99 protein-coding genes, 1 tRNA gene and 8 pseudogenes (1 of these 108 cut by a window edge) are annotated in these 112705 nt (G+C 71.5%); 55 read left to right on the top strand and 53 right to left on the bottom strand.

Features of this window, described 5'->3' with window-relative positions; all coding sequences use genetic code 11:
* Nucleotides 1-734: the 5' portion of an aldo/keto reductase gene (locus tag ACWGJM_RS22650; protein ID WP_453413484.1), read on the bottom strand. 175 nt of this gene lie to the left of the window's left edge; only the first 734 of its 909 coding nucleotides appear in the window; it begins with the start codon at nucleotides 732-734; the stop codon falls past the left edge of the window.
* 67 nt (nucleotides 735-801) lie between these two features.
* Between ACWGJM_RS22650 and ACWGJM_RS22645 the strand changes: the two genes are divergently transcribed.
* A complete protein-coding gene (locus ACWGJM_RS22645) occupies nucleotides 802-1797 on the top strand; it encodes a DUF5937 family protein (RefSeq protein ID WP_453413483.1) in 996 nt (331 codons plus the stop codon).
* A gap of 106 nt (nucleotides 1798-1903) precedes the next feature.
* Here ACWGJM_RS22645 and ACWGJM_RS22640 read toward each other — a convergent pair whose 3' ends face one another.
* Complete coding sequence (locus ACWGJM_RS22640) at nucleotides 1904-3418, bottom strand: AMP-binding protein (RefSeq protein WP_453413482.1); 1515 nt, start codon at nucleotides 3416-3418, stop codon at nucleotides 1904-1906.
* A 25-nt stretch (nucleotides 3419-3443) separates the two neighbouring features.
* Entirely contained in the window at nucleotides 3444-4394 is a 951-nt protein-coding gene (locus ACWGJM_RS22635) for an ACP S-malonyltransferase (RefSeq protein ID WP_453413481.1), read from the bottom strand.
* 154 nt (nucleotides 4395-4548) lie between these two features.
* On the opposite strand from ACWGJM_RS22635, the gene ACWGJM_RS22630 reads away from it, so the two are divergent.
* The 5 genes from ACWGJM_RS22630 to ACWGJM_RS22610 all read left to right on the top strand — a co-directional run bounded on the left by ACWGJM_RS22630 (nucleotide 4549) and on the right by ACWGJM_RS22610 (nucleotide 10067).
* On the top strand, nucleotides 4549-5238 hold the full coding sequence (locus tag ACWGJM_RS22630; protein WP_453413480.1) for a TetR/AcrR family transcriptional regulator: 690 nt from the start codon (nucleotides 4549-4551) through the stop codon (nucleotides 5236-5238).
* 167 nt (nucleotides 5239-5405) lie between these two features.
* The gene (locus ACWGJM_RS22625; protein ID WP_453413529.1) at nucleotides 5406-6944 is read left to right on the top strand and encodes an AMP-binding protein; all 1539 of its coding nucleotides are present in this window, start codon (nucleotides 5406-5408) and stop codon (nucleotides 6942-6944) included.
* Nucleotides 6941-8221, top strand: a complete 1281-nt coding sequence (locus tag ACWGJM_RS22620; protein ID WP_453413479.1) for a type III PLP-dependent enzyme — start codon at nucleotides 6941-6943, stop codon at nucleotides 8219-8221. Before ACWGJM_RS22625 ends, ACWGJM_RS22620 begins: the two co-directional genes overlap by 4 nt.
* Nucleotides 8218-8721, top strand: coding sequence for a cobalamin B12-binding domain-containing protein (locus tag ACWGJM_RS22615; RefSeq protein ID WP_453413478.1), 504 nt, complete (start codon nucleotides 8218-8220; stop codon nucleotides 8719-8721). The genes ACWGJM_RS22620 and ACWGJM_RS22615 overlap by 4 nt, the downstream gene beginning before the upstream one ends.
* Complete coding sequence (locus tag ACWGJM_RS22610) at nucleotides 8718-10067, top strand: methylaspartate mutase (RefSeq protein WP_453413477.1); 1350 nt, start codon at nucleotides 8718-8720, stop codon at nucleotides 10065-10067. Before ACWGJM_RS22615 ends, ACWGJM_RS22610 begins: the two co-directional genes overlap by 4 nt.
* Before the next feature lie 110 nt (nucleotides 10068-10177).
* Here the strand turns inward: ACWGJM_RS22610 and ACWGJM_RS22605 are convergent, their stop codons facing one another.
* Nucleotides 10178-11404, bottom strand: coding sequence for an RNA-guided endonuclease InsQ/TnpB family protein (locus ACWGJM_RS22605; protein WP_453413476.1), 1227 nt, complete (start codon nucleotides 11402-11404; stop codon nucleotides 10178-10180).
* Between the two features lie 14 nt (nucleotides 11405-11418).
* On the opposite strand from ACWGJM_RS22605, the gene ACWGJM_RS22600 reads away from it, so the two are divergent.
* From ACWGJM_RS22600 to ACWGJM_RS22580, 5 genes and pseudogenes are all read left to right on the top strand, one after another.
* The gene (locus ACWGJM_RS22600; protein WP_453413475.1) at nucleotides 11419-11577 is read left to right on the top strand and encodes an Arc family DNA-binding protein; all 159 of its coding nucleotides are present in this window, start codon (nucleotides 11419-11421) and stop codon (nucleotides 11575-11577) included.
* 88 nt (nucleotides 11578-11665) lie between these two features.
* Complete coding sequence (locus ACWGJM_RS22595; protein WP_453413474.1) at nucleotides 11666-12415, top strand: thioesterase II family protein; 750 nt, start codon at nucleotides 11666-11668, stop codon at nucleotides 12413-12415.
* 60 nt (nucleotides 12416-12475) lie between these two features.
* Nucleotides 12476-12714, top strand: a pseudogene (locus ACWGJM_RS22590) (Tn3 family transposase); the annotation flags it as partial.
* A 134-nt stretch (nucleotides 12715-12848) separates the two neighbouring features.
* On the top strand, nucleotides 12849-13583 hold the full coding sequence (locus tag ACWGJM_RS22585; RefSeq protein WP_453413473.1) for a MerR family transcriptional regulator: 735 nt from the start codon (nucleotides 12849-12851) through the stop codon (nucleotides 13581-13583).
* A complete protein-coding gene (locus ACWGJM_RS22580) occupies nucleotides 13580-14419 on the top strand; it encodes a hypothetical protein (RefSeq protein WP_453413472.1) in 840 nt (279 codons plus the stop codon). The genes ACWGJM_RS22585 and ACWGJM_RS22580 overlap by 4 nt, the downstream gene beginning before the upstream one ends.
* Before the next feature lie 463 nt (nucleotides 14420-14882).
* Here the strand turns inward: ACWGJM_RS22580 and ACWGJM_RS22575 are convergent, their stop codons facing one another.
* Nucleotides 14883-15932, bottom strand: a complete 1050-nt coding sequence (locus ACWGJM_RS22575) for a fatty acid desaturase family protein (RefSeq protein WP_453413471.1) — start codon at nucleotides 15930-15932, stop codon at nucleotides 14883-14885.
* 162 nt (nucleotides 15933-16094) lie between these two features.
* Entirely contained in the window at nucleotides 16095-17303 is a 1209-nt protein-coding gene (locus ACWGJM_RS22570; protein ID WP_453413470.1) for an aminotransferase class V-fold PLP-dependent enzyme, read from the bottom strand.
* Nucleotides 17304-17535: 232 nt separating this feature from the next.
* Between ACWGJM_RS22570 and ACWGJM_RS22565 the strand changes: the two genes are divergently transcribed.
* On the top strand, nucleotides 17536-20127 hold the full coding sequence (locus ACWGJM_RS22565) for an AAA family ATPase (protein WP_453413469.1): 2592 nt from the start codon (nucleotides 17536-17538) through the stop codon (nucleotides 20125-20127).
* 82 nt (nucleotides 20128-20209) lie between these two features.
* Here ACWGJM_RS22565 and ACWGJM_RS22560 read toward each other — a convergent pair whose 3' ends face one another.
* Nucleotides 20210-20596, bottom strand: a complete 387-nt coding sequence (locus tag ACWGJM_RS22560) for a toxin Doc (RefSeq protein ID WP_453413468.1) — start codon at nucleotides 20594-20596, stop codon at nucleotides 20210-20212.
* 3 nt (nucleotides 20597-20599) lie between these two features.
* Nucleotides 20600-20848, bottom strand: coding sequence for an antitoxin MazE7 (locus tag ACWGJM_RS22555; protein WP_453413467.1), 249 nt, complete (start codon nucleotides 20846-20848; stop codon nucleotides 20600-20602).
* A gap of 228 nt (nucleotides 20849-21076) precedes the next feature.
* Between ACWGJM_RS22555 and ACWGJM_RS22550 the strand changes: the two genes are divergently transcribed.
* The 3 genes from ACWGJM_RS22550 to ACWGJM_RS22540 all read left to right on the top strand — a co-directional run bounded on the left by ACWGJM_RS22550 (nucleotide 21077) and on the right by ACWGJM_RS22540 (nucleotide 29275).
* Nucleotides 21077-26440 (top strand): amino acid adenylation domain-containing protein, encoded by a 5364-nt coding sequence (locus tag ACWGJM_RS22550; protein ID WP_453413466.1) that lies wholly within the window; start codon nucleotides 21077-21079, stop codon nucleotides 26438-26440.
* Nucleotides 26441-26625: 185 nt separating this feature from the next.
* On the top strand, nucleotides 26626-27885 hold the full coding sequence (locus ACWGJM_RS22545; protein WP_453413465.1) for an ATP-grasp domain-containing protein: 1260 nt from the start codon (nucleotides 26626-26628) through the stop codon (nucleotides 27883-27885).
* Between the two features lie 79 nt (nucleotides 27886-27964).
* Nucleotides 27965-29275 carry an MFS transporter gene (locus ACWGJM_RS22540; protein ID WP_453413464.1) on the top strand — a complete coding sequence of 437 codons (1311 nt, stop codon included), beginning with the start codon at nucleotides 27965-27967 and terminating at the stop codon, nucleotides 29273-29275.
* Between the two features lie 323 nt (nucleotides 29276-29598).
* Here the strand turns inward: ACWGJM_RS22540 and ACWGJM_RS22535 are convergent, their stop codons facing one another.
* Entirely contained in the window at nucleotides 29599-30081 is a 483-nt protein-coding gene (locus ACWGJM_RS22535; protein WP_453413463.1) for a hypothetical protein, read from the bottom strand.
* A gap of 122 nt (nucleotides 30082-30203) precedes the next feature.
* A complete protein-coding gene (locus ACWGJM_RS22530) occupies nucleotides 30204-31490 on the bottom strand; it encodes a helix-turn-helix domain-containing protein (protein WP_453413462.1) in 1287 nt (428 codons plus the stop codon).
* Nucleotides 31491-31881: 391 nt separating this feature from the next.
* Here ACWGJM_RS22530 and ACWGJM_RS22525 point away from each other — a divergent pair, with 391 nt between their 5' ends.
* Complete coding sequence (locus tag ACWGJM_RS22525) at nucleotides 31882-32070, top strand: hypothetical protein (protein WP_453413461.1); 189 nt, start codon at nucleotides 31882-31884, stop codon at nucleotides 32068-32070.
* A gap of 15 nt (nucleotides 32071-32085) precedes the next feature.
* On the opposite strand, the gene ACWGJM_RS22520 is transcribed toward ACWGJM_RS22525, so the two are convergent.
* The 4 genes from ACWGJM_RS22520 to ACWGJM_RS22505 form a co-directional block, all read right to left on the bottom strand.
* On the bottom strand, nucleotides 32086-34404 hold the full coding sequence (locus ACWGJM_RS22520; protein WP_453413460.1) for a condensation domain-containing protein: 2319 nt from the start codon (nucleotides 34402-34404) through the stop codon (nucleotides 32086-32088).
* Between the two features lie 53 nt (nucleotides 34405-34457).
* Nucleotides 34458-35162 (bottom strand): response regulator transcription factor, encoded by a 705-nt coding sequence (locus ACWGJM_RS22515; protein WP_453413459.1) that lies wholly within the window; start codon nucleotides 35160-35162, stop codon nucleotides 34458-34460.
* Between the two features lie 120 nt (nucleotides 35163-35282).
* The gene (locus ACWGJM_RS22510) at nucleotides 35283-35822 is read right to left on the bottom strand and encodes an acyltransferase domain-containing protein (RefSeq protein WP_453413458.1); all 540 of its coding nucleotides are present in this window, start codon (nucleotides 35820-35822) and stop codon (nucleotides 35283-35285) included.
* A gap of 318 nt (nucleotides 35823-36140) precedes the next feature.
* A complete protein-coding gene (locus ACWGJM_RS22505; protein ID WP_453413457.1) occupies nucleotides 36141-36500 on the bottom strand; it encodes a hypothetical protein in 360 nt (119 codons plus the stop codon).
* Between the two features lie 456 nt (nucleotides 36501-36956).
* Here ACWGJM_RS22505 and ACWGJM_RS22500 point away from each other — a divergent pair, with 456 nt between their 5' ends.
* From ACWGJM_RS22500 to ACWGJM_RS22485, 4 genes and pseudogenes are all read left to right on the top strand, one after another.
* Nucleotides 36957-37232 (top strand): PqqD family protein, encoded by a 276-nt coding sequence (locus tag ACWGJM_RS22500; protein WP_453413456.1) that lies wholly within the window; start codon nucleotides 36957-36959, stop codon nucleotides 37230-37232.
* A gap of 96 nt (nucleotides 37233-37328) precedes the next feature.
* Nucleotides 37329-37775: pseudogene (locus ACWGJM_RS22495) on the top strand (BREX system ATP-binding domain-containing protein); the annotation flags it as partial.
* Nucleotides 37776-37829: 54 nt separating this feature from the next.
* A complete protein-coding gene (locus ACWGJM_RS22490) occupies nucleotides 37830-40289 on the top strand; it encodes a LuxR C-terminal-related transcriptional regulator (RefSeq protein ID WP_453413528.1) in 2460 nt (819 codons plus the stop codon).
* A gap of 147 nt (nucleotides 40290-40436) precedes the next feature.
* Nucleotides 40437-40685 (top strand): phosphopantetheine-binding protein, encoded by a 249-nt coding sequence (locus tag ACWGJM_RS22485; protein WP_453413455.1) that lies wholly within the window; start codon nucleotides 40437-40439, stop codon nucleotides 40683-40685.
* A gap of 122 nt (nucleotides 40686-40807) precedes the next feature.
* Here the strand turns inward: ACWGJM_RS22485 and ACWGJM_RS22480 are convergent, their stop codons facing one another.
* The gene (locus ACWGJM_RS22480; RefSeq protein ID WP_453413454.1) at nucleotides 40808-41629 is read right to left on the bottom strand and encodes an AfsR/SARP family transcriptional regulator; all 822 of its coding nucleotides are present in this window, start codon (nucleotides 41627-41629) and stop codon (nucleotides 40808-40810) included.
* 282 nt (nucleotides 41630-41911) lie between these two features.
* On the opposite strand from ACWGJM_RS22480, the gene ACWGJM_RS22475 reads away from it, so the two are divergent.
* Nucleotides 41912-42706 carry a thioesterase II family protein gene (locus ACWGJM_RS22475; RefSeq protein WP_453413453.1) on the top strand — a complete coding sequence of 265 codons (795 nt, stop codon included), beginning with the start codon at nucleotides 41912-41914 and terminating at the stop codon, nucleotides 42704-42706.
* 190 nt (nucleotides 42707-42896) lie between these two features.
* On the opposite strand, the gene ACWGJM_RS22470 is transcribed toward ACWGJM_RS22475, so the two are convergent.
* The 16 genes from ACWGJM_RS22470 to ACWGJM_RS22395 form a co-directional block, all read right to left on the bottom strand.
* On the bottom strand, nucleotides 42897-43781 hold the full coding sequence (locus tag ACWGJM_RS22470; RefSeq protein WP_453413452.1) for a 4'-phosphopantetheinyl transferase family protein: 885 nt from the start codon (nucleotides 43779-43781) through the stop codon (nucleotides 42897-42899).
* The gene (locus tag ACWGJM_RS22465; protein WP_453413451.1) at nucleotides 43778-45634 is read right to left on the bottom strand and encodes a beta-ketoacyl [acyl carrier protein] synthase domain-containing protein; all 1857 of its coding nucleotides are present in this window, start codon (nucleotides 45632-45634) and stop codon (nucleotides 43778-43780) included. The genes ACWGJM_RS22470 and ACWGJM_RS22465 overlap by 4 nt, the downstream gene beginning before the upstream one ends.
* A gap of 14 nt (nucleotides 45635-45648) precedes the next feature.
* Nucleotides 45649-46368: a phosphopantetheine-binding protein gene (locus ACWGJM_RS22460; protein WP_453413450.1), complete on the bottom strand. Its 720-nt coding sequence runs from the start codon at nucleotides 46366-46368 to the stop codon at nucleotides 45649-45651.
* A 28-nt stretch (nucleotides 46369-46396) separates the two neighbouring features.
* Nucleotides 46397-47281, bottom strand: coding sequence for an AfsR/SARP family transcriptional regulator (locus ACWGJM_RS22455; RefSeq protein WP_453413449.1), 885 nt, complete (start codon nucleotides 47279-47281; stop codon nucleotides 46397-46399).
* 307 nt (nucleotides 47282-47588) lie between these two features.
* Complete coding sequence (locus tag ACWGJM_RS22450; protein WP_453413448.1) at nucleotides 47589-49187, bottom strand: acyl-CoA carboxylase subunit beta; 1599 nt, start codon at nucleotides 49185-49187, stop codon at nucleotides 47589-47591.
* 37 nt (nucleotides 49188-49224) lie between these two features.
* Nucleotides 49225-49425 carry an acyl-CoA carboxylase subunit epsilon gene (locus ACWGJM_RS22445; RefSeq protein WP_361813387.1) on the bottom strand — a complete coding sequence of 67 codons (201 nt, stop codon included), beginning with the start codon at nucleotides 49423-49425 and terminating at the stop codon, nucleotides 49225-49227.
* A gap of 250 nt (nucleotides 49426-49675) precedes the next feature.
* Nucleotides 49676-51709, bottom strand: coding sequence for a condensation domain-containing protein (locus ACWGJM_RS22440; RefSeq protein WP_453413447.1), 2034 nt, complete (start codon nucleotides 51707-51709; stop codon nucleotides 49676-49678).
* Nucleotides 51710-51905: 196 nt separating this feature from the next.
* Nucleotides 51906-52790: a 4'-phosphopantetheinyl transferase family protein gene (locus ACWGJM_RS22435; RefSeq protein ID WP_453413446.1), complete on the bottom strand. Its 885-nt coding sequence runs from the start codon at nucleotides 52788-52790 to the stop codon at nucleotides 51906-51908.
* Nucleotides 52787-53488: a hypothetical protein gene (locus tag ACWGJM_RS22430; RefSeq protein ID WP_453413445.1), complete on the bottom strand. Its 702-nt coding sequence runs from the start codon at nucleotides 53486-53488 to the stop codon at nucleotides 52787-52789. The genes ACWGJM_RS22435 and ACWGJM_RS22430 overlap by 4 nt, the downstream gene beginning before the upstream one ends.
* Before the next feature lie 1010 nt (nucleotides 53489-54498).
* Complete coding sequence (locus ACWGJM_RS22425) at nucleotides 54499-55443, bottom strand: aromatase/cyclase (protein WP_453413444.1); 945 nt, start codon at nucleotides 55441-55443, stop codon at nucleotides 54499-54501.
* Nucleotides 55444-55580: 137 nt separating this feature from the next.
* Entirely contained in the window at nucleotides 55581-56426 is an 846-nt protein-coding gene (locus ACWGJM_RS22420; protein ID WP_453413443.1) for an AfsR/SARP family transcriptional regulator, read from the bottom strand.
* A 216-nt stretch (nucleotides 56427-56642) separates the two neighbouring features.
* On the bottom strand, nucleotides 56643-57305 hold the full coding sequence (locus ACWGJM_RS22415; RefSeq protein WP_453413442.1) for a ScbR family autoregulator-binding transcription factor: 663 nt from the start codon (nucleotides 57303-57305) through the stop codon (nucleotides 56643-56645).
* A gap of 419 nt (nucleotides 57306-57724) precedes the next feature.
* Nucleotides 57725-58393, bottom strand: coding sequence for a ScbR family autoregulator-binding transcription factor (locus ACWGJM_RS22410; RefSeq protein WP_453413441.1), 669 nt, complete (start codon nucleotides 58391-58393; stop codon nucleotides 57725-57727).
* A gap of 197 nt (nucleotides 58394-58590) precedes the next feature.
* Entirely contained in the window at nucleotides 58591-59364 is a 774-nt protein-coding gene (locus ACWGJM_RS22405; RefSeq protein WP_453413440.1) for an SDR family NAD(P)-dependent oxidoreductase, read from the bottom strand.
* Complete coding sequence (locus ACWGJM_RS22400; protein WP_453413439.1) at nucleotides 59361-60110, bottom strand: HAD family phosphatase; 750 nt, start codon at nucleotides 60108-60110, stop codon at nucleotides 59361-59363. Before ACWGJM_RS22400 ends, ACWGJM_RS22405 begins: the two co-directional genes overlap by 4 nt.
* Before the next feature lie 39 nt (nucleotides 60111-60149).
* The gene (locus ACWGJM_RS22395) at nucleotides 60150-61361 is read right to left on the bottom strand and encodes a cytochrome P450 family protein (protein WP_453413438.1); all 1212 of its coding nucleotides are present in this window, start codon (nucleotides 61359-61361) and stop codon (nucleotides 60150-60152) included.
* Nucleotides 61362-61679: 318 nt separating this feature from the next.
* Between ACWGJM_RS22395 and ACWGJM_RS22390 the strand changes: the two genes are divergently transcribed.
* Nucleotides 61680-62630, top strand: a complete 951-nt coding sequence (locus ACWGJM_RS22390) for a ScbA/BarX family gamma-butyrolactone biosynthesis protein (protein ID WP_453413437.1) — start codon at nucleotides 61680-61682, stop codon at nucleotides 62628-62630.
* A gap of 249 nt (nucleotides 62631-62879) precedes the next feature.
* Here the strand turns inward: ACWGJM_RS22390 and ACWGJM_RS22385 are convergent, their stop codons facing one another.
* The 3 genes from ACWGJM_RS22385 to ACWGJM_RS22375 form a co-directional block, all read right to left on the bottom strand.
* Nucleotides 62880-63281: a DUF6009 family protein gene (locus ACWGJM_RS22385; RefSeq protein WP_453413436.1), complete on the bottom strand. Its 402-nt coding sequence runs from the start codon at nucleotides 63279-63281 to the stop codon at nucleotides 62880-62882.
* Nucleotides 63278-64717 carry a DNA primase family protein gene (locus tag ACWGJM_RS22380; protein WP_453413527.1) on the bottom strand — a complete coding sequence of 480 codons (1440 nt, stop codon included), beginning with the start codon at nucleotides 64715-64717 and terminating at the stop codon, nucleotides 63278-63280. The genes ACWGJM_RS22385 and ACWGJM_RS22380 overlap by 4 nt, the downstream gene beginning before the upstream one ends.
* 98 nt (nucleotides 64718-64815) lie before the next feature.
* Nucleotides 64816-65928, bottom strand: a complete 1113-nt coding sequence (locus ACWGJM_RS22375) for a bifunctional DNA primase/polymerase (RefSeq protein ID WP_453413435.1) — start codon at nucleotides 65926-65928, stop codon at nucleotides 64816-64818.
* A gap of 659 nt (nucleotides 65929-66587) precedes the next feature.
* On the opposite strand from ACWGJM_RS22375, the gene ACWGJM_RS22370 reads away from it, so the two are divergent.
* From ACWGJM_RS22370 to ACWGJM_RS22345, 6 genes are all read left to right on the top strand, one after another.
* Nucleotides 66588-67793 (top strand): NAD(P)/FAD-dependent oxidoreductase, encoded by a 1206-nt coding sequence (locus ACWGJM_RS22370; protein ID WP_453413434.1) that lies wholly within the window; start codon nucleotides 66588-66590, stop codon nucleotides 67791-67793.
* A complete protein-coding gene (locus ACWGJM_RS22365; protein WP_453413433.1) occupies nucleotides 67790-68731 on the top strand; it encodes an RNA polymerase sigma-70 factor in 942 nt (313 codons plus the stop codon). The genes ACWGJM_RS22370 and ACWGJM_RS22365 overlap by 4 nt, the downstream gene beginning before the upstream one ends.
* A 137-nt stretch (nucleotides 68732-68868) precedes the next feature.
* Nucleotides 68869-69162, top strand: coding sequence for an acyl carrier protein (locus ACWGJM_RS22360; protein WP_453413432.1), 294 nt, complete (start codon nucleotides 68869-68871; stop codon nucleotides 69160-69162).
* Nucleotides 69163-69331: 169 nt separating this feature from the next.
* On the top strand, nucleotides 69332-70594 hold the full coding sequence (locus ACWGJM_RS22355) for an AAA family ATPase (protein WP_453413431.1): 1263 nt from the start codon (nucleotides 69332-69334) through the stop codon (nucleotides 70592-70594).
* Nucleotides 70591-71697, top strand: coding sequence for a ParB/RepB/Spo0J family partition protein (locus tag ACWGJM_RS22350; RefSeq protein ID WP_453413430.1), 1107 nt, complete (start codon nucleotides 70591-70593; stop codon nucleotides 71695-71697). The genes ACWGJM_RS22355 and ACWGJM_RS22350 overlap by 4 nt, the downstream gene beginning before the upstream one ends.
* A gap of 179 nt (nucleotides 71698-71876) precedes the next feature.
* Nucleotides 71877-72365 (top strand): carboxymuconolactone decarboxylase family protein, encoded by a 489-nt coding sequence (locus tag ACWGJM_RS22345; protein ID WP_453413429.1) that lies wholly within the window; start codon nucleotides 71877-71879, stop codon nucleotides 72363-72365.
* 33 nt (nucleotides 72366-72398) lie between these two features.
* Here ACWGJM_RS22345 and ACWGJM_RS22340 read toward each other — a convergent pair whose 3' ends face one another.
* On the bottom strand, nucleotides 72399-72656 hold the full coding sequence (locus tag ACWGJM_RS22340) for a hypothetical protein (RefSeq protein WP_361813425.1): 258 nt from the start codon (nucleotides 72654-72656) through the stop codon (nucleotides 72399-72401).
* Between the two features lie 824 nt (nucleotides 72657-73480).
* Here ACWGJM_RS22340 and ACWGJM_RS22335 point away from each other — a divergent pair.
* From ACWGJM_RS22335 to ACWGJM_RS22325, 3 genes are all read left to right on the top strand, one after another.
* Complete coding sequence (locus tag ACWGJM_RS22335) at nucleotides 73481-74542, top strand: bifunctional DNA primase/polymerase (protein ID WP_453413428.1); 1062 nt, start codon at nucleotides 73481-73483, stop codon at nucleotides 74540-74542.
* The gene (locus tag ACWGJM_RS22330) at nucleotides 74539-76059 is read left to right on the top strand and encodes a DNA primase family protein (protein WP_453413427.1); all 1521 of its coding nucleotides are present in this window, start codon (nucleotides 74539-74541) and stop codon (nucleotides 76057-76059) included. Before ACWGJM_RS22335 ends, ACWGJM_RS22330 begins: the two co-directional genes overlap by 4 nt.
* Nucleotides 76060-76252: 193 nt before the next feature.
* Nucleotides 76253-76636 carry a DUF6009 family protein gene (locus tag ACWGJM_RS22325; RefSeq protein ID WP_453413426.1) on the top strand — a complete coding sequence of 128 codons (384 nt, stop codon included), beginning with the start codon at nucleotides 76253-76255 and terminating at the stop codon, nucleotides 76634-76636.
* A 24-nt stretch (nucleotides 76637-76660) separates the two neighbouring features.
* Here the strand turns inward: ACWGJM_RS22325 and ACWGJM_RS22320 are convergent, their stop codons facing one another.
* Together ACWGJM_RS22320 and ACWGJM_RS22315 are read right to left on the bottom strand one after the other, a co-directional pair.
* Nucleotides 76661-77914: an MFS transporter gene (locus ACWGJM_RS22320; protein WP_453413425.1), complete on the bottom strand. Its 1254-nt coding sequence runs from the start codon at nucleotides 77912-77914 to the stop codon at nucleotides 76661-76663.
* A gap of 53 nt (nucleotides 77915-77967) precedes the next feature.
* Nucleotides 77968-78714 (bottom strand): helix-turn-helix domain-containing protein, encoded by a 747-nt coding sequence (locus ACWGJM_RS22315; RefSeq protein ID WP_453413424.1) that lies wholly within the window; start codon nucleotides 78712-78714, stop codon nucleotides 77968-77970.
* Between the two features lie 245 nt (nucleotides 78715-78959).
* Here ACWGJM_RS22315 and ACWGJM_RS22310 point away from each other — a divergent pair, with 245 nt between their 5' ends.
* Nucleotides 78960-79622, top strand: coding sequence for a DUF4097 family beta strand repeat-containing protein (locus ACWGJM_RS22310; RefSeq protein ID WP_453413526.1), 663 nt, complete (start codon nucleotides 78960-78962; stop codon nucleotides 79620-79622).
* Between the two features lie 65 nt (nucleotides 79623-79687).
* Here ACWGJM_RS22310 and ACWGJM_RS22305 read toward each other — a convergent pair.
* A tRNA-Gly gene (locus ACWGJM_RS22305) sits at nucleotides 79688-79760 on the bottom strand.
* A 125-nt stretch (nucleotides 79761-79885) separates the two neighbouring features.
* On the opposite strand from ACWGJM_RS22305, the pseudogene ACWGJM_RS22300 reads away from it, so the two are divergent.
* Nucleotides 79886-80047 (top strand): annotated as a pseudogene (locus tag ACWGJM_RS22300) (telomere-protecting terminal protein Tpg); the annotation flags it as partial.
* 1020 nt (nucleotides 80048-81067) lie between these two features.
* Complete coding sequence (locus ACWGJM_RS22295) at nucleotides 81068-81718, top strand: hypothetical protein (protein ID WP_453413534.1); 651 nt, start codon at nucleotides 81068-81070, stop codon at nucleotides 81716-81718.
* A gap of 163 nt (nucleotides 81719-81881) precedes the next feature.
* Here the strand turns inward: ACWGJM_RS22295 and ACWGJM_RS22290 are convergent, their stop codons facing one another.
* A complete protein-coding gene (locus ACWGJM_RS22290; protein WP_453413423.1) occupies nucleotides 81882-82550 on the bottom strand; it encodes a response regulator in 669 nt (222 codons plus the stop codon).
* Nucleotides 82547-83653, bottom strand: coding sequence for a sensor histidine kinase (locus tag ACWGJM_RS22285; RefSeq protein WP_453413422.1), 1107 nt, complete (start codon nucleotides 83651-83653; stop codon nucleotides 82547-82549). Before ACWGJM_RS22285 ends, ACWGJM_RS22290 begins: the two co-directional genes overlap by 4 nt.
* Before the next feature lie 212 nt (nucleotides 83654-83865).
* On the opposite strand from ACWGJM_RS22285, the pseudogene ACWGJM_RS22280 reads away from it, so the two are divergent.
* Nucleotides 83866-84420, top strand: a pseudogene (locus ACWGJM_RS22280) (rhomboid-like protein); the annotation flags it as partial.
* Nucleotides 84421-84549: 129 nt separating this feature from the next.
* On the opposite strand, the pseudogene ACWGJM_RS22275 reads toward ACWGJM_RS22280, so the two are convergent.
* Nucleotides 84550-85167: pseudogene (locus ACWGJM_RS22275) on the bottom strand (IS256 family transposase); the annotation flags it as partial.
* A 253-nt stretch (nucleotides 85168-85420) separates the two neighbouring features.
* Between ACWGJM_RS22275 and ACWGJM_RS22270 the strand changes: the two are divergent.
* The 5 genes from ACWGJM_RS22270 (at nucleotide 85421) to ACWGJM_RS22250 (ending at nucleotide 90597) form a co-directional block, all read left to right on the top strand.
* Nucleotides 85421-85624, top strand: a complete 204-nt coding sequence (locus ACWGJM_RS22270) for a hypothetical protein (protein WP_453413421.1) — start codon at nucleotides 85421-85423, stop codon at nucleotides 85622-85624.
* A 543-nt stretch (nucleotides 85625-86167) separates the two neighbouring features.
* Nucleotides 86168-86401 carry a hypothetical protein gene (locus ACWGJM_RS22265; protein WP_453413420.1) on the top strand — a complete coding sequence of 78 codons (234 nt, stop codon included), beginning with the start codon at nucleotides 86168-86170 and terminating at the stop codon, nucleotides 86399-86401.
* Between the two features lie 715 nt (nucleotides 86402-87116).
* The gene (locus ACWGJM_RS22260) at nucleotides 87117-88331 is read left to right on the top strand and encodes a hypothetical protein (RefSeq protein ID WP_453413419.1); all 1215 of its coding nucleotides are present in this window, start codon (nucleotides 87117-87119) and stop codon (nucleotides 88329-88331) included.
* Between the two features lie 260 nt (nucleotides 88332-88591).
* Nucleotides 88592-89509: a hypothetical protein gene (locus ACWGJM_RS22255; protein WP_453413418.1), complete on the top strand. Its 918-nt coding sequence runs from the start codon at nucleotides 88592-88594 to the stop codon at nucleotides 89507-89509.
* Nucleotides 89506-90597, top strand: coding sequence for a tyrosine-type recombinase/integrase (locus ACWGJM_RS22250; protein WP_453413417.1), 1092 nt, complete (start codon nucleotides 89506-89508; stop codon nucleotides 90595-90597). Before ACWGJM_RS22255 ends, ACWGJM_RS22250 begins: the two co-directional genes overlap by 4 nt.
* A gap of 21 nt (nucleotides 90598-90618) precedes the next feature.
* On the opposite strand, the gene ACWGJM_RS22245 is transcribed toward ACWGJM_RS22250, so the two are convergent.
* Nucleotides 90619-91674 carry a pentapeptide repeat-containing protein gene (locus tag ACWGJM_RS22245; protein WP_453413416.1) on the bottom strand — a complete coding sequence of 352 codons (1056 nt, stop codon included), beginning with the start codon at nucleotides 91672-91674 and terminating at the stop codon, nucleotides 90619-90621.
* A 615-nt stretch (nucleotides 91675-92289) separates the two neighbouring features.
* Between ACWGJM_RS22245 and ACWGJM_RS22240 the strand changes: the two genes are divergently transcribed.
* The 5 genes from ACWGJM_RS22240 (at nucleotide 92290) to ACWGJM_RS22220 (ending at nucleotide 96283) form a co-directional block, all read left to right on the top strand.
* Nucleotides 92290-93087 carry a hypothetical protein gene (locus tag ACWGJM_RS22240; RefSeq protein WP_453413415.1) on the top strand — a complete coding sequence of 266 codons (798 nt, stop codon included), beginning with the start codon at nucleotides 92290-92292 and terminating at the stop codon, nucleotides 93085-93087.
* A 96-nt stretch (nucleotides 93088-93183) separates the two neighbouring features.
* The gene (locus ACWGJM_RS22235; RefSeq protein ID WP_453413414.1) at nucleotides 93184-93966 is read left to right on the top strand and encodes a hypothetical protein; all 783 of its coding nucleotides are present in this window, start codon (nucleotides 93184-93186) and stop codon (nucleotides 93964-93966) included.
* 122 nt (nucleotides 93967-94088) lie between these two features.
* Nucleotides 94089-94913, top strand: a complete 825-nt coding sequence (locus ACWGJM_RS22230) for a hypothetical protein (RefSeq protein WP_453413413.1) — start codon at nucleotides 94089-94091, stop codon at nucleotides 94911-94913.
* Nucleotides 94914-95200: 287 nt separating this feature from the next.
* Nucleotides 95201-95509 (top strand): hypothetical protein, encoded by a 309-nt coding sequence (locus ACWGJM_RS22225; protein WP_453413412.1) that lies wholly within the window; start codon nucleotides 95201-95203, stop codon nucleotides 95507-95509.
* Nucleotides 95510-95881: 372 nt separating this feature from the next.
* A complete protein-coding gene (locus ACWGJM_RS22220; RefSeq protein WP_453413411.1) occupies nucleotides 95882-96283 on the top strand; it encodes a hypothetical protein in 402 nt (133 codons plus the stop codon).
* Nucleotides 96284-96300: 17 nt separating this feature from the next.
* On the opposite strand, the gene ACWGJM_RS22215 is transcribed toward ACWGJM_RS22220, so the two are convergent.
* From ACWGJM_RS22215 to ACWGJM_RS22200, 4 genes and pseudogenes are all read right to left on the bottom strand, one after another.
* Nucleotides 96301-97145 (bottom strand): IS5 family transposase gene (locus tag ACWGJM_RS22215; RefSeq protein ID WP_453413410.1). Its coding sequence is split into 2 segments (ribosomal slippage): nucleotides 96301-96801 and nucleotides 96804-97145, totalling 843 coding nucleotides; the frame shifts between segments, so codons are not numbered across the junction.
* Between the two features lie 132 nt (nucleotides 97146-97277).
* The gene (locus ACWGJM_RS22210; RefSeq protein WP_453413409.1) at nucleotides 97278-97748 is read right to left on the bottom strand and encodes a GNAT family N-acetyltransferase; all 471 of its coding nucleotides are present in this window, start codon (nucleotides 97746-97748) and stop codon (nucleotides 97278-97280) included.
* Between the two features lie 184 nt (nucleotides 97749-97932).
* Nucleotides 97933-98439, bottom strand: a pseudogene (locus tag ACWGJM_RS22205) (DUF4158 domain-containing protein); the annotation flags it as partial.
* Nucleotides 98440-98448: 9 nt separating this feature from the next.
* Nucleotides 98449-98757 carry a hypothetical protein gene (locus ACWGJM_RS22200; protein WP_453413408.1) on the bottom strand — a complete coding sequence of 103 codons (309 nt, stop codon included), beginning with the start codon at nucleotides 98755-98757 and terminating at the stop codon, nucleotides 98449-98451.
* Between the two features lie 379 nt (nucleotides 98758-99136).
* Here ACWGJM_RS22200 and ACWGJM_RS22195 point away from each other — a divergent pair, with 379 nt between their 5' ends.
* The 3 genes from ACWGJM_RS22195 to ACWGJM_RS22185 all read left to right on the top strand — a co-directional run bounded on the left by ACWGJM_RS22195 (nucleotide 99137) and on the right by ACWGJM_RS22185 (nucleotide 100756).
* Nucleotides 99137-99799, top strand: a complete 663-nt coding sequence (locus ACWGJM_RS22195; RefSeq protein ID WP_453413407.1) for an RNA polymerase sigma factor — start codon at nucleotides 99137-99139, stop codon at nucleotides 99797-99799.
* A 182-nt stretch (nucleotides 99800-99981) separates the two neighbouring features.
* Entirely contained in the window at nucleotides 99982-100179 is a 198-nt protein-coding gene (locus ACWGJM_RS22190; protein WP_453413406.1) for a hypothetical protein, read from the top strand.
* A 202-nt stretch (nucleotides 100180-100381) separates the two neighbouring features.
* Complete coding sequence (locus ACWGJM_RS22185) at nucleotides 100382-100756, top strand: hypothetical protein (protein ID WP_453413405.1); 375 nt, start codon at nucleotides 100382-100384, stop codon at nucleotides 100754-100756.
* 94 nt (nucleotides 100757-100850) lie between these two features.
* On the opposite strand, the gene ACWGJM_RS22180 is transcribed toward ACWGJM_RS22185, so the two are convergent.
* Genes ACWGJM_RS22180 through ACWGJM_RS22170 form a run of 3 tightly spaced genes read right to left on the bottom strand, consistent with a single transcriptional unit; the run spans nucleotide 100851 to nucleotide 101979 of the window.
* Nucleotides 100851-101273 (bottom strand): hypothetical protein, encoded by a 423-nt coding sequence (locus ACWGJM_RS22180; protein ID WP_453413404.1) that lies wholly within the window; start codon nucleotides 101271-101273, stop codon nucleotides 100851-100853.
* A 55-nt stretch (nucleotides 101274-101328) separates the two neighbouring features.
* Nucleotides 101329-101766, bottom strand: coding sequence for a hypothetical protein (locus tag ACWGJM_RS22175; RefSeq protein WP_453413403.1), 438 nt, complete (start codon nucleotides 101764-101766; stop codon nucleotides 101329-101331).
* A gap of 30 nt (nucleotides 101767-101796) precedes the next feature.
* Nucleotides 101797-101979: a hypothetical protein gene (locus ACWGJM_RS22170; protein ID WP_453413402.1), complete on the bottom strand. Its 183-nt coding sequence runs from the start codon at nucleotides 101977-101979 to the stop codon at nucleotides 101797-101799.
* 451 nt (nucleotides 101980-102430) lie between these two features.
* Between ACWGJM_RS22170 and ACWGJM_RS22165 the strand changes: the two genes are divergently transcribed.
* From ACWGJM_RS22165 to ACWGJM_RS22155, 3 genes are all read left to right on the top strand, one after another.
* Nucleotides 102431-103240, top strand: a complete 810-nt coding sequence (locus tag ACWGJM_RS22165; RefSeq protein ID WP_453413401.1) for an RNA polymerase sigma factor — start codon at nucleotides 102431-102433, stop codon at nucleotides 103238-103240.
* Nucleotides 103237-103545: a hypothetical protein gene (locus tag ACWGJM_RS22160; protein ID WP_453413400.1), complete on the top strand. Its 309-nt coding sequence runs from the start codon at nucleotides 103237-103239 to the stop codon at nucleotides 103543-103545. The genes ACWGJM_RS22165 and ACWGJM_RS22160 overlap by 4 nt, the downstream gene beginning before the upstream one ends.
* A 177-nt stretch (nucleotides 103546-103722) precedes the next feature.
* Nucleotides 103723-103887: a hypothetical protein gene (locus ACWGJM_RS22155; protein ID WP_390741472.1), complete on the top strand. Its 165-nt coding sequence runs from the start codon at nucleotides 103723-103725 to the stop codon at nucleotides 103885-103887.
* A 141-nt stretch (nucleotides 103888-104028) separates the two neighbouring features.
* Here ACWGJM_RS22155 and ACWGJM_RS22150 read toward each other — a convergent pair whose 3' ends face one another.
* Complete coding sequence (locus tag ACWGJM_RS22150; protein WP_453413525.1) at nucleotides 104029-104151, bottom strand: hypothetical protein; 123 nt, start codon at nucleotides 104149-104151, stop codon at nucleotides 104029-104031.
* On the opposite strand from ACWGJM_RS22150, the gene ACWGJM_RS22145 reads away from it, so the two are divergent.
* The 4 genes and pseudogenes from ACWGJM_RS22145 (at nucleotide 104095) to ACWGJM_RS22130 (ending at nucleotide 108971) form a co-directional block, all read left to right on the top strand.
* A complete protein-coding gene (locus ACWGJM_RS22145) occupies nucleotides 104095-104391 on the top strand; it encodes a hypothetical protein (protein ID WP_453413533.1) in 297 nt (98 codons plus the stop codon). The two genes, ACWGJM_RS22150 and ACWGJM_RS22145, sit on opposite strands and share 57 nt — an antisense overlap.
* Nucleotides 104392-104568: 177 nt before the next feature.
* Nucleotides 104569-105000: pseudogene (locus tag ACWGJM_RS22140) on the top strand (chlorophyllase); the annotation flags it as partial.
* Nucleotides 105001-105221: 221 nt separating this feature from the next.
* A complete protein-coding gene (locus tag ACWGJM_RS22135) occupies nucleotides 105222-105563 on the top strand; it encodes a trypco2 family protein (protein WP_453413399.1) in 342 nt (113 codons plus the stop codon).
* A 6-nt stretch (nucleotides 105564-105569) separates the two neighbouring features.
* On the top strand, nucleotides 105570-108971 hold the full coding sequence (locus tag ACWGJM_RS22130; protein ID WP_453413398.1) for a trypsin-like peptidase domain-containing protein: 3402 nt from the start codon (nucleotides 105570-105572) through the stop codon (nucleotides 108969-108971).
* Here the strand turns inward: ACWGJM_RS22130 and ACWGJM_RS22125 are convergent.
* The 3 genes and pseudogenes from ACWGJM_RS22125 to ACWGJM_RS22115 form a co-directional block, all read right to left on the bottom strand.
* Nucleotides 108928-111501, bottom strand: a complete 2574-nt coding sequence (locus ACWGJM_RS22125; protein WP_453413397.1) for a hypothetical protein — start codon at nucleotides 111499-111501, stop codon at nucleotides 108928-108930. The genes ACWGJM_RS22130 and ACWGJM_RS22125 overlap by 44 nt on opposite strands.
* A gap of 67 nt (nucleotides 111502-111568) precedes the next feature.
* Complete coding sequence (locus ACWGJM_RS22120) at nucleotides 111569-112135, bottom strand: hypothetical protein (protein WP_453413396.1); 567 nt, start codon at nucleotides 112133-112135, stop codon at nucleotides 111569-111571.
* Between the two features lie 55 nt (nucleotides 112136-112190).
* Nucleotides 112191-112705 (bottom strand): annotated as a pseudogene (locus ACWGJM_RS22115) (phosphotransferase); the annotation flags it as partial.

Here is a 112705-nt window from a genome sequence, read left to right as displayed (position 1 = left end):
TGGTGGGCGAGGGCGATGGCGTGCACTTCCGTGCTGTTGTCGGTGGTCGCGCCGCCTTCGCGTCCGGTGCCGGCGATCGAGTAGAACGGCACGAACGCGATGCCTTGTTCACCGCAGACGCGCAGGAACTCCTTCTGGTCGGGCGATGCGCCGATGCCGTACATGTTCTGCACGCAGACCACGGGCGCGATGCTCTGGGCCTCAGCGAGGTGGTGGGGGCGGATGTTGGACAGGCCCAGGTGACTGATGAGTCCGGCCTCGCGCAGTTCGGCGAGTGCGCCGAAGCGTTCGGCAATGGAATTGGTGCCGACGACGCGCAGATTCACCACGTCGAGGTGGTCACGGCCGAGCTGGCGCAGGTTCTCCTCGACCTGGCTGCGCAGCTGCGCGGGGGTGGCGTGCGGCAGCCACCGGCCCGCAGGATCGCGGCCCGGTCCAACCTTGGTAGTGATGACGAGATCGTCCCCGTAGGGGGCCAAGGCGCGGTTGATCAGCTCGTTGGCGGAGCGCAGCGGCGAGAAGTAGAACGCGGCGGTGTCGATGTGGTTCACGCCGAGCTCGACCGCGCGGCGCAGCACATCGATCGCCTGGTCGCGGTCGCGTGGGACAGCGTTGGTTGCGAACGCCTCGCCATGCTGGGGCAGGCGCATCGCGCCGAAACCGACTCGGTTGACCGTCAGGTCGCCGAGCTGGAAAGTGCCCGATGCCGCCGCGGTAATCGTCTGTGAAGTCATGGCGGGATGATCTCCGCGCGGTACGCTGGCCCGCTATTGATTCACACATGCATGAATCTATTGAGGAGTGGTCGTCCTGGCAGAGTTGGCGTTCTCGGCGAGCGATCTTGCGCAGGTGCGGTTCGCCGTCTCACCGATGTGGGAGATCACGCCCAGCTTCCGGCTGCTGACGTCCACCGCCGCGCATCTGGTCCACCGGTCCTGGGTCGACCAGGTACGGCCGCGTGTGGTGGCCGCTGGGCTGGACCGAGGCTGGCTCGCCGAGCTGATCCCGCCCACCGGCTACGTCCCTGACTTCCTCAACCCGGCCCCCGCCGTGCCGGCCTCCACGCTGGCGGCAGAGCTGGATGCGATCCTCGCCTCGCCCGCCGACCGAGTACGCCAGGACCTCGACCACCTCGCCCGCCACCAGGGAACGCTCGGCCCCCGGCTGCAAACCCTGCACGCCGACCCACAGACCCGCCTCGCCAAGGTCACAGAAGAGATCGAAACGTACTGGGAGCTGGCACTCGCCCCCTACTGGGCACGGATCCGGGAAGTACTGGACGCAGACATCTTCTACCGAGCCCGCATGGTCGCCGAGCACGGCGCGGGCCGCCTCTTCAACGACCTGCACACCTCGGTGAGCTGGGACGACAATGGACTGCGGCTGGCCCGCCGAAAGCAGCCGCTGACCCGCAAGACGGCAGGTACAGGACTGCTGCTGATCCCCTCAGCCTTCACCGGACCGGGACTGCGCACCCGGACGACGCCGCCGGATCCACCCCAACTCGCCTATCCGGCGCGCGGTGTCGGCTCGCTATGGAAAGCGCGGCCCGTCACCCAGGCCGACGCCCTCGCCGCCGTACTCGGCCGCTCGCGGACCCTGCTCCTGACCGAACTGGATACCCCGGCCTCCACCACAAAGTTGGCCCACCGCACCGGACTCTCCCCGGCCGGGGTATCCCAATACCTCACCGCACTACGCAACGCGGGCCTGGTCAGCGCCCACCGCGCCGGCCGCTCCGTCCTCTACGCCCGCACCACCGCAGCCGAAGCCCTCCTCAAAGCCGCTACCGCCTGAGAATCGGCTCAGCCCCCCGAAGGACTTCCGGAGCCAACCACTAAGGGTCAGATTTCTGACCCTTGGCACTTTCCCAGCGGACCGGTGAGACGCACCGGCGTTGCCCTCAGGCCGCCGGTTCCTTCCGGCGCTGGGCGAGGAGTTCGTCGGCCCGGCCCGTCAGTTCCTTGCGGTCGACCTTGCGGTTGGAGTTCAGGGGGAACTCGGTGAGGTGCTCGAAGCGGCGGGGGAGCATTCCCTTGGGGAGGAGTTCGCGCAGGGCGCGGGAGAGGCGGGCGGCGGGGCGGGGCTCGCCGGTGTAGTAGACGACGAGTTCGGTGCCCGCGGGGGTCGTCGCGCCGACGGCGACGGCGTCCTCGACACCGTCGCAGGAGCGCAGTACGTGCTCCACCTCGGCGAGTTCGACGCGCCAGCCCTGGACCTGCACCTGGGAGTCGAGGCGGCCCAGGTAGACCAGTTCGCCGTCGGGCAGGCGGCGCACCCGGTCGCCGGTGCGGTACCAGCGGCGGCCGTCCCGCTCGACGAACCGGCCCTCGTCGTCGCCGGGGTCGAGGTAGCCGACGGACATCTGCGGGCCGGTGATGAGGAGTTCGCCCTCGACGGCGGTCTGCCGGTCGTCCTCGTCGACCAGGACGTGGTCGTGGCCCTCGTGCACGCGGCCGATCGGGACCAGGCCGTTGACGCAGAGGCCTGGCGAGGTCGCCGGGTCCCAGCGGTGGCCGGTGATGGTGACGGTCAGCTCGGTCGGCCCGTAGATGTTCTCCAGGGTGGAGGCGGGCGCGGCGGCCTGCCAGTCGGCGGCGTCGTGCGCGCGCAGGGCCTCACCGGCGAAGAAGCTCCAGCGCAGGCCGGGCAGCGCGCCGGGGGCGAGGGCGCCCATGCGGCGGGCGAGGGAGATGGCGCTGGGCGTGGCGAACCACACGGTGACGCCGTGCTCGGCGAGGTAGGACGGCAGGTCGAGGTAGGCGGTCTGCGGGGTGACATCGACGGTGGCTCCGGAGCCCCAGGCGCAGAACAGGTCGAACATCGCGCAGTCGAAGTTCAGGTCGAAGGTCTGGGAGAAGACGTCATCGGGGGTGAAGTCGTAGCGCGCGTCGAGGAGTTGGAAGTAGTGGTGGGTGCTGCCGTGGCTGATCGGTACGCCCTTGGGGCGGCCGGTGGAGCCGGAGGTGAACAGCATGTAGGCGGCGTCGGACGCGGTGACGGGGCGCGGCGCGGTCAGCGCGCGGGCCGGGTCGGGGTCGATGACGTCGAGGGCGGAGGCATCGTCGCCCAGGCCGGCCAGCACGGCGCGTCCCCGGTCGTCGGCTATGACGGCGGTGGCACCGGACAGTTCGAGCATGTGCCGGGTGCGGTGGGCCGGGAAGTCGGGGTGCAGGGGGACGACGGTGGCGCCCGCGTAGAGGGCGCCGAGGATGCCTGCGTACGCGGTCACCGTCTTGCCGGCCAGGACACCGACGGCCTTGGCGCCGTCCAGGGCGCCCGCCCAGGCGAGGGCCTGGCGGTGCAGGTCCCGGTAGCTGACGGTCTCGGTCCCGATGCGCAGGGCCGTACGGTCCGCGGACCGGTCGAGGCCGCGCAGGAAACGCTCGTACAGGCCGCGGGACTCGTGCTGGGTCATGGTTCCTCCGGAGGTCGTGCCCCGGTCAGGCGGCCGCCGGGCGGCGGCGGGGGCGCAGGGCGAGACGCGGGTTGGCGGGGACGACCTTGAAGTTCTTCGCCGCGACGGCGACCCGGCCGAACAGCGCGTCCTGGCCGGCGACGAGGAGGGTGCCGACGCCCTTGCCGCGCAGGGAGTCCAGGGCGGTGGGCCATTCGACCGCGCGGACGCAGCAGTCGAGCAGCAGGTCGCGTACCTCGTCGCCGCCGGTCAGCACGGACCCGTCCTGGTCGGAGACGACGGGCAGCACCGGGTCGCGGAACTCCAGCCCGGCCATGACCTCGACGGCGGCCCGCTCCCGCAGCCCGGCGAAGCGGGCCGAGTGCATGGGCGGCCGCATGACGTACAGGGGCATCCCGCCGGCGGTGCGCAGCCGCTGCTGGAGCCACTCGAGCCGGGAGGCCCGCAGGGTGAGCATGCGGAAGTCCTCGTCGACCGTGCAGGTGATGTCGTACCACTCGCCGTCGGCGTCCAGCTCGGCGAGGATCTCGTCGAGCCGGTCCCGCGGGGTGCGCGCGAAGGACTGGGTGGCGACCTCCTCGGGGTACTCCTCGGCGAAGAACGCGTCGAGACAGTGCGCGAACCGCTCGGTCAGCCGCACCCCGTCGGCGAACGACAGGGCACCGGAGCGCACGGCGGTCGCCTTGCCGCCGAAGCTGGGGCCGATGACATAGGAGGGGTCGAGGCCGAATTCCGCCTCCGCCCACTGTGCGAGGGCGAGGCAGTTCACGAAGAAGGCGACCTGCGCGGGCACGGAGTAGTCGCCCTCCGCTTCCCGGAACACGCGGAAGAGCGAATGGCCCAGGGCGTCGTCGGCTTCCGCGACGAGTTTCCGCGCGAAGGGGTTGACAAGCATGAACTTGCCGACCTCGGCGAACGGGGCTGGCCCCATTCCCGGGAATACCAGGGCGGTTTTCGTCCGGTGCTCGGTCTCCATGCGCCCAAGTCTGGTGTTGCGGCCACCGGGCCAATAACCCCTAACCGGCCCTTGTCCTCGGCACCCGGCCACCGCCCGCCCGCTCGTGGTTCAGGGGGTTTTCAGGGGTCCCGTACGGTGGATGAGCGGCCGGTGCGCCGCTTGAATGACGAGAATGGGACATCGTGAGGCTCTGCTCGAAGGTGCGAAGCAGTGCCTGATCGAAAAGGGATACGCGCGCACCACGGCCCGCGACATCGTCGCCGCGTCGGGCGCCAACCTCGCTTCCATCGGCTACCACTACGGTTCGAAGGAGGCCTTGCTCAACGCGGCACTGTTCGAGGCCAACGCCGCCTGGGCGGAGGCGCTGGACAAGGCGCTGGCGCAGGCTCCGGACGGTCCGGCGGCGCCGCACGAGCGGTTCGAGTCCTTCTGGACCGCGGTGATCGGCCTGTTCGCCGAGCACCGGCGGCTGTGGGCGGTGAACATCGAGGCGGTCACCCGGATGGAGAACTCCCCGGAAATCCGCCGGGCACTCGCCGAAGGCCTGGCGGAAGCGCGGTCCGGTCTGGGGGAAACCCTGTTCGCGCCCTCGGAGGCCCACCCCGGGGACGGGCCGGCGGCCGAAACGGATGTGCGTGACGTCCACGCCGTGGGCAATCTCTGCCACGCCCTGCTCATCGGCGTCATGACGCAATGGCTGATCGACCCGGAAAACGCACCGAGCGGGCCCGAGCTTTCCCGTGCGCTGCGCGTGCTGGCGGCGGCCGCGCTCCCCGTTCCAGTCGTTCCAGCGGTACTCGAGAAGGACGCGAGGAATACCCGTAACCGGTGGGGTAACCACCCGGTGAATCCGGCCGGATAGGGGGAGTTAGGGGTTTGACCGCCGCAGCACCCCCCATACCGTGGCCAACGAGGTTCACGACTCCCCAGCGCATTTCGGCGAACCGAGCCACAACTCAAAGGCGGGGTGCGACGTTGGTCAGCCACTCGTATTCGACACTGGAAGACTCCGAACTGGACGACTCCGAACTGGAAGACCCGGAAACGCTTTCCGGGCCGGCCGCCCGGAGCGAACTCGTCCACGGCCTCCTCGACGAAGCGGTCGCCGAGGCTCCGGACGCCCCCGCGGTACGGGACTTCGCCGGAATCTGGACGTACCGGGAACTGGACGACCACAGCCGGGCGTTCGCGGCCTGGCTGCGCGAGAAGGGCGTGCGGCGCGGCGACCGTGTGCTGCTCCAGCTGCCCACCACCCGCGAACTGGCCGCGATGTTCTACGGCGCGGCCCGGGCCGGTGCGGTCTTCGTGCCGCTCAACCCGGCGATGAAGACGTACCACCTGCGCCAGGTGATCGACAACGCCGGGCCCACGCTGGTCATCGGCGACGCGGCGAGCGGGGACCGGCTCGCGGAGACCGGCAGCCCGGTGCACCTGCTGGCGGACGTGTGGCCGGAGGTGGAGGAACTCCTCGGCCGCGGTGCGGCACAGGCCGGTGACGCCGGTGACGAGGTGCGCCCCGACGACGTGGCCACCCTGATCTACACCTCCGGTTCCACGGCCGCGCCCAAGGCGGTCGTCTGTCCGCACGCCCAGGTGGCGTTCGCCTCCCGGGCGCTGGTGCGGGTCCTCGGCTACCGCCCCGACGACGTGGTGTTCTGCCGGTTCCCGATGTCCTGGGACTACGGCCTGTACAAGGTCCTGATGACCTGCATCGCGCGCTGCGAGATCGTCCTCGCCGACCGCGACTCCGACCTGGTGATCCTGCGCCGGATGCGGGAGACGGGCGCGACCGTCGTCCCGCTGGTCCCCTCGCTGGCGACGATGATCGTCACCCTGGCCGGGCGGGACGACCAGCCCCAGGCGCCGGTCAGGCTGTTCACCAACACCGGGGCCGCACTGCCGCAGACCACCATCGACGCGCTGCGGGAGCACTTCCCCGGGGCGCGCGTGGTGCGCCAGTACGGGCAGACCGAGGCCAAGCGGATCACCGTGATGCCGCCGGAGGAGGACGCCGAGCGGCCCGGCGCCGTCGGACTGCCGCTGCCCGGCACGCAGGTGCTGATCCTCGACCCGGACGGGCGGCCGGTGCCCACCGGGGAGGTCGGTGAGATCGTCGCCGTGGGCCCGCATGTGATGCCCGGCTACTGGAAGAGCCCCGAGCTGACGGCGAAGGCGTTCCGGCCGGACCCCGGCACCGGGCGGCTGCGGCTGCACACCGGTGACTACGGCAGCCTCGACGCGGACGGCTACCTGTACTTCGAGGGCCGCCGCGACGACATGTTCAAGCGCAAGGGCTTCCGGATGAGCACCCTGGAGATCGAGGGCGCCGCCATGGACATCCCCGGTGTGCGGGCGGCCGCCGCGCTGCCGCCGAGCGACCGTCACGACCTGGCGCTGTTCGTGGAGAGCGATCTGTCGCCGCGTGACGTCCTGAAGGAACTGACCCGGCGGCTGGAGCCCGCGAAGGTGCCGGCGATCTGCCGGGTGCTCAGCGACTTCCCGCTCACCCAGCACGGCAAGAACGCCCGCAAGGAGCTGGCCGCGATGCTCGACGGGAGCGGAGAATGACCACGCCGACCACCCCGACCCCCCCGACCACCCCGGACACGACCGAGCTCGCGAGCCGGTTCGGCACTCCCCTGTACGTCTACGACCTGGACCGGGTCCGGGCGGCGCGCGCCGACCTGTTCCGGTGGCTGCCGGAGGGCTTCGAGGTCTTCTACGCCTTCAAGGCCAACCCGCACGTCGACCTGGTACGCGCCCTGCGCACCGGCGACGGCCCCGCCTGCAAGGCCGAGATCAGCTCCACGGGTGAGCTGGCGGCGGCCCTGGAAGCCGGGTACGCCGGCGCCGACATCCTGTACACCGGTCCGGGCAAGACCCCCGCCGAGCTGGACGAGGCGGTCGGCCTGGGGGTGCGCACCTTCTCCGCCGAGTCGCTGAGCGACGTCACCCACATCGGGGAGGCCGCCCTCGCGCACGGCACGGTCGCCGACTGCCTGCTGCGCATCAACAGCGCCACGGCCAGCGCCACCACCAGCATCCGGATGACCGGCGCGCCCACCCAGTTCGGCATCGACAGCGAGACCGTCGCCGCGCTGGCGTCCGAGCTGTGCTCGGTGCCGGGTACCCGCGTGGCCGGGCTGCACCTGTTCTCGCAGAGCAACGCCAAGGACGAGGCGGCCCTGATCGGCGAGCTCACCCACACGGTGACGGTGGCCGCCGCCATCCAGGAGGACCTGGGGGTGGAGCTGGAGCTGCTGGACATCGGCGGCGGCTTCTCGGTGCCGTACGCCCAGGAGGGCGGCCGGGCCGTGTACCCGAAGCTGCGCGGCGAGCTGGAGGCCGTGCTCGACGTGCACTTCCCGCGGTGGCGGGAGGGCACCCCGCGCCTCGCGGTCGAGTCCGGCCGCTACCTCGCCGGGGACAGCGGCACGCTGGTCACCCGGGTCAGCAACGTCAAGGTCAGCCGCGGCAAGAAGTTCGTGATCGCCGACGCGGGCATCAACACCTTCGGCGGGATGTCCGGGCTGGGCCGGCTGATGCCGGTCACCGTGCACGTCCCGACGGACGCCGAGACGGAGAAGGCGAGCCTGGTCGGCCCGCTGTGCACGCCGGGCGACGTCCTGGGCCGGCAGATCGGGCTGCCCGCCGGGCTGAACCCTGGCGATCTGGTCGCCATCCCCAACACCGGTGCGTACGGCCCGACTTCGAGCCTGCTGATGTTCCTGGGACGGCCGGCGCCCGCCGAGGTCGTCATCAGTGGCGGCGAGGTCGTCTCCGCCACCCGCATCGAGCACGTACGCACCCCGCTCGGGGAACTCGGGGAAGGAGACCGCCGGTGAGCGCGTCCCAGCCACCCGCGCCGGTGCCGGGCGCGGACGCCGAGCCGTCGAAGGGCACGGTGATCGTCACCTCGCTGGCCTCCGACTCGCACACCTGGAACCTGGTGTTCCTGCAACTGCTCATCGAGGAGTGCGGCTACAGCGTGGTCAACCTCGGCCCGTGCGTCCCCGACGACCTGCTGGTCGCCGAATGCGACGCGCTGGAGCCGGACATGGTCGTCATCAGCAGCGTCAACGGGCACGGCTACCAGGACGGCATGCGGGTCATCGACCAGCTCCGGGCGCTCGCCCCGCTGGCCGCCACCCCCATCGTGATCGGCGGCAAGCTCGGCACCGACGACGCCGAGGGGGCGGACCGGGCGGCGGAGCTGTCCGCCGCCGGGTTCGACGCCGTCTTCGAGGACGGCCAGGACCCGGTGACCGCCTTCCGCGGCTTCCTCGACACGATGCAGCGCTCCGGCCGCATGCTGGACGCCGCCCGTGACGGAGCGGCCCTGTGAGCAGGCTTCCGCTGCTCAGGAACCGCCGCGGCCGGCCGGTGGACTTCGGCGCGTTCGTCCGCCGGGAGAGCTCCCGGGGACGGCTGGTCGTGCAGCCCCGTATGGGCTTCGGCGACCCGGCGCAGATGCGGGAGGGGCTGATCGCCACCAAGGCCGCCGACGCCACCACGGTGGGCACCCTCACCCTGGACAGCTACACCCGGGTCGGTGAGCTGCACGCCGTGGAGGAAGCCCTGCGCGAGGGCATCAGCCTGAACGGCTATCCGGTCGTCAGCCATCCGCCGGGCGTCACGGAGGCGGTGCTCGCCGGGGTGCGCGACGCCCGTTTCCCGGTGCAGGTGCGGCACGGCTCCGCGACGCCCATCGACATCTTCTGGTCGCTGCTGCGGCTCGGGCTCAACGCCACCGAGGGCGGTCCCGTCTCCTACTGCCTGCCCTACGGCCGCACGCCCCTCGCCGACGGCATCCGCAACTGGGAGGCCTGCTGCGACCTGTACACCAGGCTGCGGGACGAGGGCATCGAACCGCACCTGGAGACCTTCGGCGGCTGCATGATGGGCCAGCTCTGCCCGCCCGGCCAGCTGGTGGCCATCAGCTTCCTGGAGGCGCTGTTCTTCGCCCAGCACGGCATCCGCTCGCTGTCCCTCAGCTACGCCCAGCAGACCGACATGGGGCAGGACCGTGAGGCCGTCGGCGCGCTGCGCAGGCTCTGCGCCGAGCTGCTGCCCACCGACAACTGGCACATCGTCATCTACGCCTACATGGGCGTGTACCCGGAGACGTACCGGGGGGCCCACCACCTGCTCGGCCGGGCCGCCGAGCTCGCCGTGTCCACCGGCGCCCACCGGCTGATCGCGAAGACGGTCGCCGAGTCGCGCCGCATCCCGACGGTGGCGGAGAACGTCCTCGCGCTGGAGTACGCCGACACGATCGCCCGGCGCACCGCGGCCGGGCAGCCGGACACCTCCGAGGTGCTCGGCGACTCGCCGACGTACGCCGAGGCGCGCGCCCTGGTCGACGCGGTGCTCGAACTCGACGACGACATCGGCCGCGCGCTGCTCGCCGCCTTCCGCCGGGGTTACCTCGACGTGCCGTACTGCGTCCACCCCGACAACGCGGGCCGCGCCCGCAGTTACATCGGCCCCGACGGCCGGCTGCGGTGGGCGGACATCGGCCGGCTGCCGCTGCGCGGCATCGCCGAGCAGCGGACCACGAAGCGGATCGGCTCCGCCGACCTGCTGAAGGACCTGTTCTATGTGCGGGGGCTGTACGACGAGGAGGCTCTGCGGATCCGGCCCGGTGCCGGACAGGAGCTGACGCGCGGCGAGCCGGTCCGGCCCGCATGACCCCTTCGAAAGGCCCGGCCCGCGGTTCCCGGACCGCCCGCGGGCGCACACACACCGACGAGGAGTATCAGTTGACATCCTCCCCTCCCTGAAGGGAGGGGATTCCTGGCTCAGGCTGCCTCTGGGAGCAGCGCTCCCGGGGGTCTTACGCCCTCGACACCAGCCGGGTTGAGACCAGCCCGGACCAGCATCACGCGAGCAGAGTTCTTGTCCCTAGGAGATACGACTCCGCACGCGGTGCAGGTGTAGGTACGTTCCGAAAGAGGAAGTGCGTGCTTGGTTCTCGCTCCGCACGACGCACAGTCCATGGTGGTGTGCGCAGGATGCACCAGGCGGACGTCCCGCCCGTGCTTGCGGCCCATCTCGATCAGGGCCGTCTTCGTGGCGCCGATCGCCGCGTCTGCGGCTTTACGGGCCATGGTGGTCTTCGCGAGGAACTTCGGCCGGAAGTCCTCGACGGCAATCGCGTCATGGTCGCGGACAACGCGCTTGGCCCATTTGCGGGCGGTGTCCTGCCGCTGCCGGGCAATCTTCTTATGGACCTTCGCGGCCTGCACCTGCGCCTGCCGGTATCCTCTGGACGCGGCCTGCCCACGCGCGGGCTTCCTGCGAGCCATCATCCGCTGATAATGGGCCAGCCTCTGCGCGGCGGTCCTCCCGTGCTGGGCATGCGGCAGGTCATGGGCGTCGCTCGTGGTGGTCGCGGTCTCCTTCACACCCCAGTCCACGCCGATCACAGCACCCGTCTCCGGGAGCGGCTGGACTTCGGTGGCGACGACAAACGACGCGTACCAGTGGCCGACCGCGTCGCGGTACACGCGCACCGAGGACGGTACAGCGGGCAGCTCCCGCGACCACACCACGGTCAACACGATCCCACCCGCCAGATGCAGGCGGCCGTCCTTCAGCCGGAAGCCCCGGCTGGTGTAGTTCAGCGTGGGCAGCGCCTCACGCTTCTTCTTCACCCTGGGCATGCCAGCGCGCTGCCGCATGGGCAGCCGTTTCTCGATGTCCGTCAGCGCCTTCGAGCGGGACTTGGCGAAATCCCGGATGATCTGCTGCTGCGGAACGCTCGCGCCGTCACGGAGCCACGGCAGTTGGGCGCGGGCATCGGTCAGCATTTTGTCGAGCTGGGCAGGGCCGCACGTCAGCTTGTCGTCCGGGTGCGCACGGTTGTGGGCGTGTATCTGCCGGGACTTGGCGACGCATTCGTTCCAGATCCATCGACAGCGGTCCCACTCGGCGAGGAGAGCGGTGTGGGCGGCCGACGACACGCGGAGCCGGTAGGTGTACCGGGCGCGCCCGGTACCCTCCGCCGCTTTCCATGGTGTCGCCATGGCATCATTTTAGCATGGAAGACGAGAAGCGGATCTCTCTCCGCCTGCCAGCGGAACTGCACGCACGCCTCGTTGAGGAGGCCCGCGCCGACCGGCGGTCCCTCAACTCTGAGATCGTCCACCTGCTTGAGGTCGCGCTCGGCCCGGCAGGTGGAGACGACCAAGCGCCCTGACGGCGATTGCTCTATCCCATAACCCGCTACGCGGGAGTTCCGATTCCTCCCCGCCCTACAGGACGGGGCACCCTCGAAGGAGAACCCGGTGACCACGCAGACGAACGTCGAGACCGGCGCATGGATACGGCGCTTCAACCCCGCTCCCGACGCCGCGCACCGGCTGGTGTGCTTCCCGCACGCGGGTGGTTCGGCGTCGTTCTACTTCCCCGTCTCACGGGCGCTGTCCCCTGCCGTGGACGTGCTCGCGATCCAGTACCCCGGGCGCCAGGACCGCCGTCACGAGCCGTGCGTCGACAGCATCCACGGGCTGGCGGACGCGCTGGCCGAGGAGCTCGACGGCTGGTTCGACCGGCCGGTGACGTTCTTCGGGCACAGCATGGGTGCCTCCCTGGCGTACGAAGTGGCGCGGCGTTTCGAGGAGCGCGGGACCGTGCTGCACGGGCTGTTCGCCTCGGGCCGGCGCGCGCCGTCGACGGTGCGTGAGGAGCGGGTGCACCTGCTGGACGACGACGGGCTGATCGAGGACATCACGCGGCTGAGCGGCACCGACACCCAGGTGCTGGGCGACCCGGAGATCCTGCGGATGATCCTGCCGTCGATCCGCGCCGACTACCGGGCCGCGGAGACCTACCGCTACACGCCGGGCCCGCGGCTGACCTGCCCGCTGACCGCGCTCACCGGCGACGACGACCCGCAGGTCACCATGGACGAGGCGGGCGCCTGGGCGGAGCACACCTCGGGCCCCTTCGACCTGAAGGTGTACCCAGGCGGCCACTTCTACCTCAACTCCCAGGCCCCGGCGGTGCTGTCGACCCTCAAGTCGCACCTGCGCTGACCGCCCCACGCAGCCCCTCGAACCGCGAGACCCGGGTCACGACCGCATCCCCATGCGCCCGACGCCGTAGTGCTCTGGACCACCCTGTACATCGACGCCGCCGTCGCCCAAGTCCGTGCCGACGGTCACAAGATCCGAAACGAGGACATCGCCCGCCTGTCCCCGATCAAGCACCACAACCAAAACGTCCTGGGCCGTTACAGCTTCACCGCCTCCACCCAGCTGGCGACGCCCTACGCCCTCTTCGCCCTCTTCGCGACCCGGACACAGTCGAACTCGACGAGGACGACGAGGGGTAGCGGGAGCGGGCTCTGGCCAGATACGTGCGCTGGCGAGGACCTACCACTCCGGTGTGCAGACGCGCTGGAATCGTTTGCGCCCGACAATCCCTTCCGCTTGACCTTGACGCAACGGCAAGGTTTCTACTGACGGCATGCGAATCGGAGAGATCGCCGCGCTCGTGGGGCTCACCACCCGGGCGATCCGGCACTACCACCATGTCGGTCTGCTTCCGGAACCGGAGCGGCGCCCAAACGGCTACCGGGCCTACAGCGTCCGCAATGCCGTCCTGCTCGCCCGGGTCCGCCGGCTCACCGAACTCGGCCTCAGCCTCGATGAAGTGCGTGACGTCATCGCCGATGATGCCGGGCGCGAACTGGCCGAGGTACTGGAAGAACTCGACGCCGACCTGGCCCGTCAGGAGGCCGCCATCCGGGAGCGCCGCTGCCGACTCAGCGCCCTGCTCGCCGAGCCGCCCGGCGCGACCGGGCCCGTCTCACCCGCCCTCGCCGCGCTGCTGGCACAAGCCCCCCGAACAGATTCGCCGAGCGCGGCCAAGGACCGCGAGTACCTCACGCTGGTGGACGTCACCAGCACCGGTAACCAAGAGATTTTCGAGCTACTCGAAACGCTGGTTGCCGATCCCGCGGTTGCCGAACTGTACGAGCGGCTCGACGCGCTCGCCGAGGCCCCCGCCGACGATCCGCGGATCGCACCCCTGGCAGCTGACCTGATGGCAGCCGTCCCCGAGGAGCTGTTCGCCGCAATTCCCGAGGACGGGGTGGTCGTGACCGGACTCAAGGAGGCGTTGCTCGCCGAGTACGCCCCCGCGCAGGCGGAAGTCGTGGGCCGGCTCATGGACGCGTTCGTGGAGAGGGGCCGGGGATGAGCGGCCGGCCAAGAGGCGTACGGGCGGCGCGGGTCGCGGTAGCCGCCGTGCTGCCGGGGGAACTGGCACTGGCGGCCTGCCTGGTGGCTGGGGTCCGGCCGCCCGGGTGGGCGCTGGCGGGCGCCGAGGCGCTGGTACTCGCGGTGCTACTGCTGGAGGCCTGTGTGCTGCGCTCGCTGTACGCCGCCGCGCGCGCCCGCGGCGCGGACCGCCGGGCGGCGCGGCAGGCCGCCGTACAGGAGGCGGTGCCGGTGACGGTCCGCCGCCTGGTCCTCCACGAGCTGCGCGCCCTCGCCTCCCTGGGACGGTGGGTCCGGCGCAGCACGCACGGGGTGCGCCCAGGGGACCTCGCTGCCGCGTACACCGGACCTCAGACCGCGATGATGTACGGGCTGCTCTTCGTGATGGTGATCGAGACGGTCGGCCTGGCCTTCCTCATCCCTTGGCCGGTGATCCACCGGACGATCCTGGTACTCGACCTGTACGGCGTCGTCCTCGTACTGGCCCTGCACGCCGCCTGCGTCACCCGGCCGCACGTCGTGCACCCCGACGGCTCTCTGCGGATCCGCTACGGAGCCCTGTTCGACCTCGCCGTACCGCAGGACGCGGTCGCCTCGGTCCGGGTCGACCGGCGCTACCCCGAAGGCCAACTGATCACCCTCTCCCAGGACGGGGTCCTCGACCTGATCGTGGGCAGCCAGACCTCGGTGACCCTGGAGCTGAACCGACCACTCACCTTCACCCGCCCGCTCGGCGCAACGGAAAAGGCCCACACCATCCGCTTCCACGCCGACGACCCGCGCGCACTGGTCAGCGCACTCCGTCAGCCCGCATGAGCACACGGGTCGGTTCCGACCGCAGCTCCTGGCAGACCCTCCAGCCCAATGACACTCCCTGACGAGAATCACACTCACGATGCGGTGTGGCACCCGGCAAGGCGTACCGATCTGGCGCCCGCCCGGTTGCGTGTTCCACTTCTCGGCATTCTCGCGAATGAACAGATCCGAGAAAGACCTCTCGAAAGCCTCATGTTGTGCGAGGCACTTCTGAGAAGACGCCGCCATGGATTTGACGCCCGATCAGGCGGCATTGGCGGTAGAGCGTCACGACTGCTCGAACTGTGACGCACCCGTCGGCGTTCCACCGGGCCCCGGCCGCCACGGCAGGCGGGACCGGCCGGCCGGTGCGCGTGACCGTCTCCGGTGAACCGCCCCGCGCCCGGGTTTCGCACGTTCCGCGTCCGCGAGCACGGGGCGGCCGTCCTCGGCCTTGCTTCCCCGGCCTCGACCGGCGTCGCCGTCAGCGGCGTCGGGCCCGCAGCGGTTCTCCGACGCTCCTGAGGTGGCGCAGGGCCTCGCGGTGGGAGGCGAGCAGGCCCGTCTGGTGGTAAGGGATGGCCAGTTCGGCGCAGTACCGCTCGGTGATGCGCTGGGCGCGCCGCAGGGCGGGGGTGGGCATGCTGGGGAACAGGTGGTGCTCTATCTGGTAGTTGAGGCCGCCCATGAAGGCGTCGACGAGGAAGCCGCCGCGCACATTGCGCGAGGTGAGCACCTGGCGGCGCAGGAAGTCCAGCTCCTGGCCCTCGGTGACCATCAGCATGCCCTTGTGGTTGGGGGCGAACACCGAGCCGAGGTAGATGCCGAACAGGCCCATGTGCACGGCGACGAAGGCGCACGCCTTGCCGGGCGGGAGGGCGGTGAAGACCGCGCCGAAGTAGACGGCGAAGTGGGCGACAAGCAGGGTGCCCTCGAGGACGGGCCGTTTCACCGCCGAGGTGGACAGGGCCCGGAAGCTGCCGACGCTGAGGTTGAAGCCCTCGAGCGTGAGCATCGGGAAGAAGAGGGCGGCCTGGTGACGGCCGACGAACGCGGGGAGTCCCCGGGCGACGCGCGCCTGCCGGCGCGACCACACCAGGAGGTGGGGCGCGACGTCGGGGTCCTTCTCCTCGTGGTTGGGGTTGGCGTGGTGCCGGGTGTGCTTGTTCATCCACCAGCCGTAGCTCATGCCGAGCAGCGCGTTCGCGGCTATGAGCCCGCCGGTCTCGGCGGGGCGGCGGCGGGTGAACACCTGCCGGTGGGCCAGGTCATGGGCCGCGAGCCCGAGTTGCCCGAAGACCACGGCCAGCCCGACGGCGACGAGCAGTTGCAGCCAGCTGTCGCCGAGTACGGCGAACGCCGTGCAGCACCCGACGAGTGCGAGGGCCACCGCCGTGAACCGCGAGGTGTAGTAGAGGGGGCGCCGGGCCATGAGCCCCGCGTCGGCCATTCTGCGCGCCAGGCGGGAGAAGTCACTCCCGGATTCCCGAAGGGACGGCGGTGACTGCTCCGTGAGCACTGGGGGGTTCGCCATGCGACCCAGTATGTGGGCCGGAAATTACCCACCATAATGCCACCCGACCCCTGTTGACGGACCTCCGGACCCCAGCATGGACGGGGGCAAACCTGCGGAAATCCCCTGACTTTCGTCGGCTCCACCGGGCCCCCGGCGCCGCTCCGCGACGGCTGTGGCCGCTCACGCCGGGGGCTCGAGTCGGCTGGTGTCCACGGGCCCGTTCGGCACCAGTGCCAGGTGCCGCCCGGCCGGTCGCCGGCGCGGCCCCGGGATGCGCGTCACCGGGACACCCGGGGCCGGCAGGATGCGCGCGCCCACGGGGACCGGGCGGTGCCGCCGCAGGTCCAGTACCTCCCGCAGCGCCTCGCCGAACCGTGCGATGTCCTGGGGCGAGTTGTCGTGGTGGACGGAGGCCCGGACGGCGGTGGTGACGCCGCGCCCGGGCAGGTACAGCGGGGTCTCCTGCGCGACCGTCTTCCACACGACGACGCCACGGGCCGCGAGCTGCCGGCGCACCAGCGCGGCGGTCAGTTCCTCGTGCCGGAAGGTGAGGATGCCGGACTGGATCCGCCCGGGGGTGATCAGTTCGGTTCCGGGCGCGTCCTCGACGGCGGCGCGCAGGCCGGGGAAGCGGTCCTCGTACCCGGCCGTCGCGGCGTGCTCGCCCAGGGCGGCGTTCAGTGCCGCGACCGCCGCGCCGTGCGGCGGTACGCGCGGTTCGACGCCGTACGGCGCCAGGGACTGCCGCAGCTTCGGTGCCGCGTAGGCGAAGCCGACGGACTGCGGCCCGCGCAGGAACCGCCAGCCGTCCCCGGTGAGCAGATGGCAGCCGATCCGGGCGACGTCCACGGGCAGCTGGCCGACGGCGTACGAGGCGTCGACGGCGTACAGGCAGCGGTAGGGGGCGAGGATGCGCCCGATGTCCTCGACCGGGTTGACGATGCCGCAGCCGGCCGGGACGTACGCCACGGAGACCAGGGCCACGTCGTCGTCGATGTGCCTGGCCATCCACTCCAGGTCCAGGTCGCCGTCCGGGCGCAGCGGTACGACGTCGAGCCCGCAGCGGGTGCGGTCGCGCAGGGCGAAGAGGGTGGTGAGGTTGGCGGCGCTCTCGTAGGGGGTCGTCCAGATGCGGTCCCGCGGGCCGAGCGGCAGGCGCGGCACGAGGGTGGCGAACGCGTCGGCGGCCCCGGTGAACAGGGCGGTGGCGCCGGCCGGCGCGCCCAGCAGGGCGCCGAGACGTTCGTGGATCTCCCGGTGGACGACGTCGTCGAGGTGCTCCTCCAGCTCGTGGGGTCCGTACCGGTCCTCGTGGCGCGTCCATTCGGTGAGGACCGCACGTACGGCGGCGGGCATCCGGCCCAGTCCGGCAGGGTTCAGGTGAATCATCCGGGGCCTCCCCCGTGCGGTTCGGGCAATGAATTGCCGAGTACTTGGCAAGAGATTGCCTGGAATCACGGGGAGTTGGCAATGTGCGCTCCAGCGGCGCTCGAGCGGCCGGGCCGCGAGCCGCCTCGAGGGGAGCCCGGCCGGTGTCCACCTCCGCCCCCGCTCCACCCCTCTTAGAGGTGCTGCTTCGATCCTGGCCCCGACCAGCGCGGCTGCGGCGAAGGGCGGACTCATGACGGAGGCGGACAGAGCATCGGTTTCCGGTGCTCTGGAGACGGTCCTCGCCACGTGTGCGGTGGGCCGTTCCCGGGTGGTACTGATCGAGGGCGCCGCCGGCTGCGGCAAGAGCCACCTCCTGGACACCGTGGCCGAACGTGCCGCCGCCACCGGAGCACTCGTCCTCACCGCCGTCGCCACCGCGGCCGAACGCCGGGTGCCGCTCGGTGTCCTGCGCCAACTGGTCGGCAGCGCACCGGTGTTCGCGCTGCCACGGACGGCCGGCGAGGCCGCCGCGATCCCGTCCGAGGAGGCGATGCGGGCGTTCTGCGCGGAGCTGTGCGACCTCGCGCTCGACGGGCCGGTGGTGCTCTGCCTGGACGACGTGCAGCACGCGGACGCGCAGTCCCTGCACCACCTCCGCCACCTGGTACGGCACGCCCGCCCGGCTCCCGTACTGCTGGTCGCGACCATCTCCTCGTACGCCGAGGCCCAACAGGACCTCTTCGCACCGGAGTTGACACGTCAGCCGCACTTCCGCCGGATCCGGCTCGGCCTTCTCTCCCCGGACGAGACGGCCCGGACGGCGACGGCCCGGACGGCGACGGGCCGTCCGGGCCGGACGGCGGCGGAGCTGCACCGCGTCACCGGCGGCAATCCGCTCCTGCTGCGCGCCCTGCTGGAGGAGGACGGCGCCGCCACCGCGTCACCGCCGTCGGCGCCCGCCCCGGACGGCCCGTTCGCCGAAGCCGTCACCGCCTGTCTGCACCGCAGCGGCCCGGCCGCCGCGGTCACCGCCCGCTCGGTGGCGATCCTGGCGGAGGAGGCGGCCGAGCCGCTGGTCGCCCGCATGCTCCACCCCGAGACCGCCGCCCCCGGCCTGGCCGCGCTGCGCGCCTGCGGCCTCCTCGACGGCCTCCGCTTCCGGCACCCTGCCGTCCCGGCCGCCGTCCTCGCGCACGCCTCCCCCCGGACCCGCGCGGACCTGCACCGGCGGGCCGCCCGGGTGCTGCGCGGGGCGGGCGCCCCCGCCGGCGTGGTGGCCGACCACCTGCTCGCGCCCTTGGCGGACGGCGTACGCGCACCGGTCCGCCCCGGGGACTTCGCGCTGCTCGCGGACACCGCGGAGCGCCTTCTGACGGACCACCGCGGCAGCCGGCGCACCGACCAGGCCGAACGCCTCCTCGAACTCGCCCACGGCATCTGCCCCGAGGATGTGGCGCGCTCCGCCCTGGCCGTGCGGCTCGCGCAGCTCGCCGCACGCCGCGACCCGGACGCCGCCGGGCACCGGCTGACCGCGCTGGTGACGGGGCACCGTACGCCCCGGCCCGACACCGAGCTCACGCGGGAGCTGGCCGGGATGCTGCTGGCGCAGGGCCGGGTGCCGGACGCGGCCGGGCTGTCGCGCGGGACCGACGACGGCCCGGCCGCCTGGGACGCGGTGCTCGACACCCGGCCGGCGGCCGCGGAGACGCTGGTGCGGTCGACGCCGCTGACGGACGCCACCCTCGCCCCGCTCGTCCTGGCGGTGCGCACACTGCTGCACTGCGAGCGTCCCGAGCGCGCCGTGCCCGCCAGCCGCCGGCTGCTGGAGGAGGCGGAGGCGAGCCGGGCGCCCGGCCGCCGGGCGGTCTTCGGGACGCTGCACGCCGAGGCGCTGCTCGGGGTGGGCGACGTGCGGGGGGCCCGCGAACACGCGCTCGAGGCGCTGGAGGTGCTGCCCCCGGGCGGTGACGGAACGTTCCGCTACGCCCCGACTGCGGTGCTCGTCCAGGCGTACGGCGTCCTGGGCCGGTACGACGAGGCCGCCCGCCACGTCCAGTACCCGGTCACCCGGCGGGTGCTGACGAGTCTGCACGGCCTGCGGTATCTGCGTGCCCGGGGGCTGCACCACCTGGCCCTCGGCCAGCCGCACACCGCGCTCGCCGACTTCCGCCGGATCGGCCGCCTGCTCCAGCTGTGGCGGGCGGACCGGCCGGCCTGCCTGCCCTGGCGCACCGACGCGGCCCAGGCCCTGCTGCGGCTGGGCAAGGTCCGGCAGGCGCGCGCCCTGACCGAGGAGCAGCTCGCCCTGCCCGACGCACGACGCCCCTGGGTACGCGGCCAGACCCTGCGCATGCTGGCCGCGACCGGCGACCCCGGCGAGCGCACCGCGCTGCTCCGCCAGGCCGTCGACCAGCTGCGCCGCAGCGGAGCCCGGCTGGAGACCGCCCGGGCCCTGGCCGACCTCGGCCATGCCCTCCACGCGGACGGCTGCCCCTCCCAGGCCACCGCCACCCTGCGGGCCGCCTGGAACCTGGCCCAGCAGATGGGCGCGACGGCCCTGCGCGACGAGCTGCTCCCCGTCTCCGAGCGCTTCCCGGCCCCCGGCCCCCTGCCCCTGAGCCCCTCCGAACGCCGTGTCGCCGCGCTCGCCGCCCAGGGCCTGACCAACCGCCACATCGCCGCGCGCCTCCACCTCACGGTGAGCACGGTCGAACAGCACCTGACCCGCACCTACCGAAAACTGGGCGTCCCGGGCCGCGCAGGCCTCCCGACCGCCCTGACCACCGCCTTGCCCGCCGGCCCCTTGCCGCACCTGGCGCACAGCACCCCGACAACCGGCTGACCAGAACCCGCGACCCGCGTCCAGCGCGGGCCGGGCCTCCCGGCCGGGCCGGCGGACAGCCCCGGCGCCCTCGTCCGAGGGATCACGCCGTGTGCCAGGACCGGATCCGTTCCGCGATGCCGTACGAGTCCAGGTGCAGGGAACGGATGTCGTGGATCAGATCGCGCCACAGCTCGAACTTCGTGCTCACGCGCTGCCCCGAGGCCTCGAGATAGGCGATGGCGACGCCGTAGCCGAAGAGCTCGTTGCGGGCGGGGAGCGGGCGTAGCAGCACGCACTCCTCGAGGAGGACGGCGGCCCGCCAGAAGGCGTCGGGGTGGTGCTGGTCGTGCCGTGGGGGATCGACCCGGTGCCGCTGGGCCATGCCGACGAGCACGGAGAAGTCGTTGACGGTCAGGTCGTCCCGGAGGATCTCTTCCTGGCGTTCCAGGAACCACCGGTAGTCGACGTGGACGACGGGATCGCTCACGGATCAGGCCGCCCGCGGGGTGCGGTGCGCGACGGGCGGCAGCCCTCCGAACTCGGCGTCGAAGGCCTCCATGACACCGGGCTCCTCGATCACGCGCCGGAAGGCGGCGGTGGCCGTCTGCATGGCCCGCTCCTGCTCCTTCTCCTCGGCCACCTTGGCGAGGTACGCCTTCACGGACAGCCCCGCGGCGGCGGCCAGGGCCTGGAGGGCGTCCCTGGTGCGGGTGTCGACCTTGACAGTGGTTTCAGCCATACCCGCAGTATCCCGCGCGGTATACCCAGGGCGCTACTCCTTCTGTGAGGCATCGGCCCGGTGGCTCACCCTGGCAACTCCACCCCCTCCATTTGGCACAGAACCACCCCCTCCCATCAGCGACTCCACCGCGACTCGACCGCTCCAAGACACAGCCTCAGGACACGGTTGCCAAGCTCAAGGCAAGGTTTTGCCAAGCCGGAAGGCTGTCGTAAGGAGCGAGTGCTGATGTCCATCTCCGGCCTCATCGAGCAGCAAGTCCACGCACGGCCCGACGCGACGGCGGTCGTCTACCCCGGATACGCCGGATACGCCGGACAGGCCGTACACGCCGGATGCGCCGACGGCGACGACGTGTCCCTCACCTACCGGGAGCTGAGCCGCGCCGCGAACCGTCTCGCCGGCCATCTGCGGGCCCACGGCGTGGGACGCGGCGACCGGGTGGTGACCTCGCTCAGGCCGGGCCCGGACATGGTGACCGCCTTCCTCGGGATCGTGCGGGCCGGCGCGGCCTACGTCCCGGTCGACCCGGCCGACCCGGCCGAGCACCGCCGGCTGATCGTCCGCGACAGCGCGGCCCGCGCCGTACTGACCGAGGGCGCCGACGCGGCGGAGTACACGGGGCTGGGCGCGACCGTGGTCGCCGTCGACACCGAGGCCGCCGAGATCGCCGCCCGCTCCGACGCGCTGCCCGAGGAGACGACCGGCCCGGACGACGCCGTCTACGTCTGCTACACCTCCGGGACCACCGGCACACCCAAGGGCGTCGTCGTACCCCACCGGGCCGTGCTGGACTTCGTACAGTCGCACGACTACCTGCGGCTGGGCCCCGACGACGTGGTCGCCCAGGCCGCCACCCCCGCCTTCGACGCCATCACCTTCGAGGTGTGGACGACGCTCACCGCCGGCGCCCGCCTGGTCGGCCTGGCCAAGGACACGGTCGTCGACCCGGGCCGCTTCGAGAAGGCGGTCCGCGAGCACGGCATCTCGGTGATCTTCCTGACGACCGCGCTGTTCAACCTGATCGCCCGCGAGCGGCCGGCCGCCTTCGCCCCGCTGCGGACCGTGCTGTTCGGCGGCGAGGCCTGCGATCCGCGCCGGGTGCGCGAGGTGTTCGCGGCCGGGGCGCCCGAACGGCTGCTGCACGTGTACGGGCCGACGGAGGCGACCACGTTCGCCACCTGGCACGAGGTCGCCGAGCCCGCCGAGGGCGACCGCACGATCCCCATCGGCCGTCCGATCGGCGCCACCACCGCCGTCGTCACCGGCCCCGACGGCACCCCCGTCGCCCCCGGCGGCACCGGCGAACTGCTGCTCGGCGGGCCAGGACTCGCCACCGGCTACCTGGACCGGCCCGAACTGACCGCGCGGCGCTTCGTCGAGGACCGGTTCACCGGCGGCGGCGGCCCGATCTACCGCACCGGCGACCTGGTGCTGCTGCGCGCGGACGGCGCGCTGGAGTTCATGGGCCGGGTCGACGACCAGGTCAAACTGCGCGGCTTCCGCATCGAGCTGGGCGAGATCGAGTCGGTGCTGACCGCCCACCCGGGCGTGTCCGCCGCCGCGGTGTCCCTGCACGAGACGGAGGACGGCGACAAGCGGCTCGTGGCCCATGTGGTGCCCGCCGCTCCGGCCGCCGGCGCCGCCGACCAGGACGCGCAGATCACCGAGTGGAAGGAGATCTACGAGGCGCTCTACGCCAACGCCGCCGACGCCGCCGACGCCGCCGACGCCGCCGACGCGGCCGACCTGGGCACCGACTTCGCCGGCTGGAACAGCAGTTACGACGCCCTGCCGATCCCCCGCGAACACATGCGGGAGTGGCAGGAGGCCACCCTGGAGCGGATCCGCGAGCTGCCGAGGCGCCGCGTCCTGGAGATCGGCGTGGGCACCGGCCTGCTGATGGGCCACCTGGCCCGCGAGGAGGAGGTCCAGGAGTACTGGGCGACCGACTTCTCCGCCTCCGTCGTCGCCGCGCTCTCCGCCCGGACCGGGGCCGACTCCGTCCTGCGTGACAAGGTCCGCCTCAGCTGCCAGGGCGCCGACGACACCACCGGGCTGCCCCGGGGCCACTTCGACGCGATCGTCGTCAACTCGGTGATCCAGTACTTCCCCGGCCTCACCTACCTGCGCACCGTGATCGAACGGGCGCTGCCGCTGCTCGCCCCGGGCGGCTCACTGCTCCTGGGCGACCTGCGCAACCTCGACCTGGCCCGCTGCTTCCAGACCGGCATCGAACTGGCCCAGCCGGGCGCGGCGGACAAGAGCCGCGACGCGCTGCGCCGCTCGATCGACCAGCGCGTGGCCATGGAGACCGAACTCCTGCTCTCCCCAGCCCTGTTCGCCGCCCTCGCCCGCGAACTGCCCGCGGTGCGCGCGGTGGACGTACGCGCCAAGCGGGGCGCCCACCACAACGAGCTGACCCGCTACCGCTACGAGGCCGTCCTGTCCACCGGCGAGCCGGTGGCCGACCTGACCGGCGCGCCCACCGCCCGCTGGGGCCACGACATCTCCTCCGTCGCCGAGGCCGAGGACCACCTGCACGCCCACCACCCCGCCGCGCTGCGCCTGGCCGGCGTGCCCAACCGCCGCGTGCACGACGAGCACGCCGCGATGCAGGCCCTGGACAACCCGCTGGAGAGCATCGACCTGGCCGCCCAGGACATCGCCGCCCCCGACGCGGAGACCCTGTGCGCGGCCGGTGAGCGCCTCGGCTACCGGGCCCTGCCCACCTGGTCGGGCGAGGGCGCCGAACTCCTCGACATCGTCTTCATCGACCCGGACCTGGTCTCCGCGGGCCCCCTGACCGGCGTGTACGCGGCACCGGCCGCCCCCGTCGAGGCCTGCGCCAACACGCCGACCACGTTCGACCGCACCGTCGACCTGGAGGTCGTCCTGCGCGGCCACCTCCAGGAGCGGCTGCCCGACTACATGATCCCCTCGGCGCTGATGACCCTGGACGCGCTGCCGCTGAACGCCAACGGCAAGGTCGACCGCAAGGCGCTGCCCGCACCCGCCCGCACCGCCGACCTGCCCGGCACCGAACCGGGCACGCCCATCCAGGAGATCGTCCGCGACCTGTTCGCCGAGGCGGTGGGCCTGCCCCGGCGCGAGGTGCACGCCGACTCCGACTTCTTCCGCATCGGCGGTCACTCGCTGGCCGCGGCCCGGCTGCTGTCCCGGGCCCGCGAGACGCTGGGCGCCGACCCGGGCGGCCGCGCGCTGTACGAGGCGCCGACCCCGGCCGCGTTCGCCGCCCTCGTCGGCGACACACCCGCCGCCGCCACCGGGCCCGGCGAGGCCGGCGGGGACAGCGCGGTGCTGCCGCTGAGGCTGCGCGGCGCACTGGACCAGCGGGCCCTGGAGCTGGCCCTGGAGGACCTCGGCCGGCGCCACGAGGCGCTGCGCAACTCCCGGCTGGGCTCGGCCGGCACCCGGCTGCGCACCCTGTCCGCCGACGACCATCTGCTCGACCTGGCGCTGCCCGCCACCTCCGTCGACCTGTGGTCGCACCTGCCGCTGGCAGCCGAACTCGCCCAGGCCTACGGGGCCCGGGCCACCGGCGGCACCCCGCGCCGCGCCCCGGCCGGGCTGGAGGCGGCGCCCCGTGCGATCTTCGGCGACCTGCCGCCCACCGAGCTGCCGGGCGGTGCCCCGCGGACCGGCGACGCCAGTTACGGCACCCTCGAGGTGGAGCTGGGCGACGAACTGCACGAGCGGCTCACCCGGTTCGCGGCCGGGCACGGCAGCACCCTGTTCATGGTGGTGCACACCGCGCTGGCGGCCCTGCTGGCCCGCCTCGGCGCGAGCGGCGAGGTCACGGTGGCCGCACCGGTCCCGGCCCGGGACAGCGCCGGGCTGCGCGGTGCGGTCGGCCCCTTCGCCCGGGTGCTGGCCCTGTCGGTGGACACCTCCGGCGACCCGGCGTTCGGCGAACTGCTCGCCCGGGTCCGGGAGGCGGACCTCGCCGCCTACCGGGACGGCGAGGCGGCCCTGGCGCTGCCGGGCGGCGGGATCGCGCTGACCGTGCTCCAGGAGGCCGTCGGACGGTTCGAGGCGGCCGGGCTCACCGTCGAGCCGGAGCAGCCCGAACTCCCGCTGCCCGCCGCCGACCTGGGCCTGACCCTGACCGAGCGGCAGACCGGGACGGGAGCGCCCGCGGGCATCACCCTCATGACCGCCTACCGGCACGAGACGGTCGGCGAGGCGGCCGCCGCCTCCCTCACCGGCCAGCTCACCGCCGTACTGGACGCCGCCCTGGACGACCCGGCGACCGCGCTGAGCCGGCTGCGGCTGCTGCCCGGCCCGGCCGCCGCCGAGAGCGGCGTGTGGGCGGGCGCCGACGTTCCGCTGCCCGCGCAGGACGTGGCCGCCCTGTTCGCCGCCCAGGTGGCCCGCACGCCCGAGGCGCCCGCGCTGGCCGGTCTGGACTACGCCCAGCTCGACGCCCGCTCCGACCTGCTGGCGCACGCCCTCCTCGAACACGAGGCGGGCCCGGGCACCTCGGTGCTCACCGCGCTGTCCTCGCCCACCGGGTTCGCGGTGGCCGCGCTCGCCGTCGCCAAGACCGGCGCCGGGCTGCTGCCGGTCGATCCGTCTCTGGACCTGGCGGAGTCGCTGCGGCCGGTGGTGATGCTGCTCGACGAGACGGCCGACCTGCTGCTGCCGGCCGTGCCGGGCGCGGCCCGGCTGGTCCGCGACCAGAGCGCCGACCTGCTGCCGTCGGCCGGGCACTGGCCGCTGACCGACGCCGACCGGACCCGGCCGGTCGAGGCGGACGACCCGGTGCTGCTGGTGCCCGGCGAGGACGGCACGGTGCTGATCGGCGCCGCGGCGGTCGCCGCGGCCACCCTGGCCGCACGGGCGGACGCCGCCTGGCTGGTGCACGGCTACCCGGACGGGGACGCCGCGCTCGGTCTGCTGGGCGCGCTGGTCTCCGGAGCCCGGGTGCACGTGCCGGACGGCTCCCTCGCCCAGGCGGTGCCGCACGAGGTGCTGGGCTGGCTGCGGCAGGAGGACGCCCGGGTGGTGCTGGGCGGCGCCGACGACGAGCTGTCCGCGCTGGTGGCGCTGGCCCGCTCCGAGGGCGCCGAGCTGACCGTGAGCGGCGGCTGGGCCGAGGGCCGGCTCGTCGTCGAGCAGGTCCCGGGCGGCCCCGCCCGGCCGGCCCCCGGCTACCGCGCCTACGTCCTCGACGCCCGGCTGCGGCCCGTCGCCCCCGGTGAGACCGGCTCCCTTTACATCGCGGGCGCGGGCGTGGCCCAGGGCTACGCCGCGTCGCCCGGGGCGACCGGCGAGCGCTTCCTGCCCGACCCGTTCGGCGGGCCCGACGGCACCACCGCCCGCATGTGGCGCACCGGCCGCGCCGCCCGCCTCGACGCCGACGGCCTCCGGGTGCTGGACCGCCCGGCGGACGACGACCCGTTCGCCGACGAGTTCGCCACCTTCGTGGTTCTCGCCGACGCCACCAACCACCACGCCCTGTGGCCCGCCGCGGCCCCCACCCCCGAGGGCTGGTACGAGGCCCACCCCGAGGACCTCTACGAACTCTGCCTGGACCACATCAACGAGCAGCTGAACGACCCGTTCTGACCAGCGGCCGCCGACGGCGAGAACGCCCCACAGGGGCCACCCGCACCCGACCACGAATCAGCACGGGTGGTGCGGGTGGGAACCCCAGACCCGGCCGAAGGCCGGGTGCCCCCCAACGCACCCGCACGGACCTCCGCACCCGCACGGACCCCCGCACCCGCCCCGGCCCTGACAGGAGTACGACCATGAGCGCCGTCCCCACCCCGCCCGTCCGCCCCGCCGTCCTGCTCGTCGAGAGCGGCCGGGCCACCTTCACCGACCACGTCCTGGCCCGCGACGACGTCGACGTCGTACTCCTGCGCTTCGACTCCGTACCGCTGAGCGAGGAGTACGTCGCCCGCACCGCGCACGTGCCGACGTTCACCCTGGACACCTCGGCGCCCCTTCAGGACGAGGCCGCCCGCTACCTGCGCTGGATGAAGGGGACCGAGGGCCTGCCCAGGCCGGCGCACTTCTGCAACCCCAACGAGGCGCTACAGGCCGCAGCCCAGCGCTTCGCCGCCCTGGTGGGCCTGCCGCACCTGAGCGAGGAACAGGTCGGCTGGGTCCGCAACAAGATGACGATGAAGGACCGGTACGCCGAACTCGCCATCCCGCACGCCGCATACCGGCCGGTGCACACCCTGTCGGACGTGTCCGGCTTCGGCGAGGAGCACGGCTGGCCGGTGGTCCTCAAGCCGGTCGACTCCGACTCCTGCGTCGGCACCTACCGCATCGACTCCCCGGACGGCCTGGCGGACGTTCCGCCGCTCGACCCCGGTCTGGAGTGGATGGTCGAGGAGTACGTCAGGGGACAGGAGTTCCAGCTGTGCGCGGTCGTCTCCCGCGGTGTGGTCCTGGACGCGTACCTGTCGAAGAACCCGGTGCCGATCCTGGAGGTCCTGGACGGAAAGATCAACGCCGACATCACCTACGCGCCCAGCGAGGACATCCCCGTCGACGCCCGCGAGCTGGCTCAGGGGCTCACCGACGGACTGCGCATCCCCTACGGCTACCTGCACGGCGGGTTCTTCCTCACCGACGACGGCGAGTTCGTGATGGGCGAGGTCGCGGCCCGGCTCAGCGGCTGCGAGGTGCCGATGAACCACGGCCTCGCCTTCGGGTTCGACTTCCTGCGCGTCATCCTCGACACCTACCTCGACCGGGTGCCGCTGCCCGAGTACACCCGTGACCGCGCCGTCGGCGACCTGCTGCTGCCGACCGCGCCCGGCCGTGTCGTCCACATCAGCTCCGAGGAGGAACTGATGCGGCTGCCCGGCGTGATCGGCGCCCACCTGACCGCGGCACCCGGCGACGTACTCGACCCACCGCGCGCCTCCCACGCCTCCATCGGCCACGTCCATGTCGAGGGCGCCACCGCCGACGAGGTCGAGCAACGGATGCGCACAGTGCTGCGGCACTTCGAGCTGAAGGTCGACGAGAGTCCCGAGGAGACCGCGTCATAACCCGCGTGCACTTCACGCTGCACGCGGCCGATACTGCGGGGATCACGCGGGACACGCGAGCAGGGGAGCGTACGGGGGCATGACCGACTCAGGGGCGGCGCACGGCGAGCAGGGCGGGACGGAGGGCTCCGGGGGAGGTCCCTGGGCGCCGCTGCGGCACCGGTCCTTCCGGCTGCTGGCGGGCGGGCGGCTGCTGGTGTACTTCGCCAACGCGATGGCGCCGGTCGCCCTGGCCTTCGCGGTGCTGGACGCCACCGGGTCCACCACGGACCTGGGTCTGGTGGTCGGCGCGCGCTCGCTGGCCAACGTGGCGCTGCTGCTGGTCGGCGGGGTGGTCGCCGACCGGGTGCGGCGCACGCTGGTGCTCCAGGGCTCGGCGCTGGCGGCAGCCGCGGTGCAGGCCGCCATCGCCGCGAGCGTGCTCCTGGACGTGGCCTCGGTCCCGCTGCTGGTGCTGCTCAGCGCCCTCAACGGCGCGCTCGCCGCGCTGTCCCTGCCGGCCTCGGCGGCGCTCACCCCGCAGACGGTGCCGGCCGACCTGATCCGCCCCGCCAACGCGGTGCTGCGGATGGGCATCAACCTCGGTGCCATCGCGGGCTCGTCACTGGCCGGTGTGGTCGCGGCCGTGTTCGGCCCCGGGTGGGGGCTGGCCGGCAACGCGGTGGCGTTCTGCGGCGCGGCCCTGTGCTTCTTCGGCGTGACGACGGCCCCGGCGGACGGCGGGAAGCCCACCGAACGGGCCCGTCCTCTGCATGAACTGCGGGAGGGCTGGCGGGAGTTCACCTCCCGCGGCTGGGTGTGGATCGTCGTCCTCCAGTTCATGGTGGTCAACGCGGTGATCGCGGGCGGTGTGCAGGTACTCGGCCCGGTCGTCGCCGACGACACCTTCGGCCGGGGCCTGTGGGGCGCGGTGCTGGCCGCCCAGATGACGGGCGCGGTGGCCGGCGGAGTCGTCGCAGCCCGCTCCCGCGTCCGGCACGCGCTGCTGCTCGGCGTGGCGCTGGTGGTGCTGGAGTCCGTACCCCTGGTGGTGCTCGCCGGGGCCCCGAACGCCCTGCTCCTGGGCGTCGCCATGTTCGTCAACGGCGCCGCGCTGGAACAGTTCGGCGTGGCCTGGGACGTCTCCCTCCAGGAGAACATCCCCGAGGACCGCCTGGCCCGCGTCTACGCCTACGACGCCCTGGGCTCGTTCGTCGCCCTCCCCCTGGGCGAAATGGCCGCGGGCCCCGTCGCCGCCCGCCTGGGCGTGCACACCACCCTGCTGGCCGGCGCGGCCCTGGTCCTGGCGGCGACGGCGGCAGCCCTGTGCAGCCGCCAGATCCGCGACCTGACCACGGGGCAGCCGTCCCCTGTCCCCGGTCCCCCCGTGACGGAGCCGGTACCGCGGTGAACAGCCCTGGTCCGGCCGGCTCTCCCCCGCCCGCCGGCCGCCGGCCGCCGGGCCCCACAACGCACACCGCGTCGGGGCTCACACGTGACCGGGCCCGCAAGTCCTCCCGCCGACGAAGGCCCGCCGAATCACACGCGCCGCGCGCACCCCCGGCTGTCCCCGGCCACGCCACCCCGCCGACCGGCGCAGCCCTGGTCACCGTCGCGGCCGCGGCGGCATGCCGACACCCGTCCGCCCCATGAAAAGCCCCGTCACAGCCACCACGCGCGCCAATTCACAGGTGACCGGCCCCGAGCACTCTCCGGCCGGGCCCCCGGCAGGGTTCACGCGCTGTGTGCGAACCGGGCGTCGGTCTCGGCCAGGGTGGTGTCCGGGTCGGCGACCAGAATGGCCGGTTCGTCATCTGTGTGGTGGCGGGTGGAGACGGCGGGGCAGTGGCGGCAGGCGTCCACGCCCGCCTGGGCCCACCACTTGCAGTCGGCGCGGAGGTGGCACTGCGGGACGGGGCCGGAGCCCCCCGCCGGACTGGCGGCCACGACCCGTTCGATGAGGGTGCAGTCGTCGCCGCGGCGGTTGACGCATTCGGCGACGCAGTGCGAGGCGAACCGCAGTACCCGCCGCGGCTCGATGTCGGCCGGGATCTGGTCGAGGACCTCGGCGGCCGGCACCGGGTCGGCCAGGTAGGTCACCCGGCCGTCGACTCCGGCCCGTACGCCCAGCACCACGGACTCGGGTGCGTGCGCGGCACCGCTCGGGCACCACGCGGCCGGTGCGGTGCCGTCGTCCGGTACGGCGCCGCCGGTCACGGTCGCCGCCCCCTCAGCACGGGGGCATGCTGTCGACGGTCGCGTTCAGCACGCTGCGGCCCACCGTCCGCGGCGACAGCCGGGTGCCCCCACCGCGAGGCCCGCCGCTGTCCGGGTGTGCTTCATACGCGCCCCTCCGTCTGCATGGGTGCCGGGCCCCCGAGCATGGACCCGGGCGCTCCAGACGGGGTGGAGGTTCGCTGGAGCTGCGACTGGGCCAGCGCCTCGGCGAGGATCCGCCAGACCTCCGCCGCGAGGTCGATGTTGGCGTCCGCCTGCGCCTGTTCCGCGAGGGCGCGCAGCCCCTGGACGCCGCCCTCGTCGCCGGACAGGATGCGCAGCTGGTGGCGCAGGATGTCCAGCCGGACCCGGTCGCGGTAGGTCATCCGCGGTTCCTCCAGGGCGAGTTCGCCGAGCAGGACCCGGGCGTCGTCGTACCGTGCGGTGAGGAAGGCGAGGTCGGCCTTGAGCGCGGTCAGTTCCTGCCGCAGACCCGGCGTGCTGACGAAGGCGAGGGCCGGCTCGGCGGCCGTGACGCACCGCTCGGCGGCCTCGGGGTCCGGCGGGAACTTCTGGAGGTGCAGCCGCCCGGCCGCGAGCCGGAGCCGCAGCCACAGCACCAGGTCCTCGTTGCTGCTGAACTTCTCCAGTGCCTCCTCGAGGCAGGCCTGCGCGGCCGCGTTGTCGCCCTGCCGCAGCAGCACGGCGGCCGCGGTCCACATCGCCTCCGCCCACAGCGCGTCCGACCGCCCCTTGACCAGCACGGTCAGCTCGTCGGCGTGCGCCCGGGCGTCCGGCATCCGGCCGGCCTCGGCCTCCACCGACACCAGCGCGAGCAGCACGGCGGAGCGGTCCTCCACGCCGAGCTCGGAGTCCCGGGCGAGGTGGTGGGCGGTGATGGCGGCGTCGAGGGCCGCGGGGATCTCACCCAGGGACCGCAGACAGCGGGCGAGCCGGGTCAGCCCGCGCACCCTCAGCTCGGTCAGCCCGACCTCGTCGCCGAGCCGGACCAGTTCCTCCAGGTACTCCCGCTCACCGACGTGGTCGCCCTGCACGCGCCGCTGCCGGGCCAGCTGCCACAGCGCCTGCCAGCGCAGCACGGGCGCCTCGTGCGCCTCGGCCGCCAGCGCCTCGCGCAGCGTTTCGAGGGCGTCGTCGGATCCGGTGGAGGCGACCAGCGACAGCGCGTGGGCGAGTGAACCGCCCGCGGGTTCCTCGAAGTCGGCCGGTTCCAGGCCGAGCCGTTCGGCGAGGTGGGCGACGGCGCGCTCGGTGGGCTGGCGGGCCCCGGACTCCAGACGGGAGAGGTATCCGGTGGACATGCCGTCACCGGCCAGCGCGGACTGAGACAGCCCCTTGGCCTGGCGCAGTTTCCTCAGTCGGCGGCCGAACGCGGGCTGTTGCAGCATGTGACCATTCCCCTGGGACGCGCGGACGGATGGGCCACGGGGCAGGTCGGGCGGGCCTCCGTCAGCCGCGACAACCGTAGGGCGGTGGGCAACACCCGGGCAATGTTTTGCCAGGCGCCGTGCCTTGAGTCTCGTGCGGATCTCACGAGATCTTCATGCGTTCCTCAAGCGAGTCTCGAACGGATCCGGGCAGCATCTCAAGTGTCAAGTCGGCGGCGCCCGACGCTGTCCCGTCGCGTTCACGGGAGCTGTCTCCGTCACATTCACGGGAGTCGTTCATGAAGCACTCGCTTCCTGCACGCCGCGCAGCCCGCGAGGGTCGCTCCGGCCGACCGGGAACGAGGCGACGAGCACCGTCCGACGACGACATCGGCTGGCCCAAGAGGCGATCATGACACATACCCCGATCAAGCACCCCGTCACCGACCCCCTCACCGGGGCGGAGGCCCGCCTGCTGGCCGGCCTCGCCTCGGCGACCTCCCTGGCGGGCGTCGCGGCCGCCGCCTGGACCGCGGTACGGGCCTTCGCCCGCCACAACCAGGACCGGGCGGCGAACACACCGGCCACGAAGGCGAGTTGACTGACCGGTTCGGCGTCAGGCACACGCCGCCCGCAGCGCATGGGCCAGGTGCCGGGCACCGTCCGGGTCGTCCGGGCCGCCGCCGATCACGACGAGCGGTGGGGGTACGTCGTGCGCGGCGACCCGGCGGGCCAGCTCGCAGGCGAGGGCCCCGGCACCGGAGTAGCCGCCGAGGACGAGCCGGGTGCCGGAACGGGCCAGGGCACCGAGGGCCGCGGCGGCCCGCGGGCCGCCCTCGGCGGCGGTGAGCCGCAGCGCGGTCAGCGCCTCCGGCCCCAGATAGTGCCGTACCAGTTCCCAGTGTCCGGTGCGCGGTGCCCCGGGTACGTCGACCAGGCACACGGTGGCCGCCGAGTCCACCGCCGCCGGGCGCAGCGGCACCAGCGGCGGCGCCGGCCGGCCCGCGCCGGAACCGGCGCCTTCGGGCACCCGGGGCACGACGGCGCCGGACAGCCACTCCAGCGCGTCCCCGACCGTGGTCGTCGCGCCCGCCCGGCGCGGCAGCAGGCGCAGCAGCCGCGCGGTCTGCGCCAGCAGTACGCGGGCGGCGCCGCCGTCGACGACGTCCCGGTCGTACGCGCAGGTAAGGGCCAGCCCGCGGCGGGCGTCATGACCGGCGCGGACCCCGACGGCGTACCCGGTCAGCGCCCCGGCGACCTCCTGTTCCTCGACCCGTAGGCCCTGCGCGGCGAGCGCGTCGCCGAACGCGACCTGCGGGCGCGGACCGCAGTCGAAGGCGAGCAGGCCACCGGCCCGGGGCCCGGGTGCGCCGCCCCCGCCGGAGTCCGCGCCCGCGACCCACTCGTACGCGGCCATGTCCACGGCCCGGTCGCGCAGTTCACGCAGCAGCCCCGGCACGGTGAGCGCCGGGTCGAGGACGACGGACATCGGCAGCGCGTTCTCGAACGGCCCCGGTGTGCCCTCGATGCCCTCCAAGAGGAGCCCCCGGCCCGGAAAGCCCAGCCCGAAGCCGACGGCGGCGGCGCCGGGTGCCGCACCGGACGCCCGGTACAGCAGCATCGCCCACACCGCCTGGAGCACGCTGCTCTCCGCGACGCCCCAGTGGGCCGCCCAGCGGGCCAGCAGCGCGGTCTCGGCCGGGGACAGCGCGGTGCGGTACAGACCGGTGCCGCCGCTGCCCAACGGGGCGGGCGGCCCGGCACCGGGCGCCGGCCGGGTGCCCCGCCCCCAGAAGTCGCGGGCCGGTCCGAGATCGCGTCCAGCCAGCCACCGGGCACAGTCCCCGAGGTCGGGCCGGCGCTCACCGCCGGGCAGCATCCCGCCCGCGAGATAGGCGCGGCAGCACTCCCGCATCAGCAGCCGGACGCTCCAGCTGTCCAGCAGCGCACGGTGGTAGGTGATCAGTACGTCGGTACAGACCCCCGCGCCACCACCGGGCCCCCCGCCACCACCCGCTCCCACGCCACCATCCGGCCCCACGCCACCATCCGGCCCCGCGCCACCATCCGGCCCCACGCCACCACCTGGCCCCGCGCCGGCCGCCCCCTCGCGCCACCCGTCCACCGACCGCTCGAACCATCCGCCCGCCGGCCCCGGCCCCGCTGTACGCCCCTGCCCGGCCCATTCGGCCGGCCCGTCGACCACACCCGCCGCGCCACCGCCCGCATCACCCCGCCCCCGTACCGGCCCCTCCAACAGAGCCACCCGCAGCAGTCCGGGGCGTCGCAGGTCGAAGGGGCGGGCGCGTTCGCGGGCGCGCAGGGCGGCACGGCCGGCGGTGCTACCGCAGTCGTGGCGGGCCACGTCCGGGAATCCGTGGTCGAAGACGACGGCACGCGGGCGCGGGTCCCAGACGAACGCGGTGCGCAGCACGCTCTCGCGGTCGGCGACGGCCTGCCAGGCCGCCGTGAAGCGGGTCGTGTCCAACGGCCCGTACCAGCGCCAGACGAGTTGCTCGACGTGGTGGTCCGGGCGGGCCAGGGCGTCGGCGAGCCGTACCTGCTGCAAGGGGGTGACCGGCTGGGTGCGAGGCAGTGTCCCGCAGGGCCGCGCACCCGCTCCGCCGGCCGGCCCGGGCCCGGGCCGGCCGCCCGCCACCGGGTCCGGCCGGGCGGTGAGCAGGTCGGTGAGCAGACCGACCGGGTACGGCGCCGATCCGGCCTCGTCGGCGGGGAGTTCGACAGTGTGCCGGCCCGGGCCGTGCCGCAGCAGCCGGGGCGGGGCGAGGCGCCGGCCGGGGTGGCTCTCGGCGATGCGGTGCAGGGCGCGGTGGAACACGGCGACGTCCAGCGGGCCGTGCAGTTCCAGGGCGTACCGTTCACCCCGCTCCGGATCGAGCACCGCGCACACGCCGGTGAACCGGTCGCCCCTCATCCCCTCCCCCTCCCCCCTCGCGGACCGGATGACCGCCGCCGCACCGCCGCCGCTCAGCGGGGCGGCCGCCGTACGCCGGTCTCGAAGGCATAGATGGCCGCGTGCACACGACTGGGCAGGCACAGCTTGTGCAGCATGTTCTGCACATGCGTCTTGACGGTGTGCGGGGAGAGGGTGAGCGACTCGGCGATCTCCCCGTTGGACAGGCCGCAGGCCAGCAGTTCCAGCACCTCGCGCTCGCGGCCGGTGAGTTCGTCGGGGCCGACGCCGGAGACGCGGGGCGCGGGCCGGGTCCGCTCGGCCGTCGCGGGGGCGAAGGCGTACCCGGCCGCCGCGAGGACGACGGCGGAGGCGAGCTGCCCCGCGGTCGCCGTACCGGGCAACTGACCGTGGACGCCCGCGGGGACATCGGCCGGCTCCGCTCCGCCGAGCACGATCACCTTCACCTCGTCGGCCGCCCGCTCGGCCCAGAACGCCCGCTGTTCGCCGGTCAGCGGCCCGTGGACGACGAGGACGTGCGGGGCCTGCGCGCGCAGGGCGGCGGCGACGAGCGGGCCGGGCGCGCTCTCGCCGGTGACCCGGATGCCCGGCCGGCCGGTCAGCAGCGTCCTGATGCCGACGCGGGCCAGCGGGTCGGCGCCGACCACATGGACACGCACCTGACGCCCCCGGTCGGCGGCCTGCCAGGGCTCGCTCTCCTGCTCCTGCGGCCCGGCCACCGGCGGCAGTACGTGCAGGGCGGCATGCCGTTCCTTCATGGCGGCCTCCTCACACTCGCCTCCGCCACCGTAGTGCGGCCGCGCCGGCACCCACCGCTTTCTCCAGCGGACCCCGAACCGTCCCCGACCTGCGCTCGTCCGGCCGGGGCGGGCCGGTGCTCACCCGCCGAGGACCATCTCGTCCCGGAAGCGCCGCAGTTGGTCCCAGTCGAGGGGGTCGCCGCTGAGCTGGAGGCCGGAGAGGGCGGCGAGGAGCGCGGGGACGTGGCCCACGGTCGCGGTGTCCTCGGGACGCGGCCCGCAGAGCAGGACCCGGTGGAATCCGGCGGCGCGCAGGGCCCGTTCGGCGTGGGCCCCGGCGTTCTCGCGCGGCCGGCGGTCCGCCACGACCCGCCGTACGGCCTCGTCGAGGCCGACCGTTCCCGCGACGTACGCCGCGGTGACGGCGCCGGTGCCGTCACCGGCGACCGCGCCGACCCGCACACCCCAGTCCCGCCACAGGCGGTACAGCGCCACCTGGTAGGCCAAGAGCGCGGCCCCGCCGAACCCGGCCCGGCGCAGCAGCCGGGCGTCGACCCCGCCCTCCGGGGCGAACACGACGGCGGCCAGCGGCAGCGGCAGCCGCCCGTCGACCACCCGGCACACCGCGTCGAACTCCCCGCGGAACACGGGGAACGTCCCGTACAGGGCCCGTGCCATGGCCGGGCACACCCCTCGTCCCGCCGCGAACAGCACGGCCGTGTCACCGCCGCCGTCGACCACAACGGGCGCACCGGAGACGGCGGTTAGCCCCGCTCCCCCATTACGGCGTAATAGGCCCGCCCTATTACGCCGTAATAGCCCCGCCCGCCCGACGGCCACCGGCACGGTGCGGGCCATCCGGATCCGTCTGGACACTGTCGTCATGGGACGCCCTCCTCCCGTACGGCGGCCCGGGCCACGACCGTGTCGCGCGGCACCGGAGATCCGCAAGAGGCCGGCTCGAGAACCGGTGCGGCCGGGCCGGAGCGCACCGCCTCAGCGTACGGCCGCCCGGGACACCAGCACATCGTGGAAGTCCGCGACCCGGCCCGCCGCGTCGAAGCGCAGCTCGGCGAGGAGCGCCCAGACGGCGCGTCCGGCCCGCGCGGTCAGGCGCAGCGCGACACCGTCGCCGTCGGCGAGGACGCTCTCGCAGGTCAGCCGGAGCCCGTCGGGCAGCGACCGCTCCCCCGGGCCGGCGGCGCCCGCCCAGTGGCGGGTGAGGCGGTTCACCTCGCCCCGGTTGCCCGCCGCGACCAGCGCGAGGGCGAGTTCCTTGTTGCGCTCCTGGAGGCAGCGGGCGCTCAGCAGTTCGTGCAGCGCCCCGCTGAGGGGCTCGGTCAGCGTCGGCACCATGACGGACGTCCTTCCGGGTGGCTCGTCGTCCCGTGCATCTGTTCCGGAGAGGATGCTCGCGCCGAGTGGAGAAGTGTTGGAGAACGGGTGAAACTCGGTGGCCTCCGGGCGAATTCCCACCGGGCCTTCCAATGCCACCGCGAACACCCTTCCGACGGCATTCGGCCAATTCCCCCCGCATTTCGGGAAATGCATTCGGCCGAAACCGTTCGCCCACCCCCGGCGCTCGGGGGCGCAGTGGTGAAACGCGCAGCACACCCCTACGTCGCGGTCGCTCGCGCACCACCCTGTAGGGGGTCCGGAACAGTTGCCACCCGTGACCGCAAGCACCACGATGGATTCGGTGCTCTCGCCGCCCAAGGCGCCCCGGGCGGCATTTGTTTTTCCGGTGTACGCCGCCGCGTACGAAACCGTCGACCGTGAGAGCCGTGGGCCGCCGGCGGGATGGAGGTGCGTGTGCGTGTGCGACCGGTGCCCGGGCTGAGCGTCAGCGTCGACGTGCACGGGCGCCTCGACGTGGTGCCGGAGCCGGCGGCCCCGGGCCGCCAGGTGCGGTGCGGTCCCGTGGGCACGGCGATGTGGCTGGCGCTGCGCCAGCACGACGGTGACGTGGGCGCCGCCGCCCGCATGCTGGCGTCACTGTGGGGCACGGAGCCCGCCAACGCCCGTGCCGACCTGGACATCTGGGTCGACGAGCTGCGCGACGCCGGTCTGCTGCGCACCGAGCCCTGACCCGGCCCGGCCGCGATTCCGCCACGACTCGACCACCCCTATAGGGGATCTGCCCAGGCTGGTCCAGGTTAGGGGTGGACCAACCGGGACGGGGCGACTATGACGTTGGTCGGCAGGACTGCGGCGATAAGGACATTGACCGAATCCCTCGCGGACTGCACCGCGGGTCACTCCCGCACCCTGCTGGTGGAGGGACCCACGGGGTGCGGCAAGAGCGCGCTCGTCCATGTGCTGGTGGAGCGGGCGGCAGCCGCCGGTGCCGTGGTGCTGTGCGCGACGGGCTTCCCGGCCGAGCGCCGGGAGCCGTACGGGGTGCTGCGCCAGCTGGTGGGCAGCCACCGCGCACTGACGCTGCCGGACGGCGCGGCGGACAGCGCGCCGCGCATCGAGGACATGCAGGCCTTCTGCACCGAGCTGCGGGAGGTCAGCGAGGGCAGCCCGGTGGTGCTGTGCGTCGACGACGTGCACTACGCCGACGACGAGTCCCTGGCCTTCCTCCAGTACCTCGCGCGCTACGCCCGCCCGGCCCGCATCCTCCTGGTCGTGGCCGGCACGGTGCACCACGAGGCGGCCCACCCGGCGTTCGCGACCGAGCTGATGCGCCAGCCGACGTTCCGCCGCGTCCGTCTCGAACGGCTCACCCCGGTCGAGGTGGCCGCACTGGCCGGGACCTTGGACTGCCACGGCCACGCGCCCGCTCTCTACGAGTCCACCGGGGGCAACCCCCTTCTCCTGCGCGCGCTCCTGGAGGAACACACCACGACCGCGCACACCGCGTGCGGCCCGTGGGCGCCGGGCAAGGGCCGCACCCCCGCGAACACCTCGCCGGCCGCCGACGAGCACCGCGCGCTGCGGGACACCACCCCGGCCACCGACGACCACCGCCCCCTCCGGGACATGCCGGCCACCGACGACCACCGCCCCCTCCGGGACATGCCGACCGCAGACGAGCACCGCACACAGCGGGACACCCGCGCCATGGGCAGCCACCCCTCCCCCCAGGACACCATCGCGGGCGACCACCGCATTCCCCGCGACGCCTCCCCGGTCCACGAAGGCGCCCGCCGGACCCCGGTTCCCACCGCCCAGCCGATCCCCCCGGCCCCGCGCCCCGCGGATGCCCGTACCGCGCCCATGGCCGCCCCCGAGCCCGGTGGCCCCTTCGTCCAGGCCGTGTGTGCCTGTCTGCACCGGGCCGGCCCGATCGCCGTGCTGGTCGCACAGGCCGCCGCGCTGCTGGACGAGGCCGCCGCACCGGAGCGGATCGCGGAGCTGACCGGCGTGGCACCGGCCACCGTGCGGCAGGGCCTCGCGGGACTGGAGGCGGCGGGCCTGGTGGCCGGCACCCGCTTCCCGCACCCCGCGGTCCGCGACGCGGTTCTGAGCGGGCTCTCCCCCTCCGCCCTGACCGCCCTGCACCGCGACGCCGCCCTGCTGCTGCACCGGCACCGCCGCCCGGCGACCGAGGCGGCCGGCCATCTGCTGTCCGCCGCGGCCTGCTCCGGCGCGCCCTGGTCCGCCTCGGGCACGGAGACGGAGCTGCTGTGCGAGGCCGCCGAGAGCCGGCTCGCCGCCGACGACGGGCGTGAGGCACGGCGCCTCCTCGAGCTGGCCCACCGGGTGTGCGCGGACGACCGGCAGCGGGACGCCGTGGCGATCCGGCTCGCCCGGGTCACCTGGCGCTTCGACCCGTCCGCCGCCGAGCGGCTGATCGCCGGCCCGCTGGCCGCCCTGCACGACGGCCGCCTCGACGGCGAACCGGTCCAGCCGCTCGCCCAGTTGCTCCTGCTCCAGGGCCGGATCACGGACGCGGCGGAGTTACTGCGCGACGGAGACACGGAGGGCGAGGAGTCCGGCGCCTCCCCCCTGGACGTGGTGATCGACGCCGGTTCCGTGGCCGCCGAGCGCCTGCTGCGCTCCGCCACCCCGACCGAGGCGACGATGACGCCCGTCGTGCAGGCGCTGCGCTCGCTGGTGCTGTCCGACCATCCGGAGCGGGCGGTGCCGTGGAGCCGGGCCCTGCTGGAGGACGCGGAACGGCGCGACGCGCCGGGCTGGGCCGCGGCGTTCGCCACGCTGCACGCCCAGGCACTGCTGCGCATCGGCGACCTGGCCGAGGCCTGCGCCTACGCGACCAGAGCCCTTCAGGCGCTCCCCGAGCGGGGCAGCGGGGCGTTCCCGTACGCGGCGACCGCCGTGCTGATCCGTGCCCACAGCGCGATGGGTCACTACACGGAGGCCTCCCGGCTGTGCGACCGGCCGCTGCACCGCGGTCTGCTGGACAGCCTGCACGGCCTGGCCTTCCTGCACGCGCGGGGCCTGCACCACCTGACGGGCAACCAGCCGCAGGCCGCGCTCACCGACTTCCTGACGATCGGCCGGATCATGCAGGCGCAGGGCGTCGACCGGCCCGCCTGCCTGCCGTGGCGCAGCGACGCCGCTCAGGCCCTGCTGCGGTTGGGCAAGCCCCAGCAGGCGGAGCGTCTGGTGCTCCAGCAGCTGGCGCTGCCCGACGCCCGCCGCCCGTGGGTGCGGGGCGTCTCGCTGCACCAGCGGGCGCTGACCGCCGGCTCCGCCCGGCAGCGGATCTCGCTGCTGGAGCAGGCGGTCGACGAGCTGCACCGGTCGGGCGACCGGCTGGCCACCGCCCGCGCGATGGCGGATCTCGGCCGGACACGGCAGTCGGAGGCGGGCGCCCCGATGAAGGGGACGGCGACGATCCGGGCGGCGTGGAACCTGGCCAAGGAGTGCGGGGCCATGGCGCTGTGCAAGGAGATCCTGCCCGACGCCCCGCTCAGCGACGAGGCACCGGACCGCGCGGACCGGCCGGGCGTCGAGCGGCCGGAGTGCCGGCTGAGCAGCTCGGAGCAGCGGGTGGCGACGCTGGCCGCGCAGGGCCTGACCAACCGTGAGATCTCCGCGAAGCTCTACCTCACGGTCAGCACGGTCGAGCAGCACCTGACAAAGGTGTACCGCAAGTTGCAGATCAACGGCCGCGGGGATCTCCCGGTCGACCTGGCCCTGGGCGGCGGCTCACACCAGCCGGCCGAGCGCTAGGTCCTGACCGGCCCCGGTGATTAGGGGTGGGGAACGGGTTCCCCTGTCCGCGGGGCCGGTATTGGCTCGATTGCAAAACGACCGACCGCAAGACGACCGACCGCAAGACGACCGACAAGAACCGACACAGCAAGGGTGGGGTCACCAATGGCGTGGGACGAGAAGTTCGAGGAACTGCTGCGCGACTACCTGCCGTTCCTCGACGCGGAGGAGCCGCTCGAGGCCGAGACGGATCTGCGTGACTCGGGTCTGGACTCCCTGGGCGCGGTCGAGCTGCTGGGCTCGCTGGAGAGCGCCTACGACGTCCGTTTCGTGGACGAGGCGCTGTCCCTGGACACCTTCGCCACCCCGGCGGTGCTGTGGGAGACGGTCACCCGGCTTCAGACGGCCGGCTGACACGCGGGAGCACGACACGCCAAGGCCGCCGTCCCAGGACGGCGGCAACGGCGGCGAGTACGGCAACTACGGCGTATACCAGGGAGAAACCGGATGCCGCGGGCGGACCCGCGGCCCCTTTCTCATGCCGCGAACAGGTCGAAGGTCGAGCTGCGGCGCGGTCCCGCTAGCACGTCCAGCTGCGGGTCGACCGCCAGCATGGCCTGGTGCAGGCGCTGCAACTGCGGTGAGGGCTCGACGCCGAGTTCGTCGATGAGCCGCATGCGCAGTCTGCGGTAGACCTCCAGCGCGGTGGCCTGCCGGCCCGACCGGTACATCGCCACCATGACCTGCGAGTGCAGCCCCTCGTGATGCGGATGACGAGCCGTCAGTTCGGTCAGCTCGGCGATCAGTTCGGAGTGCCGCCCCAGGCGCAGATCGGCGTCGATGCGCCGTTCCACGGTGACCAGCCGGCTCTCCTGGAGCCGCATCACCTCGATGTCGAGGACGGGCCCCACCTTCACGTCGACCAGCGGCGCACCGGTCCACAGGTCGAGCGCCGCACGGAAACGGGCGGCGGACACGTCGTTGTCCCCCACCTCGAACGCGGACTGTCCCTCCCGCGCCAATTTCTCGTACAGGTGTACGTCTACACAGCCCTCGTCGATCTGCAACAGGTACCCGCCGTGCCGGGTGGCCAGCACGTCCTTGGCCCCCGCCGGGGAGCCGGGCCCCATCGCCGTACCCAGCCGCCTGCGCAGCTGGAGTATGTACGTCTGAAGGGTCGTTAGTGCGCTCGGCGGAGGTTCTGTGCCCCAGAGCTCCTCCATGAGCGTGGGGACGGGCATGACCCGCCCCGGATAGAGCGCCAGCAGCGACAGAATCTGCCGCGGCTTGCCGGCCGTCGGAACGATTGATCCCCCGTTGACCTCGGCACTCAACGGACCCAGAACCTGAATCTTCATGGTGGCCTCCGCACCTCGTCGAGTTCCTTGTCCAGTTCCTTTCGGTGGCCAGAATTCACCGCCGCCACGCACGCTAGCCGGGTCCGTGCCCCTCAAGCGATTTCCTGTAGTAGTCCTCTAGCGGCATTCCAAGTTCGGTGTTGCGCAACCCGTTTGATTCACTCAAGAACACTTGTACTGACACTGGAAGTGAACTCCGGGTTCCGGTCCGAATACTTGATCGACGGATAATCTTGCGATGCGCAGGCTCTTTCCCGGCATGCCGATGCGAACGGAGACCCGATGGCAGCGCCCGGTTCTGCACGACACGACCGGCCCGCGGCGGCCACCGGTGTGCGCCTGTACGTGTTCCCGCACGCGGGCGGCTCGGGGCTGATGTACCAGGACTGGCCGGCCCGGTTCCCGCCCGACTGGCGGGTGACCGCACAGGACGCGCCCGGCCACGGCACGCTGATGGGCGAGCCGCCTCTCAGCGACGGCGACGCGCTGGTGGACCACTACCTCGACCGGCTGGGCCCCGAACTGGACGGCTCCGACGCCCCGTTCGCGTTTTTCGGGCACAGCATGGGCGCCCTGGTCGCGTACGAACTCACCCGCCGCCTGGTGGCCGGCGACCGCCGGACGCCGGTGTGGCTGGGCCTTTCGGCGTGCGGTGCTCCCCGGCCCGACGAGCCGCCGGCCGGGCTGCCGGCGCGCGAGCTGTCCGACGAGGAACTGCGGCGGCAGGTGGCCCGGTTGGGCGGTACACCCCCCAAGGTGCTGGACCACCCCGGTCTGTGGCGGCACTTCGCGCCGGTCATCCGCGCCGATCTGCGGCTGGTGTCGTCATGGCGGCCGGCCCCCGCCGACACGCCCCTGCCGGTGCCGGTGTCCCTGTTCGGCGGCGCTCGGGACGCGGCCGTGGGCCTGGACGCCCTGCAACGGTGGGCGGAGCGCTGCGAGCGGCTGCTGGCGGTGCACGTCTTCCCCGGCGGCCACTTCTACTTCCACGACGATCCGGACGCCGTTGCCGACGCGGTGGTCCTGGGAGTCGCCACCGCCCTCAGGATGCCGTCCGCCCCGCTGGCCGGCCGCTGACCCCGCGAGTTCCCGGCAGCGAGGGACAGGAACTCCAGGCCCCCCGGGAAATACCGCGGCCGGTCCGTGAATTCCCTGCGAATAAACGGATAACAACCCCTGACCAATAACCCCTTGCACCCCTGCCCTATAACCCTTGCGCCCCTGACCGATAACCCCTGACATCCCCTGCCCGAACCCGGGCTTCCCCCTATTCCCGCGCCCCGCCCACCGGTTCGGGCAGGGGGATGGTGTGCGAGGCGGCCCGCCCCCAGGGAAATCCGTGGTGGAGTTGCAGTACGGGCGAGAGCTGCTCGTCCGCCGGTACGGCGACGGCGGCCAGGACGTCGGGCACCGGCTCCAGCTCCAGGAACCGCCACCGCCCGGCCAGGTCGTCGGCGGGCGGCTGGAAGGCGAGCACGCCGCGGTCGTCGGCCAGGGTGAAGGAGAACTCGTCGAAGGGCAGTCCGAGGCCCAGGCCGCGGGCCTTGGAGTACGCCTCCTTCAGCGTCCACAGCCGCAGTACCCGCCGGTCCCGGCCCCGGCCCGGGGCCGCGCGCGCCGCCCACCGCTGCTCCTCGGGGGCGAAGGTGCGCACGATGGTCTCGATGGCCTGCGCGTCCCGGTCCAGGGCCTCGACGTCCACGCCGATGCGGTGCCGGCGGACGATGCCGAGCAGGTTGTAGCCGCCGGCGTGGGAGAGGTTGAAGTCCAGGTGCGAGCCGCCGCGCGGCAGACCTCCCGGCAGCGGCTGGAGGAACGGACGGCCGCGGGAAGACCGCCAGATGACCATTTCGGCCTCGGCGAGACCGGCCTCCAGGGCGAGGGCCCGGCGGACCAGGGTGTGGGCGACGAGGTACTGCCGGCGGTCGCGTTCGAAGATGAACCGCGCGGCCGTCTCCCGTTCCCGGTCGTCGAGCCAGTGCGCGGCCAGGACACCGGCGAGGGCCGGTGCGAGGTCTTCGTTGGGGCAGATCCACAGCTTGACCGGCGCGACCGTCTCGTCGAACGGTGCGGGCGCGGCGGTGCGGGTGTCGGGCGCGGTGCCATGGGTGTCGGGCGCGGTGCCATGGGTCTCGGGCGCGGTGATCGTCATGGTGTCGGCTCGTCCGTGGTCGGGCCGCCGATCCACAGCGGCCGGCGCAGCATCGCGGTCGGGGGCAGCGGCACCACCGGGGCGGGCTCCGTCGCGCCGCCCGTGGTCGCGCCGCCCGCGGTCACGTCGACGCCGGCCAGCCACAGCCGTGCCAGCGCCGCCGCCCGGTGTCCCCGCCACAGGGCCGCCAGGTACTCCCCGGTCTCGGGCAACTCCTCGACGAGCGGCCCCTGTCCCGCCCGCCCCCGCAGATCGACGGCCCGCACCCGGCCCGCGGCACGCTCTTCGGTGCCGCCGGGTTCCTGCGTGAACGCGGGACCCGGATCCGCCGCGAACGCGGCGAGCGCGGTGGCCAGTTCGGCGGTCGTACGGGCGGTCGTGGCGAGCCGGCAGGGCAGGGCGGCGCGGCCCAGACGCAGTTCGCTGGCGACCGCGGTCAGCTCGGGAGCCTGGCCCGGGGAGCCGTCCGGCGGGTCCAGCCGGGCGGCCAGGCGTCCGGCGGTGCGGGCCAGGTGCTCCGGGGTGGGCGCCGACAGCAGGACCAGCTCCTCGCCCTGTGCCGCGGCGTACGGCCGGGGACCGGCTCCGGTGCGCGGATGCTCCTCCAGGACCACCCCGGCCACGGTGCCGCTCGCACCGCGCACGGTGACCGAGGCCCGGCGCGGCAGTTCGCGGCCCGCGTCGTCGTACCGGGGCGGCCATTCACCGGCGTCCCGGCCGGGTGCCGGCAGCAGGGTGGCGTGCCGCAGCTGGAGTACCGCGCGGACCAGCGCGACGAGCCCGGTGGCGGCGCCCGCGTCGCCGACGGCGGCCGTCGCCGTGGCCCCGGTCTCCCGGAGGGCGACGCTCGAGGCGTCGACGCCCGCCGCGGCGAGCGCCCGCCGGGCCACCCGCTCGGCGGCCCTGGCCGTGCCTCGTCCGGCGTGTCCGACGGCGCTGCCGCGGACGACGGCGTGCACGGTGTCCCCGGCGGCCCGGGCGGCCGTCAGCGGCCTGAGCAGCAGGGCGCCCACGCCCTCGGCGCGGTCGGCGCCGTGCCGGGAGGGGTGCAGCCGCAGGTCTGCGGCACCGACCAGGGCCGCCGCGCACTCCCCGGCCTTGAGCGCGCCGAGCGCCAGGTGCAGGGCGGTGAGGAAGGAGGCCTCGCCGGTGTCGACGGCCTGGCTGGGCCCGCGCAGATCGAGCAGCGCGGACAGCCGCCCGGCCGGATCCCCGGACCCGGCCGCACGACGGACCCGCGTACGTATCTCCGTGTGTCCCTCCGCACGCCCGTGCGCGAGCTGTTCGGCCGCCAGCAGCGCATAGTCCGCCGGACCCGTCGCGACGTACACCCCGAGGCTGCGCGGCTCGCCGTCGGCCGAGGTGAGCGCGTCGAGCCGGGCACCGGCGTATCCGGCGGTCTCCAGTGTGTGCCAGACGGTCTCCAGCAGCAGCCGCTCCTGGGGGTCCATCAGGGCGGCGTCCTGCGGCCCGAGTCCGAAGAACTCCGCGTCGAACTCGTCGAAGCCGTCGAGGAACCGGCCGGTCCGCCCGGCCCGTACTCCCTGACCGGACGGCGGCGCCGGGGTCCGGTCGCGCCCGTCGGTCTGCGCGCGCCAGAAGGCCTCCAGGCCGCCGGCGTGCGGGAAACGGGCGTGCAGGGCCGTGACCGCGTACCGGTCGGCGGCCGGGCGCTCGCCGTTCCCGGCGCCCGCCGGCACGGTCGTCAGGTCACGTACCGGCGGGGGTTCGGACGCGACCGGCGGTCCGGCGGGAGCCGCCGGGACGAGAAGCGCTCCGGTGAGCAGGGCCACGGCCTGTTCCCGGGGCAGTGCTCCGCTCTTGAAGCGGGTGAGGATCTCCCTGTTGTCCATGGGTGCTGTCCGGTTCAGGCGGCCCGGCCCGCCAGCAGGGCGGCCGCCTCGTCGACGCTGAGCCGGTCGTCGCGCACCGCGTCGAGCAGCGCGTCCAGCTCGTCGGGGGTCAGCGGCGGCCGGGACGCGCCCCGGCCCGCGGTCGCGGTCGCGGCCCGTGTGCCCGCGCCGGGCAGCACCGGCGTTCCGGTCAGCGGGCCCGTGGAGCGGTTGGCGACGAAGGACGCCATGGCGGCGAGGCTGGGGTGGTCGTAGACGGTGACGGGCCGCTCGGTGAGGCCGTAGGCGCGGTTGATGCCGGCGACGAACTCCGCGGCGAGGATGGAGTCGATGCCGAGCTCGGCGAAGTCCGCGCCGGGGTCGATCTCCCAGGGAGCGCAGTGCAGGATCCGCGCCAGCTGTTCGCGCAGCACCTGGAGCACGGCCCCGGCGGCGCCGGGATCCGGGGCGGGGGGCCGGGGCCCGGTCTGCGAGCGTACGTCCGTGACATGGCGGGCGAGCGCGGCCGGGGTCGGATGGTCGTAGAGCACCGCGGCGGCGATCCGGATGCCGAAGCGGGCGCCCAGGGCCGTCACGAACTCGATGGTGAGCATGGAGTCGAGGCCGAGGGCCTGGAAGGGCTGCTCCGGGTCGATCCGGTCGGGTTCGACGTGCAGGAGGTCGGCCAGCACGGCCGTGAGCTCCGCGAGGACGTCGCCCGGGGCACCGGTGGGCGCCGTCGGCTCACTGGTCATGGTGGAGGCCTCCAAGGTTCGCAAGGATTCAGCGGGTCGGCGCCAGCCGACCGCCCTGCGCGACCGGCGGCACCTGCGGTGCGGGCGCTACGGGGCCCGGCGCCGTCGGGCCGAGCGCGGTCTCCGGCGCGGCCATCAGGATCGAGTGCTGGAGCCGGCGCAGCCGGGGCGACGGCTCCAGTCCCAGGTCCCGCCCGAGGGTGGTGCGCAGCTGCTGGTAGACGGCAAGGGCCTCCCCGCGCCGGCCGGAGCGGTGCAGCGCGAGCATGAACTGGGCGTGCAGGGTCTCGTGGGTGCGGTAACGGCTGGTCAGGACGGTCAGCTCCGCCAGTACCTCGCGGTGCCGCCCGAGCCGCAGGTCGGCCTCGATGCGCTGGTCCAGCGCGCACAGCCGGCTCTCGTCGAGCCGCTTTGCCTCCATGGCGAGCTGCGGGCCGGTCTGCACGTCGGCGAAGGCGGATCCGGACCACAGGTCCAGGGCGGAGCGCAGCGTGCGGGAGGCCCCCGCGAAGTCGCCCGCGTCCATGGACCGGTAGCCCGTGCCGGCCAGCCGCTCGAACTCCCGTACGTCGCTGGTCCCGCCGCCGGAGGAGAGCAGATACCCGCCGGGCAGGGTCAGCAGCACGTCCTTCGCGGTACGGCTCTCGGGCGCGGCGCCGGGTTCCCGCCCGGCGTCGTGCGCGAGCGCCGCGGCGATGAGCTCGCGCAGCTGTAGCACGTAGGTCTGGAGGGTGGTGCGGGCGCTGCGCGGCGGCCTGCCCGACCACAGTTCCTCGATGAGTGAGGCGACCGGTACAACCCGGTCGGCGTGCAGGGCCAGCAGCGCCAGGACCTGCCGCGGCTTCGGGGCCGTCGGGGCGATGGAGACCCCGTTCTCCCTCACGTCCAGTGCGCCCAGTACGTCGATGTCCACGCCGTCTCCCTAGTCCACGTGCGCTGCTGGCACTCCACGATTTAAAAACAGCACGAACGGTATGTCAATACCAAACCATCTGTTCTGTTTTTAACAAGTTGCTAGCAATCATGGAGCGGACCTCGACACCCCACCCGACCTGCCAAAAACCCTGCCAGGCAGGCGAGCTGACACTCAGCCACCCGCCCGTCAGGACCTATGCACCATTTCGTCCCCAGCGACACTCACCGACAAGGGGCCGCAAGAACGGACCGAGATGAATGGTAAGTGCAGAATAAACAGACTCTCCGGTCTTCTATGTCCGGGGTTACTGCGGGGGGTTGCCGTGCTTCCGGGAGGGCAGCTCCGCGTGCTTGAGGTGCAGCATCGCCAGGGACCGGATCAGCACCTGGCGCGTCTCGGCCGGGTCGATGACATCGTCGACCAGGCCGCGCTCGGCCGCGTAATAGGGATGCATCAGCTCGGACTTGTACTCCTGGACCATCTGCTGCCGCATGGCCTCGGGGTCCTCGGCCTCGGCGATCTGACGCCGGAAGATCACATTGGCCGCGCCGTCCGCGCCCATCACGGCGATCTCGTTGGTCGGCCAGGCGTAGGTGAGGTCGGCGCCGATGGACTGGCTGTCCATGACGATGTAGGCACCTCCGTACGCCTTGCGCAGGATCAGCGAGATGCGCGGCACGGTGGCGTTGCAGTAGGCGTACAGCAGCTTCGCGCCGTGCCGGATGATCCCGCCGTGCTCCTGGTCGACACCGGGCAGGAAGCCGGGCACGTCCAGCAGCGTCACGATCGGAATGTTGAAGGCGTCGCACATCTGCACGAAGCGCGCGGCCTTCTCGGACGCCTCGATGTCGAGCACACCGGCAAGACTCTGCGGCTGGTTGGCGACGATTCCGACCACGTGTCCGTCGAGCCGGGCCAGGGCGCAGATGATGTTGCGCGCCCAGCGCTCGTGGACCTCGAGGTACTCGCCGTCGTCGACGATCTCCTCGATGACCCGCGTCATGTCGTAAGGCCGGTTGCCGTCGAGCGGCACCAGGTCCAGCAGCGCCTCACCGCGCCGGTCGGCGGGGTCGGCGGTCGCCACGTGCGGGGGGTTCTCGCGGTTGTTCTGCGGGAGCAGCGAGAGGAGGTAGCGCACCTCGGCGATGCAGGTCTCCTCGTCGTCGTACGCGAAGTGGCACACGCCGGAGGTCTCGGCGTGCACGTCGGCGCCGCCGAGCCCGTTCTGGCTGATCTCCTCGCCGGTGACGGCCTTCACGACGTCCGGGCCGGTGATGAACATCTGCGAGGTCTCGCGGACCATGAACACGAAGTCCGTCAGGGCGGGCGAGTAGGCGGCCCCGCCCGCGCACGGGCCGAGCATCACACTGATCTGCGGGATGACCCCGGACGCCTTGGTGTTGCGCTGGAAGATCCCGCCGTAGCCGGCCAGCGCGGAGACGCCCTCCTGGATACGGGCGCCCGCACCGTCGTTGAGCGACACCAGCGGCGCCCCGGCCGCGATGGCCATGTCCATGATCTTGTGGATCTTCGTGGCATGGGCCTCGCCCAGCGCACCGCCGAAGATCCGGAAGTCATGGGCGTACACGAAGACCGTACGCCCCTCCACCGTCCCCCACCCGGTGATGACACCGTCGGTGTACGGCTTCTTCGCCTCCAGCCCAAAACCGGTCGCCCGGTGCCGGCGCAGCTGCTCGACCTCCTGGAAGGAACCCGGGTCCACCAGCAGCTCGATGCGCTCCCGGGCCGTCAGCTTGCCCTTGGCGTGCTGCGCCTGGGTCGCCTTCTCGCTCGGGCCCGCGAGCGCCCGTGCGCGGGTCGCGTGCAACTCCGCGACACGGCCGCGGATGTCGGCCGGGCCGGCCTCGGCCGGAGCCGAAGCAGAGGCAATCGTCGTCGACATGTTCGTCAGATCCCTTTCTGAGGGGCGGAGCATCCCGTCACTGCCAGCTGCGCGATCCCCGGTAGTTCTCCGGCCGTCGCCACCACCGGGAACCGTTGACCGGCCGCCTGTCCTGGTCCTCGTCCGCCGCCCGACCGCTCAGCGCGAGCAGTACGACGGTGAGCGCGGCCAGTTCTTCGTCGCTCGCCCGCCCCCGCTCGACGCGCAGGGCCGGCTCCTCGCGGTCCGTGTCCCCCATGCCGCCTCCTCCAGCGTTTTCGCCACCGTCCGGCATGCGGCTCAAGAGCAACTCTCGGCCCACTCGAAGCGCGGTCGACCGGGGGCCTGCCAGGGCGCCACCGGGCCGGGCCGCCCTCTCAACGCGCTGCGCACGCACCGCCCGCAGCACCGCCCGCAGCACCGCCCGCAGCGCCTCCTGCGGCGCGCGGGCGCCCCGGCCGCCGGCCCACAGCCGCACGCAGCAACCGCCATCCGGCCGGGCCACGGCCTCACGCGCTGCGCGTGCGCACCGCCCGCAGTGCCTCCGACAGCGCGCGGGCGCTCTCCGACGGACCGCCGACCCCGGTCATGACCACCGTCGGGACCTCACCCGTGCGCTCCGCCGCCATACGGGCGATCTCGTAGGCGGTCGGGCCGGCGGGCCCGCTGCCGCACACCACCAACCGCCGCCCCGGATCCAGCAGTTCGAAGAGAGTGGCGGGCGACGGGCCGGTCGGTCCCGCCATGCTGAGCGACACGATCCGCTCGGGCCCCTCGTGCTCGCGTGCCAGCAACTCGTACGCGCCGGGCGTGACCCCGGGGACCGCGACCAGGCAGACGACGTCCGCCTGAGGATCCCCGGCGCGCAGCACGGCCAGTGCCAGCTGGCCGAAGCCGGGGCCGCGCCGCGTCATCCGGGGGACCTCGACGGCCCGCAGCAGCCCCAGCACGTCGGCGACGGTGGTCCGTTCGTTCCGGTCGGGCAGGCTGCGCAGCAGTTGCATGCACTGCGACAGCGTCCCCGAGGCGTCGGTGTCCGCGAACCGGGCCCGGTCGTACAGGGCGGTCAGCACCAGGCCGCCCTCGGTGTCGTAGTGCGCGACGAGGGTGACCGGCAGACTCGTGTCACCGCTCGCGCTCTGCGGGACGCCCACCCGGATGCCCTGCGCCTTCAGTTCGGCCCGCAGGTTGTCCGGCAGCTCGGGGTGGCTGTCGAAGCGGACGGTGGTCTCGGTGAGGTCGGTGTCGTCGCCCCGCCCGGTCCACTCCCTGATCCGGTCGCCGGACACCCAGGCGTAAGGGGTCAGGTCGAGCGCGGCGTCGCGCACCTGGAGCAGCAGGTCCACCAGGGGCGCCGAGGGATCGACGGTGACCGTCATCGGCAGCGGGTTGCCCAGCAGCCCGGGGATGCCGGCCGCGGCCCGCAGCGACATGTCCCGGCCGGAGAGGTGCACGCCGAAGGCGACCGGCAGCGGTCCGTCGCCGCTCGCCGCCCGGTACAGCAGCAGGGCCCACACCACGTGCAGGGCGCTGCTCTCCCCCGCCCCCCGGCTCACCGCCCAGGAACGCAGCCGGGAGGTCTGGGGCGGCCGGAGCCGGCGCTGGATCCGGCCGGCCCCGACGGCGTGCCGGGGCGGCCCGCCGGGACGGCCCGGGCTGACCGCGGTGCCCGGGGGCGGCGCGGCGGCCGTCCAGAACTCCCGGGCGGCGTGCGGGTCCTGCTCGGCGAGCCACTCGGCGTGGTCGCGGATGTCGGGCCGCCGGTCGCCGCCCGGCAGCACCCCGCTCGAGAGGTACGACCGGTAGAACTCGCGGACGAGGAGCCGGGCGCCGCGCTCGTCGAGCAGGGCCCGGTGATAGGTCACCAGAACCCGGGTGGGCGACCGTCCCGTCCCCGTGGTGTCCGGCGGCCCGTCGAGCAGGGACACCCGCAGCAGCCCGGGCCGGTACAGCTCGAAGCCGCGCGCCCGGTCCTGCCGGAGCAGTTCGCTCCAGCCGACCGCGGTGTGCACATGGCGTACGACCTCCACCACGGACCGGTCGTGCAGCACCAGCCGCGCGGCGCCCGCCCAGTCGAAGGACGCCCGCAGCACGGCTTCCCGTTCGGCGACGGACTGCCAGGCGGTGATGAACCGGGTGAGGTCCAGCGGCCCCGCCCAGTCCCAGAACAGCTGCTCCACATGGCGGCCGGGCCCGCCCTGCCCGGTCACCGACGCGAGCAGCAGTTGGCGCTGGTGCCCGGTCACCGGGACGGTGCCCACCGTGGGCGAGGCCAGCAGGTCGGCCATCAGTTCCGGGGTGAGCGGGCCGTCGTCCCGCGCCGGGTCGACGCGGGTGAGGCGCAGCAGGGGCCGGCCGGGGCGTTCGGCGTCCAGTTCGACGTGGTAGGCGCGATGGCGCTCGGCGATCCGGGCGGCGACGGACTCGGCCTCGGCGGCGCCGAGACCGCACAGCTCGAAGGCGAGCGGCGCCCACGACTGCGTACCGGACGGCTCATGGACCACGGCGAGAACGGCGCCCGCGTGCGAGTGATGGCTGCTCATCCGCTCCCCCGGGCGCCGCGTTCCGCTGCCACGGCAGGGCGGACCAGCCCCCTGCCCTCCTTCTCGAATCGTTTCTGCACGGCTCGTCCTCGCATCGCGGGTTCCGGTACGGCCCGTTCCCGCACCACGGTTTCCGACACGGCTCTCTCGCACATCGCCCGGATCCGCACGGCTGACCGCGTCCGGCCGCCCCGCCTCATCGCCCACCGGAGCCCCGCGGCCCCGGGAAACCTATGATGCGTGCGTCGGGCAACGGATCGGGCACCGCCTCCGGCGCCGGACTCGGCACCGGACCCGACTCCACGGGTGGTGAAACGGGCACACCGGGCGCATCCGCCTCCGCCCGCGCGCTCCGGCGGTGCGCCTCACTCACCAGGAAGCGCCCCTGGACGAGATGCGTGGCGAAGGACCACTCGCGGGCGGCGTCGTCGGTCAGCACGGCGGCCCCCGACTCGTCCCAGCGGAAACCGAACGCGGCGAACCGCCGCCGCATGCCCTGACCGAGCGCCTTGGTGTACGCCTCCTTCAGCGTCCACAGCCGCAGGAACCGGTCGGTGCGCTCGCCGTCGGGCAGGGCGGCGAGCAGCTCGGCCTCCTCCGGGGTGCACGCGTGGTCGCGCAGCAGCTCGAAGGAGACCCGGCGCGCGGCGGGTTCGGCGTCCACCCCGATCGGCCCCACCCGGCTCACGCCGACCACGATCAGCTCGTCGGTGTGCGTGAGACTCATGTGCAGCTCCGTGCCCAGCCCACGCAGTACGGGCCGCCCGCCCGGCAGATAGGCGAGGTCGAGTGCGGACGGGGGGACCTGGAGGGCCGCGGCGACCGTGTGCTTGACGACCACCCGCGAGACGGCGAAGCTCAGCCGCCCGGCCGGGGCGGGATGCTGCCGGTAGCGCGGCCAGTCACGGCCGAGCAGTTCGCGCAGCCCGGGGTCGAGCAGGGCGGCGGTCAGCCATTGGCCCCAGGTGGTGTGCACCACGGCGCGGCCCGTCTCCTCGATCCGCTCCTGCACCTCGTCCCAGGGCCCCTCGGGACCGGCGACGTGGCCGGGCGGCGGGAGGTGCCCGCTGGTCCCGGTCACCACAGCAGCTTGGTGGCGTACAGGTCGCAGTCGACGCCGTGCCCGCTCCGCTCGGCGAGCTCGGCCCAGACAGCGGGGTGCGGATCGGGCGTGCGGCCGGGCAGCGGGGCGCCGAGCCGCTCGGTGATACGGCCCAGCGCGAGCAGCGCCCAGTGCGGGCCGCCGAGGAACCGTACCCACGTGTTCTCAGCCGCCTCCCGTACCCCGAGTACGGCCGCGGCCAGCAACAGCAGGGCGTGCCGGTCCGCCAGCGCCCGTGCCGCCGGATCGGCCGGGTCGTGCGAGGCGTCGGGACCGCAGGCGACCCGCAGCGCCCGCTGCTCGGTCACCAGCCGCCGGGCGACGCGGGCGAGCGCGGCGGTGACCTGGTCCCCGTCGCCGTCGAGGCGGGCGGTCGCACCGGCGAGCGTGGCCGCGAGGACACCGTGGCAGTCCCCGTCCCCGGCATCGGCGTCCTCGAGCCGGAACAGCCCGCTGAGCTCCGGGCGTTCACCGTGCCGCGCGGGGTCGGTCAGCTCGGCCAGCCCGCGCACGATCAGCTGCTGCCAGGAGGCCGCCGCCGCCCAGTCGACCCGCGCCACCGCCCGGTCCCGGGCCAGCTTCGCCAACGTACGCCGCTCAGGACTGTCCGCCCCGAACCCACACTCGTTCAGCACCAGCTCAAGATCGTCCAGCACCTCACCGACCAACAACGGCACGACATACCCCACAACACCAACCACAGCCCAAACCCCACCCCCCACCCACGCCGACGGCTCAACGTCCCCACAAGAGCTACCCGCCCCCACCCACGAACCAGCACCCGCCGACGGCTCAACGTCCCCACGAGGGCCACCCGCCCCCACCCACGAACCAGCACCCGCCGACGGCTCAACGTCCCCACGAGGGCCACCCGCCCCCACCCACGAACCAGCACCCGCCGACGGCTCAACGTCCCCACGAGGGCCACCCGCCCCCACCCATGAACCAGCACCCGCCGACGACGCGAAACCCCCACAGGGGCCACCCGCACCCGACCACGAATCAGCACGGGTGGTGCAGGTGGTGCGGGTGGGAACCCCAGACCCGGCCGAAGGCCGGGTGCCCCCCAACGCACCGGCACGGACCCCCGCACGGACCCCCCGCAACCCCACCGTCGTCAAACTCTCACAAGCCAGCAGATCCCCGAACGCCGAAGCAAGCACGGGCCGCCACTGCCCAACCCCCGACTCGTGCCGCCCGAGCCCGTCCACGATCCGCGCCACCCCACGCAGCACACCACCGGCCGCCGCGATCAGCGCCGCCGACCCCAGCAAGGCAGCCACCGGCTCCGGACCGCTCGACAGAGGCCGAACGCCCCAGGCATGCCCGAGCGCCAGGTCCCGCCGGAACACGGGCCGCAGGGCACGAGCCAACTGGTCCGGCGCCAACGCCCCACCCGACGGCCGCGCACCCAGCTCCGGCTCACCCCCGGCAAGGACCCCGGCAAGGACCCCGGCACCGGCAAGACCCCCGGGCGGCTCGGGACACGCCCCCGCCGAAGCCCACAACGCGGGCCGCCCATAAGGGTTGGCAGGATCGCGGGGATCACCCAGCAGCGCCTCCAGCCGCAGCGCCCGCAGCGCCACCCCGACCGGCGCCTGCACCTCGGCATACGCCTGCGTGAGGGCCATCGCCGACCTCCTCGTCCTCCTCGTCGTTGCGGTGCCCGCCATACTCCCCGGCGCGCTCATCGCAACCGGCGTACGGCGCTCTCGGCATGCCACTTGGCCAGCGCCAGCGCCTCGGTGCCGGCCCGGCCCAGCCACTCGCGCACATACCGGCGGGCGTCCACGAGAAGGGCGCCTTCGCCCAGGACGGCCTCCACGGCCTCCTCGCGCAGCATGACGTGATGGGCGGAGACCACCCGCACCCCGGACTCGTCCGGGTCCAGGTACCACTCCCCGATGTGAGCCGCGATCAGTTCGGGCGTCACGGTCTCCTTGTAGACGATCCGTCCGGCGTGCGGGAAGCACAGCCGTACGGTCTCGGTGGTGACCGTCTCCCCCGTCTCCGTGGCGCAGGTGTCCAGCGCGGCGACCTGGACGCCGGGCTGGTCCTCGGTCACCCCGGCCCACTCGACGTGCGGGATCAGCTCGACCCAGTCCTCGATGCGGTAGAGGAAGTCGTAGACGAGTTCCAGCGGCCCCTCGACGTGCACGCTGTCCTCGAATGACAGCAGCAACTCGTCCAGTTTCTCCCAGTGCTCGGCCGTCTCCCGCAGCACGGCCAGCTGGGCGCGTACGTCCGCCTCCAGCGCGCCGGGCGGCTCACCGGGACCGGAGGGCCGGTCGTGCCGCAGGGTCACCAGGGACCGTTCCTCGCCCTCGGCCTCGACGGTCCAGCTACCGGACGTGGGGGCGCCGGGCAGGAAGGTGTCCTCCTGCTCGAAGTCGATGGAGCGCAGCTGCGGCCGCAGTACCCGCCGCGCGACGGAGGAGCGCACGTGGTCGGCGTGTACGTCCCACACCCGCAGGTGTTCCTCGTGGCCGTCGAACCGCGTCCGCTCGACGTGGACGTGGGAGGGCAGGAAGACCGGCCAGCGGGGGGCGTCGGCGAGCAGGCCGTAGACCACTCCGGCGGGAGCGGCCACTGACACCGTGTGCCGGCTGGAGTGCATCCGCTGTGACGACATGCGTGACCCCCCTCCTCCAGGTGTGATCAACGCTGCACCGCCGGACTAAAGCGGTGCTCGATCGCTGGTAGAGGGAACGTTCGACGGGCCGACCGGCCGGCGCATCCGGTCGGTCGGCCCACCCGCGGTCAGGCCGGTCAGCCCACCGGCGTGACCGGGGCCGTCTGCGCGAGGCGCGCGGCGGGCGCGGTCTCGGGGCCGGACATCAGGATGGAGCGCTGTAGTTTGCCCAGCGCGGACGACGGCTCCAGGCCGAGCGTGCGCACCAGGGTGGCGCGCAGCCGCTGGTAGGCGTCGAGTGCCTCACCGCGGCGCCCGGAGCGGTAGAGGGCCAGCATGTACTGGCCGCACAGGCTCTCGTGGGTGGGGTAACGGCTGACCAGTACGGTCAGTTCGGCGAGCAGCTCGCGGTGCCGGCCGAGTCTGAGGTCGGCCTCGATGCGCTGGTCCAGAGCACACAGCCGGCTCTCCTCGAGCCGTTTGACCTGCGTCTGGAGATGGGTGCCGGTGTGCACGTCGGCGAGGGCCGGGCCGGTCCACAGGGTGAGGGCATCGCGCAGCAGGCGGGCGGCCTGGGGGTAGTCCTCGGCGTCCATGGCCCGGTATCCCGTACCGGCGAGCCGCTCGAACTCCCGTACGTCGCTGGTGCCCTGAGCGCTCTTCAGCAGATAGCCGCCGGGCACGGTCAGCAGCACGTCCTTGGCCGACCGCCGGTCGCCGCCCCCGTCCGCGGTCTCGCCGGCGCCGTCCTCCAGCGCCACGGTGATCAGCTCCCGCAGCTGAAGGATGTAGGTCTGGAGTGTGGGCCGCGCGCTGCGCGGTGGCTCGGCACCCCACAGCTCCTCGGTCAGCACGCCCACCGGCACGACCTGGTCGGCGTGCAGGGCCAGCAGTGCGAGCACCTGTCGCGGCTTGGGGGCGGTCGGTGTGATCGACACGCCCTTCTCGCGTACGGCGAGTGTGCCGAGTACGTCGATGTCCACGCCGTGTCCCCCGTCCTCTGGTGCCGTTCTAGAGCCGTTCCCTAGCACTCCGAGTAAAAAACAGCACGGGCGGTATGTCAATACCAAACCGGGCACCCTACTTATGCTCCAGCCACACCCGAGAGAGAACGGAATAAGCCGCATACAGGGGCATATTGTTTGAAGGTCCAGTCCACAGACACGGAAAGAGTGGAGTGGGATCCATCGCTTGACCCGTCAATTACCAGACCGTTCGGACTGTTTTACTCGGCCCGTCACTTCGTCGACTCGTTCGAAGACTTCCAGCGCCACCGCATGGTCAGGAGAGGCCGCCAACCGGGGCAGGATGAACGTCCAGAACTGCGCCAGGCGCTCGGCCGAGAGCCACTCGGGGTCCGTCGTGCCGAGCGCCTCGAAGCCGAGCGTGGCGGCCACGATCGCGGTGGTGGCGACATCGGCCGAGACGCCTTCCGCGAGTTCCCCCGCACCCCGCGCCTGCACGACGAGGCCCTGGACCCAGGCGCGCCACCAGTGCAGCATCTCAGCCCCGTTCTTGCGGGACGGATCGTTGCACAGCTTGAAACCCGCCCTGACCACCGGGTCGCCGGCGACCGCGAGCAGCATGCTGGAGGTGGCGTGCACGAGCGACTGCAGCGAGGTCCCCGCCCCCGAGCGACAGTTCTCGGCCAGCTTCTCCACGGACTCCGCCGCCGCGCTCTCCACCTCCCTGGCCAGAGCGTCCTTGCTGGCGAAATGGAAATGCAGGGCCCCGGCGCTCACGCCGGCCCGCTTGCTGATGGCAGGCAGGGTGGCCAACGCATACCCCTCGTCGGCGAAGACCTCGGCCGCCGCGACGATGAGGGTCCGACGAGTACGCGCCGCTCGTACCTGCTTGACCATCGCGTCCTCCTCCTGGGGTCCAGCGGAATACGGAATAAATCAGTCCGCTTCCCTCAGGGCCTGCGGCTTTCCGTTATCCACCATAGCAAACCGCATGATTGGTTGGTTTACTAGAGGAGTGACAGTGTGCCCCTCGCGCCGCTTCGGAGCGTATGGCGCATGACTCCCTGGTCACGGCCACAAGGGGCGCTCACGGCTTCGCAAGACGCCCCGGGGGCGCTCACAAAAACAGCACAACTGGTCTGATACCAGTCAGGTGCGATCAGGCCCCTTCAGGCCCTTCACCCTGGCCGACGCTTCCGACGCTTCCAGCAGCGGCACGGCGAAAAGTGTCCGGCGGCAGGGAGCACAACAGCCGAGACAACCAAACCACGCAGAAGGTTTGGTAAGGGCCCCCTTCACAGGACCCTCACCGGGTGTCAGCCCTCGGAGGCCACGAGCGCGACGGTCTCCGACAGACGCATCGACTCCTCGACGATACGGGCTCCCCGGTCGGGTGCCGTGTCGAGTCTGATCAACGCCGCGGGTGTGGCGATGGCCGGCAGCATGTGGTTGAACAGGATGGAGACGCGCTCGCTCAGGTCCGACCAGTCGGAGTTCGCCTCGGAGAACATCTGCGTCCCCAGCCATGCTCCCAGGAAGCACTCCGCCGTCTCGGACGGGACGACGTGCGGGAGCACCTCACCCCGCTCCTTGGCCTCGCTCAGATACTTGGTCGACACCTCGATCCAGGCGGGCCAGGCACTCCCGAACAGACGGCGGCCCTGGAGGTCCGCCGAGAGACGGATGCCCGCCAGGAGGATGATGTCCCTGGGTATCTGGTAGGCCAGCGTCATGCCGACGTCCACCCACTCCTGGAGCTTCAGCTCGCGCGGCGCCCAGACGTCGGTCGCGATCTGGGTGCCGATGACCCCCCGTGCAAGGGCTTCCTTGGAGTCGAAGTGGAAGTACAGAGCGCCCTTGGTCACCCCGGCCCGCTCGAGGATCTCCGCGATGGTGGCGGCGGCGTAGCCCCGCTCCGCGAAGACCTCGGCGGCGGCCTGGATAACAGCACGACGGGTCCGTACTGCACGTTCCTGCCGCGCCATGGGGGCCTCCTAAGTCAGAAATTAAAACCGCATGTTACGTACCTTACCCTCTTTGAGCCCGGATTCCCCGAGCCCGACAGTGGTAACCGCTGCACGGCAGCAAGTTCCGCGCCGGGTTCTGTCGTCACCTGCCGCCCCGCGGGCCCGTTCCACGGGCGTTGGCAGGGGGGAGTGACGACAAGACCGGGCAAGCGGTTTCACCAGGCGGTACGGCCTCCGTCCACGGGGAGCGTCGCACCCGTCACGAAGCTCGCCTTGTCGCTGCACAGCCAGGCGGCCGTCTCCGCGACCTCGGCCGGATCCGCGGCCCGGCCCTGCGGAGCGGACTGGAGCGCGCGCTTCTCCGCTCCGGGGGTGCGGGCGAACCACTCGTCGACCATCTCGGAGCGCGTCAGGCCCGGTGCTATCGCGTTGACCCGTATGCCGTGCGCGGCGTACTCCACCGCGGCCGCCTTGGTCAGGCCGATCACGGCGTGCTTGGCGGCTATGTACGGCGCGGCCGTCGAGGACGCGACCAGCCCGCCCACACTGCTGGTGTTCACGATCGCACCCCCGTCACCCGCCAGCATCGCCGTGATCTCGTGGCGCATGCAGTTCCACACGCCCCGCACGTTCGTCTCCATGACGAGGTCGTACGCCGAGTCCTCCAGCCGGTGCAGGGGAACCTTCTCCACCCCGGCGCCGGCGTTGTTGAACGCTCCGTCCAGACGGCCGTGACGCTCGACCGCGTACTCCACGGCCCGCCGGATCTGGTCGCCGTCGCGCACGTCCGCGACGCGGTAACTCGCCTCCATGCCCTTGTGGCACAGCTCCGCCACAAGGTCCCGCAGCCGGCTCTCCCGGCGGGCCGTCAGAACAACGGCGGCCCCCTGCTGCGCGAACACCCGTGCCGCGGCCGCTCCGATGCCGCTGCTGGCGCCCGTGATGAGCACGGTCTTTCCGGCGAGGGGAAGCAACTCGTCACCGGTCATGACAGCACCTCGCTCACCAGGGGCACACCACCGGCTTCGGGACCGCCCTCGCGCCGCCAGACGGTCCCGTTCGCGGCGTCGAGGTCGAGGGCGCGCACCATCGGCTCGTCGATGGCTGACAGGGTCCGCGTCAGGTAGCGGACACCGGCCTCCCGCATGAGAGACCGCTGGAACCCGTGCGGGAAGGGGCTGGGATGCCCGATGAAGGGCACGTCCAGCTCCCTGGCCCGTTCGGCGAACGTCGCCACGTCGTCGATGAAGAGGACCTGCTGGCTGGTGAGCCCGAAACGGCCGATGATCTCCTGGATGCCGGGGCGGAAGCCGTCGGTGCAGATGTACCGGGGCTCGGTGAAGCACGCGGACCACGAGCCGAGGTGACGCTCGAAGTGGCTCTCGTCCAGCCCGCCGTAGCACACGACGTCCAGTCCGAGGGCGCTCAGGCGGTGCAGGAGCGCGAGCGCTCCGTCGGCCACCTGGACCGGATGCGCGCGCAGATACGCCTCGCGTTCGGCGAAGTAGGCCGCGATCACCTCCTCCTCGGTCGCCGTGCCGCCCGTCATCTCGACGAACATCCGGGCGGCGGTCAGCCGCGACCGGGAGAAGAACATCTGCTCCACTTCGGGCGTGTAGGCGAGCCCCCGTCCGACGACGAAACGGTGGATCACGGGGCTGAAGGAGTCGTTGAGCAGGACGCCGTCGATGTTCACCGCGGCCAGACGAAGAATGCGCAGTGCGGGCAGTGGCATGGAAGTCTCCCTGTGAGGGCGGGACGGAATGACACCTGCTCAGGCAGCGGGCACCAGCACCACCGGCAGGCCGGTGTGACCGCTGGAGATGAACGACTCGGACAGGTTCAACTCACCGGACGGCACGGCCAGTCGTATCGCCGGGAAGCGTTCGAAGAGAGCGGGCAGCGCGATCGTCGCCTCGCTCATGGCCAGCGGACGGCCCACACAGTGGTGCACCCCGTGGCCGAAGGCCAGGTGCTCGCGGCGCGTGGGACGGGTGACGTCGAACGCGCCGGCGTCGGTCCCGTGCGTGACCGGGCAGCGGCCCGCGGCGACGAGCGACAACAGAATCGGTTCCCCCGCCGGGATGACGGTGCCGTCCAGTTCGACGTCCCGCACGGCGAACCGCAGCGGGATGTTGGCCACCGGTGCGTGGTAGCGCAGCGTCTCGTCCACCACCGCGTCCCAGGGGACTCGGCCCTCCCGGACGAGTGCGAGCTGCTCGGGATGGGTGAGCAGGGCGTGGATGGCGTGGTCGAGAAGGTTGACGGTGGTCTCGTGGCCCGCTCCGAGGACCAGGTGGAGGGTGTCCACGAGTTCCTTCTCCGTCAGACCGTCACCGTCCTCGTCGCGTACGGCGATCAGGGCGCTGGTGAGGTCGGCCGCCGGCTGCGCTCGCTTGCGTCCGACCAGGTCGTTCAGCAGCCCGTACAGCTCGGCCTGGTTCTTCTGCGCCATCTCCGGAGTGGTGGAGGTGGTGAACAGTACGTTCACCACCCCGTGGAAGCTGTCGCGCTCCCCTCCTTCCAGGCCGAGCATCTCCGAGATCAGGCGTATGGGCAGCTCGTAGGCGAACTCCCGGCGGATGTCCACGGGTTGTCCCGGTGGCGTCCGCTCCAGCCGGGTGAGCAGCTCGTCGGTGATCTCGCTGATGCGTGGCTGGAGTTCGGCCACACGCCGGGTGGTGAACACCCCGGCGACGAGCTTGCGCAGTCGGGTGTGCTCCTCGCCGTAGGCGGTGAGCATGCTGCGCACCGACACCCACATCGCCAGTGGCCAGGAATCGTCGACCTCGCCCTCGATCCACGCGGGCCAGTGCCGGTAGGCGTCCTTGGACACCATCGGGTTCGTCATCACCTGCTTGATCAGGTCCAGCCGGTTCACCGACCAGGCCGTCACGCCACCCGGGAGCTCCACCTGGACGACCGGCCCGAGTTCGCGCAGCCGGGCGGCCTCGGCGTGCAGGTTCTGGCCAGAAGGATCGAGCACAACAGGAGCGGATCGGTTCTGCATCGCTACCTCCAGTAGGCGGTGATCGAGCTCAAAGAAAACCGCAGAACAGGTTTGTTAATCCGATTGACTTGATCATGCCACAGCGGAGCTCTGTGCCGGTACGCACCTTTCACGCCTTCCAAGTGCTTTGTCAACGCCTGAAAATGCGCGTTTAAACCATCCCTAACGGAACGTTTCGTTCAGTCGCCCGGGAGACGCTTGCCCAACCTTTTACCTAGCGGCGGATCCAAGAAAACCGGTAGGTCCGTATCTTATGAGTCGTCGTCGAACATAGCTTCAAGACGGGGGTCTTCGATGGGTCTTGACACCACTCAGCGCGGCGTCGAACTGCCCGCACTGCCGAGGCTGACCACCACGGTCCCGAAGGAGTACGTCCACCGGGCCAGCCTCGCCGAGGTGTTCCTCACGGGCTGCACCGCGCGCGACGATCAGAGGTTCTCCCTGACCGGGCAGTGGCCTCGCGCACACACGCTCTTCAACGGCAACGACGGCAACCGGCACGATCCCCTTCAGGTTGCAGAGACGTTTCGGCAGGCGGGCATGTTCCTCGCCCACGCCGAGCTCGGAGTGCCCCTCAGCCACCGCTTCGTCCTGTGGAACCTCAGCTACACGACCTACCTGCCCGAACTGCGCATCACCTCGAGCCCGACCGACTTCGAACTCGACGCGAGAGCAACCGAGATCACCTGGCGTCGTGGGGTGGCCGGCTGGTTGCGGCTGGAACTGTCCATCCGCCGCGAAGGCGTCCTCGTGGCCAACGGAGCGGGCTCCTTCTCGTCCATCCCGCCGGCCGTGTACACCCGGCTGCGCTCGAACCACCGAGCCTGGTCGGGCGCGCCCTTCGACCTGCGCGCGGACCGGGCTCCCCTCGCTCCTGTCACCGTGGGCCGCACCGCACGCACCGACGTGGTGCTCTCCGCCACCGACAGCCCCTCGCGCTGGCTGCTCACCCCGGACCTCGACCACCCGATCTTCTTCGACCACGCGGACGACCACCTGCCGGGAATGGTCCTGCTGGAAGGCGCCCGCCAGGCCGCCTCCACCCTGGTCGCCCCGCACCGCATGGTCCCCGCGAACGCCTCCACCGACTTCTTCCGCTACGCCGAACTCGACCGGCCCTGCTGGATCGAGATCACGCACGTGTCGCCCGAGAGCAACGGGCTGATGACCGTGGAGGTCATCGGAGAACAGGACGGGGAGCGGGTGTTCACCTCGACGATCACGGGACCGGTCGACCAGGAGTGACAGCCACGGCATCATCGCGCCCCGGCCCTACCGCAACCACCCACCGCCTGCGAGGCTCACGCATCCGAGCCCGCAGGCGGTGTCGCCGGACCGTACGGACCGTCTACGGCCCCGAACCCGCGAACACGCGTCCCACGGCCCCTGCCGCTCGTTCCCGCGCGTAACACCCACGGCCGGTCCTCCCCAGTACCCAGCACGTCACAAGCACCGCACAGGCCGGTCGGTCCCCTCCCAGACCTCCGGCCGACCTCACAACGGCAGTGAGATCCCCCGCCCCCGAGCCGTCGACGACGGCGGGCCGCCCTCCGACCGCTCGGTCTTGCGCCCCTTGCTGCCCGGCGCCAGCGTGCGCGGATCCACCGCCTCAGCGGGTGCCCCGGTGGCGTACAGCCCGTCGGGGACGGTGTCCCTGTCGTGCGGCAGCAGCCAGAACACCCGGCGGCGGAACGTTCCCGAGGACCGCGACGGCTTGGCTCCCGGACCGAGCAGGGCGTAGCCGACCATACGGCCGTTGCGGTGGTAGGCGGGCCTGCCCCGACGGGTGGGCAGTCGGTCCAGGCTCTGGCGTACGTAGTCCAGTTCGCCGATGTCCTCGAGCCAGACGAAGTCGACCTCGTGGATGATCTCGTCCTCTTCTATGAGGGCGCTCATGGTGTCTCCTCGTCGGCGACCAGTCCGATGCCCGGGTAGTACTTGCGCTGGTTGGACAGGATCATCTCCTTGGGCGACGCAAGTCCCACCACTTCTCGGACCCGTGCCGCGAAGGCCCGGGACGAGACGGCCGGGGCGCCCTCATTCTGACACCACGTCTTGTAGACCGCGTAGAGCTGTGCCTGTTCCGCCCTCAGATCCGCCCCGAGCCGGCAGGACTCGGCCAGGAACCGCCCGGTGTGGTCCTCGGTCTCCGCGTACGCCGTGGTGGCGATCCGCACCCGCTCCGGACCGGTGAGGTTCTTCTCGCCGCCCAGATAGCGGCGGGCGCCCAGGATCAGCCAGTTGAGGATGCCGGGGCCCTCCTCGGTGACAAGGATGTCCGCCAGGTTGTCGATCTTCCGGTCGTCGGAGACCACCCGCTCGAACGGGATCAGCCGCATCCGGCGCCAGAACGCGAAGCCGCCGGTGCCCACTTCGGGCCGGTGGTTGCCCAGCAGCCACAGCTTGTGCGTCGGCTGGAAGCTGAAGAAGTCCTGCCGCATCCGCCGCGCCTTGATCCGGTCGCCGCCGGTCAGCAGCTTCACCCGCGCCTCGTCGAACCGGTCCCCCGGCTTGACCTCGCTGCACACGATGACCCGCCGCCCGTGCAGTTCGGCCAGGTCGGTGGGGTGCCCCTCGTAGGGCCGGGCCATCAGGAAGCCGGGCGGGGCCGCGTCCGCGTAGTCCCCGACCAGCTTCATCAGCACGTCCAGCAGCACCGACTTGCCGTTCTTGCCGGAGCCGAACAGAAACGGCATCACCTGACCGCCGACGTCCCCGGTGATGGAGTAGCCCAGCAGCAGGTGCAGGAAGTCGATCATCTGCGCGCCCTCCGGCCCGCCGCCGAAGGTGTCGGTGAGGAACCGGTCCCAGCGCGGGGTGGGCATCGCCTGCGGGGCTGCCGTGGTGGAGCGGGAGTGGAAGTCCTTGTCCGGGTCGGGCGTACGGATCAGACCCGTGCGCAGGTCGACGACCCCGGACGGGGTGCACAGCGCGTACGGATCGGCGTCCAGCCGGGCGGCGTTGAGCACCATCCCGGGCGCGGACCTGGCCTGCGCGAGCATGGCGTTCATGCCACTGGTGCTCAGCGCGCGCCGCCGGTGCTGCTGGAGCGCGGCCGAACTGTGCACCCCTCGCGGGTCGTTGGTCGCCAGGGACTCCGCCAGGTCCCCGGCGGCCCACATCACGGTGTCGTCCTCGTCGATCTGCCAGCGGGTGCTGTCCCAGCGGTACCAGCCGAGGCCGGGGACGTGCCGGTAGTCGTTGGAGTAGAGCTTGACGAACAGCTTGGCGTTGCCGCGGTCGCTGAGGGTGTCGGGCAGCAGTCCGTCGGGAGTGGCCTCTCCGTCCCGTGCGCCCGCCTCCAGCCGGCTCTCGCTCGCCTGCCGGGGCATCTGCGGACCGCGCCGGGCGAGGATCTGCGCGGCGACCGCCTGCGCGTCGAAGAGCGTGCCCTCGTCCCTGGCCTCGAAGAGGGCCTTGTCGTCGGCGGTCACCCACGGCCTCCCGGGGACAGCGGGCGCAGCCGGCCCGCGCTCAGACCACCTCGGATGATGGCGCGGTAGCGCCGCTCCTGTCCCGGCCGGGCATGCTCCGCGGCCTCGGTCAGCACCTGCTCGGCCTCCTCCTCGGCCAGGTGCCCGGCGGCGACCAGGCCTCCGGCGGTGTACGCGGCCCGGTTGAGCTTCTCGGAGAACCCCGCCCCCTCGGGTACGGCGGCGCAGGCGGCAACCTCGGCCAGTACGGCGGCCAGGGCCCGGCCCGCGGCAGCCTGCCCTCCCCCGGCGGCCCGCACTGCCTGCCGGGCCCTTGGGGGCACCGGGCGCGGCACCGGCACGTGCTCGGGCGGCAGATGGCCGGTGCGCTCCAGCTCGCGCGCCAGCCAGCCCGGTAACGGCACCGGTTCAAGCACCGCCCCGACCGGCTCGTACACCCCCGCCTCGGTCACGGTCCCCGGCGCGACGATGTACCCGCCGTGCGCCCGTACGTCGACCTGCCAGGCCAGTGAACGCCCGCCGCCCGACCCCGCGGAGCACTGCCAGCGCTGCCCGCCGTGCGCCCGGTACCAGACGTGCAGGCCTCCCGAAGGGGTGCGTACGCGCAGGGTGGTCGTGTCCTCCGCCGGGCTGCGCTCGCCGCGCAGGGCGGCCAGCACGCCGAGGGTGTGGAAGCCGTTGGCGAGCCCGGTGAGGTCGATGTCCGCGGAGATCTCGATCCCGGGCAGCAGCCGGTCCCGGTCGGGCAGCGCCTGGGCGTGTGCATCGACGTCCACGACCACCAGCCCGGCGGGGCCGCAGGCGATCCCGACGCCGAAGCGGGGGTTGGCTCCCCACCACTGCTCGATCCGGGCGTAGTCGAGGGTGGCCGCGTGGAAACCGTGGCACCAGCGACCGGCGGCCGGGCAGCCGCAGCCCCGGTGGGTGTGCCCGGGCGTACGGCAGGCCTCGCAGTTGCCCGCGGGGGTCTTGCGCCCCGGTGCGAGCGGGTGCACCGGCCAGCCCCGGCCCGCGCACCACCGGGCGGTCGCCAGGGACCGGCCCGCGTCCTGCGCTGCGGGGGGCGACTGCCGTGAGTCGCTGCGTGAAACCCGCAGCTCAGGAGCCATCCACATCCCCCACCAGCGACCGAAGCGACTCAACGATTGAGACAGATTAGCGAACCACAAAGACAGAAGGGGACACACGGGAAAACAAAAAACACCCCTGTACCGGCCATTGGCGCGCCAGCGACCGAACGCCGAATGCCCCCCAGCGACCCAAGCTCCTTCGGTCGCTGTCCCAGTGGTTCAACGAACCCGCAGGTCACAGGGTACGTACATGCCCAGACAGCGACTGAAGCGACTCAAGGTTCCTATATATGACGCGCACACGCGCACGCGCACGCACGCCAATGTCTCCATATACCCGGACCTTCAGTCGCTTCAGTCGCTGCCCCCCGCCCAACTCCCCTCTGACCAGGCGTTTTTCTCAGCGACCCAAAACGCTCCGACCTCCCTTCGGTCGCTCCCCTTCAGTCGCTGCCGCGCATCCGAGTCGCTGACACCGCGCCGCAGCGACTCAAGCGACCCTGAAGCAAAGCTGAACCCGCGCCCCCGCCCTGCCCCCAGCCAGGCGCCGTCGACTCCGCCGCACGGTCGCTTCGGTCGCTTCAGTCGCTTCCGCCGCCGCCCACCTGGTGACGCGGGTCACACCGAACCCATGTCACGGACAGCCGGGCAGCTCCCATCTGGTGGTCGTCGACAGCGACTCGAGGAAGGCGCAAACGATGAGCGCACAGCAGGGAACCGGCCCGGCCACCCCCCACCGCGTCCTGATCCTGGGAGCGGGCTACGCGGGCCTGTCCGCGGCCGTCCAGCTCGCGGCCCGGGTCAGGCGGCACGAGGCCGTCCAGGTGACCGTGGTCAACGCCCAGGAGCGGTTCACCGAACGCATGCGGCTCCACATGACCGCGACGGGGCAGCAGCCGGCCGAGCTGAGCATCCCGGAGCTGCTCGCCGGCACGGGCGCGCGGTTCGTCCGCGGCTGGGTGACCGCGGTGGACGCGGACGCCAGGACCGTACGGATCGACGACGACCGGGAACTGCCCTACGACACGCTGGTGTACGGCCTGGGCGGCGTCGCCGGCACATCGGCGGTACCGGGCGCGGAGGACCACGCCTACACCCTGAACAGCGCCCAGGAGGCCGAGTTGCTGGCCGACCGGCTGCAACGGCTCGGCAGCGGCACGGTGGTGGTCGCCGGCAGCGGCCTGACCGGCGTCGAGTCGGCCGCCGAGATCGCCGAACGCTTCCCGCAGCTGGACGTCGTCCTGCTGGGCCGGCAGGAGCCCGGCGCGTCCATGACCCCGAAGGCCAGGGCCTACCTGCACTCCGCCCTCGAGCGTCTGGGCGTCCGGGTCCTCACCGGCGTGGAGATCGTGAAGGTCCTGCCCGAGGTGGTCGAGCTGGCCGGCGGCGAGAGCATCCACGCCGACGCGGTGCTGTGGACCAGCGGCACCCGGGTCTCCCCGCTCGCGGCCGCCGCCGGGCTGACCGTCGACGAACGCGGCCGCATCGTCACCGACACCGCCCTGCGCTCGGTGTCGCACCCCCAGGTGTACGCCGTGGGCGACGCGGCGGCGATCCGGCAGGGCTACGGCGTCATGCACGGAACCTGCCAGGGCGGCATGCCGGCGGGTGTACACGCCGCGCTGTCGATCCTGCGCACCCTCAAGGGCAAGCAGCCCAAGCCGTTCCGCTTCGGCTACTACCACACGCCGGTGAGCCTGGGCCGGGACGACGCGGTCGTGCAGTTCACCCGCCCCGACGACAGCCCGCGGCGAATTCACCTGACCGGCCGCACGGCGGCCCGCTATAAGGAGACGGTGACCGCCTCCCCCTGGCCGACCTATGGCCGTATGAAGAAGATGCCCGCCTCGGGCGCGTTCTGGCCGCGAGGCGGCCGCTTCACCCGCATCCGGGGGACCCGGTGACCCACCCGCCCGCCGACCCCGGCCAGCAGGTCTTCCAGCAGCACGGCAGGCTGCTCTTCTCGGTGGCCTACCGCCTCCTCGGCACCGCCGCCGACGCGGAGGACACCGTCCAGGACGCCTGGATCAAGTGGTCGGGCGCCGACCGTTCCCAAGTGGCCGACCCCAAGGCCTACCTGACCCGGATCGTCACGAACCTGGCCCTGGAACGCCTGCGCTCCACCCGGCACAAGCGCGAGACCTACGTCGGCCCCTGGCTCCCGGAGCCCATCCTCACCGCCACCGGCCCCACCACCGACACGACCGACGTCGCCGAGACCGTCACGGCGACCGAGTCGGTGTCCATGGCGATGCTGGTCGTCCTGGAAACTCTCAGCCCCCTCGAACGCGCGGTCTTCGTGCTGAAGGAGGTCTTCGACTTCAGCCACGCCGAGATCGCGGAGGCGGTAGAGCGTTCCGAACCAGCGGTACGCCAGGCCGCCCACCGCGCCCGCGAACACGTACGGGCCCGGCGCCCCCGCTTCACCGCCGGCCAGGCCCACCGCCGCGAGGCCACCGAGCGGTTCCTCGCCGCGGCCACCGGGGGCGACATCAACACCCTGATGGAACTGCTCTCCCCGGACGTCACCCTGTGGACCGACGGGGGCGGCAAGGTCCGTCAGGCACTGCGCCCGGTCATCGGTGCCCAGACGGTGGCGTCCTGGTTCGCCGCCATCGGCACCGTCCCCTACCAGGGCGTGGCCCCCACCGAGATGAAGACCGAGCTCGCCGAGATCAACGGCGGCCCGGGGCTGCTGTTCACCGGCCCCGACCGGGTCATCGCCACCGTCACCTTCGACTTCGGCGCCGACGGCCGCATCACCGCCATCCACAACGTGGCCAACCCGGACAAGCTCCAGGCGGTCACCACGGGCGCCACCCACGACATCGGAAGGCCGTGAGCTATTACGCCGTAATGGCTCACGGCTCCCTGCGCCGTGGCACGCGACCCATTACGGCGTAATAGCGCGGCTCAAGCGCCGTCCGTCAGGCTGCTCGCGGAACCGCGTCACTCCGGTAGCCGGAAGGAAGCCCGCCGATGGCCTCAGCACCGTGGAACCCGACGTTCGAGACCATCCTCCAGCGGTGTCTGCCGGGTCTGGGCAAGGACGGGACTCCCGCGGCCGACGAACCGCTGGAGATCTACGAACTGGACTCGCTGGCCCTCATCGGAATCGTCAGCGAGCTGGAGTCGGCGTTCGGCATCAGCCTCACCGGCCAGGTCGTCGTGCCGGTCCGCACCCTGACCGCCGGTCAGCTGTGGGACATCGTCTCCGCCGCCCGGCCCGCCTCCCCCCGGCCGCAGGGCCCCAGCCCCTGGGCCATCGTCTGACGCCCCTCGCCCCTCTCCCCCACCCGGCCTATTACGGCGTAATAGCCCGGCGGCCACTCCCCCTCCGCTGCCGAGCTATTACGCCGTAATAGGCCGCCCCCCAAGCCAACTTTCCCTTACTAACGTGTCAATGGCAGCTTTCGATCATGGACGTTAGTAAGGTAGCCCCATGAGTTCTCCAGCCACCTCCAGCGACCGCGAGAAGGTCGTGTCCAAGCTGCCGGGATGGCTCCGGCAGGACCTCAAAGTGAGGGCCGCCCAGCACGGCCTCGAGATCCAGAGCGCCGTAGAGCAGGGCATCGCCGCCTGGTGCGACCTCGCCTCCGCCCTGGAAAACATCGACACCTCCGGCGCCGACTCCTTCTCCACCTTCCTCCCCCAGGGTCAGTGGGACACCTTCAAGCAGACCGCGGCCGACCGCGGGGTCTCCCTCATCCAAGGTCTCGCCCAGTCCGTCAAGCTCTGGCTCGACACCAACCCCGCCCCCGACGTCGTACGACCGGCCGTCACCCGGCGCATCATCGTCTGCAACCAGAAGGGCGGCGTCGGCAAGACCGCCATCACCGCCGGAACCGGCGAGGCGATGGCCGAGGACCCCAACAAGCTCTACCCGGTCCGTGTCGCCAAGCAGCTTGTCGCCGCGCTCCGCGCCGTCGAAGCCACCGACACCACCGGCCAGGACGGCGACCCCCTCGACATCGAAAGCGTCCCCGGCCTCGGCATGCGGGTCCTCCTGGTCGACTTCGACCCCCAGAGCCACCTCACCAACCAACTCGGCGCCGCCCCCCTACCGATGAACGGCGACAGCCTCACCAACCACATGGCGGGCGACCCCAAGGGCGATCTGCGCGACCTCGTCGTCTCCATCGACGAGGACAACTTCGGTGGCCGGCTGCACCTGCTGCCCGGCTGCAACGACGCCTTCCTCCTCGACGTACGCCTCTCCGCCGTACGGGCCAGGGAAGCCGCCCTCGAGCGGGCCCTGGCCCCCCTGGAGCCCTATTACGACGTAATTCTCGTCGACTGCCCGCCCAGCCTCGGCCTGAGCATGGACGCCGCCGCCTACTACGGCCGCCGCCGGGACAACGAGAAGCCCGGCCAGTCCGGCGCCCTCGTCGTCGTCCAGGCCGAGGACAGTTCCGCCGACGCCTACGAGCTCCTCACCACCCAGATCGAGGACCTCCGCGGAGACCTCTCCCTCGAGATCGACTACCTGGGCATCGTCGTCAACCTCTACGACGGCCGCCGCGGCTACATCGCCACCTCCTCCCTCCAGGGCTGGGTCGACATAAAGGACCCACGAGTCGTCGGCCTCATCGGCGATCTGAAGGAGCAGAAAGAGGCAGTCCGCGTGAAGCAGCCCCTGCTGTCCTACGCCCCCAAGTCCCAGCAGGCGGTCAGCATGCGCGCCCTGGCCCGGGAGATCTCATGACCAAGAAGGCCGACCAGCTGGGCGCGGGCCGCTTCGGCAGCTCCGCCCGCCCGGTCAGCGCCCGCCGCGCCGCGGTCGCGGCGGCCACCGGAGTTCCCACGGACGGCGTCGCCCCGCCCACCGAACTCCCCACCCACCGCATCAGCCTCAACCCCGACAACCCCCGCTCCACCCTTGGCGACCTGACCGACCTCGCGGGCAGCCTCGGCACCCACGGCCAGAAGCAGGCGATCACGGTCATGAACCGCGACACCTACATCAAGGCCAACCCCGACCACGAGGCCGGTCTCGAGCCGGACACCCACTACGTCGTCATCGACGGCAGCAGCCGCCTGGCCGCCGCCCGTGAGGCAGGCCTCGACACCGTCAAAGTCATGGTCAGCGACGACCAGGGCAGCACCTCCGAGGAACTCCTCGAGTCCGCCCTGGTCGCCAACATCCACCGCCAGGACCTCGACGAGCTGGACGAGGCCAAGGCTCTCAACCGCCTCCTGGCCATTCACGGCAGCCAAACGGCCCTCGCCAAACGCCTCCACCGCTCCCAGGGCTGGGTCTCCCAACGCCTCGCCCTCCTCAGCCTCACCCCCGAACTCCAGGCCCGCATCGGCCAGGACCCCATCGACCTCCTGCGCGCGGTCGGCAACAAGCCGGCCGAGCAGCAGGAGAGCGCCCTGGAGGAACTCAAGGCCGAACGGGCCCGCAAGGAAGCCGAGAAGCCCGCCCAGAAACCCGGCAGGCGCCCGGCGGTCACGTCCGAGCCCGAGCCCCCCGCCCATTACGACGTAATAGAGGAAGCACCTTCCGGGGATCCGATCCCAGAGGAACCAGCCACAGCGCAACCAGTGGTGGAGCAGCCGGTGGTGGAGCAGCCGGAGGTCGGGCCCCCGGTGGGGGAGCACCCGGTGGGGGAGGAACACGCCACCACGGTCCCCGAGCCCCGCACCGACTCGGCCGCTCCGCCCAAGCTCCCCTACGACGACGGCGCCTTCCTCGCCCTGCACCTCATCCGCAAGATGACGGACACCGAGTTCGACAAGATGCTGCGCATCCTGAACGAGCACCAGGCGCAACGCGTGCCCGCCGAGCAGGAGCCCCAGAGCTGACCCCGACACTATTACGGCGTAATAGCCCGCTCAGCGCTCCCGCGCCACACTGCACTAGGCCCCGGCAATCCGCCGGGGCCTTGCTGCATGCCGCGCAGAACTCCTGCTGTCACATCTGCGTCGCTCGGTCCGTCAGTGCAGTGAAGACGCCGACCAGGCCGATGTGAAGGAGTGCAGTCATGACGAACACCTCTATCTCCCGTATGCCGAACCCGGGTGAGTTCGTGCCCGAGCTGAACGACATCAGTGCCGCCCTGTTCCGGGCCACGGGGAACCGCTCGGTGCCCCGCACCACGATGAGCCTTGTCCACCTGCGTGCCGGGCAGATCGTCGGCAACACCTACCTGACGGTTCTGAACACCGGCTTCCTGCGCAAGGCGGGGGAGTCCGAGGAGCGCATCACCGCCGTGTCCTCCTGGCAGGACGCCCCGTACTTCACCGATGCCGAACGTGCCGCCCTCGCCCTGGTGGAGGCCACGCTCCAGCCCGCCCCGCACGGCCGGGAGCGTGTCACGGACGAGCTGTACGCCGAGGTGGCCAAGCACTACGACCAGAAGGCGCTGGCCACCCTCACCATCGCCATCGGCCAGATCAACTTCTTCATCGCCCTGGCCGTCATCGGCAAGCCCCAGCCGGTCAGCTCCCTCGCGGACGAGCAGTGGGACTGACCAAGCCGGGAAAACTCGCCCGTCTGGCCTGCGTCACGCATCCAGACGGGCGAAGGCCTCCCGGAAGGCGGGGACGCGCTCGGCGGCCATCTCGTAGCGGACGGCGCGCTGCCAGGAGGGGTTGGCGGGGTCGTAGAGCGGTGTGATGGGTGCGGGCGTGCCCTCTGGCCACCAGCCGTCCCGCACGCCGCGCGGCACCGCCCGCGACAGGGCGATGGTCGGGCCGCGCAGTTCGCCGTTGAAGTGTTCGCGTAGTTCGTCGGCATCTTTCGAGCCGTCGGCCTGCACCACGAGGCGGGCGAAAGTACGGGCGCCAGCGGTCAGCGAACGCAGGTAGTGCTCGGCCCGGTCGACGGTCCATTCCGTTCCGGCGGTGACGATCAGCTCGTGGCGATGCTCGGCGAGCAGAGCGAGCAGCCTGCGTTCGAATTCAGCGGAGGCACCCTCGATCGTAATCCTCAGGACAGCTCCCGGTGGATTCTTGCCTTGTTCTTCCCGTTCTGCACGAGGGTCCCAGCCGGCGGAGGGTCCGTCAAGTAGGGACTGTGCCCGTAGGGACTGTTCTCTCGTTTGGTCCCTGCGCTTCAGTCCCTCCGTGTTTTAGCAGGTCAGAGCGCTGCGACAGCTCCAGCAGGGACTGAAGGGACTCAAACTCCTAATTATCACGCGGCTACGCCTCTCGTTTCGTACGCGCGGGCGCGTGTGACACAGTTTCAACCTCAGCTCATAATTAGAGATTTGAGTCCCTTCGGTCCCTCGGCGGGCCGGGATTTCCCCGCTGACCTGCGGTTTTTCCCAAGGGACCAAAGGCACTCGTCAGCCCCTCCGGCGGGAGAGCTTTAGTCCCTCCCCTCCACCGGGTCTGGATCAATCCCCCATTTCGGACGCGGGCGCGGACAGGGACCCAAGGGACTGAGCGACGGATACAGCGGCACGCCTACCAGCTACCGGACTCCCGCCTCACCACGACCTAGACTCTCTTCCCGAAGTACAGTCCCTTCGGTCCCTGAGGTGGTGTCATCCACCCGCTCGGACCGGCGCTTTTCCGTAGGGACCGACCCGAAGACCGAGAGCTGACGAGGACGAACCGCGTGCCGCGCCATGGTGAGACCCGCATGCCTGTCGCTGTGGACAGGTCGGTGCCGCCGCATGTCGTAGCCCGCTGGTGCGCCGCGCAGGGCTGGCCGGTCCACCCGCTGGCCCCCGGGCGCAAAACGCCGGCTGCGAACTGCTCTCGGTGCAGGGACCGAAACCACCACCCGAGCACGTGCCTGTGCTTGCCCCAGGGCAGGCCGTGCCACGGTTTCCATGCCGCGACCACCAAGGTGGAGTCCATCGACTCCTGGTGGGGCGAGCAGCCGTCAGCGGGCGTCGGTGTCGCCTGCGGCCCGGCCCATCTGATCGTCATCGACATCGACGCGCACCGGGCACCGGTCCCCGATCGGGGACGGCTCCTGCCGGGGATCCCCATCCCCGAAGCAGTGAACCTCAACGGTCTGGCATCGGGTTTCGACACACTGGCGCTGCTCGCGGCCTACCGCCGGCAGCCCGATCCAGCCCTGGACGAGACCACGTTGCGTGTCCGGACCCCCTCGGGCGGCCTGCACGTCTGGTATCGCAATCCCCGCCCGGAACGGCGGTTTCGCTGCTCGACCGGCTCCAGCCCGAAGACGGCCCTCGCCTGGCAGGTCGACGTACGGGCCGAGGGCGGCTACATCATCGCCCCCGGCACCCGTACCAGCGGCGGCACTTACCAGGTTGAGGGCCACGCCCGGCTTCCCGCGCCGCTTCCCGCATGGCTGGAGGACGAGCTCGTTCGAACCGGTCACGTCATTGAGCTCCCGCCCGCCCGACCCGCGGCCGCGATACCCCGTCCCCGCGGTCGCGGTGCAAGGCGCGCGGCCGCCCACCGCGTTCTCGCCCCGCTGCTCGAGCAGGTCGCCGCGTGCGCGGCCGCCCCGGAGGGCACCGCGTTCACCGAGAAGCTGAACCGGGCCGCCTACACCGCCGGAGGTCTCGTCGCGGCCGGTCACCTCGACGAGGCCGCCGCCCGTGACGAACTGCTTCGGACGGCCAACGAAGCCCGCCCGGCACAGCCTGCCCGGAACGAAAAAATCATCGATCACGGCCTCGCCGCAGGGGCCGCCCACCCGTTCCACCTCGAAGGACGACCATGAGCGCCGACACGCCGCGTTTCGATGCACAGGCCGCCGCTCAGCAGATGCTCGACCTCGAGGCGGCCACACAGACCTCCAAGCTGCTCCCGGCACAGGCCACCGCGGCCCCAGCAGCCTTTCCGCCCTCGCCCGGGCTGCTGCCTCCGTCCCTGTCCGACCGCGGGAACGCCCGGCTGTTCATCCAGCTTTACCGCGACCAGTTCCGCCACGCGGAGGGGCTCGGCTGGTTCGTGTGGGGCGGCTACCGCTGGAAGCGCACCGGCGGCGAGAAAGCAGCCCTGTGGGCCGCCGGCGAGATGGCCGAGGACATGCCCACCACCGACCCGCACGGCATCTTCTCCGACCGCGATCTGGCCCAGCACAAGCGACGGACCCTGTCGACCACCGGCATGCAGGCCCTGCTCACCCAGGCCAAGGCCTCCCCGGACCTGTCCGTCGACCCCGACATCCTCGACGGCGACCCCTACGCCCTGTGCACCCCGGCCGGCGTCGTCGACCTCTTCACCGGACAGCTGCGCAAACCCGACCCCGCACGCGACCTGCACTCCCGGGCTACCAGCGTCGCCCCGCAGGCCATGGACACCCCGCGCTGGAACCGCTTCCTGGCCGACACCTTCGGCGACGACGCCGAGGGCCGGGAAATGATCGCCTTCCTGCACCTGCTGCTCGGCTACTCCATCACCGGCGACGTCGGCGCCCAGGTCCTGCCGTTCCTCCACGGCGAGGGCAAGAACGGCAAGAGCGTCCTGCTCGACACCATGATCCAGGTTCTGGGGGACTACGCGGACGCCGCCCCGCCCGGCTTCCTCATGGACCGCGGCGCCTACGCCGAGCACTCCACGGAACTGACCGAACTGCACGGCCGCCGCCTGGTGGTGTGCAGCGAACTGAAACCCAACGACAAGTTCGACGAAGCACGGGTCCGGCTCCTCACCGGCGGCGACAAGATCAAAGCCCGCCGGATGCGGCAGGACTACTTCTCCTTCAGCCCCACCCACCACCTGTGGCTGCTGGGCAACCACCGCCCCGAAGTCTCCACCGGCGGCTTCGCCTTCTGGCGCCGCATCCGCCTGGTGCCCTTCACCCGCACCGTCCCCGCCGAGCGCCGCATCGACAACCTCGCCTTCGAACTCGTCCGCGACGAAGGCCCCGGCATCCTGCAATGGCTCGTCGAAGGCGCCCGCCGCTACCTCACCACCCGCGACCCCCTGGAAGGCCCCGACCGGGTCCGCATCGCCACCAGCGCCTACGCCAACACCGAAGACCACATCGGCCGCTTCCTCGCCGAATGCTGCACCCGCGACACCGACGGCGACAGCGAACTACGCGTCGAGCAGGGCCTGCTCTACACCGAATACAGCTCCTGGTGCACCTCCGGCGAAGGCATCCGCCCCGCCACCCCCCGCACCTTCGCCACCCGCGTCAGACAGGAAGTCGGCCTCAACTCCCCCGCCGACATGATCAAATCCAACGGCCGCAAGTACTACCCCGGCATCGCCCTGGAGGCCGGCGAATGACCCACCACGCCCCCGCCATCGCACCCGCGGCCCTACGCCGACACCACCGACCGAACTACCATGGAGTCCCGGCCCCGCACCCGGCGGCCCCGCCCCGCTCCACCGCCACCCGGCGCACCGAGCACCGCACCACATACGCACGCCAGGCCGCACCCCGCCCCGGGGGCCGGCCGATGAAGGAGGGGCTACAGCCATGAGCTCGCTGTTGGACGCAAGCGAGATCACCCACGAGCAGGACGTGGTGTGGCTGGAGGACCCCGGCAAACTCCACTACGTCCGCCAGGCGATCGACAAGACCCCCCGCCGCAACAACAAGCCGCGCTACGCCCGCGACGGCCGGATGATCGGCTATGCCGTCCTCGACGACCAGGCCGAACCCGACCCCGACAGCGGCCTGTACCGCCGGCGCGTCTTCTTCCTCCTCCCCCACGACCGGGACAGCCAGCCCAACGGCCCCTACGCCGTCGGCGCCCCCGGCGAAGCCGTCGACCCGAGCACCATCCATCCAAAGAACCCAGGAGCGAAAACAGACCGCTCCCAGGGACGCACCACGGCCATAGCCACTACGGCCCCGTAGCGGCCCGCCCCACGCGGGCTGTCGCTACCCCCCTGCCGGAACGGGTTCGGGGACGGGCTCGGCAGGCAGCCGGCGGATCGCCCACAGGTCGGGCACGGCGAACAGGACAACCGATGCCACGACGACGAGAACGGCGCTCCCGAGCAGAACGGGAGCCGCCCCGGCCGAGGTCGCGGCCAGGCCGACGACGAGATAGCCGAGCGGAACAGCCATGAGCTCACCGACGGAGCTGAACGAGGTGACCCGGCCCAGGACCTCGGCTGCGAGCTGCTGCTGGAGCGCCGTGGTCCAGCACACGATCGACAGATCCAGCCCGATCCCCGCCAAGGCCGCGGACACCGTGAGGACGGGAAGACTTGGCTTGGCGGCGAGCACGAAGAGCGGCAGCGCCAGCGGCAGACCGGTGGCCACGCAAGCGACCATCAGCCGTTCCGGCTTCCACCGCAGGGCTATGAGGCCGCCCAGGAGGAGCCCTGCCGAGAAACTGCCCTGCACGGTGCCCCAAGCAGCGGCGTTCAAGCCGTGGCTGTGGAGGACAAGGGGGCCCAGGAGCTGGTATCCGCCGAGCCACAGCGCGACGACGACCGTGCCGGAAAGCGTGTAGGACCACAACCACGGCCGCTGGGCGAACTCCCGCCAGCCGGTGCGGAAGTCGTGTAGCACCGATGTGCGAGGACCGGAGCTCGCGGCCTGGGGCACGGCCAGACGTGCGCACAGCAGGGCCGCGGTGGCGAAGCTCGCGGCGTCCCAGCCCAGCACCCACTGGGAGCCGGCCACGGCGACGATCCCGCCTCCGACCGCGGGAGCGAGGATCTTGATGAAGTTGGTGGGAAGCCGCAGCAGCACATTCGCTTCCTGCAGTTCCCCGGCCTTCACCAACTGCGGCAGCAGACTGTTCATCGCAGGGGTCATCAGCGCGTTGGCGCCGCCTGTGACGGCGGCCAGCAGGGCCACGCGAGCGGTGGAGGCCGCATCCGTGGCCACCAGGACGGCGACACCGGCCTGTGACAGCGCAGCCACCAGATTGCCGACCACGATCAGCCCCCGACGAGAGACCCGGTCCGCAACCACGCCTCCCACCAGCAACAACACAAGCTGCGGCAAAGTGTTGCCCGCAAGCACGATCGCCAGGGCGGTCGGCTCGGCGTCGAACCCGAGCACGGCGAAGGCCAGCGCGACGGGAGCCATGGCCGAACCACTCGCCGAGATCAGCCTGGCCAGCAATAAGTTCCGGAACGGGCGATTCCCCAAGACGGACAGCGAAGCGCGAAGATCCATCCGCCGGACCTTACTACTGCACCGCGGCCCCCGGTGCACGGATGGTGCCCGACTTATCCCTGGGCGGTGTCATCTGAGGCCGTTTCGGTTTCGGTTCTGGTGTAGAGGACCTCGCGCCCCTGCTCCGCGGCGCGGATGAGCGCTTCGCTGACGAAGTCGAGGAAGCGGGCGGCATTCTCGAGGCGGGCGGCGGCGGGGGTGCCGCGGCCGAGGATGTTGACGCCCTGCCGTGCGGTCTCGATGAACTCGTCGTTGGACCGGGCGCTGCGGATCATCGACTGGTACCAGAGGTCGTCGTCGACGACGTAGCGCTCGCGGCGGCGTTCGTCGCGTTCCCGGCGGACGAGGTCCAGGCCCTCGAGGAACGCGATCGCTTTGGAGATGGACGCCGGGCTGACCTGGAGGCGCTGGGCGAGTTCGGAGGCGGTGAGGGTGCCGGCGTCGGTGGTGTAGAGGCAGCCCAGCACCCGGGCCATCATCTTGGGCAGGCCCGAGGTCATGAAGACCGTGGTGAGGGTCTCCTGGTAGTCGCGCACGGCCTCGGCGTCGCGTCCATAGGCTTGCGGCAGCGCCTGCGCCCCTGAGGGCACGGCCTGCCTGCGCCGGCGGGTGCGCTGCTGGGTGGCCCGGTGGGCCAGGTCGGCCCGGTAGCCGGTGGGGCCGCCGTTCCGCGTCACCTCACGCGTGACGGTGGAGGTCGGACGCTCGAGCCGGCGCGCGATCTCGGCATAGGCCAGCCCGTCGGCCAGCCCCACCGCGATCTGCTGACGCTCCTGCTGGGTGAGCCTGCCGCCCGGCATCACGCCCCCCTTTCCTGCCCCACGAGGGCTTCTCGGTGTCCCTAGACGCCTCCACCATAGCGTTCATCTTCAGTACATTGCAACGCTCAACAGTCTCAGCGTTGCGTTAAACGAGAGAACGTTGCAATGATTATCGCGCCATGACCTGCATAAATGCCACTCTCAAGCAAAATAATCATTGCGTCTATCTGGAAAGCAACGTAGCGTTTCCATCATCCGAAACACAGGCCGCAAGGGAGAGCATGATGCAGAAGTTCGACACCCCCGCCCCGATCTCCGCCGTCCTGAACATCCCCGCGGGACGCGTCCAGCTCATCGCCGCAGACCGTGCCGACACCGCAGTCGAGGTCCTGCCCGCGAACGCCGCGAAGGGCCGCGACGTGAAGGCAGCGGAGCAGACCACGGTCGAATACGCCGACGGAGTCCTGCGAATCGAGTCTTCGGCGAAGAACCAATACCTCGGCCCCTCCGGATCCATCGAGGTGACGGTCAAGCTGCCCGCCGGTTCCCAGATCGAGGCCAAGGCGGCCAGCGCCGAATTCCGCACCGTCGGCCGCCTCGGCGACGTCACCTTCGAAGGCGCGTACCACCAGATCAAGATCGACGAGGCCGCGAGCCTTCACCTCACCGCGGTGGACGGTGACATCGAGGTGGGCCGCCTGGGCGGTCCCGCGGAGATCAGCACCGCAAGGGGTGACATCCGGATCACCGAAGCCGTACGCGGCGCGCTCGTGCTCCGCACCCAGTCCGGCGACATTTCGGTAGCCGCCGCCACCGGCGCCTCGGCCACCCTGGACGCCGGCACCGGCCACGGCCGCATCAGCAATGCCCTCAAGAACGACGGCACCACCGACCTCGAAATCCGCGCCACTACCTCCCACGGCGACATCACCGCCCACACCCTCTGAAGCATCAGCGTGGAAGAAGACACGAAAAACCCCGCCCTGGCGAACGCAGGGGCGGGGCTTCGTGTTGGAGCGCCGGGCAGGCCTTGCACCTGCATTTCCCCGCAGGAAGCGGGGCGTCTTTCCTTGGACCACCAACGCATTGAGCTGTGTTCGCTGTTGGGCGACGAGCTCAAGATCTACTATACAGCACTCGTATCCGTGACCTGATCCTCCCCGGTCCTGTTTGCCTTTGAGAGGCATGGCGGGGTGAGTGAGGGGTCTGCGTGGTGGATGTCGGGGACAGTTTGGATGAGGCGGATGCGGAGCACTTCACCCGCCCGTTGCCGAGGTCGGCGCAGGCGCAGATGCGTTTCCTCGTGCGGCAGTTGAAGGGCACACGTCCGGTAGCGGTCCTGCTGGGCATCTCCCAGCGCACGGTGGAGCGTTCCTTGTCCCAGACGCGGCCGATGACCTCCTGGCCGTCGGGCCGGGTGTACGCCCCGGAGAGCCAGCCGGTGAGGATGGCGTACGGGTCCGGGGCGTGGGTCGGGGAGTTCATCCCGCCACTTTATGAAGCCGGTGCCGTGGTGCCGCGGGTGGCGGGGTGCAGTGGGTGCAGGTCAGGCTGGCCCTCGGGAAGTATCGGAGCGGGAATTGGCGGTAGCGGGACGGTCTCGGATCCGGTTTGATGACCTCCCCGGCCACGGGCTGAGCAGCACGGTGGGCGGGACGAATAGTCGAGCGAGGGGGGATCGGGATGTTGAAGTGTCAGGGCAAGCGGTGCAACAACCTGGCGCGCTCGAAGCCATACCCGGAGGGCTACTTCTGCCGACAGTGTCATCGCGAGTTGACCGGCATCTCGGTAGCGACGCGACATGCACCACCGTCGCTTCGAGGTACTGCAGCACGCGCGGCATTGGAGTCGAAGACGCCTGAGCCGTGGTTGCGTCCAACCACTGGGGAGAAGGCGTCGACGATAAAGCCGGTGGGGCCGCTGCCGAAGCTGAGCCCGGGATGGTGGGAAACCAACGACCGCTGGTAGACCGCTACCCCTGATGGGCCGTCGTCGGCCGGGCGCCCCGCCGCCGGGGCCGTGCAGGGCGCCGGCGGTTAGCGTCGCGTGGTGCGGGGGCCGGTGCCCACGAGGCGACCGGTCTGCGCCCAGCTACCGTCCTGGGGCACCTCGAAGCTGAGCCTCCATGGCCTGTGGCTTCTACTTCACAGTCGGCCCAGAGCCGTGTATGCGAGCCCAACGACGCAGCGCCGCTGAACAGGGCTGAGGCCGCGGTTGGCTTAGCTGGGCTGCACCGTCACGGCCTGGTCGGAGCCGCGCACCTCGTATGCGCGCGGGCGGTGCGGGTCGCGGCGTACGAAGCCCTTGCGCTCAAGTGCCTCCGAGTGCGCTTGACCGTTCCGGGCGCCATACCGAGAGCGGCGGCCGTCTCGTCGGTGGACATCTGCTCCCAGTGCCGCAGCACCACGACGCTGCGCTGCTGGGGTGCCAGCATCTTCATGATGTCCATCAGCAGCGCGCGGTCGGCGTGCTGCTCGATGGAGTCCTCGACGGGGGAAGATTGCTGATCGTGGCGACCACGCTGGAGCTGCTGCGTGAGCACGGCCCGGCCGGGCCCGCGTTCTGGCGCTTCGGCTGCGAGGACCGGCAGAAGCTTTGGGACGCGATCGGCAACCCTCGCCGCGATGCCGCCCTCGCCCGCCGCGCCGGAGACGCGCGGCGCCGTCTCGCGCAGGAAGCGGCCGAACGCGAGGCTCAGCGTCCGGTGTGCGCCGCCTGCGGGACCAAGTTCACCGAGTTCACCGACGACCGGTGGAAGGACAGCATCGCGGTCGACTGGGGCCGCGGGGACAGTCACCCGCACCTGTGCGACGACTGCAAGACCCGGGCGCTCGAAGCGGAGCGGCAAGCGGAACAGGCCGAACGCGAGCGCCAGGAGCAGGAGCGCCAGGAGACGGAGGCGGCGCCGGCCTCGAAGGCCGCCGGCTGCTCGGACGCTGGCGCAGCTGACCCAGGCAATCCATCCGGCAGCGCGAGGGCTTGCCCAGGCGGTCCTGGGCAAGCCCTCGTTGTCGGTGGCGGCTGCGAGGTTGGAGAGCATTGACAGCGACGATGAGCAGCTGCTGCGCGGCCGGATCTACGGAGCCGACCACGACCATCCGGGCGCGAAGCCGGGACGGTGCTACGTCGAACTGGTCGGCGGGCCGCTGGACAGCCTGCTGCTCTCCTCTGAACTACCTGAGCGACCGGGTCCTGCTGGTCCTGCTTCACCGATGTGCGGGCCCGGCCAGTCCGCTTTCGTAGGCGGCGATGACGAGTTGGGCCCGGTCCCGGGCCCCCAGCTTCGTCAGCAGATGGCTGACGTGGGTTTTGACCGTGCCAACGGTCAGATACAGCTCGGCTGCGATTTCGTTGTTGGACAGGCCGCGTGCGATCAGGCTCAGCACGTCCCGCTCGCGGCCGGTCACCCCGTCCAGGGCTTGGGTGACCGGGCCGGGGTAGCCGGGGCGGCGGACGTAGGTCTCGATGAGTCTGCGGGTGACGCCGGGTGCCAGCAGCGACTCCCCGGTGGCGATCACCCGCACGGCGTCGATCAGGCGTGCGGGTGGAGTGTCCTTGAGGAGGAAGCCCGCGGCGCCTGCGCGGAGCGCCTCGAAGACGTACTCGTCCAGGTCGAAGGTGGTGAGCACCAGGACGTGGACGGGCACCGGAGAGGGGCCGCCGAGCAGCGTGCGGATGGCCTCGATGCCATTGAGCCCGGGCATCCGGATGTCCATCAGGGCTACATCGGGGCGCAGTTCGCGGATCACCCTGACCGCCTGGATCCCGTCGGCCGCCTCGCCGACGACCTGGAGATCGTTTTCCGACTCGATCAGCACCCGGAACCCGGCACGCACCAGCGTCTCGTCGTCCACCACGACGACCCGCACCGTCATGCGTCCTCCAGATCGGCGCCCACGGGGAACTGGGCTGTTCGCTCGTCCGTGGCGTACGGCAGCCGGGCGGTGACACGAAAGCCGTGCGGCGAGAGCGGTCCCGCGTGAACCTCGCCGCCGTAGAGGGCGGCGCGTTCCCTCATGCCGGTCAGGCCGTGGCCCTCGGTGACCGGGGTGGTCGTGCGGCCGACCCCGGCATCGACGACCGTGAGAGCGACCTCGCCCGGCGCGTAGGCGACCGTCGCCCGGGCGTGGCTGGTGCGGGCATGCTTGACGACGTTGGTCAGGGCTTCCTGCACGATGCGGTAGGCGGCGCGGTCCAGACCTCGGGGCAAGGCGTGCGGGTGACCGCTGATCGTCAACTCGACCTGGACACCGGCCCGTCGGGTCTGTTCGAGGAGCGTGTTGAGGTCGTCGAGGCCACCGGGCAGCCATTCGGCACCGTCATGATCGCGCAGGACACCCAGCAGTGAACGCAGCTCTCCCAGGGCTGCCCTGCTCGTTGTCTCGATCGCGGAGAGGGACCTCGCGGCCTCATCAGGTCGGCTTCCGATGACGTGGTGGCCGACGCCCGCCTGGACCGCGACGATGCTCAGGCTGTGCGCGACGACGTCGTGCAACTCCCGGGCGATGCGCATGCGTTCCTCGACGAGGAGGAGCTGCGCCCGCTCTTCGGCCTGCTCGACCAGGCCTCGGGTGTAGGCGCGGCCCTGTCTGGTGGACCATCCGATCGCCCAGGCGGCGGCCTCGACGATGAGGCTTTGACTCATCCCCGGCCACCCCCAGTAGTCGTGCCCTGTTATGCCCTGCATAGGGATCATCAAGGCGAGTTGTGCGGCTCCTGCTACCGCGCTCGCGTACGCCGCGACACGCGTGGGTCGGGCGACCGCCACCCCGTACACCAGCAAAGCAGTCGCCAGCACCCCCGTCAGGCTGAGCGCGCCGTCGGTGGCCATCACCACCGACGCCACCGCCAGTGCAGGCAGTGGCAGCAGCCGCCGGACGGCGACGGCCACGCCCAACGAGCACGTCAGCACGGTCTGCCATGCCGGCCAGCCCGTGCGATGCGTGCCAAGCGTCCACCACAAGACGTTCGACGCCATCAGGACCAGGGCCAACAGCACATCCAGCCCGACCAGCTGAGTTGGCGTCAGCCTCCTGGCATAGGACGCCGCATCATGCCTCACCATCATGCCTCGCACGCATCCGACCCTAGCCGGGAGGGCGATCATCCGCCTCTGTCCAGGGACAGAGATCAGCCGGTCATTCCGTGGCCAGATCCGCGGGGCGGGCACCCTCTGCCAGGGTCGGCCACATGGATCTCTCCCGGACGCCCGCCCGCCGATGGCTTTCCCCTGTGCCCTGGGGCTTCGCCCTGCTCGCCGCCGCGTCGTCCCTGACGTACGGCGATGATCACGCGGTGAACGCCTGGGCGTCGACCAACCTGGCCAATATGGGCGATCATCCTGTGGAGGCGCTCATCGCCTCCGCCTTCCTGTTCGGCGCCGACCCCTGGGCCTGTCTGCGCAGCATCGCCCTCGCCGGGGCCGTGCTGGCGTTTCTCGTCATCCGGTTCGGTAACATGCGGGCGGTCGCGCTGATCGCGGCCGGCCAAGTCCTTGGCACACTGGTGAGCGAAGGGCTGCTGGCAGCGCGGATCGCGGCGGGCCAAGCAGACCCGGCTCTGCGTGCGACGCTGGACGTCGGCCCGTCCTATGTGATCGTCTCGGCCCTGGCCGCCGTGGTGGCAGCGGGGGCCCGGCGGTGGCACCGATGGACCGCGCTCGCCGCGCTCGCGGTGCGCGCACCGCACATCACGAGCGGCCTGACCACGCTGGGGGTCACTCCCGTCGGCCACGTGACAGCACTGTTCACCGGCATACTGCTGGCATGGCGTCTGCGGTCGTCCGACGCCCGCCACCGCTACCTGCACCGACTGACGTTACGCGCAGCGCCGCTTCAGACCGGACTTGGCGCCCTCGCCCCCGTCGCCGGCTCAGACGCCGAGGGTGTCGCGGGTGCCGTCCGCGGCCACCGCTATCACCACGTAGATTGGGACGGTTTGCGATCTACCCGTCCCTGATCTCGACGTTGATGGCGTCCACGAACAGGACCGGGTAGACGCGGTCGAGGGGGCGGTTCTGCCATTCGGCCATGCCGTCCATGACTTCATCAGTGATCGTGGAGATGGGCTGCTTGGACACCTCGGCGCCGTACACCTCGGCGAGATGAGCCGAGATCTCCCCGTGCGTGCGTCCCTTCGCAGACGGTGACAGCACCATCTCGTCGACGCCGCTCAGGCGGCGCTGCCGCTTCTTGACGATCTGCGGCTCGATGCTGCCGGCGGTGTCGCGGGGCACCCTCACCTCGACCGGGCCGACGTCGGTCAGCACAGTCTTCGCCCGGGTGCCGTTGCGGCTGTTGCCGTCGTTCTTCCCGGCCGGATCATGCTCTCGTAGCCGAGGTGATCGGTGATCTCGGCCTCAAGGGCGGACTCCAGCACCCGCTGGGTCAGCATCTGCAACAGCAGGCCTTCGCCGGTCAGTTGCAGGCCCTCGCTACGGGCCCGGTCAACCAGCATCGCGACGAGCTGCTCGTCCGACGCGGCCGACGGCATCGCACCACCCGCCGCCTCCTCCACGGACTCGTGCTCGATCGTCTCGCTCACTTGGCGTCTCTCCCTGGCGCGGTAGACGCGCCCCGCCCGATCCATCCCTTGGCGGGGCGGCGCTCTCCGGCCTCGCCGGCGCGTTCCGTGCCGGTGTCAGTCGCGGTCGAAGGCGCGCAGCGCTCGGGCGGCCTGCCTGTACCAGTGGGCGCGGTGCGAATCGGCGGTGTCGGGTTTCGGACCGAGGGCGACCACGGGGTCGATGATGTCGTACGTCAGCCTCCAGGTCTCACCGGCCCACCGCAGGCACTCCGTGTTCCTGGGCGCCGGGACGCCGCGGCGCCTAGGAGACCGCCAAGGAGCCCCGCCCGAACGAGTCGTGGCAAGCGGGCCACTGCCGCCGTTCGAAGAGGCCACCGTGCCGTACGCGGTCGCGATAGGTGATCACGTGCCGTCGCTGCTCTGACGCAGCCGCAGGTCGATCGGGACCCAGGACCCCCGCTGCTCGGTCGGTGAGGGTGCGCTTCGGTACGGCGGTGACCAGCCGGACCCAGCGCTCTGCCAGGTCCGCCGTTGCCCCGTCCCGAGTCGTGCGCCGTGGGCCGGGCGTGCCGGCAAGGCGGCCGGTCCAGCCATTGCGCCCGGAGCGGGAGGTGCCGCCGTAGGTACGTGACCGAGGACCGTGTCGCTGCTGCGCAAAATCCACCAGTGGTTCTCCCGGTGCTCCGGGTGACGCACCAGTTCCGCGGCGTCGACGATGGCGCGGGCCTTCTCCTGCGCGAGTTTCTGCGGCCGCGGCTCGACGCCCTGGGGCCTGGCCGTCACCACCGAATCATCACGTGATGCTTTGGTGGTGGCGGCAGCGGCCGCGCCGGCCGGTGCCGCCGTGGCGGCGGTCCGGTCCCGGCCGGCGGCCATGTCGAGGACGGCCGCGGTCGGGGCGGCTTGGCAGCCGGGAGCGCCGTGCAGGGCCTGTTGTGCAGCGGGGGCGGCCTGGTGGGCATGGGCCGTGAGAACGGCCGGGACCCCACGCCACTACGCCGAGGTCGAAGTCGTCGACGGTCCGGCCGGCGGTCAGGGCACCGGCCAACCGCCGGGCGGCGAGTGCGAGCTGATCGGCGAGCTCCAGCGCGGGCACGCCGTCGTACTGGGCGAGCAGGCCCTGGGTGTCCCTCGGGGCGAGGCGGTACGCGTCGCGCTGCTGCTGGCGGGCGCGATACGCCTTGGCCTGGCAGGCACGTGAGCAGTACCGGCGGGCGCGCGGGCCCCGCTGCGTGGGCAGGTCTGCGCCGCACACCAGACACGTCGCCATGGAGAGCCCTCCCTCCTCAAGCATCACGTGACGCTTGTCGAGCACGGCACCACTGGGAGCCCGATCACCACGTGACGATTGAGTCCGGGTTCGTCACGCGCGGCGATCTGCTGGAACACGGACCTGGCACAAGGTCAGGCACCCGCATTTACTGCGGCCAGGCCAGGAGCCGTCCAACGGATGTGACACCAAACTGCACTCTCTGCCTGGTCCCTACTCGACCGCCTTGTCGGGGTGCCAGGCTCGCCGTAGGCGACCGCGTAGCGGCTTGGCCCCGCGGCCGCCGCCGGGATCGTCAACGTCCAAGTCCCGCCTGCCCCCGTCCGCGGCAAGCTCCGCGAGTGCGTGGTCCTGCGACTCAGCGGCTCCAGTCGCCAGACGCTGTTCTGCGTGTCCGCGCAGCAAAATCCGCCTCCCGAAAATCGCCAGACGGAAGAAAAATAAGAATCCAAATCTAAATGAATCCGAGAATTAAGAATTGAAAAGATGTTCCAAACCTGTTGGGCGGACGGGCAATACACACACCCTTGCCGGGGCGTGTCCTCAGGTGCCAGCATGCTCCTGCCGCCCCGGTCTTTCCTTTCACGACCGAGGCATGCTTATGATGTTGGCCACAAGGGGCGGCATTCGACAAAAAGGAGGATGCGTGGATATCTATTACCTCGTCGGGCCGGAGGAGAGCAGCGACGGGCCGGGAATTTTCCCCGACCGTATGCTGCGGCGCCAGGAAGCACTCTCGCTGAGCCGGGCAGGCTCGATGGAGCGGGTCGCACTGCAAGAAGTCATCTCCTTGGTCCGCCTGGGAGTGTGCGGACACGTGCGGATCCCGCACGAGAAACATCTGGAAGACGTGGTGACCCGCGCTGTCGCCTGCGCGGAGATCATGGCGCTCGGCACACCGGTCACCATCGGGAAGAAGCTGGTCACAGCTGATCCCGAGCCGGGCAGCCCGCAGGGCTGGGCCTTCGAAGCGGCCCAGGAACGGCACCGGTTGCTACCCCCGTCCGCTGGCGCTGAACGGGGTGACGCGTATATCTCTCCCGGCTGGCCAACTGATGAAGAGTGCGCCCGCCTGGCACACAAGCTCGTTCACGAAATGGGGTACTCCCAAGCGAATGTGGCCCGCATCTTCGAACTGGTCGACGGCTACGAACGACCCTCGATGTGGACCCGCCAGGGAATTAACAGGCTTCTCTGGGAAGAGTGCGACGGGGAGAAATATCCTCGCTATCATTACAGCGAAAAGTCCGGTGATGAGTCACGCCGTGCGGGACGCTTGCATCTGCCCGGGTCATTTTTCAATGCGATAGCGGTGCTTGGCGATGAAGGCGCGGAGGCAGCGGCGCAGAAGTTCGACGCTTCCCTCGACGAGCCTCACCACCTCATTTTCCCCGTCGGCCCTCGGCACCCGGATCGGAGCCTGGCCTGGGTCCTGCGGCAGATCATGGACCTCGGCTGTGTCCGCACCCTCTACGTAACCAGTCCCGGCGCGGTCTTCTCCACTCCGGCACAGCGTCGGGTGCTGTACGACCTGGCCTTGTTCCGGGGCGTGCAGGTGGTGGAGAACGGCACCCGGATCGATGTCGTGGCTGGCAATCCTCACTACAACCGCCTTCTGCGCGAAGGCACAGAACTGTTCGCCGGCCTCCGAGTTCGCGACAACGCCACCATCGTGGAGGAAACCCGATCCCTCACTCACGCCCGGAAGACAGCAGCCAGCCGGTACAGCCAGGGCGATTCGCTTCGGAAGATTGCCGCCCACCTCCAGGCAGAAACCGTCCCGACTCCGAGCGGCATCGGCGCCTGGAGTGCCAGCGCCGTCAAGAAACTGCTGGACTCGGAGTGGGCAGCCGAACGATGAGCAACAACCAAGGCCGCCCGGAACGCCCGCGCAGAGCACTGGAACGGCCGGTCCTGCCCCGGGGCGGGGGCGCGCGTGGCCGGGGCGACGACCGTGGCACGTGAGGCGGCGCGGGCGTCGGGGATGTCCTGGCGGGCCTGCCCGGCGGAGCCCGCGCGCTCCACCGACTACCGGGACAAGAAGGCACAGGATAATTACGGTTATCCTGTACTATGCTGACGCCGGATCGGAACGCCCCGCAATCAGGTGAAACACCCGACATGCCGGAAGAGAAGGTGGCATCCGCCAGGGTGCCGGCGGCAAGCCCGACTCAGCTCGACTTCCCACCCATCCGCAACGGAGTCGACTACCTCCTCAGCGCCGTCGACCACCTCGGCTTCGACCGGACGGACCCGCGCGGCATCAAGTACGCGGTGCTCCACCTCCACGCCGCCGCCGAGGTACTGCTCAAGACACGGCTCGTGCGCGAACACTGGAGCCTGGTCTTCGACGAACCGGGGAAGGCCACCGAGCGGGCCTACCGCTCCGGCGACTTCAAGAGCTGCACCCTCGCCCAGGCCGTGGCCCGGCTCCGCAACATCGCCGGGATCACCATCACGGCCAAGGAAGACGAGGCCCTCGGCGACCTCGGCCGGGACCGCAACGCCCTGCAGCACTACGGCCTCACCCACAGCGCCCACGCCGTCGAAGCACGGGCCGGACGCGTGCTCGACTTCCTGGTCCGCTTCCTGGACGACGTCCTGCTGCCGGGCCTGGCACTGGACGAGGCCAACGCCATCGGAGCGGACATGGTCCGTGTCCGCGACAGGCTGACGCGCGTGCGGGCCTTCATCACACAGCGGCTGCGGCGGCTGAACGGGGACCTGCAGGGCCGCGAGGAGCGGACCGTCCGTTGCCCCCACTGCGAGCAGCTGGCGATGGTCGCCGAGGGGGGAACGAACCGGTGCCTCTTCTGCGGCGCGGTGCTCACCACCATGGAGATGATGGCCTACGCGTTCCTCAACGGTCCTGAGGACGAGGGACGCACCGGAATCTGCCCCCGGTGCACTCGGCACGCCCTGGTGTACGACGTCGACCTGGCCACAGGCGATCGGGTGACCTTCTGCTTCGACTGTCCGGGCCCCATCTCGACTGCTGCCGACGGACCGCCGAGCGACGCTTCGAGGGAGCGCCGGTGACCACGACACTACTGGTCCGCTCACCCCGGGTGACGCTCTCCACCCTGCGTCGCGACCCGCGCGACCTGTGGCCAGCGCACGCCCGGAAGCTGTACGACTTCCTCGCCGACGTCTACGGGCAGGAGGACCCACTCCCGACGCTCGCAGCCGGGTGGATCGCCCACCAGCGCTCGGCGAACACGCAGCGCGCGTACGCCCGCGGCTTCAAGGTCTTCGAGGAGTTCACCCGCGAGCACGGCGCCCACCCGATGGCGGTGAAGTTCGGCCTGGCCGACACCTTCCGCCTGTACCTGGAGACCACGCCCACCTGGGTGCGGGTCAAGGGCGGCCGGCGCGGCGAGATGGCCCGGTCCGGGAAGCTGTACTCGGAGGCGTCGCGGGCGAACGCCCTGTCGGCGGCCTCCTCCTTCTTCTCCTACCTGGACAAGGTCAGCGACGACGGGGTAAAGAACCCCTTCGACGCGGTGCAGCGGCCGTACATCGACCCGGACTACTCCCCCACCCCCGGCTACACCGAGCAGGAGTGGGCCACGCTCCTGGTCACCGCCCGCGACCACCACCGCGTGGCTGCGTATCGCAAGCGCGCCTACGCGCTATTGCTCATGCTCTACACCTGCTGCCTGCGCATCGACTCGCTGCTCAACGCCCGGGTCGAGGACCTCGGTTACGACAAGGGGCACCGGGTGCTGCTGCTGGAGAAGATGAAGGGCGGCGGGCGGAAGAAGAAGCCGATCCCGCCGGTGGCCTGGGACGCGCTGCAGGACTACCTCGACGGCCGCACCGAGGGTTGGCTGTTCTGCACCGCCAGCGGCGGCCAGCTGGACGAACCGGCGGTGTGGCGGCTGTGCGCGTCGCTGGCCAAGCGCGCCGGGCTGCCTGTGCGCGGTCCGCACGGCACCAAGGGCGACGCCATCACTCACGCCCTGGCCAAGAAGGATGCCCGCCCGGACAAGGTCCAGCGCTGGGCTGACCACAAGGATAGCCGCACCACTCAGCGCTACAACCAGCGGAAGCAACTGCTAGAGGACAGCCCCGGCTACGGCCTCGCAACCGACCTCGCCAGCGCCCTGGAACACGGCACGGCCTGAGTCAACGCAAAGGGGCTCACGTCATGGTTCAGGACTTTCCTGACTGTCCTTCCTCCGTTCGGCCAACTCCGCATAAAACTCCTTGTCCACCTCAGCGATCCGCGCCTGAACCGCGGCATCCTCAGCAAAGCGGGGAGACAGACGAGTGCTGCTCATGGGTCGGGCAGCCACCAACTGTTTGACTGTCAGACGCTGGGCGCTGTCTAGGTGCGCAGCGGCAAGGTTCGCGCCGTCCAGATGGGCATCGGTGAAGTCCCCCGCCAACCACGCCCCGACCAGGTCCGCTTTCTCCAGATGGACCCGACGCAGGTTTGCGCCGATCAAGTTGGCCCCACGTAGGTGCGCGCTCTCCAAGCGGGCCCCGCTCAGATCTGCACGGTCCAAGCGAGCACGCTCCAACCACGCGCCCTCCAAGTGCGCCCCGCTCAGATCGGCCTTGGTCAAGCGAGCACGGGTCAGGCGCGCGCCCTCCAGGTGCGCCCCGCTCAAGTCTGCTCCGTCCAAGTACGCGTCGTCCAAAGTCGCACCACGCAGTTCGGTGCCACGCAGCTTCAGTTGAAAGGGCTCGCTGCGATCCTGGGGGCGTCGGCCGAGCACGGTCAGTGCTGCCTGGACCGGCTCGCCCAACTGCGGTGGCCGTCCGGCCCGCAGGGGTCGGAAGGCGATGCGCAGGCGCTGAGACGGAGAGGGCTTTGGGGGAGCGAGGGCCTGTCCGCGGACGAACGCGGCGAGGACTTCGACAATGGTGGTGTGATCCTTCGGTGAATCCCACATGATGCGCTCCAGCGCGTAGATCCCGCCGAGCTGCTCGACCGGCTTGTCCGAGGCGATCTGGCTGATGGCTTTGGTGTACCGGTCGGTGACCTGCCCTTCGCGGGCCTGGTGCCAGGTGCGGTGGGTGTACAGGATGCCGACCACCGCCAGACCGCCGGCGCCTAGCGCCACCATGGCAGTGCGTACCCCGGTGACGGTGGTCGCCACAGCTGGCGACAGGTGGGTGTTGAGGTACTGGTGATCCATCCACCAGGGGACGCGCCATAGTGCTGCACCGGCGGCGGCGACTCCGCCGAGCGCCACAAGGAGCCACCACCATCTCCTGCCCAAGCCGTACACCCACCGTGTGGCCCGCCACCACCATCTCCTACCCATGCCGTACACCCACCGTGTGGCCCGCGACCACCATCTCCTGCCCATACCATTCAGCACAGCGCGGCGTTGGTCGAGCATCCCCGCGGCTCGGCGCCCCGCCCGGGAAGGACCACCGGTACGGCGGAAAAGATGAGATGCCCAGCCCTGGAGTACGAACGGACTGAGGTGTCATCAGCCCGGGCTGGTAACTCCGCCGCGGCCAGGCGGCAGGTCACCAGCCCGCTTCGCCTGGATTACGACAACACCGCAGCTCAGACCCTCCGTTGGCTCGGATACCGGGCACATTATCCGAGCCGAGACACCCCGGTCCGGCACCCCCGCACCGTCCGTCAGGCCACACCTGACACCGACCTTGGGGCAAGTCTGTCCTGACGATGGAAGTCATCAAGACTCACTTGACGCACCAGAAAGCGTCAGGTCGTGCCAGACATGTGGCACGGGCAGGCAGTGCCTGACGGCAGGAGATGGTCAGGGGCAACCTGATGACACGGGCCGTCAAGCGTGGCCTGATGTGATGGCGGGTCAGGGATAACCTGACCCGCCATGACCGACACCGTCCTCCCGCCGCTCCCCCCGGCCCCGCCGTCCGCGCTGTCCCCCCGGGACGAGGCCCGGGTGTCCTTCGCGCTGTGCGCGAAGAAGCTCGGCGACCTCGCCTACGACCTGCTCCCGCTCGACCCCGACGCCGCGCCCGGCGACCGCCTGCGCCGCGCCCTGGCCCTGAGGGAGCGGCTGGACACGCTCATCGAGCAGGCCGCCGTCGCCGAACGGGAGGAGGGCGCCAGCTGGACCCAGCTCGGCACCGCCGCCGGCATCACCAAGCAGGCCGCGCACGAACGCTGGTCCCCGCACACCGGGGCCTGGGCGGCCGCGGGCCGCATGGCGCTGCGCGGCAGCAGCGGCCTGACCGCGCTGGACGCCGCGATGGCGGTGGACGCCGCGTACGCCCGCCAGGACCCCGAGCACGCCGCCGACGCCTTCAGTTCCGGCCTGGACGCGGTCCGCTTCCCCGGCGCGGAAGCCGCCGAACGCGCCCGCCGGGAACGCGCCGCCGCCATCCGCGACCGCCTCGACGACCTCGACGCCGAGATCCGCTTGCTGCACGCCCGCTTTCGCACCGTGACGACCGACGGCGCCGCCCCGGCCGCCCGTGCCCCGCTGCTGCACCGCCGGGCCGACGTGCACGACGAGGCTGCCCGCCTCCTCGAGGAGCTGGGCCGCCTCGAACCCGACCAGGCCACGGACCACCGCGCCCGCGCCGAGGAGCACCGCCACGCCACCGTCGCCGACCGCGAGTTCGCCGGGCTCCTCGACCCGCAGGACACCATCACGGCCCCGTGATCCAGCTCACATCACAACGCCCAAGATTTATTGCCGATCGCCCCATTCCCCAGGCCCGAGAGGTGAACAGGCCGCTCATGTAAGGAGCAACGCACAGTGAAAGACGAGCCGAGCCAGGAGTCGCACTTCCACATCCCACCCGGGGTCTACGACGAGGTACTACGCACCCACCCCGGCGCCACGTACGTCACCACCACCGACGACGGCCTCCGTCTGGGATACCAGACCGCGCCGAAGTCGCTGTCATGGGCCTATCCGGCCCTGCTGCAGTCCCTGGATTCCCGTGGCTGGACCCACTCAGAGCCGCAGCGCTATCCGATCGAGCGCGAACTCGGCAACCACCCCTTGGACCGCCTCTCCACCTGGGTCCTGGTGCTCCCTCGGAGCAAGCGGTGGCGGGAGGCCGTGTCAACAGCCCTGGTCGGCTCGTGGTGCGACCCACTGTGGCAGAACGGGCACCTGCCCTCTACCGCGCTCGGCGCGCTGAGGGCCGAGGCCCGGGCACTGCACCGGCAACTGGTGCCGGTGTGGCGGCGACGGACGCAGTACGGGCGGGTGCTGTCCCTGGACGCCGACCTGGGCGGGCTGTCGCTGCACGACCTGGTCGCCACCGACGTCGATCTACTGTCCCCCACGACGGGCGGGGTGTTCGAGGACGAGCGGCTCAACGCCCTGCTGCGCGGCATGAGTGGGGCCGAGCAACGAGTGGTGTTCGCGTACGCGGCGGGCGAGGGAACCACCTGGACGGAGGCCGCAGCCGCAGCCGGCGCCGCGGACCCGGAGGCCTTCGGCGAACGGGTCCGCCGCAAGGCCAAACGCCTGGCCGCCGAACAGCACCGCCGCCTCACCCAGCAGCGGGCCCCGCTGTCGTGCTCCTGACCGTCAAGGAAAGGGCCCATTACGAAAGGTACACAGAGGTGAACCACCCACCGGCGGCAGACGTACATCCACTCCATCCCTCGCCCCTCCCCATCCCCTACTACGTGCCGGAGGCCTCGCGGATGGCCGCCATCTCTGCCGCGCCCAGTACGGAAGATCTGCCGACGATCGAGCAATCCGAGAACGCTTTTGTCTCAGCCCTGCTCAACGACCCTCGCATGCTGATCTACCAGGAAAGCGGGGATGGAATACGCCGGATCCTCCCCGACGAAGTGGCGTCCCTCCCCATCGCGCCGGACCTAGGTCCGCCGGTCGGCTCCGGAAGCGAAGATCTGAGTGCGGCCATCAAGGTCCGCCGCGATGTGAGCGAGGGCGCCAACGAGCCCAACCTCCTTCCGGAGGCACTTGACGGGGTCGCGAAGGACATCCTGATACTGCCGCGCAGCGAACGGTGGCGGGAGGCAGTCTCAACCGCGCTGCTCGGGGACTGGATCTCCCCCCTGTTTCGCACTGGCCACCTGCCGACCGCCGCTCTCAGCACCTTGAGAGCTGAGGCCCGCTTGCTGCACCGGCAGCTGGTGCCGGTCTGGCGGCGGCGTACCCGGCACGGCCGGGTGCTGTCCCTGGACGCGGAACTGGGGGAGGGACTGTCCCTTCACGACCTGATCGCCGCCCACATCGACGTCGACTTGCTGACACTGACGGCCAGCGGGGTGTTCGACGACGAGCGGCTCAACGCCCTGCTGCGCGGCATGAGTAGGGCCGAGCAACGGGTGGTGTTCGCGTACGCGGCGGGCGCGGGGAGTACCTGGGCGGAGGCCGCGGCCGCCGCTGGCGCCGCGGACCCGGAGGCCTTCGGCGAGCGGGTCCGCCGGAAGGCCAAACGCCTTGCCGCCGAGCAGCAGCGCCGCCTCACCCAGCGGCAGACCCGCCTGGCGAATCCCTGACCACCAGTATCGAGGGGGAGTTGCGCGGCTAACCCTTTAGCGGGGTAGAGGCCGGGATTCAAGCCTCACAGGGCGGCAAAGCCACAGGCCACAGGCATTGAATGCGGATTTCCTCGTGTGAAATATGAGCTCCGCCGCCGGGGCTTGCGCCGCTAACCCTGTGCTCCTCCATTCTTCGGCACTGTCAGATCCGCTGCCCGCGACGTAAGGGCTGGGACTGCTGCACGCTCCGCCCCGCACGCGCACCCGGCGCGTCTACGCCCTCCGAGCTCGAAGGAACCACCGACATGACCTCCCGCCCGGCCAGGCGCCGCCTCCTCACCCGGACCGTCCCGCCCGTCGGCCTCGGCGCCCTGGCGCTGGCCGCCAAGTACTACGTCGGCATCCCCGGATGGGCGGTGGTGCTCAGCACTCTCGCCGGTGCCCTCATCGGTGTCCTGCCGGAGCTTCTGCCGCAGGAATCCGAGCACCGCCGCGACGTATGGCGGGACTGGCTCCGCCACCGCGAGCGCATGGCACGCCTCCGGATCACCGCCGCAGAAGCACGCCCCGCCCCACCCCGACCGCGCAATGATCACCACGTACAGTCCGGCTGACCGAGCGAGCCACCCGGCGTAGGGGCGGCACCGCCCGTGGTGCTCGCGTACGGGTACGGCGAGGGCACCACGTGGACGGAGGCCGCGGCCGCCGCCGGCGCGACGGAGCCGGAGGGCTTCGGTGAGCGGGTCCGGCGCAAGGCCAAGCGCCTGGCAACCGAGCACCGCCGCCGCGCCGCACAGCGGTACACCGGTTCCACACCACCGCGCTGGACGCGCTCGTCACCGTACGCCAGGCCTGCCCTCCGCTCCTTCTCGACCGTGAAGTGCCCCACATGCAATGGGGTTGCGCGGCTAGGGCTTCTCTTATGGATCACGTCGGGCAAGCCATGGATCGTAGGATCGGGGTCCGTTGCTGCGTGAGGGGGCTGGATGGTGGAGACTTCCTCGGCTTCAGGCGATGTGCTGGAGCCGATCAGGCAGCACCTGCGAGACCCGTCCTATGACGTCGACGTGGGTCCTGGCTGGCGGCAGTTGGTGTTTGAGTGCCATCAGGCGGTTGTCGCGGAGTTCCCGGAGTACGAGCTCCTGGCCGTGAAGCAGAAATGGGGGGCTCTGGCCTTCCAGGCGTTCCCGCGGCCGTGGAAGCCTGGCGGCAACTGGACAGATGCGGAGCACTCGCGCCTTCATGCTGTCACTGATGCCTTCGCTGACCGCAGTGAGGGCATCTGTGAGCGCTGTGCTGCCGAAGGTTCACTGCGTGAGAGCCGACGGGTCCACCTCGTGCTGTGTGATCGGTGTGAGACGCTCGTCCCGGAGCATGGTCGTCTCTGACCGATCCTGGTTGCTTGTCATCGCGCAGACCAAATGAAGATGCCTGCCAGATGGAGCCCGGCGAGGTAGACAGTGGCAGTCTTCTCGTAGCGGGTGGCGAGGCCCCGCCACTGCTTGAGGCGGTTGATGCACCGCTCGACGGTGTTCCGCTGCTTGTAGGCCTCTCGGTTAAATGCGGGTGGCCTGCCGCCGAGGCTGCCGCGTCGTGCGCGGTGGGCCTGCTGGTCGGCCGGGATCGGAATCACGGCACGGATCCCACGTCGTCTGAGATGGGTGCGGATGGCGCGAGACGAGTACGCCTTGTCTGCGAGTACCAGCACCGGCCGCGTGCGGGGCCGTCCGCGGCGGCGGGGCACCCGAAGGGCGGCCATGACAGATTCGAAGGCCGGGGCATCCCCAGCCTGGCCAGGTGTGAGGACAAAGGCCAAGGGTCGGCATCGGCCATCGGCGGCCAGGTGCACCTTCGTAGTCAGGCCGCCGCGCGACCGTCCAAGTGCATGATCGTCCGGTTCGCCGGCTGCGGCCCCTTTTTGCGGGCGCCCGCAGCATGCTGGTGAGCACGCACGATGGTGGAGTCCACCGCGACGACCCAATCCAGGTCTTCCTCTCCGTCGGCCTGGGCGAGCAGACCGGTGAAGACACGCTCCCAGGTGCCGTCGATCGCCCAGTTCCGCAGCCTGGTGTAGACACCCTTCCACGAGCCGTACTGCTCAGGCAGGTGCACCCACTGGGAGCCGGTCTGGAACTTCCACGCGATCGCATCGATCACCTGCCGGTGATCACGCCACCGGCCGCCGCGCTTCGGCGTCCGGTCCGGTAGCAGCGGCTCAATCCGCGCCCATTGGGCGTCACACAACGGCACGCCTGACCAACGATCCGATGATCCGAGAGAAACGCCCTAACCCCCGTCTGAGGTAACACGGCCTCGGGGAACAACGGAACAGCCGTTAGCGCTAATCACTTGATCATGGTTGTCGGGCCGGTCACTGCCCTGTCAGATGTTGCGGTCCACGACAGGGCGCGGGCGACGGCCTGGAGTAGGCAGCCGGTAGCCGGGCGGTGAGGCGAGGTGCTCGCAGGCTCCGCCGTACGCAGGGAACGCGACGCCCAACTCCTTCTCCAGGGCGGGGAAGAACTGCTTGGCCTCCGGGGACTGGCCGGTGGTCTGCCAGGTGTAGCCGGGGCCGTCGGCGAGCGCCCGGCGGATCAGGCGTCGCCCGAGGCCCTGGCGTTGATGCTCGATGGTGATGGAGATCTTGTTGATGCTGCCGACGCGGCAAGCGTCGCACACCACCCACACCAGCGTGCCGACGTCGTACCCCTCCCGGTCGAACATCCGGATGCGGCGGTGTCCGGTCGGGCGTCGCGGTGGCCAGTAGAGGAACCGCACCTCCTGGCGCTGGGTGGTCAGCAGAATCCACCGCCATCGCAGCGGTGAGAGGTACTCAGGCACGGGCGGTGTCACCGGGTTCTCCTTCAGTTTCGGCTCAGGGAACGAGGGATGTCTGCGCGTCGACGGCACCCCGGACACCCCAGTGATCCCGGCACAGCGCAAGGCCCGCCGCGAGTACGAGAACCGCGTCAGCGCCCTCACGCTCTGACCATGATCGTTCTCACCGATAACCGCTGTACCGATGTTCCCCGAGCCCGACGTACGCGTCCCGGTCCACCGCCCCTCCCGGCAGCTCGGGGTTGGAGTACACCGCGCGCTTCCACGCTGGCGGCACCAGCTTGCCGTCGATCTCGCGGGGCAGCAGCGGCTTCTGCCTGACCTTCCGCCGGGCCAGCGCAGGCAGCCGCTTCACCGCCGCCAGCACCCGCTTGCCCCCAGAAACCGCCCCCAGCGCGGCCGACTCCCGAGCGCCACCAGGTCGCCGGGCAAGGAGGTGTCCGCGCGGTGCGCGGCCTTGGCCACCGTGGCGTACAGCCGCTTCTCCGCCGTACCCCCGCACCTCCGCCACCTGCCGGGCCAGCACCGAAACACCGGGCAGCAGCACCCGGTTGCGGCGCAGCCAGCCCACCGCCTGGTTGAACAGCGCCACCGGCCCCTCGGCGTGCGTCCACGCCCGACCGTGCAGGAACGCGCGGAACTTCCGCCCCCACTCGTGGTCCTCGAACTGGTGATAGCCGTAGGCGTCCCGGAGCGGTCGATGGTGGAGGGGCGGTTAGCTTGCCCGGCTGCTGGCCGGGCTTCGGGGGCCGGGTGGGCAGGTGCCAGCACCATTACACGAACGCCACGCGGGTGCCGGTGCGGCCGGCGGCCGGCGGAGGTCCTCCTCGGCGCAGAACCTGAGCCAGGCGTTCCAGTCGGCGGCGTAGCCGGTGCAGGTGCGCTCGGGGCGGTTGGCCTCGACGTGGGCGGTCGCCTCGTGGTCGAGCTGGGCCTCGGTGGCGGGGTCGAGCCGGCCGGGCCGGTCGGCGGCGGGCTGACGGGTCGTGGTGCTCACTGTGACCGACAGATCCGCAGTTGTCATGGTCTTTCCTGAGTATCCGTCACACGACTTTGCGCGTACCGGAGTTGTGTCGTCGGGTTCCCCGATACGTGAGTAGACGGTGGCGGCCACGAGGAGCGCGGCGGTGAAGGTCAGGATCAGGACGGGGCCGACCGGCCAAAGGCGCAGGCCGCGCCGTTCAGCCCGGCGCCGGGGCAGAGGTGCTGTCACACCTCATCAAGTCCTTCCAGGCTCGGCGCTGTTTGCGGTGCCCCGCTGGGGCGGGCCTAGGGAGGGCTGGCCGTTCCTGACGCTCGACCAGGCATTTCACACTTTGCTGGCCCCATACGTCGACTACGTCGACGGTGTTGGGACGCAACGGGCGAACGGACACAACGAAGTGTCGCCCGGTCCCCTGAGCATGGAGAAGAACGTGACGGTTGAGAGTACGGGATCGGGATCTATCCCGGCGCCCAGGCGGCGTAAGTTCCCCGGCTTGTGTCAAGCGCTCGCAGGCAAGCGCGAGCGCACAGAGGCCGAGGCGAAGGCCGAGATCCTGCACCGCCTCCACACAGGCAGCCGCCAGTGGTACGCCATCCTTCGGTGGAAGCTTCCGGAGCGCTACGTCGAGGACGTCTTCGGACAGGTCACCGTTGACCTCGCCGAGCGCCTCGAAAAGATCGACGCGCGCACCATCGTCAACGTCGACGCGTACATCTGGCGGGTCTGCCGCAACGCCGCGACTGACCAGCTGCGCCGCGCGGCCGCCGAGGCAGTCGCCCTCGTCCGCCTCGCCGCCCTCCCTCAGCCCGCGGTCGACCACAGCGACGAGGTGCTCGCCGACGAGCGGAAGATGATCACTCTGGGCTTCCTGTCCGAGGTCCTGACCGAGCGTCAGGCCGTCGCCTACACGCTGCGTTATTACGACGGGGGCCTCAGTGGTCCGGAGATCGCCGAGGCGCTGGGGATCAGCCACGCATCCGTCCGCAAGGATCTCTCGGTGGCCCAGAAGGCCGTTGAGGAAGCGCTCAACGACCCGGAGGTGAACCAGCGTCTGCGCAGCCTCCTGGAAGACGGGCGGTAGCAGGTCTCCCCTTCAGGGTCGACGGCCGCCTCCGAGGCCGCATCGGACGGCCGCCGGCCCGAAAGGGGACATCGAGCGATCGGCGCCCCCTATCCAATACACGCAGTACCGCAGTACCGGCCGGTGGCACCCGGCCGCACTCGAAAGCCGACCACCTACCACGGAGCAAGGAGAGGCACACCGTGTTCAATCACCTGCGCGGCTGGGCGCTCACCGTCATCGCCATCTTGGCGGGCGCGTACAGCAGGCTTTTCCGTCGGATCGAGGACGCGCGCACGCCCGTCGCGATCTGGGACGACCCCCGCTTGACCGACGACCGAGTGGTTGCCGCCGCCCGGGCATCCCGGTGGCCCAAGCCGACCGCACCCCGGAGGGCGTAGCGGACACCGACGGCCCGACCGCACCCACTACCCGAAGGAAATAACAAGGCGGCGGTCTACTCGACCGAGACCGGCGTCTAGGCACCCAGAGAAAGAGGCCTGCGAGACAAACACACAACCGAGCCGGGACCTGCGCTTTCACAGCCGGGTCCCGGCTTTCGTCGTACAGGGCGTCAGTCGAGTCAGGACACCAGGAGCCACCATGGCCGCCGCCACCCCCGCCCCCGAGACCAAGGTCACCGAGACCGCCGAGGTCGAGGCCGCCGAGACCCCCGAGGTCGACCTCGACGCGCTCTTCGACGCGGCCAGGAACAACCTCGTAAAGAAGAAGAACGACACCCGGGCCGTCCGCGGTCGTGTCCGCCAGGTCGCCCGCCAGCGCCGCCACAAGCGCCGCCGCGATCTCGCCCACACCCTCCGCCGGTCCGTCCCGGGCACTGTCTTCCACGGTCTCGTTGCCGCAGGCTTCACCGCCCTCGCCCTCGCGTTCTTCGCGACCGGCAACGTCGCTGCCGGGCTCACTCTCTGCACCGTCGCCGCGGCGGCCTGGGGCCTCGCCGCCGTCCTGCGCCGGTAACATCCCCAGCACGCCAAAGCCTCGGAGGGCCGCACGTCACCGCGTGCGGCCCTCCGCCGTTTCAAGTGAGTGAGCGTATGTTGCTCGCGGTTATTCACCTGAGCAGCGCGGCAGGCTGCGATGCGATGCGCCACTTCAGCGGACGTACAGCCGCGCGCAGAACACGGCTCACAGCACGCCGAGCAGGGCGTTGTCCTCCCAGTGGTCCACGACTTCGAGGTAGCCGGCGAGGACCTTGGAGTGTGGAGTGGGGGGCCCAGCCGCCCTGCTTGGCGATGACGATCTGGTCGTGTCCCTTCAGGCGGGAGGACGTGGCGAGTCCGCGGCGGGGGCTGTGGCCGGTGAAGCGAATGTCGATCCCCGCGCGTTTACCAGCCCGGGTGACGACGTCGCCGATGGACTCGGGCTGCAGGCCGCCCTCCAGGACGGTGTGCCAGCGGTTGTGCAGGCGGCGCCAGGCGTATCCGTCCGGGTCGGTGAGGCCGGCCGCCTCCTTCCACGCCTGCCAGGCCCTCACCGGGCAGATCGAGGCCCGGGAGCCGTAGGGGACCGGGACGACACGGGGGCGGACCCTACACACGCAGGTCGGCCTGGATGCCGCCGGGGGTCTCGGCGTAGTCACGCACCCGGTTGAAGGCGAGTTCGCGCCGGCGGCCGGCGACGGCGAAGTGCATGAGCACCAGGGCGCGGTCGCGGATGCCGGTGAGGTTGTCCGGGCAGGCGGCGCTGATCTTCACCAGGTGCTCGACGAGGAGCGGCGGGGCCTGGCCCCGGCCGCGGGTCTCCCCCTGTTCCTCCATCTCCTTCACCAGCTGCTTGAGCCGGTTGCGGGCGAGCCGGGCGACGCCGTCCTCCAGCCGCACCCCGTGCTCGGCGCGGGCGGAGACCACGGTGCCGGAGATCCGCCGGTCGATGGTCGACGGCGCGGTGTACGTTCCCTTCCTCCCGCCGGGCTGGGTCCACAGCCACTCGACGAACATCACCAGCGTGCCGGGGGTGACCGCGAGCACCGGCACCCCGGAGGCGGCGCAGAACTTCGTCTAGCTCGCCCAGTCCTGGGCGTAGCTTCTGCGGGTGCTCGACGGACGGCCGTCCGCGACGGTGCGCACGGCCTGGCGGTCGATGTGGTCGAGCGCGGCCCGGGTCGCGGTGTCGTACCCCTCCGGCCGGGCCGGCGCGGCTGGGACGACGACCGGTTCGACCGCGTTCTGACCATCTGACATGAGAGGCCCCGTTCACCGGATTTACGCATCTTCCATGGAACCGCGATATGGGGAGCTTATCTGGAGTCCATGCTGTGCATGCCGCGTGGTGGGCGGCGCGGGGTAGAGGCGGATCGCAACTGGTGGCGAGTCCTGGGACGACTACCGCTGAGTGGGCTGACGCGGACAGCCCGATGGAGTCCTTCCCGGCCGCAGGGTCCGGAGCCCGGATCGGGACGCCCCTCAGTCCGCACCCCGCTGACCTGCGCGGTTCGCCGTCCGGGGGCTGCCCGACGATTTGCGCGACTGCATTATTTGGGGCTCGCAAAATTTTTTTGCGGGGCGCGTGACATTGCGATGTGAAGTCCACATAGCAGCGGTCGTGACCGATGAGATATCAAAAGGAGACTAGTGCTCGCCCCCTCTTCTTAGTGGGATTGACGGGCGACCAGTCAACAACACGGGGGAGCTGTTGTCTGTCTCTGATAACGACTTCCAGCTCGACCCGCCCGGCGACCAGGCACCGCAGGTGGCCCGCGACGCTGCGCTCGTCGCGGAGCTGCGCCGCGTGGAGTTCGCGGGGCCGCGGTACGACATGTTCGAGAACGACTTCGCTGCCGCCGCACTACCCCGGCTCAGCGGCATGCTGCGCCAGGGTTCCCTGATCACGGAATCCCAGATCAAGTGGAAGGGTGCCGGGCATCCCTTCGGAGTCGCCGAGGGGGACCGTCACCTGCTGCGCGAGAGCAAGGAGCAGCGCGACATCCTGGCCGTCGGCATCCTGGTGGAGACGCTGCGGTCGTTCCGCAAGAAGGCTCTGATCGAGGGTGGGTGGGATCCTCTGCATCAGGGGGAGAACGGGCCGGGCTGCCTGATGACGTACTTCATCGGGCGCTGTGCCTGGGAGTTCCGCCCGCAGTACATGAAGTGGCGCCGGGAGCGTCAGCGCGTCGCGGATAGCGAGGCCGCTCTCCTCGATCCGGAGGCGTTCGTGCGGTCCGTGGCCGGTGGCAACGGCGACGACCTGGACAGCGGCGGCGTGGTGTTGGACATGCTGCGCGGGCAGCCTCGACAGACCCGGGCGGTGTTGGCGCTGGTGCTCCAGGGCTACACACAGTTGGAGATCGCCGACCGTCTACAGATCTCGCGTGGCGCGGTGGCGAATTCGATCTACCGGTTCCGGCAGAAGGTGCTCCGCGCGGCGCACTCGGGGAAGGTGAGTGTTCCTGCAGCTCTCGCCTATGCCTCACGACGTGCCCAGGCGCCGAGGAGGAAGCGGTGAGCCGCCAGCCTCCCGGTCTGCCCACGCGGGTCGCCGGCTTGGTCGGCGGCGGTGCCGCGCTCGGTCTCTCGGCGTTCGTCCATGCTCCCTGGTGGGTCTACCTCGGGGGGGTGCTCCTGGCGCTGGTGCCGGCGGCACTGCCGCAGGAGTCCGAGCACCGGCGCGACTTCTACCGCGACTACTTCCGGCACCGTGAGCAGATGGTCCGGATCCGGCAGGAGCCCTTACGACGGCCGGTGGGCCTTACAGCTCATAGGGAGTTGGACAGACCCGAGCCGTCCGGAGAGGGCATGCCCGACGGGTAGAGCGATGTCGCTGTTACCGGCATACGTGAGGCCGGAACGACCCCAGCACGTTGGTCGGGAGACGGGGAGCTTTTATCCGGCATCCACTCGACGGCACGTGATCGTCAGCCACCCGATACATTCGTTCGGATCGAACTGAGCGGCTCCAATCGGAGCCACCAGGCCCGGAGGGGGAGCGTGAGCAGCGAGCGCGAGGACGAGATAGCCCGGGGCGTGGCCCGCGGGATGGCCGAGCATTACCAGCGCCAGGCCGACCAGCAGGGCCGACAGATACTCAGCTGCGCCCTGCTCTTCATCATTGTGGGCGGCGGACTGATCGCGTACATGTGCTGGAAGACCTGACAACGCTCAGGGACTCCGGCACCGCGAGCGCATGTACCGGCTGCGGCACGAGCGGCCCGGCCGGGAAGCGGCTGGCCTGGTTACTCCTGCCCCAACTTGGTCCAGCTGGCAGGGTTGCCAGCGTTCGACCGACACGCGGTCTCAGGTTGAACGCGACCGGAGGGTGTACGACGCCTCGTGCTGGAGCATCCGTCGCACGGCCTCTGGGTGCCATCGATCGCTGCGACGGGGCCGGATCTGCTCCGCTTCAAGCCGGCGGCAAATCTCACGGAGGAAGGCACCCGCCGCTCGCAGTTCCCGCGCCCGGGAGAGACCGACCTGCTCGACGGGCTCCTCGACAAGTTCTCCGGCCACGGCCTGCCATCCATAGGGCGGGGCGCCGTAGGCGTACCCGCCCTGAACTGCCTTCTCCTTGCGCCCCGCCCGGAGACGGGCCACGATCATCGAGTGCTCCAGCGGCTTCGCGGCGAGGAGACCGCCGTTCAGCGGGGTGTCCGGGAGTAGCGCGCGGACAAGGCCGTCGGCCGTGAGCGAGACGGCGAGCGGAGTCCGTAGCCCGGCCGGTCCGCTCCCTGGAGCGGTACGCCCGCCCCGGCGTCGACGCGGTCGCACGGCACGTCGCCGAACGCGACCCCGCCGCCTGGCGGAAGGGCCGACCCCTCCAAGATCAACTATTGGCGGCTTCTGGGCTCACCTCGGCGTCACCCCGTGCTGGGCGGTGATGCTGGCGCTGTCTGCGGGATGCTGCCGGTCTTCGGGACCATCGACCTTTCACGATGATCACGCCCGCGCTGGTCGTCGCTGGCGACGAGGACGACTCCCGGCACTTCACGGACATGGGTCCGGACTGGCACGCCGACCCCTACACCCTCGCCCCGGGGCCCAAGTCCCTGCTCACCCTGTTCGGCGCGGCACGGGCTCGGCGGAATCCCCGGCTACGACGTCGCCGAGACGACAGACGAGAGCCCCGAGCGGGTCGGCGCCGTCGCGCGCCTCACCGCGGCCTACCTCCGCACCGAGCTCTGCCCGGCGACCAACGCCTGGCAGACGGCACGCGACGCGCTGGCGACCGGCTCCGGCCCCGACTCGCTCGGACGAGCCGAAGCCAAGTAGGCCGCCCGCGGACACGTCCGGCACCGCGCGGACGGTCCGCGCTGTCGGCGACCTTCTCCACGGGGGCGGACCCGTACCTGGGGGCTGATCACGAACACGTGGGGAGCGGCACACTAGCCCCCGTTTTCCGTATGAAGGAGGTTCCATCAAAAGGGAGAGAACCGGCGCGCCGCCGGACTATCTTCCGCTCCCAGGGCGACACACGGCTGAGGGAGACGCGCATGGGAAGCGGGAGTGGTAGCGGCGGCAGCGGGGGGCGGGACGGAGAGTGGCTCGATCTGGCCGACGCCATCGCGCTGTTGCGGGAGCAGGTAGTGGAGGCTCGGGTCAGGATCGCCGGGCCGGAGGGGGACGACGGGGTGCGGTTCGGGCTGGGGGAGATCACGGTGGAGCTCGGCATGGAGCTGACCCGGACCCGGGGCGCGGACGGCGGGCTGCGGTTCGCCGTCGCCGGACTCGGCGGGCGGTGGGAGCGGGTGGAGAAGGGGACGCACACCGTCACCGTGCGGCTCACACCGCGGTCGTCCGACGGCAAGCCGGTGGACGTGGGAGACAGGGCGTAGCCGCTGATGGAGTCTGACCGGCGGGTGCAGATCCGCCTGTACGACAGGGCGGGCGTCGCGCCGCTCTTCGGGTCCGGCTACCTCGTGGGGCCGCGCCTCGTGCTGACCGCCGCCCACATCCTGAGCGACGGCGGCTCCGTGCCGGCGTCCGGTCGGCTGACGGTCCGCCGGCCGGACGCCGGCACGGAGGAGTACACCGGCCAGGTGCGCTGGTACCGGAAGGAGGGCGCGGTCGACGCCGCCCTGGTGGAAGTGGACGAGGGACAGGGCTGGACACCGCCCCCGTCGCTCGGCGACCCGTCCCGCCGGCCGCCGCAGCGCTGGGGCCGACTCATCGGCACCCGCCGGCACAAGGTCACGGTGGTGGGCTACCCCCGCATGCAGAAGGACCCCGACACCGAGGACCGCGACGACCGGCAGCTGGACGGCGCCGTCCACCCCGGCCCCGGGTCCCTGACCGGGCGTTACGAGGTGAGCAGCAACGATCCCGTCGTGCTGGCGTCCGACAAAACCTGGAAGGGGATCTCCGGGGCCGCCGTCACGGCCGAGGGCGACTTCATCCTCGGGGTGGTCGGCCAGGACCGGCAGGCCACCGGCGGCGTCCTACTCACGGCCACCCGGGCGAGTGAACTCTTGAAGGACACCGACTTCCGCCGGCTGGTCACCGAGCACTCCGAGTGGGAGCCGCTCCTGGAACCGGTCGAACCGCACGACCTGCTCGCGCCGGCGGCCCATGAACAGGACCCGCCGTCCCCCGCCATGCTGCTGCGAGCGGACGCCGAAATCGTCCGGTTCCGCGGCCGGCACGACGAACTGCGGGACTTGAACGAGTGGTGCGCCTCCCCCTCCCCATCCTTCTCGGTGCGGGTGCTCACCGGAGGCGGCGGTCAGGGGAAGACCCGGCTCGCCCAGCGCCTGGCCGACGAACTCCGTGCCAAGGGCTGGGTCACTGGGCACCTGTTGCGGTCGCTGTACGACCGCCACCTGACGAAAGAGGAGCTGCGCACCCTGGACACCGCGCTCCCGCTGCTGCTCGTCGTCGACTACGCGGACACCCGCCCGCACCTCGTCCGCCGCCTCGTCGAGCACCTGCGCACCACCCGCCACCGGGCGCGGGTTCTGCTCCTGGCCCGCGCCGACGGCGGCTGGCGCCGCGACGGCATCGGTGAGCCCTACGCGGACGAGATCCTGGCCGACGCCGAGGTCACCGCCCTCGCCCCGCTGGCCCCCGCCGGCGGCCCGCCCGGAGCGCGCGCGGCGGTGTTCACCGACGCCGTCACCGACTTCGCCCTCGCCCTGGACCGGGTCGGTGGCTTTCCCGGCCGGCCGCCCGCCGGCTGGACCTCACTGGCCGCCGCGCTGGCACCCCCGCCCGGGCTGGACGGAGACGGGGACGGCGACGACTCGGTGCTCGGCCTGCAGACGGCGGCGCTGACCACCCTGCTGCAGCACGGCACCGCACCCGTCCGGGCCGCCGGTTACGGCGACGACCCCGCCGCCGTGCTCCTCCGCCACGAGCAGCGCTACTGGGCACACAGCGGCCTGAGGCTCGACGGCCTCGCGGACTCCGTCCCGCGCGCCGCGGTGGCCGTGGCAACCCTCTGCGGCGCGGCCGACCGGGATGAGGCGGTGACCGCCCTCCGTGAGGGCCTCGGCATCCCCGCCCACCGGGCGGGCGACGTCGCCGCCTGGCTCCGCTCCCTCTACCCGCCCGGCCCGGGCCGCTACTGGGGCGCCCTCGAACCCGACCGCGTCGGCGAACTCCACGTCTGCGACCTCCTCTTCGACGCCGAAATCCCCCTCCCGCTGCCCGCGCTGCTGGCCGAAGGCTCCCCCGATCAGCAGGCCCGGCTCCTCACCGTGCTCGTCCGCGCCGCCACGGCCCAGTGGGAGCGGGGCCGGACCGAGCGGACGCACGGCATCCAGCGGGAACTGCTGGCGGCACTCGACCGGACCACCCCCCACCCGACGGCGCTGACCCTGCTCGACCTGGTCCTCCCGTACGGCGACAGCGGCCTGGACGCCCTCACCCTGCGGGTCGCCGAGGAAAAGGTGGCCTCGGCCGAACGCCGCCTGGCGGAGGACGACTCCGTCCACGCGCGGGCGTCGCACGCCCTGGCGTTGAGCCATTTGGGCGGACTGCTGAGCCAAGCCGAGCAGCACAAGGAGGCGGTCCGCCTCCAGGAGCGGGCGGCCGGCGCGCTGCGCGCCGTCGCCGAGACGGACAACGCGTATGCCTCGCTCTACGTCGGCATGCTGCCGGGCCTCTACGACGACCTGCTGGCCCTGGGCCGGGACGGTGAAGCACGGGTGGTGATCGACGAAGCCCTGGCCGCCGTCGAACGGCTCGCCGACACTGCCGACGGCCACCCCGACGACTGGGAGGACATCGCCTGGCGGCTGCACGATTTGGAGCCGCGGCTCTGGGAGGCGGGGCTGGGGGAGGCGGCGATCCGGGTCCTCCGCCGGGAGGTGGACCTGCGGGACCGGCTGACGGCGAGGGCGCCGGCCACCGACGTGCTACTCGCCAACTCCCTGCAGAAGCTCGGCGTCCGCCTGCTGGCGTGCGGACGGCTCCAGGAGGCCCTGGACGCCAGCGAGAAATCCATCGAGCACATGCGCCACCTCGCCCGCGCCGACCCGGCCGGCTTCGAGCCCTGGCTGATGTCTGCCCTGATGAACCGGAGCACCCTGCTCCAGCAACTGGGCCGCGGACCCGAGGCGGTCGAGCCGTTGCGACAGGCGGTCGCGATGGGCCGGCACCGAGCGGCGATCGGTCTCTCCGACGTGTTCGAGGAACACCTCACCACCGTCCTCGGGACACGGCTCGGCGTCCTCCAGGGAGAGGAAGGGCAGGTGGTGGAAGGGATCGACAACCTGACCGGAGCCCTGGACGGCTGGCGGCGGCTGGCCGCCGCCGACCCCCAGGTATACGGGCCCGACCAGGCCCGGTGCGAGCTCCACCTCGCACACCTCCTCGTCGCGGCGGGCCAGCCGGAGAAGGCCCTGGAATCCTCCGGGAGGGCGGTGGACCGGTGGCGCGCCCTCCGCGCGGCACAGCCCCTCGTCCACGACCTCCCCTTCGCCGCCGCCCTGTCCGACCACGCCTCGCTGCTGTGGCTGTGGCGCGACATCGAGGGCGTGCTGGCGGCGACGGGCGAGACGGTGGAGATCTACCGCGCCTTCGCCGACTTCGTACCGGAGGAGGTGACCGCTCGCCTGCACCCTGTGCTGGCGCTCCAGGCGCGGGCGCTGTTCCAGCTCGGCCGCGGCAAGGAGGCGGACGTGGTGGTGCAGTGGCTCAGGGCCCATCCCCTTCCCGACGTGGAGGACGACGGGGGCGGGGACGGGACGGCCTGGAACTCTAGAGAGAGGTTCCGCCGCGGGACGGCCCCTCCGGGCCAGTGATCTTCGGCGCGGGAGGCGGCGCCTGGGGGTGAGGCGTCGGCCGTTGTGCGGCGTACTGCTGACGGGCGGTCCGTTCGGCCTGCGCTGCCTGCGGTGTCAGGCTTGCGCGGCGCTCGGCCTCCTGGACCGTCTGTTGGATACGGCTGTTGATGTCGTTTAGCTGGTTCTGAGCGGCCTGTGCCGCCGTACGGCTGTGGGAGAGGTCCTCGGCGGCCGAGGTTCTGGCTCGCTCGATGAGGTCTGCTTCCGCGCCGGCGGCCGTGAGCCGGGCTACGGTGTCTCCGCCGTCCTGCTCGTACCGGTCGGCCAGCGCCTGGGCAGTCGCGGCGGCGGTGGCCGCCTGTTCGGCCAGGGCCTGGGCAGCGTTCGTGAGATTGGTCTGGTGCTGGGCTAGGTCGTCGTCGCTCAGCAGTGCAAGCGGATTGGCGGTGTCGCGGGGCACACTCGGCCCGGTCTCATCGGGCGTTGAGCGCCGGTCGTTCTCCTCCTGTCCCGCCGGGGTCGACTGGGTCCGCATACCGTCCGCGTCCACCGCCCGCCGTTGCGCGTCCGGCTCGTCTCGCTGTTCGTCTTCTGGGCGGGGAGTGATGCTCCTCTGCCGCGTCAGTTCTGGCGCGTTGGCCGGGTCGGGGAGCCTGGATCTGGGTGTGTGCCAGGCCATGGGGGTGTCGGGGCGGTGGATGATCCAGTCGCTGTCGAGGAAGTGGGACGACAGGCTACGGCCGATGGCGGTGGCGTCGAACGGTCCGCTGGATTCGAAGACGCCGAGGGAGAGCGGCCTGCCCAGCTTCCCTTCCCATTTGCTCACCCACTCGGCCAGTGTCGGCAGGGTGCCCAACGCGGTCTGCTTGTCCAGGTACCCGTGGCCGCCCATGAAGTCGCCCGCGTAGCGGTCGGGGTGGTTGGCCAGCCAGTACGTGCGGGCGGCCCGCACTATCGCGGTGCTGTTGATGTCGAGGTCGAAGTCGCTGGGTTCCGGTTCCAGGCCCAGGCGCCACATGGCGTCGTACGGGCGGCGCAGGGGTCGGTTCTGGTCGTCGCCGAACCACTCCTGGAGCCGCTCGACGGCCAGCGGGTTGCCGGCGAGTTCCTCCTCGCGCGGCAGTGTCTTGTGGATCCCGGAGAAGAATCCGGAGCCAGTCCCCTTGAGGCGTATGTCGACCGCGGATGGGTCGATGCCGTCGCGTTCCAGCGCCTGGAGCATCTCGGTACCGAACTGCTGGTACAGCTCCGGGGTCATACCCATGGGCGCCTCGCCCGTGATCAGCCACTTGATCTGGACCGGGCTGATGCCGAGGAAGTCGAGGTCGCGCTTGGTGATGGCATAGCCGGAGTCGTCCTGCGGCCACCAGGCGGGTACCTCTTCCTCGCCCTCGAGGATCCGCATGATGTGACGGTCGAGTGGATCGGCGGCGTCGAGTCGACCGGTGATCTCGGAGGGCCGCCACCGGGCGCCGGTCTCTTGGACCGCCGTCGGCGTCTCCGCCAGGTCGTCCGGGGCATCGCCCAGAGCGGGGGCACCCAGGGAGACATGGCTGGCCGCGGTCTGCTGGGCGGGGGCCACCTGGGCGGTGCCGGAGTAGAGGCCGTCCAGGGTGGCCCGGTGGTCGCCCGGCAGCGTGACCCATTCCTTCTGGGCGAGGTAGCCCATGCCGGTGGTCGGGAGGGACAGGATGTCCCGTGCAGGCTGGCGGGCTACCAGGATCACGCCGCGTCCCTGGCGCTGCTCCAGCCAGTTGGCGACGATCTGTCGGTCCGCCGACCAGCTCGCCAGCGGCCTCTGACGAGCCTCGAAGGTGTCGCCGACGTTCAGGGCCGCCCAGTCCGGCTGCGCGGCCCCCTCGGGCCAGCTCAGCGCCCGGTAGGAGAGCACCTCGGTGACGCCTCGGGCGGCGAGGACCTCCTGGGTCATCTCGTACTGGGTGCGCAGGAAGTCCCGCAGGGCGTCGCGGTTGTAGTCGAGTTCGAGACCGACGGCGAACGCGGTCTTGGGGTCCATCCGCCATTCGAGTACGTCGGTGAGGCCGAACTCCTCCTGGGCGGCCTGCTGCAGCGCCAGTACCCGCACGTTGTTGTTGGAGCCGTACGCCCAGGAGCCCATCAGCTCGCTGACCGCGATCATGCGGATCAGAGTCTCGGCCTGGGGGGCGTCCATGGGTACCACCCGGTCCGCGGCGTGCCGGGGATTGGCCGGGTCGAGTTCGTCGACGTGGAGGACGTCGGCCCCCATCGAGGGGTACCGCTCGTTGTGTGGGACCAGCGCGTACCGGCCGTTGCCCAGGTGGGCTGCCATGTCGTTACCGACGACCAAGCCCATCGAGGCGAGGACGAGCTCGGGCGTGGACGACCGCATGCGCTCGGCCAGCGCCTGGATCGCGATGGTCTTGGCCTGGGGGGTCTCGGTGACCCGGCCGTCGTCGGTCAGCAGCGCCTCACCGATCCGCTGGTGATCGATCCGCTCCTGTGATCCCAGCGGCGGGGGCGGGGCAGTGTCTGCCCCGCCCGTCTCATTGGTCGGCTGCTCGGTCAACGAGTCCCCCTCTTCTGCTTTTCTCCGTGCTGTTGTTCTCGGCCGCGCCTGGGCCGTCTGCGCTGGGTCAGTCGCCGCGGAGGAACTCCTCCGCCTGACTGCGCAGCGCTGCGGGGGCGGCAGACCAGGCGGGGGTGAGCATGAGCTCGCGCAGCTTGATCTCCTTCACCTCCCGCGGGGCGTCCGCGCGGAGGCCGACGTGCGGCCACACGTGGTCCAGCTCGTCGGAGGGCAGGTCCCAGTGGGCGCCGATGGCGGAGTCGGGGGTGTCGGCTGCCGGGGGCGTGACGAGGACCTCCGCGGCGGTGGCGGCGGGAGCAACTTCGATCAGGGTGAGGCCGAGCCGGTCGATGGCGTCGCGGAACAGGGCCCGGTGCTCTTCGACGGTGCGGGCGGACGGCTGCTGTCCGGTGTGGAACAAGGTGAACACCCAGCCGGATTCACCGGTTCGGGCAAGGTCCAGGATGAGGCCGACGCCCTCGTCATCCGTGAAGGAGCGGTGCGCGACGCTCTTCGCCGCGCCGGGCCCCTCGGTGCGGGGCGACTCCGTGAGGTCGAAGGTGCCGATCAGCCACTGCAGCTGGTCGGAGGTCAGCTCCCCATGAGAGAGGGCGCGGAGTGCGGGCCAGAGCATGGTGCGGATCCTTTTCTTCGGACTCGACGGGAAGGTGAGGGTTTCCGGATGGTGGCTACGGCTTGGTGGCGGGACGCGGGTTCAGGTGGATGGGATTGCTCCAGGCGCGGCCCCCGGCAGCGTCTTCGACTGTGACCCGGCAGAACCCTTGGCCGAACATCCCCACGGGCAGCGAGCACTCCGTCAGAGCCTCGCCCTCCCTCACCTGTGCCCCCGGGGCGCCTCCCGTGAGGAACACTTTGCGCGCGGGCGAGCAGCGCACCGTGATCTGGCCGTCGTCGAGCCGGATGTCGTGCAGCTCGGGTCCGGTGCTGGAGTAGTAGTGGCCCGCCTTGAGGGAGGCCAGAAGCGCTGTCGGCTCGAGGGACTCGGCGCGTACCTGGACCCAGGCCGTGCAACCCGGCGGGTCCTGGGGCTGGAAGTGGGCGTCATCGGCGGCGTAGGCGGTCAGTCGGTGCCCTCGGTTGAGCAGGACGTCGGCCAGGTGCCAGCTGTCGCCCCGGTCCTCCCGAGCCGCGAGTGCGTTGTGGATCTCCACGGCATGGGCCGCGTCCAGGCTCTCCGCGTCGA

Source organism: Streptomyces sp. NPDC054834, assembly GCF_053611185.1.
The sequence above is the reverse complement of the archived record's forward strand: the minus strand, read 5'-3'. Positions and strand labels throughout refer to the sequence as shown.

Coding starts and splice junctions, on each gene's coding strand:
- ACWGJM_RS22310 (WP_453413526.1), top strand. CDS start 78,960: ATGCAGAAGTTCGACACCCCCGCCCCGATCTCCGCCGTCCTGAACATC.
- ACWGJM_RS22285 (WP_453413422.1), bottom strand. CDS start 83,653: ATGGCGTCGAACGTCTTGTGGTGGACGCTTGGCACGCATCGCACGGGC.
- ACWGJM_RS22290 (WP_453413423.1), bottom strand. CDS start 82,550: ATGACGGTGCGGGTCGTCGTGGTGGACGACGAGACGCTGGTGCGTGCC.
- ACWGJM_RS22325 (WP_453413426.1), top strand. CDS start 76,253: ATGAGCTCGCTGTTGGACGCAAGCGAGATCACCCACGAGCAGGACGTG.
- ACWGJM_RS22605 (WP_453413476.1), bottom strand. CDS start 11,404: ATGGCGACACCATGGAAAGCGGCGGAGGGTACCGGGCGCGCCCGGTAC.
- ACWGJM_RS22240 (WP_453413415.1), top strand. CDS start 92,290: ATGACCGACACCGTCCTCCCGCCGCTCCCCCCGGCCCCGCCGTCCGCG.
- ACWGJM_RS22370 (WP_453413434.1), top strand. CDS start 66,588: ATGAGCGCACAGCAGGGAACCGGCCCGGCCACCCCCCACCGCGTCCTG.
- ACWGJM_RS22120 (WP_453413396.1), bottom strand. CDS start 112,135: ATGCTCTGGCCCGCACTCCGCGCCCTCTCTCATGGGGAGCTGACCTCC.
- ACWGJM_RS22570 (WP_453413470.1), bottom strand. CDS start 17,303: ATGATTCACCTGAACCCTGCCGGACTGGGCCGGATGCCCGCCGCCGTA.
- ACWGJM_RS22465 (WP_453413451.1), bottom strand. CDS start 45,634: ATGGACAACAGGGAGATCCTCACCCGCTTCAAGAGCGGAGCACTGCCC.
- ACWGJM_RS22555 (WP_453413467.1), bottom strand. CDS start 20,848: ATGGCTGAAACCACTGTCAAGGTCGACACCCGCACCAGGGACGCCCTC.
- ACWGJM_RS22620 (WP_453413479.1), top strand. CDS start 6,941: ATGACCACGCCGACCACCCCGACCCCCCCGACCACCCCGGACACGACC.
- ACWGJM_RS22505 (WP_453413457.1), bottom strand. CDS start 36,500: ATGGTGCCGACGCTGACCGAGCCCCTCAGCGGGGCGCTGCACGAACTG.
- ACWGJM_RS22335 (WP_453413428.1), top strand. CDS start 73,481: ATGCCTGTCGCTGTGGACAGGTCGGTGCCGCCGCATGTCGTAGCCCGC.
- ACWGJM_RS22135 (WP_453413399.1), top strand. CDS start 105,222: ATGGGAAGCGGGAGTGGTAGCGGCGGCAGCGGGGGGCGGGACGGAGAG.
- ACWGJM_RS22565 (WP_453413469.1), top strand. CDS start 17,536: ATGACGGAGGCGGACAGAGCATCGGTTTCCGGTGCTCTGGAGACGGTC.
- ACWGJM_RS22400 (WP_453413439.1), bottom strand. CDS start 60,110: ATGCCACTGCCCGCACTGCGCATTCTTCGTCTGGCCGCGGTGAACATC.
- ACWGJM_RS22640 (WP_453413482.1), bottom strand. CDS start 3,418: ATGACCCAGCACGAGTCCCGCGGCCTGTACGAGCGTTTCCTGCGCGGC.
- ACWGJM_RS22315 (WP_453413424.1), bottom strand. CDS start 78,714: ATGCCGGGCGGCAGGCTCACCCAGCAGGAGCGTCAGCAGATCGCGGTG.
- ACWGJM_RS22355 (WP_453413431.1), top strand. CDS start 69,332: ATGAGTTCTCCAGCCACCTCCAGCGACCGCGAGAAGGTCGTGTCCAAG.
- ACWGJM_RS22515 (WP_453413459.1), bottom strand. CDS start 35,162: ATGAAGGAACGGCATGCCGCCCTGCACGTACTGCCGCCGGTGGCCGGG.
- ACWGJM_RS22390 (WP_453413437.1), top strand. CDS start 61,680: ATGGGTCTTGACACCACTCAGCGCGGCGTCGAACTGCCCGCACTGCCG.
- ACWGJM_RS22195 (WP_453413407.1), top strand. CDS start 99,137: ATGGAGAAGAACGTGACGGTTGAGAGTACGGGATCGGGATCTATCCCG.
- ACWGJM_RS22600 (WP_453413475.1), top strand. CDS start 11,419: ATGGAAGACGAGAAGCGGATCTCTCTCCGCCTGCCAGCGGAACTGCAC.
- ACWGJM_RS22480 (WP_453413454.1), bottom strand. CDS start 41,629: ATGAAGATTCAGGTTCTGGGTCCGTTGAGTGCCGAGGTCAACGGGGGA.
- ACWGJM_RS22330 (WP_453413427.1), top strand. CDS start 74,539: ATGAGCGCCGACACGCCGCGTTTCGATGCACAGGCCGCCGCTCAGCAG.
- ACWGJM_RS22520 (WP_453413460.1), bottom strand. CDS start 34,404: ATGAGGGGCGACCGGTTCACCGGCGTGTGCGCGGTGCTCGATCCGGAG.
- ACWGJM_RS22270 (WP_453413421.1), top strand. CDS start 85,421: ATGATGTCGTACGTCAGCCTCCAGGTCTCACCGGCCCACCGCAGGCAC.
- ACWGJM_RS22440 (WP_453413447.1), bottom strand. CDS start 51,709: ATGAGCAGCCATCACTCGCACGCGGGCGCCGTTCTCGCCGTGGTCCAT.
- ACWGJM_RS22415 (WP_453413442.1), bottom strand. CDS start 57,305: ATGGTCAAGCAGGTACGAGCGGCGCGTACTCGTCGGACCCTCATCGTC.
- ACWGJM_RS22635 (WP_453413481.1), bottom strand. CDS start 4,394: ATGGAGACCGAGCACCGGACGAAAACCGCCCTGGTATTCCCGGGAATG.
- ACWGJM_RS22585 (WP_453413473.1), top strand. CDS start 12,849: ATGCGAATCGGAGAGATCGCCGCGCTCGTGGGGCTCACCACCCGGGCG.
- ACWGJM_RS22230 (WP_453413413.1), top strand. CDS start 94,089: ATGGCCGCCATCTCTGCCGCGCCCAGTACGGAAGATCTGCCGACGATC.
- ACWGJM_RS22630 (WP_453413480.1), top strand. CDS start 4,549: ATGGGACATCGTGAGGCTCTGCTCGAAGGTGCGAAGCAGTGCCTGATC.
- ACWGJM_RS22350 (WP_453413430.1), top strand. CDS start 70,591: ATGACCAAGAAGGCCGACCAGCTGGGCGCGGGCCGCTTCGGCAGCTCC.
- ACWGJM_RS22510 (WP_453413458.1), bottom strand. CDS start 35,822: ATGGCACGGGCCCTGTACGGGACGTTCCCCGTGTTCCGCGGGGAGTTC.
- ACWGJM_RS22200 (WP_453413408.1), bottom strand. CDS start 98,757: ATGACAACTGCGGATCTGTCGGTCACAGTGAGCACCACGACCCGTCAG.
- ACWGJM_RS22580 (WP_453413472.1), top strand. CDS start 13,580: ATGAGCGGCCGGCCAAGAGGCGTACGGGCGGCGCGGGTCGCGGTAGCC.
- ACWGJM_RS22405 (WP_453413440.1), bottom strand. CDS start 59,364: ATGACCGGTGACGAGTTGCTTCCCCTCGCCGGAAAGACCGTGCTCATC.
- ACWGJM_RS22410 (WP_453413441.1), bottom strand. CDS start 58,393: ATGGCGCGGCAGGAACGTGCAGTACGGACCCGTCGTGCTGTTATCCAG.
- ACWGJM_RS22385 (WP_453413436.1), bottom strand. CDS start 63,281: ATGAGCGCCCTCATAGAAGAGGACGAGATCATCCACGAGGTCGACTTC.
- ACWGJM_RS22445 (WP_361813387.1), bottom strand. CDS start 49,425: ATGGGGGACACGGACCGCGAGGAGCCGGCCCTGCGCGTCGAGCGGGGG.
- ACWGJM_RS22550 (WP_453413466.1), top strand. CDS start 21,077: ATGTCCATCTCCGGCCTCATCGAGCAGCAAGTCCACGCACGGCCCGAC.
- ACWGJM_RS22360 (WP_453413432.1), top strand. CDS start 68,869: ATGGCCTCAGCACCGTGGAACCCGACGTTCGAGACCATCCTCCAGCGG.
- ACWGJM_RS22130 (WP_453413398.1), top strand. CDS start 105,570: ATGGAGTCTGACCGGCGGGTGCAGATCCGCCTGTACGACAGGGCGGGC.
- ACWGJM_RS22345 (WP_453413429.1), top strand. CDS start 71,877: ATGACGAACACCTCTATCTCCCGTATGCCGAACCCGGGTGAGTTCGTG.
- ACWGJM_RS22185 (WP_453413405.1), top strand. CDS start 100,382: ATGGCCGCCGCCACCCCCGCCCCCGAGACCAAGGTCACCGAGACCGCC.
- ACWGJM_RS22470 (WP_453413452.1), bottom strand. CDS start 43,781: ATGACGATCACCGCGCCCGAGACCCATGGCACCGCGCCCGACACCCAT.
- ACWGJM_RS22460 (WP_453413450.1), bottom strand. CDS start 46,368: ATGACCAGTGAGCCGACGGCGCCCACCGGTGCCCCGGGCGACGTCCTC.
- ACWGJM_RS22475 (WP_453413453.1), top strand. CDS start 41,912: ATGGCAGCGCCCGGTTCTGCACGACACGACCGGCCCGCGGCGGCCACC.
- ACWGJM_RS22380 (WP_453413527.1), bottom strand. CDS start 64,717: ATGCCCCGGCAGGCGAGCGAGAGCCGGCTGGAGGCGGGCGCACGGGAC.
- ACWGJM_RS22425 (WP_453413444.1), bottom strand. CDS start 55,443: ATGTCGTCACAGCGGATGCACTCCAGCCGGCACACGGTGTCAGTGGCC.
- ACWGJM_RS22375 (WP_453413435.1), bottom strand. CDS start 65,928: ATGGCTCCTGAGCTGCGGGTTTCACGCAGCGACTCACGGCAGTCGCCC.
- ACWGJM_RS22255 (WP_453413418.1), top strand. CDS start 88,592: ATGCCGGAAGAGAAGGTGGCATCCGCCAGGGTGCCGGCGGCAAGCCCG.
- ACWGJM_RS22320 (WP_453413425.1), bottom strand. CDS start 77,914: ATGGATCTTCGCGCTTCGCTGTCCGTCTTGGGGAATCGCCCGTTCCGG.
- ACWGJM_RS22225 (WP_453413412.1), top strand. CDS start 95,201: ATGACCTCCCGCCCGGCCAGGCGCCGCCTCCTCACCCGGACCGTCCCG.
- ACWGJM_RS22485 (WP_453413455.1), top strand. CDS start 40,437: ATGGCGTGGGACGAGAAGTTCGAGGAACTGCTGCGCGACTACCTGCCG.
- ACWGJM_RS22450 (WP_453413448.1), bottom strand. CDS start 49,187: ATGTCGACGACGATTGCCTCTGCTTCGGCTCCGGCCGAGGCCGGCCCG.
- ACWGJM_RS22170 (WP_453413402.1), bottom strand. CDS start 101,979: ATGTCAGATGGTCAGAACGCGGTCGAACCGGTCGTCGTCCCAGCCGCG.
- ACWGJM_RS22575 (WP_453413471.1), bottom strand. CDS start 15,932: ATGGCGAACCCCCCAGTGCTCACGGAGCAGTCACCGCCGTCCCTTCGG.
- ACWGJM_RS22490 (WP_453413528.1), top strand. CDS start 37,830: ATGCGCCAGCCGACGTTCCGCCGCGTCCGTCTCGAACGGCTCACCCCG.
- ACWGJM_RS22525 (WP_453413461.1), top strand. CDS start 31,882: ATGACACATACCCCGATCAAGCACCCCGTCACCGACCCCCTCACCGGG.
- ACWGJM_RS22545 (WP_453413465.1), top strand. CDS start 26,626: ATGAGCGCCGTCCCCACCCCGCCCGTCCGCCCCGCCGTCCTGCTCGTC.
- ACWGJM_RS22540 (WP_453413464.1), top strand. CDS start 27,965: ATGACCGACTCAGGGGCGGCGCACGGCGAGCAGGGCGGGACGGAGGGC.
- ACWGJM_RS22530 (WP_453413462.1), bottom strand. CDS start 31,490: ATGCTGCAACAGCCCGCGTTCGGCCGCCGACTGAGGAAACTGCGCCAG.
- ACWGJM_RS22220 (WP_453413411.1), top strand. CDS start 95,882: ATGGTGGAGACTTCCTCGGCTTCAGGCGATGTGCTGGAGCCGATCAGG.